Below are 92,107 nucleotides of genomic sequence, written 5' to 3'. Positions count from 1 at the left end.
ACCTGAGAAAGCACTTCTCCGACATAATAAAGAGCCTGACTTTATACAGCTAAAATTATTCTCTCCTTAGAAAAAGGGCTTACTTTTTAGAGGGGCCAGAGAATTGAGTATTTGAAATATCTTTTGGCTATTTTAGACAAATACTCATTCTCAGGCCCTTCATGCCCTATTGGTTAATCGCGGAAGCGCTAAGCTAACTATGGCTTTTAGTTTCCCCGGACACTATAGATTCGCAATTCGTAATTCGTAATTCTGAATTTCACAATTTAAAGTCCTTAAGTTTTCTCCTGATAAAATTCAATGCCCTCGTCATATTGCCTTCAACGGTTTTTTCGCTGATAAGCAGGGCGTGTGCGATGGATTTGTTGTTCCAACCTTTCTCTCTGCTCAGCTGGTATACTTGCCGGCTTCTTTCCGGTAAACTTTGTATGGCGCTGTCCAGCGCATTTTTCAACTCATTAAAATAAACCTGTTCTTCGGTGGTTTGTTGTGCTTCCTGTGCCGTATACTGCCGGTAGGCGAGGTATTGGTCCCTCACTGCCTGTTTGCGGTAATATTCCAGCACTTTCAGTTTAAGCGCGCTGAAAAGATAGGTATCCAGGGAAGTATGTATTACCAGTGTTTCCCTTTTCTCCCAAAGGCTGATGAACAGGTCCTGCACTATTTCGCGCGCTGGCTCGGCATGCGGCACATAGCGGCGGCAGGTAGTGTAAAGTGTCTTCCAGTGCGTGTTATAGGCTGCTGCAAATATTTCTTCAGTAATGTGTATATCCCCATCCAGGTGCATGCGCTACAGTCATATTTAAAGCGCAAAAGTATTTTACTGTTTGTACAGCGCCTTACGAAAACGGGAAAAACAGGGCTGCCAATCCGGAAAAAAAATAATGTTGAATTTTTCCCGATTTGAGCGAGGGTAAGAAGAGAGTTATGCAACTAAGAGGGAGAACAGCATTGATCTATGCAGGATATAACCATTTTATTAAAAAAGTATGCCGATAATACCTGTACGCCGGAAGAACGCGCGGAGGTAGAGCGGTGGATGGCGGCTCCTGCCTCCCCGGAGCCGGCTCTTTGGCCTGCCGGTGAGGACGAACAGGAGGTGAGGGAGGCGTTGTGGCAGTATATTCGGCGGGCCACCACCGGGCGCAGCAGGGCGATCCGCAGAAAGTTGCTGTATATACCTGCGGCGGCCTGTCTGTTACTGGCATTGGCGCTGATATGGCAGCATAATCCGATGCTGTTGTCCCGCAAGCTGATATTACGTAACGGGTCGTCAGGGGTTACGCAGATATTTAATATAGAGGGGCTGCAGCTAAGTCTGGCGCCGGATTCACGCTGTACGCTGCAGGTGCCTTTATTCGGGCATCATGGCGATCAGGTGAGCCTTTGCGGTGCAGTGGCGGTTGTCAACAATTCCGGACATCCGGTAAGTCTGCAGGTCAGCAGTGAAGCGGGCAGCTGCACAGCTTCCGCCGGCTCCGATGAGGTGACGTTGCGTAAAGGACAAACCTATCTGGTTATGACTGATAAGGATTATAACCTGATCGCCGCCACCAGGGAAGAATTACTGGATGGCCTGCCCAGGTTGTTCAGCTCAAGGCTAACAGAACGATTTAAACTATAGATGAATTTGACACGGTTATTATTATTGCTGACATGGCTGCTGACGGCCCTGCCGGCGCTGGCGCAACACCCTGCCGGTAGCGTCAGAGGGGAAGTGACTGACCAGGAAGGCCAGCCTGTAAACGGCGCCACCATTACCTTACAGGGTATCGGACTACATACGGTAGCCGACCGGCACGGACGCTTCCGGGTGGAAAAGATAGCGCCGGGCAGCTATATCCTGCGTATTACTGCCGTTGGCTTTGCAACGGCGGAGCAGCTGGTAACCATTACCCCCGGCCTATCTGCAGTCATCGCTATACGGCTGCAGCCAGCCGCCTATGAAGTGAAACAGGTGGAAGTGGCCGCCAGATCTGCTGCGCAGGCCGTAAAGGAACAGGTTTTTGCAGCAGATGTACTGGATGTGAAGCAGCTGCGCGACCGCAGTACTGATATGAACCGGCTGCTGGACGCTATGCCGGGTATACGTGTCCGCGAGTCCGGCGGACTCGGTTCCTCTTTCAACTATTCCATTCATGGACTGAGTGGCAAAGCCGTACGCTTTTTCCTGGATGGGGTGCCGATGGAAACTTTCGGCAGCGGATTCAGTATCAGTAATTTTCCACTCAATATGCTGGACCGCATTGAAGTATATAAGGGCGTTACACCCGCCTGGCTGGGTGGCGATGCATTGGGAGGCGCTATCAACCTGGTCACGCGGAAGGATATACGTAATTATATAGATGCCTCCTATAGCTATGGCTCCTATCAGACACATAAGGCAGCTGTTTCCGGCAGATGGCGGCAACAGGCCACCGGATTTACTTTCCAGGCAGGAGCGGCCTACAATTATTCCAGGAATAATTACCAGGTATGGGGACCTACTGTTGAAATAGCGGATGAAAACTTCCGGCCGGTACCCGGTGAACACCGCTTCCGCCGGTTTAATGACGACTACTCCTCGCTCACCGTGAAAGCAGAAGCGGGATTTACCAATAAACCCTGGGCCGATCAGCTGTTGCTGGGAGTGAATGTGTCGGAGCTGCACAAGGGTATCCAGACTGGCCGTACCATGGCTTTTGTTTACGGAGATGTACGGTATAAGGAAAATTTCGTCATGCCTACGTTGCGGTATACGAAGCAGGATCTTTTTACCAAAGGGCTGCGCGTAGATGTATTTGCCTCGATGAACCGGCTGGAAGGCACCACCATCGACACTGGCACACGGAAGTATGACTGGTCCGGTAAAGTAGTGGAGATCGTGGAGGGAGAGCTGGGAGGCGCCTACACACAGCGCTCACGGTATACCTTTACCGATAAAACAGCGCTGGCCATAGCCAATGCTTCCTATACACCCGGCGCTAATCAGACTATCAGTCTCGCCTATACGCTGAACAATACCCGCCGCCAGGGAAAGGATGATATTGCCCGCGCGCAGTGGACCATTCCTTTCCTGGAGCCGCAGCAGCTGACAAGGCATATCAGCAGCCTGTCCTACGAGACACGCCTTTTCAGCGGAAAATGGACCAATGTCTTCTTTGTAAAAAACTTCAGCTATAAGGCCAGCGCCAATATCTACGATTACAATGAAGGCGCGCAGAAAGAAGTCATAAAGATCCGGGGGACAGATAACGCCTGGGGTGTAGGGTACGGCACAAAAATAGTTGCCGGGCATCAGATGCTGCTGAAGTTTTCTGCAGAAAACACTTCCCGCCTCCCGGATGCAGCGGAGCTGCTGGGAGATGGCAATACGATCCTGAATGCACCAAAACTGAAACCGGAGCGGAGCCTGAACTTCAATACCTCCGTTCAGAAAACGTTTGATAAGAACCAATACCGGCTGGGAATGGAGCTGGGAGTGTTTTACCGCGATGTAAAGGATCTTATCTGGTTGGGGGAAGGAACATTGTATGGTACGGCGCGTTACGAAAACATCAGCCGTATCAGGAGCGCAGGAGCGGAGCTGTCTGTTCACTACTCCAATAGAAAATGGCTGGAACTGAGCGCCAACGGCACCTGGCAGGACATCAGAAACCGGCAGCGCTACATGTCCAACGGCGCCACCAACCTGATGTATGATGATAAAATGAAGAACATGCCTTCCCTGATGGCCAATGCGGAAATCAGGCTGCGCTACCCGGATATGCTGCGGAAAGGAGAGCATCTTTCTTTTTATGTCAACACGCATTATGTAGAAAAATATTATCTCAACTGGCCCAGTATGGCAGAGAAAGATACCAAGATGGCCATTCCGCAGCAGTTTGTTCAGGATGCAGGCCTGACCTATTCTTTCCGCGATAACCGCTGCAGTGTCACTATAGAATGCCGTAATCTGCTGAACAAACAGGTGTACGATAACTTCCTGCTGCAGAAACCCGGCCGTTTCAACAGCATACAGCTGCGATATTTCTTTCACAATAAACCAAATTAACAGTCTATACAAATGAAAAATGTATTCAGGAAAACATCTTTGACTTTATCCGCCGTAGCATTGGCTATCCTTTCAGCATGTACCGTTTCATGCAGCAAGAACAATAATGACGATAAAGGTCCGGAGACATCCAGCCAGCAGCATTTCACTATTGCCATATGGGGAGAAGGAGAAGCGCAGTATATGGCGTCGGTACCATCTATTTCTTCCGGAGCGCTCACCTTCAAGGGTAAAGGACTGGAAGCGCAGGGCTCCCGCTATATCTGGCATAAACAGTATGTTTATCTGATGAACCTGCCGGAAAAGAAATTCATTCAGTATGAAATGACGAAAGACGGGAAAATCAGGCAGGTAGCGTATATCCTGACGAATGGCGTAGTGCCCAACTATTTCCAGTCCATCAATATAGTGGATGATAATACCTTACTGGTACTGGGTGCGGTAGAAGGCAATAAAGGAAAGGCTGGCTGGGCGCGTATCAGCTTGCCGGATTTTAAAGTGAAAGACAGGGGAGAACTGACCGTGCCTTACGACCCTGCTAAACCAGGCGTGGAGTTCTTTATAGGTAAAGGGTTTGCGGATAACGGTAAATTCATCCTGGGCGGTTATTTTTATGATAATGCTGCCAAATCCTATGTAGCGGATGGCGTTCAGGCACTGGTGTTCGATTACCCGGCCATGAATAATATGAAGGTGATTAAAACCAACGCTACCGCTGCGGGTATCGGATACGATTATCTGCATACCATTGACAAAGACGAGGAAGGCAATCACTATTTTGTTGCCAGTGCCGGTAAATTCTGGACAGGACTCGGCGGTAAGTCAGGTGTGGTACGTATTAAAAAGGGAGAAGCAGATTTCGATCAGAACTACTTCCTGGATGTAACCACTGCAGCAGGTAAACAGGCGTGCCTGATGGGTATGAACTATGTAGGCAACGGCATCGCTTTCGGTACAGTGCAGTATGAAGAAATGATGACCTCCCTGCGCGACCGCTATAAGAATGTAGCGCAGGTAGTGAAGATGGACCTGAAAAATAAACAGGTAACGGTCATGAATACACCGTTAAGTCCTGTTGGCATGGTACGCTTCCCGATGGTGTTTAATAAGAAATATTACACCGGCATCGCGCCGGTTGGCAGCGACGCGGCTATCTATGAATTTGATCCTGCCGGCGACGCCAATGCATTTAAGAAAGGTATTACGCTTGATGGCGGCGGATATGTACAGGTGCAGCTGATTGCGCCGCATCCGGCCAACTAGTCTTCAGTAAATATGGTAAAAACGCCCGCCGGAATCCATTCCGGCGGGCGTTTTTTTTATTAAGTAATTATAATCCTCTAAATATCATATCTCTATAAAATTTTTTACTTAAACGGATAAAATTTATTGTTTTTCGATAAATATAATTACATTTGTACTGTTAACTTTAAAATGAAATAATTATGAAAGCAGGTACCAGACAAGTACTTAAAGTATTGTACGTCCTTTCGTGGATCATATTTGTTGGTTTATGTATAGTGGCGGGAGGTTATATCACCAACGCCTTTTTTGCCGTTGTAAACCCCGGCATTGTTAAAAACCTCTGGCATGAAGCCGACCTCTCGGAATTATTGCAGTATGACACCGGTCATTTTCTGGTGGAGATGCTCATCATGAGCGTGGTAGCGGTACTGAAGGCCTTGCTTTTTTATCAGATCATCAGTATACTGCATAATAAGAAGATCAATCTCCATCAGCCTTTCAGTGCAGCGCTGAAGCAATTTACCTTCCGGTTATCCTATACAGCTTTACTGATAGGTCTGTTTTCGTGGTCAGGAGTAAACTACACGGAATGGCTGATAAAGCTGGGAGTGAAAATGCCGGACATACGTGAGCTGCGTTTAGACGGGGCCGACGTATGGCTGTTCATGAGCGTCATCCTTTTTGTGATTGCCCATATTTTTAAAAGAGGTATTGAAATGCAAACCGAGAACGAATTAACTGTATAAGCCATGCCGATCATAGTAAACCTGGATGTAATGATGGCCCGGCGGAAGATGTCGCTCAACGAGCTGTCGGAGAAAGTCGGCCTGACTTTATCCAACCTGTCCATTCTTAAAACCGGCAAAGCCAAAGCGGTACGATTTAGTACACTGGAAGCCATTTGTAAGGTGCTGGATTGCCAGCCGGCGGATATATTGGAGTATAAGCCTGAGTGAATGATTTACGGATTGGGGAATTTTTTGATTTACGGATTTATTTAAATGCAGCAAAGATTGTAATAGAGATGTTCGCAAAGATCTTCGCTGCATTTGAATAAATCCGTAAATCAAAAAATTCCCCAATCCGTAAATCTTAAAAGAGGTTTGAGCGGACCGCTGTTTTTTCACAAAGGACTATTAAATTTGGATACTCAACAAAGAACATTATATGAAATTTCTCTCTTTACAGCCGTTCGTTCCTTCCGGAAGTGATTTCACGCGTTCCAGTGAACTGTTTCAGGAGCTGGGCTTCAGCATCAGCTTTGAAGCGCCTGGATATGCCGGTTTTGAAAAGGATGGTTGCGGTTTCATTCTGCAGGAATATGATATGCCCGCCTTTGCGGAAAATTTTATGCTGACTGTTACTGTGGAAGATGTACAGGCATTCCGGGAAATGGTTATCAGTAAAGAACTGCCGGAAAGATTCGGTATAAAGGTTGGCGCTGTCACCAACCAGCCGTACGGAAAAGAAGTGAATGTTATCGATATCGCCGGCGTATGCTGGCATTTTGTTGAAGATTAAAGATGGTATATGCACGCAGATGTACAAGCCTATAATAATTCCATGACGCCTGCAGACAAAGCTATCTGCGAACAGCTTTCACAGCTGATTGATAAACACCTGCCAGGCGCGGAGAATAAGATCTGGCACCGGCACCCCGTATGGTTCCTGAACGGCAATCCTATTGTGGGGTACAGCAAGCTGAAAAACTGCGTGCGCCTGTTGTTCTGGAGTGGTCAGTCCTTTGAAGAAGCCGGCCTGCAGCCCGAAGGTACTTTCAAAGCTGCCGAGGCCCGCTATACGGAGGTAAAACAGGTGAGTGCCGCTGACCTGAAGCGCTGGCTGGAGAAGGCAGCCGTTATCCAATGGGATTATAAGAATATTGTGAAACGTAAAGGCGTGCTGGAGCGCATCTCCTGACTACCCCATTCTCTCTGCCCTCTGCCGGAAGAAGCCCCGTGCTTCCGGTAATGTATGACCCTTTCATGGCGTCAGTATCCCCGAAAAGAAAAATAAGTAACCGGAAAATGTGACTTGTACCATTTTTCCTGTCAATAGTGACACGATTATCTCTCCCTTGTCCGGTAATTTTGCCGGTAAATCTTTGTGAATATAATACGGCTGTGGTACAGCCTTGTTGCCTGTCAGGATGAATGACCGGAAATATGCAAACCTATACAAACAAAAAAAGATGGTAACGCGAAGAACTTTTCTAACACAGGGGGGCATGGCTTTTACTTCCGCAGCAGTAGCAGGGGCGCTGCTTTCCTTTAACCGTTCTGATGATGCAGGAGCAGATAACCATTTTGATGTTATCATCATCGGAGGCAGCTATGGCGGCCTTTCTGCGGCCATGGCACTGGGCCGCTCCCTGCGCAGGGTGCTGATTATTGATGGCGGCAAGCCCTGTAACCGAAGCACGCCGCACTCGCATAACTTCCTTACCCGCGATGGTGAAGCGCCCGGCGCAATTGCTGATAAAGGCAGGGCGCAGGTGCTGCACTATAAAACGGTACAGCTGGTGGAAGACATTGCCGTAAAAGGCAGCAGGAGCGGAGCGTTGTTTGCAATTACCACGCTGTCCGGAAAAACTTTCACCGGCAAAAAGCTACTCTTTGCTACCGGCCTGAAAGATATTATGCCGCCGGTAGCCGGCTTCAGCGATTGCTGGGGCGTATCTATCCTGCATTGCCCGTATTGCCACGGCTATGAGGTAAAGGGAAAAAAGACCGGTATCCTGGCAAACGGCGAAGCAGCCGTGCACTATGCACAGCTGGTCACTAACCTTACCACTGATCTGACAATTTATACCAACGAAGCGGCAACGTTCACGCCGGAACAGCAGCAACTGCTTGCCCGCAATAATGTCCGTATCGTTGCCGGTAAAATAAAAGCGCTGGTTCATCAGCAGGGGCATCTTGAAAAGATTGTGCTGGAAGATGGCGCCAGTTATCCGCTGCATGCGCTGTATAACCGTCCGGCATATGAGCAGCATTGCCATATCCCTGCGGAACTGGGCTGTGAGTTTACGGACCTGGGACTGATAAAAGTCAGCAGCACGCAGCAGACCACCATACCGGGCGTTTATGCCTGCGGAGATAACTCTTCCATGCGTTCCGTTGCTACCGCCGTATATACCGGCAGTATGGCCGGCAGCGGTATCAACATGGATCTCTGTGCGGCAACCTTTCATTCAAAATAGTACCAGCTACTTATGCAATCATATACAGCACTCATCGTCTACTCACTGATCATCGGCATCGGTGCTACCATATTCATGGATATATACGCCATCGTCAACAGAACATTTTTTAAAATCCCATCCCTGGACTACCGGCTGCTCGGCCGCTGGATCGGCCACTTTAAAGAGGGCGTGTTTGCGCATACCAGCATCATGCAGGCAAAGCCGGTAAAAGGCGAACGCATCATCGGCTGGATAGCCCACTACCTGATAGGTATTACATTTGCCTTTCTGCTGCTGCTGATATGGGGTACCGGCTGGGCTTATCATCCCACTTTGCTGCCGGCGCTGCTCATAGGCATACTCACTACTGTTGCTCCCTTCTTTATGATGCAACCAGCCTTCGGTTTCGGCATTGCCGCCTCTAAAACACCCAAACCCGCAACCGCCCGCCTGAGAAGCCTGATGACCCACACCATTTACGGCATAGGTCTGTACATCGCCGGCTTGCTCCTGCACCTTTTCATTAAAACCTGATCATTTGGTTATTTGTTTATTTGAGATTTGGTTATTTGTTTTTAAGCAGGGAGCCCCCTTAAATTTTCGGATTTACGGATTTTCTGATTTACGAATTTATTAAATGCCGCAAAGATCTTCCCGTATTTATCCGCTGCATTTAATAAATTCGTAAATCAGAAAATCCGTAAATCCGAAAATTTAAGGGGGCTCCCTGCTTAAAAACAAATAACCAAATCTCAAATAAACAAATAACCAAATGATTAGGTCTGAATTGTCCCGGTTAAAGGGTATTCTCCGGGCAGATTACCTGCTGGGTTGTGGTACCGGCATTATTGGGTTGTGTCTCTCCGGTGTGCTCACGGGTTTCCTGGGGCTGCCGGTCAGCTTTATATTGATTGTGTCGGCGGTTACGTTGCTCTACGGGCTGGTGGCCCTGTTTCTGGCGCTGCAGCAGGAGCCTTATCCCTGGCTGCTGAACGTGCTGGTCATCGCCAACTGGATATGGACGCTGATCAGCGTGGTGCTGCTCATACTTTATTTCCGCGAAGCAACAGTGTTTGGTAAGGTATTCCTGGTATTGCAGATAATAGTAGTAGGAATGCTGGCCTGGCTGGAAGGAAAATTTGTGAGGAAATAATTACCTGAAGTATTCCATCAGCTCCCGCCGGTAAGTGTTGCCTACAGGCAGTATCACCCCGCTGTGCAGATGTACTTCCCCGTGGGTGACCTTCTGAATATGCTGCAGGGAAATGATATAGGATTTATGAATACGTTTGAAACCCAGCTTATCCAGCTTCTGTTCTATTTCTGTAGTAGTAACCGGACTTAAATACACCTGCTGCTCCGTATATACTTTCACGTAGTTTCCCCAGCTCTGGATATGCGTGATACTGTCCAGCTGCACCCTGATTACTTCTCCGTCTACCTTCAGCATCAGCGAGGAGGGCGGCGGTGCAGTGGTATTGCCTTCCTGCTGAGCGGGCGTCAGCGGGCGGTAGCGCCTGAATACCTTATGTATGGCAGCTGTAAACCTGGGAAGATCGATGGGTTTCACCAGGTAATCTACTACCTGGTACCGGTAGCTCTGCAGGGCATATTCGCTGTAGGCGGTAGTAAGCACTACCAGCGGCGGATCAGGCATAGCTTCCAGCATATCCATACCTGACACGCCGGGCATATTGATATCCAGGAAAATCAGGTCAACCGGTTGGGAATGGATATACTCCATCGCTTCGATGGCATTATAGAAAGAAGCGCTGAGTGTCAGGCTGCTGAAGGATTTAAGATAATGGTCCAGCACCAGGTGCGCACCTGCTTCATCATCCACAATAATACAGTTGAGTGGTGTTGTCATCATCAGAACGGATTTAATTGTAATGTCAGCGTAGTCTGGTATTCCAATGCTGTGGAAGTGGTGTCATACTGGTATCTTCCCTTGTATAACAATTCCAGGCGCTCCCTGATATTCATCAGACCGATACCTGTTGAATAGTTCCTGAGCGATTCGTCCCCGACAGAATTAATGATGCGCATGCAGAGCATATGGCCGTTTACTTCTATGTGAATATGCACAAACCATTTGTGAAGGATGGTCAGGCTGTGCTTGAAGGCATTCTCCACCAGCGCAATCAGCATCATAGGCGCAATCCTGTACTGGCAGGCCGTTTCATGAGGCGGCGTGAAATGAAATACGATCTCGCAGCGCTTGCCAGTCCGCTCTTTCTCCATGATAATGTAATCTTCAATAAAACTGATTTCCTCGCAGATGCCTACCGCCGTTTTTCTGCCGTTTTCCAGCTGATAGCGCATCAGGTTGGATAATTTGAGAATCAGTTCCGGTACGCGCTGGGGCGCTGTCAGACTTACGCCGTACAGGTTGTTGAACGTGTTGAAAAAGAAATGCGGGTTCATCTGCGCATGCAGGAATTTGATATTCATCTCGTTCAGCAGCAGTTGCGCTTCATTTTTTTTCCGCAGTGCTATGGAGTATTTACGGATCAGGAAGAAAGACATGATGGTCGTGGTACTGATGACGCACAGCGCAAAATGATATATGATAGCGAGGGTGATATTTTCGTCCTGGTAATACGGATCTATCCAGTAATAATCCGGCACAAAGAGGATGACAGCGCCCAGCAGGGTGGAGATAAAACTGAAGAGGGCATATCGCAGGTACTTTTTCTCCAGCACCAGCGGAAAAACAAAGAAGCGGTGAAACTGTGCCTGGGCATATAATATCAGGAAAAATACCAGCCCCTTGATGAAGCCTGTAAAGGTATCTATCAGCATCATCTCATGCAGCATGGTCAATACATACATGGAGATAAAAAATACTACTTCCACAAAGAAATTCCTGTGATACCATTTTTCCTGCTCTGCCGCACTCATGACCTGTTTTGTTTAAAGCAACCAAAGAAACGATTTTTCCGTCTGGCGGGCAAGAATTAATGACAAACGCAGTTTGTCAGCCATCTGTTACTGTTGAACAAGGCTTGCTGCAGATGACCAACGTCATTGATCATTTTCTGATACGCGTTGCTCATCTAAATTTTACTACGGCTCATTTCAGGCTTTCCTTTGCCTACTTTTTATTCATTAATTTTTCAGATGAGATGTCAACATACGGTCATTTCAGGATGTTATGGATCATCCTGGTTTTTACAGGAATCAATTTTTACGGACAAAAATCAACGGCACAAACACCGCTGAAAACCATCATCATCAAAGGGATGCTGGTGGATTCAACTACCAGGTCGCCCATAGAACTGGCTACTGTAGCGGTAACCAGACCAGGGCATCAGCTGGTGCAATCAACGCTTACTGCCGCCGATGGCAGCTTTCTGCTGAAAGTGCCTGAAGGCAGTAAGCTGACCCTGCATATTTCATACGTAGGCTATCGCGCTTATACCAGCGGGGTGCATCCCGTAGCCGGACTGGCAGATATGGGACTGATAAGGGTTTCCGCCAATTCAGGCGTTCTGAACGAAGTAGTGGTGAGTGGGAAGAAACCCGTTATTCAAAGCAAGGGAGATAAGTTGATTTACAATGCGGCGTCGGATATAGGCAACAGAACCGGCTCTGCGGAAGATGTACTGCGTAAGGCGCCCATGATCAGCATCAGCGCAGACGGGGAAGTGAGGCTGCGGGGCAATGGTAATATCAAGGTATTGCTGAACGGCCTTCCTTCCGGCATCCTGGCCAGGAACCTGAAGGAAGCGATGAAGATGATTCCGGCCAGCGCCATTGCCGCCGTAGAAATCATGACATCTCCCTCTGCCAGGTATGAAGCAGAAGGCGCTGCAGGTGTGATCAACATCATTACCAAAAAGAAGATGGAAGGAACCGGCGGCAGTATTGACCTCAGCGCCGGTAACCTGGAGCAGACCATCAACGGGAACCTCAATATGACACGGGGAAAATTCAGCGTTAACCTCAACCTGGAAGGCAGCCTGGAAAAATCCAGGACGGTGACGGAACTGAACCGGGATGCGCTGGCAGGCGGACAGGTTATCGGTAACCTGCTTCAGCAGACGGATGAAACACAAAGGAACAGAGGCGGTTTCGCAGAGCTGTCTGCCGAATATCGTATGGATACCTCCCGGAAAATTACCGGCGGCGTTTCTTACTGGAAAGGCAGCTGGCCCACTGTGAGCCAGGGATACAACCTGTACATGGACAAACACGGCGTGAATGAATATAACCAGACCGGCCGTCAGACCGGTAATGTACACTTCACAGAATTTTCGCTGAATTATCAGCAGAAGTTCAGACATCCCGGACAGGAGCTGCAACTCATCAGCCAGTACAGCTTTGCCGGCGAAAAGGCGGATTACCAGACCGATCAGATTTATATTTCCGGAAAACATTATTTCCGGGAACATAGCCCTAATACCGGTAGCAGCAAAGATTTAAGTCTGCAGGCCGATTACGCGCAACCGCTGGACCACAAAGGCGATCAGCTCCTGGAAGTGGGAGGCCGCTACAGCAGGAATACCTCCCGCAGCAGTTATAGGGTATTTAACAACCGCCAGACGCCGGGCAGTGAACAGCTGACAGAAGACCCGTCCCGCGCTAATGTGATGTCTTATTTTCAGGAGATCGCTGCCGCCTATGTGAACCTTAGCCTGAAAGCCGGCAGGAACTGGGCTTTCCGCCTGGGTACGCGTTATGAGCACACCAGCCTGGGCAGCGATTTTCAGCAGTATCAGCCTGCCTTCAGGAGCCGGTTCAATAACCTCGTGTCAAGTATCCTGCTCAATAAAAAGGTAACTGATATGCATGACCTGAAACTGTCGTTCACAGAGCGTATCCGCCGCCCCTGGATATGGGACCTTAATCCCTATATCAATGCCGGCGATCCCCGGAATATCACTTCCGGCAACCCGGAGCTGAAACCGGAGATCAACCGCATGCTGGAGCTGGCGCACCACTATACCGCGGCGTCGGGATTCAGCCTGCACTCAGGCATCTATTTCCAGTCTAACAGCAATGCAATTGAATCACTCAGAACAGTAGACAGTTTCAGTGTTTCCCGGACCATGCCGCAGAATATCGCGGCCAACAAACGGCTCGGCGCCAATATTTTTACAGACCTGATGTTCAGCAAAAGCTGGACCTTCTCGGCCGGCGCGGACATCTGCCAGGTATGGTACCGCAGCAGGACAATGCAGCTGAGCAATGATGCCGCGTTGTATTCCGTCAATATCAACAGCTCCTGGGAACTGCCCAAAGATATTACCCTGCAGTTTTCCGGCGACTATGGTAATGGCTATGTGACCCTGCAGGGAAGAACATCCGCCAATTATAGCTATCGCTTTGCTGTACAGAAGGAATTCCCTGACAAGAAAGCCGGTGTTACCGTGAGTATAAATAATCCCTTCCAAAACAACTTCCTGCAGCGAACCTCCGCGACAGCGCCTTCTTTTAACAGCAACACTTCCTCCTGGTACTACAACCGTTCCTTCTCCGTTTCTTTCAACTGGAAGTTCGGTACCGTGCGCGCTTCGGGTGAAGAGAATGAAAAGGAAACGGGCGAGAAGACGATGCGGAGAAAAAGATAAAATTGACTACGTATGACGGATTACGCATGAGGAGCGGACATGACACAAAAGAGGGAAGATGGAGAGTCAGATCAGCTGCCTACCGGGAAACAGGTAGATAAGTATCCTGTTTTACCGGTAGGGTATCTCAGTATAATTACAAGTACTTTTGTGGCATAAGATGCTACATATATGATACATGCTATAACGCACAAGACCGGTTTGCTGGCCGTATTGCTGATGCTCACAGGATGGTGCTACGCACAAACCGGCAAAGTATCCTTTGATACTAAACTGCTCCGGAATGCCAGCTGTGAAATGGTCTGCTATGCTGAAACTGGTGGCGGGCTGACAGAGATCAGTACATTTTCCTATAATACAGCTATAGACAATAAAACATTTGCTATCTACACCAGCCTGGTAACCGTGGGAGGACGCGACAGATGGGTGGATACCAGTATTGTCGATGCAGGTTCGCTAAAACCGGTTTACCGGTCCTCCTATAACCGGAAAAGGAACCTGGTGCTGCGATATGGTAAAGAAGTAACAGGATATTACCTGGATAACAGCAATGGAGAAAAAACAGTTGTTAAAGACCAGGTGAATGCAACTGTACTGGACGACTACGCCTATCCATACCTGCTGGGGTTATTACCGCTGACTTCCGGCTACAGCACCAGCCTCGACGTATATAGTTTTAAGCCTGAAAATAGCAGTCATGTGAAGCAGGCCAGAGTAGAGGAAGTAAAGAGCAACATATACACCAGTAAGCTGACAGGTACGCATAAGGTATGGCAGGTCAGCGTTCTCGAGGAAAGTACCGGCGAACGCTATGTGTACTACCTGGATAAGGATACCCGCAGAATCTGGAAAGTAGACATATACAACCAGGGGCAGCACCTGGTGATGCTGGATAAGGAAATTGATTTCAATCCGGTTAAAAGCAGCTTCGATAAAGTGGCAGTGATGAAATCCCTGAAAAACGGAAGTGCGGTTATCACCGGACAGGTATTTGCCAGGGATAACCAGAATGAGGGTATGCTGAGCGGTATAGCTGTGCTGAATATAAACAAGAAACAGTTTGCCCGTGAGGGAACCACCATTGTACTGATTCCCTATACCGATTACTTTAAGGAATGGTATAAGCTGAATGAGGCATCCCGTAAAAAAGGCCGCTCTATTCCGTTGTCTGCAGATGTGGCTGCCTGTATCGCCACCACTACCGTATACGATGACAAAGGGCATTTTGAATTCGTGAACCTCATGCCCGGCGAATATATGCTGTATACAGAATTCGGATACATCCACACTTCTAACAGAACCGAAGTGGTAGGCTATACAGACACTTATATCAACGGCCTGTTTCAGGGATCCAGGACCAATACCGTCAGCACAAGTTATGACAGTAATGCGGCTGCCAGCGTAAAGAAAATAGTCAGCATAGATAAGGAAGGGGAGAAGGTAGAGGTGAAGCTGAAGAAAACCCTGTAGCGGCGCGTATTTTCAGCCATTCAGATACAACCGTTTTTCCTCCCGGAAGGCGGTTGTATCTGTATATACACACGCCTGATTTTCATATATCCTTTCCCGTTATTTGGTCAGCAGCCGCCGGTTGACCACCTGCATCAGCAGTTCGCGCTGGCTCCGGCTGACCGGCAGGGTATGGCCCGCCACTTGTACCGCATTGCTGTCTATGGTACTGATATGTTTCAGGTTAACAATATAGGATTTATGTATCCGCAGAAACATATCAGCGGGCAGCTGCTGTTCAACGCTTTTAAAGGTAAGGTATGCGATGATCTTTGCCTGCGTTGTCTGTATAAGTACATAGTTCTGCATGCTTTCAACAAAAAGTATATCCGCCAGCATCACCTTTTCATATAATTGTTTGTGTTTTACAAAGATGTAATCCATGGCAGGAGCGGGTGTGCCGGCTGATGCCTGCTGCCGCAGCGTGAAAAATTCCTGCGCCTTCTGAACGGCTTTGGTAAACCGCGCCAGGGACACCGGCTTCAGCAGGTAATCCAGCACATCGAGGCGGAAGCCATCCAGCGCATAATCCGGATAGGCGGTGATGAGTATGGTAGCCGGCGGATCTGATAAGGTTTCCAGCAGATGCAGCCCGCTCATTTTAGGCATATTAATATCCAGGAACATCAGATCTATTGGTGTTGTTTCCAGCACCTCCCGCGCAGCAACGGCGTGGTTGCAGGCGGCTGTCAGCGACAGAAAGTCAAATGAACGGATATATTTCTTCAGTCCTTCCCGTGCCAGTGCTTCGTCATCAACGATCATACATTTTATCTCCATCATATTAATTGTTTTGTGCTGCATTGATTTTTACTTCCAGGAAAACAGTATACTGGCCGGCTGTCTCATGAATTTTCAGAAAATGTTTTTCCGGATAGATGAGCGCCAGTCTTTTTTGTACGTTCACAAGGCCAATCCCTTTCTGTGTGGAAACAGTATCGCCTGGCAGCGGAGGCTCTTCTTCCCGGCTGTTTTCTATAACGAAAAAAAGACTGTCGGCTTCCTGATAAAGGTCCATCCGGATATAGTTAGGTTTATCATTAAAACAAGATACATGCTTAAAGGCATTTTCCACAAAAGGGGTCAGTATCAGGGGAGATATGAGGCAGTGCGGCGTATGGACATCCCATTTGCAATCTACCTGCAGCTCGTTACCCCGGCGTTTGTTCTCCACATTTACGTAATTCTGCAGGTAGATGATTTCCTGCTGCAAAGGAATAAATGGTTTGGAGCAATCATAGAGCTGATAGCGGAGCATATCTGAAAATTCCAGGACCATTTCCGACGCCTGGCGTGCATCTTTTTCAATCAGCACATGAATGCTGTTCATCATATTAAACACAAAATGGGGGTTCACCTGGTGCCGCAGCAAGGTGAGTTCTGCTTCCAGGTGGGCAGTACGCAGCTGCTCCTTGTCCACGTAGGTTCTGGCGTATTCCTGGTAGAAGCGTATACCGCAGACGGTGCCGCAGCACATTAATACGCTGATGAAGTGCCCGGGCATCATGGACTGAAAACTGCAGATCTGCGGCCGGGCGATTACTTCCCCCAACGAGGAGCAGATGACCGGCAGACTGAAATAAACAACCAGGGCGCTGACAACCAGACAAAAGGAAACAGCGGCCAGTGCAAAGAGCAGTATCTGCTGCCGTCTGATGAAATACGGGAGTAGCACCAGGCTGAGTATACAGGCGCAGAAAGCAGCGGAAGCCCCGTTGGTGGCGGTAAGTATGAGATTGTTATACAAGGTCACCCCCTGCATATGTATCTGCAAGAATGTCATGATTGTATCCAGCACCCATATGATGAGTATGAGCGGCCAGGTTTTGATCATCAGCGGATACTTGGGCATAGCACTTAATTTTCTGCAAAGAAGCGAATAAAAAAATAAATCAGCGGCTGTCCGGGCAATATTATCTGTCTGTTAACAACAGCTGATATAGGATATCCTGACATTAGTCAGCAAATCCTGTCAGATGATCAAAATTCATACAGGCGGTTACAGATTCCCTTTTTCTTTGCATGTGTAATCCGGATGATGAGCCGGTTACACGGAAACCAGCTGCTGAACAGCATACCGGAACCATGCAGCAGATAGTATTCATTTTATAGTAAACCAGTTGTCTTAGTAAAAACCTAAACTGCAATTTTTATGACACACCGCAAACAGGAACGTATGTTCAATCAGTTCAAACTACATGGCACACTGCTGGCAGCCTTGCTGCTGGCGGGTACAGCCTGCAACAAATCAACGCCTGTACTGGATGGCAACACCAATCCCGCCGGCGACCCCGCTGCTATTGCCCCTGAAGCTGCTGCCACCGGACAGCTTGTCCGCACCAGCCTCGGCGGAAACGGACTGGTACAGCAAATCAGCTATAACGGCAAAAAGCAACCGCTGGTCATCCTGCAATATGCCGGTAACTTCCTGACAACAAAGGATTCAGTCGTTTACGACGCCGGCGGCAAACTGCTGAAAGTGCTGAGCTATGCGCCGGATTTCTTTACCAAAGGTAAATTTACCCTGGCTGGTAATACAACATTTGAATGGGATAATAGCGGAAGAATCTCCCGCAAAATCACCCGCGACCAGGAAACCGGTTCCCTGGAAGAAGATAACCGCTATACCTACGACGCTACCGGAAAAGTAGCCACCATCACTACCAGCACCAACCCGGAAATATCGAAACTGGTGACTGTAGCAACGCTTACCTATGAAAACAAAAATGTTAAGAAAATTGTGCATGCCAGCGGAACAGACGTGCTCTCTCATATAAGCGTGACCGGCTTTGATAACCATCCTTCGTACATCACTCATCCATTGTTGCCCTATCTGCTGGAGCTGACAGATCATGACGCATTCGGTGAACAGAATGCCGTGGAAACAAGAAATGTACAGTATGTTAACCTGGGCAGTAAACGGGATTCCATTGTAACGGTAACTAAAAATGCTTACCAGTACAATGCGGCCAGCCGCCCTGTAAAAGTAGCTTTCACAAGCACTATCTACAGCACCGGTAACCAGAAACCGGTTACTTCCAACGGTACGGCGGAATATACGTACGGTAAGTAATAACAGGGAAATCATCAGGCTTCCTGTCTTATCCGCAATGGGCAACCGGATAAGGCAGGAAGCCTTATTATTGATACCGGTTAATCGGGCAAAAGCATAGGGTAATTTATTATCATACCGGCAACAGGTTTTTTAACATCTTGTGACCCGGGTGTTAATGCCCTTTAAATACATGCGCATATTGCTACGTTTAATACTGGTGGCTTGTTGCCTGCTGCCGGTTGCTGCCGCCGCCCAGGTGACCGGCAGTCAGACACTTTCCTGGAAAGGATTTGAGAAAAACGCCTTTACCTTCAACGGTTCTCCCGCATGGGTGGTGAAGCCTCACCGGGCCTTGCCCGGCAATCCCTGGATCTGGCGGGCTTATTTTCCCGACTGGCATACAGATATGGACAGCATCCTGCTGCAACGTGGTTTTCATATAGCGTATATCCATGTCCGTGACCGCTACGGTGACCCGGCCGCCATGCAGATCTGGGATCATTTCTATGCCTACCTGACCACACAACGCGCACTTGCTGCCAGGCCGGCGCTGGAGGCAGTCAGCCGCGGAGGACTGTACGCCTATGCATGGGCGAAACGCAATCCGCTTAAAGTCAGCTGTATCTATGCGGAAGCGCCGGTATGCGATGTGAAAAGCTGGCCCGGTGGCAAAGGCGCCGGCAAGGGTGACAGCGCCTGTTGGAAGCAGCTGCTGAACGTTTATGGCTTTAGGGAAGAACAGGCACTGGCCTTTAAGGATAATCCGGCTGATAACCTCGAAGGGCTCGCCGCCTGCCATGTGCCTGTATTGCATGTTATCAGCCTGAAGGACGAAATTGTGCCGCCGGCAGAAAATACCCTGCCGCTGGTACAGCAGTATATCAGACTGGGAGGAAGCGCTACGGTGCATCCTGTTAAAGAAGGGCCGCAAACCCTTAGCGGGCATCATTTCCCGATAACCCATCCGGAACGCTTCGCAGATTTTATCTGTACCTATACCTTGCCGGTTGCCACGCCGCTGCCGGATACCGGATGGTTCGTGCTGCGGAACGGACTAACGCGTGCGTATACACGATTCCGGGAGCAGAAAACCGGAACAGTCGCCTTTCTCGGTGGCTCCATCACCCATAATGGCGGGTGGCGCGACAAAGTAAGTCAATACCTGCGGGAACATTTTCCCGGTACCGCCTTCCGTTTCATCAATGCCGGTATCCCTTCGCTGGGAAGCCTGCCACATGCTTTCCGCCTCGGACACGACCTCCCGGAGCTGGATAAGACAGACCTGCTGTTTGTGGAAGCGGCAGTCAATGACCGTGTCAACCAGCTGGACAGCGCCATACAGCTGCAAACGCTGGAAGGCATCATCCGTCACGCCCGCCGCAGCAATCCGGCAATGGATATAGTGATGATGTCATTTGCTGATCCGGAGAAGCTGGAAGACTATGCCGGCGGCCGGATACCTGCAGAAGTGAGTAACCATGAACGGATAGCGGCGCATTACAGGCTGCCGTCTGTAAACCTGGCTGCGGAAATTGCTGAACGGATAAATGCCCGCGAGTTTTCCTGGGTAGATGATTTTGAAGATCTGCATCCTGCTCCATTTGGGCAGGAAATGTATTTTAAAACCATCAAAGCCCTGCTGGCAAAAGAAAGTAAGCCGTCGCCGCCACAGCCGCTGCCAGCTCCGCTCACCCGCTATAGCTTTGACAAAGGACGCTACCTTGCTGTTACTGCTGCCCGCCCGGAAAAAGGGTGGAGGCTGCACAACGACTGGTCGCCGGCAGATCAGGCGGGTACACGGCCGGGATTTGTACACATCCCGGTACTGAGTGCAGATACGCCAGGAGCTGTGCTGACGTTGCCTTTCAACGGAACGGCCGTTGGTATGGCGATACTGAGCGGCCCGGACGCCGGCGTGGTGGAATACAGCATTGACCAGTCACCGTACCGGGAACTGAATCTGTATACCCGCTGGAGTAAACGGCTGCACCTGCCCTGGTATGTGTTGTTTGCCGGGAAATTAAAGCCGGGCAGGCATATACTGCGCCTTCGTATCAGTGAAAAAAGCCGTAACGATAACAACGCGCATGCCTGCCGCATTGCTTACTTCCTGGTGAATGACTGATTACTGCAGCCGTTTAATACTTCTCACAAAAGTATAATCACCGGTAATTTCATCTTTGTAAGACAGGTCCTCATCAAAAATGCCGGGATCCCTGAAATAGGTGCCAACGCTCAGGTAGCCGAGATGCAAGCCGCCGCCGCCACAGATATTACAGCCGCCGTCGCCCGCCTTTAGAAACCATTCGCTGTCCATCATCACCTCATAGTGATAAGGATTGTTGGCGATCACCAGTCCGAAGTGATTGGGAGTATCCAGAAAATAAGGCAGGGTGCTGTCCCGGTCAGCAGAAAAATGACGATACACCTGCTGTTCATTCAGCTGGTTACCCCAGGGGTAAAAGGTACGCGTACCGCCGCCGCAGAGGTACTCCCATTCGTCTTCTGTAGGAAGTCTGAACCCGCTGTCTGTCACCGTTTGTACCAGCTCCTCATAGGTGGCCGGCTCGTAGAGGAAGGCTGTAATGGTGGCGCCGTTTTTTTCCAGGCGGAAGCTGGCATTCACGATATAGGTATATTTTTCTCTGGACGTGGCTTTCAGCTCCTGCAACACTCTTTCAAAATCAGGATCTGACAGGAGCCGCTCATCTGTCAGCTCCACCCGGTAATACCCGGTTTCGCTGACAGTACGCGCCACCACCATCGGGCTGATAGTGACCGTACGCAGCGGAGAAAGGCGTTCCAGCACGTAGGCATCCACTTCAGCCGGACTGGTTTCCATCAAGCCGGCTATATCTTCCCGCGTTGCAGCCGGCACATGCCATTGATCCAATCCGAGTACAACGGTATCGCCGGGAACAAAAACGAATTCCCTGCCCTGAAAAGTCAGTATTGCTGTATAGGTATCCTGGTCAAATTTATGGAAGCGTTCAAAACGGCTGATACTAAATCCGGGCAGCTGTGTAGCCGTTACATGTTGCAGGATGGCTGCCGCTGCTTCCTCAGAAAGGGCATTCCAGTCCTTACGCTGGTAAATAGGCGCTATATTCATGACAAAAGGCGTTATTGTTTGCTGGTCACAAAGATAGGTATCAGCACTATACCGCATACATCCTGTCTGGCAACAGATTTTAGTGTAGGCGTTCCCGGTATACCGCGGATTGAAATTTGGAATTCAGGAAAGGTGATTTTATCTTTATTGGCTTATGTGCAGACCGTGCCGGCGAAAACCCGCTGACCTGTAAGGGATTACGGTATCTGCAGCAGGAATTCAGTTCCATAGAGGAAACCCGTATCGATCTTAACCTTGCTTTTAAAAGTTGCTATATGATGAAACCTCAGTTGTTTTTAATCCACTACGCCGGAGGAAATAGTTATTCCTTCCAGTTTCTGACTCCTTTTCTGAAAGATTTTGAAGTAACGGCGCCGGAGCTGCCGGGAAGAGGCCGCAGGGTGGCAGAGCCGCTGTTGCCGGAGTTTGAACAGGCTGCTGCAGATATCTATGCCATCATCTCAAAAAAACTGACTACTACCGACTTTATTATCTATGGTCATAGCCTGGGAGCCTACCTCGCGCTGCGTGTTTCCCAGATGCTGGAGAAAAACGGCCGGCCCCCGGCTTACCTGCTGGTAAGCGGCAACCCCGGACCTGGTGCAGTAGCCATTAAAAACAGGCACCTGATGGAGCCTGCCGCCTTTATCAGCGAACTGAAAGTGCTGGGCGGAGTACCGGCAGAATTCCTGGAGAGCGAAGACCTGATGGAGTTTTTTGATCCTATCCTGCGCACAGATTTTAAAATAGCAGAACAGAACGGACTTGAGAATACCACGCCCGTGAATGTGCCACTGTATGCACTGATGGGCAGCGAAGAAGAAGATGTCGCCAAAATCGATAACTGGGGCCGCTTTACAACGAGTACCTTTCATAAGGAAATTCTCGCCGGCGATCATTTCTTCATACAGCATCATCCGCAACGGCTGTCTGAAATCATCCGGCAATGTTATAACAGAAGACGTGTACGCATGATGTAGCTGCCGTAGAACAAGTTACCATTAATGCAGGGGTAGCTTGCAGATTATACAGAGAGAAAGACGTTACGTCTTTCTCTCTTTTTTTGCAGATAAGTAATACTCCTTTATTCAGCAAATCAGTAGTAGTACTGAAAAGGGGGCGGCCATATAATTCTACTTTCACATCCTGTTAATAGCTATTGTCAGTAAGTGAAAAATTATTTTAAACCCCCGATAACCTGTATTTATGGATGCTACTACTCGTGGAGCCGGCGGCCCTTATGCCGGAAGCGCTCCTGCAAAAACAGCTGCCGCTGTTCAGGATAATCAGGCCCGCAGTTCCGGTCAGATGGTTATTCCGGCCATCAACCTGCCAAAGGGAGGAGGCGCATTGAAAGGGATTGATGAACAGTTTTCCGTCAATGCCGTGAACGGTACCGCCGCCTTTACCATACCTCTACCGGTAGCGCCTGCACGCGGTGCAGCCCCCGGCCTGTCCCTCACCTATAATTCCGGAGAAGGCAACGGCATCTTTGGCATGGGCTGGGCATTAGCATTACCGCGGATCAGCAGAAAAACAGATAAAAAAATTCCTGAATACCGGGATGCGACGGACAGTGATGTATATCTGTTCTCCGGTGCGGAAGACCTGGTGCCGGTGTTTCACCGGAATGCCGACGGCGCCTTTCCGCAGGAAGCTGATGGCCGCTATATATATGAAGAATATGATTCCGCAGATGCGCTGTATTCCATACGTTTGTTCCGCCCCAGAACAGAAGGGCTGTTTGCCCGCATAGAACGCTGGACAGCGAAGGATGCCACAACCATCCGCTGGCGGATGATGACGAAAGATAATACTACCACCCTGTACGGATGGACGGCCGCTGCAAGACTCACAGATCCCGCGGATGATACCCGTATCTTTGAATGGCTGCCGGAATTTGTATTTGACGACAAGGGAAACTGTGCACATTATATTTATAAAACAGAAGACGCCGCCGGGCTTGATATGTCCAGGGCATATAATAAAAACCGGCTGCACCAGGGCGTTGTAACCTATGCTAACCGTTACCTGGAAACTATTTTATACGGTAATAAAACACCGTATAAAAAGCTGACGGATACTTTTCCGGCAGCAGCGGATTACTTTTTCCGGAATGTTTTTGATTATGGAGAATATGATACACAGCCGCCGTTTGAAAAGATAAAGGCATGGGATTTCCGCCAGGACCCGTTCTCCTCCTTTAAGGCAGGCTTTGAAATACGTACCACCCGCCTATGTAAAAGAGTGCTGCTCTTTCATCATTTTCCTGAACTACCCGGTGGCAGTGCATTGGTGAAGTCGGTCTGCTTCGGGTATAATACCGGCAATACACCATATCTTACCTTACTGGAAACAACTAACGTTGCCGGCTATATTAAAAGTGACGATGGCTCCTATACCAGTAAGCGCCTGCCTCCTGTGACATTCACCTACCAGCAGCCACAGTGGAGCAGGACAGTGAAAAATATCGATGCCTCCTCGCTGGTGCATCTGCCCGGAGGACTGGATCACAATACGCTGTTCACAGATTTATACAACGAAGGAATAGCGGGTATCCTAACAACTACGCAGGATGGCTGGTACTATAAGCGTAACCTGGGCGAAGGCCGCTTTACACAAGCTATGCCGGTAACTTCGCGGCCTTCATTTGCAGGAAGTGCTGACTGGCTGCTGACAGACCTGGAAGCCAACGGGGAAAAGCAACTGGCAGCCCTTCAGGCAACGCCGGAAGGCTACTTCCCGCTCAATGATGAAGGTAACTGGGAAAGCTTCCGCACCTTCCGCCAGCTGCCTAATATTGATTTCAGCGATGCCAACATGCGTATGCTGGATATGAATGGTGATGGCAAAGCAGATCTGCTGATAACAGAAGAGGAGGTATTTACCTGGTACCCGTCTGCCGGAAAGGATGGATTTGCCGCAGCCTGCAAGGTACGCCGGCCGGCAGATGAAGAACAGGGACCTGCAGTGATATTTGCCGATCCGCAGCAGACCATTTTCCTGGCCGATATGAACGGCGACGGCCTGACGGATATCGTACGTGTAAGGAATGGTGAAATCTGCTACTGGCCCAATACAGGCTATGGCCGGTTCGGCGCTAAGGTGGCCATGGAAAATGCACCTGTTTTTGATACCCCGGAAGCCTTTAACCCTGCCTGGTTACAGCTGGCAGATATAGATGGCTCCGGTACGCCGGACATTATCTATCTGGGTAAAAATAAGTTCAGCTGCTGGATGAATGCCTGCGGAAACAGTTTCAGCGCCGTCCCTTTTGAAATAACGCCGTTTCCCGCCATACATCCGCAATCCCGTGTAAGCATTACAGACCTGCTGGGAAATGGTGTGCCATGTATAGTATGGTCGGGCAGCCTGCCGGGAGAAGCCGACGCCAGTCTGCGTTACATTGATCTGATGGATGGGCGTAAACCCTGGCTGATGACTGCTTGCAGCAATGGTATGGGAAAGATAACCTCGTTGCAGTATACCCCTTCCACAAAATATTACCTGGACGATCAGCAGCAGGGCCGCCCATGGATTACCAGACTACACTTCCCGGTACACTGTATTTCCGGCACAGAAACCAGGGACCTCATCTCCGGTCACCGTTTTGCCAGCGCCTATTCCTATCATCATGGCTACTACGATCATGCGGAACGCGAGTTCCGCGGCTTTGGAATGGTAACGCAGACCGATACTGAAAATTTTGATCATTGGGTAAAAGGAGATGCCGCCAATATTGTATCACAGCCACTGCACCAGGAACCGGTGATTACCCGGACATGGTTTCACACAGGCGCTTTTCTGAACAGGGAAAATATACTGGGGCAGTATGCGCATGAATACTGGTATGAGGTAATGAAACGCAGCGGCTATACCGTAACCCACCAGGAAGTAACCCTGCCGGATGCGCGGCTGATAACAGCGCCGGGAATCAGTACCACGCCCGACGTACAGGAATGGCGCGAAGCACTGCGCGCCTGCAGGGGCATGGCGCTGCGGACAGAAGTATTTGCCGATGATGCACCCGCTGCCGGCGCTACCCCGGAGCAGTTACAGCAGGCACTTACGCCATTTTCCGTAGCCACCGCCAACTGTGTGATCGAATTGCTGCAGCCCAAAGGACAGAACCGGCATGCCGTTTTTATCGTCCGGGAAAGTGAATCCATTACCTGGCAGTATGAACGGAATATAGCAGACCCGCGTATATCCCATCAGCTGAATCTGAAGCAGGATGAATACGGCAATGTGCTGGAAAAAGCGGTGGTAGCTTATCCGCGCCGGGTGGCCGATGCTGCGCTGCCCGCAGATGTACAGCATGAGCAGCAACAGCACCATATCATCTTCTCACAATATAAATATACCAATGATGTAATATCAACATCAGACTACCGCTTACGGCTACCCGCAGAAACAAAATCATTTGAACTGAAAATGCAGCCTGCAAATGATCTCTGGTACACAGTGAATGATTTCAAAGATATACTTGACATCACAACAGAAGTGCCATATCATCCGGTAGCCGGAAATCCCTTCCCGCAGCATCGCCTGCTGGAACATACGCGTAGCCTCTATTATAAGAATAATCTCCGTGAAGCACTACCGCTGTACCAGCTGGAATCGAAGGGCATTCCGGCGGAGAGCTTCCGCCTGGCCTATACGCCGGCATCGGTAACGTATATCTTCGGCGACAGGGTGAATGACCGCCTGCTTACGGAAGGTAAATTTACCCACAGCGAAGGCGATGACAATTGGTGGATACGTTCCGGTACCGTAGTATATCTGCATGCCGGAGAAACGGAAACCGACGCACAGAACAGGTTTTACGCCCCCATGGCTTACCTGGATCCGTATGGTACGCGTACAACAGTGCAATACTACAGCAACTATTTTCTGCTGGTAGAAGCAATCACAGATGCTGCCGGCAATAAAACAAATGTTATCCGCTTTAACTTCCGGACGCTTTCCCCTCAAAGTATAAAAGACAGCAATGATAATATCACCGCCGCGCTGACAGATGAACTGGGGCTAGTAAAAGCCGTGGCGGTATTGGGAAAAGGGGATGAAGCAGATGACCTGGAAGGGTTGACGGAAAGTACATCTGCCGCAGAAATGGCGCTCATCACTCAGTTCTTTCAGGCAACGGATTCCGTGCAGCTCCGGAAACTGGGAAAACAATTGCTGGGCCATGCCACCACCAGGTTTGTATATGACCTGAACTCATTCCGCAACAACGGGAAACCGCCTGTGGTAGCCGGTATTGCGCGGGAAGCGCATTTCCGGCATCAGAAGGACGCTTCCGTGCAGCTCAGCTTTGAATATACCAACGGGCTGGGACAGGTGATGATGAAAAAAGTACAGGCAGAACCCGGCATGGCCAAACAGGTAATCATCCGGCCCGATAACAGTTACGAAATAACAACAGTAAATACCGCCGCCGTCACTCCGGTGCAGCTGCGCTGGCTGGGAAATGGCCGCACGGTACTCAACAACAAAGGCAATCCGGTAAAGCAATATGAACCCTACTTTTCTGTCAGCCACCATTTTGAAGATATCAGGGAACTGGTAGAAACAGGCGTCACCCCGCTGATCTGCTACGATGCCCCCGGCAGGGTTATCCGTACCGAAATGCCTGACGGCACATTCAGTAAAACCGTTTTCAACAGCTGGCTGCAACACAGCTACGATACCGGCGACACCGTCATGGAAAGTGACTGGTACCGCAATCGGATTGACAGGCGCATAGATGCAGCATTGTTAGCTGCCGGTAAGGATCCTGAACGGGAGAAGTCCGCTGCTGCCGCTTCCGCCAGGTATGCGGATACCCCCGGTACGCAACACCTGGATACGTTGGGCCGAAGTATACTGACAGTAGCACATAACCGCACCGCCGGTAGCGGGGAAGATGAATATTATTATACCCGCACACATCTGGATATTACCGGCAACCTGCGCAGTATAACAGATGCGCGGAACAATACCGTTGTACAATACCAGTACGATATGCCGGGAAATAAGGTGTATCAGCACAGCATGGATGCCGGCAGGCGCTGGCTGCTGACAAACATTCTTGGTAACCCGCTTCGTACCTGGGATGAGCGCGGACATGAGCTGCATTATAGTTACGACATCCTGCACCGTCCCACTACCATCGGTGTATCCGGCGGCGACGGCCCCCGGCCCATGAATCATATCATCAGCCGTATCATATACGGAGAAGCACATCCCGATGCCGTACAGCTGAACCTGCGCGGGAAACCCCTCCGGCAGTATGATACCGCCGGACTGACCTCCACGCCCGCCTACGATTTTAAAGGACTACCGTTATCGGTTACACGAAAATTATATAGCAAATACGAAGAAACACCCAACTGGCTGTCTGATGATCCGGATACAAACCTGGAAGCGGAGAGCTTTACCTTCGCCTCGGAAACTGATGCACTGGGCCGCATCACCCGGCAGCAGGCCCCGGACGGCAGTCTCATTGTACCGGCGTATAATGAAGGTGGCTTGCTGGCAGGAGAAACAGTGACGCACGCAGGCGCTGCTGCAGCCAGCGTTTATATCAGGTCGGTTGACTACAATGAGAAAAGGCAGCGCAGCAGGATTGTTTACGGCAATAACGTCATCACGCACTATTATTATGACCGGGAGACTTTCCGCCTCAACCGGCTGGAAACCAGACGGCAGAATAGCGATCCGCTGCAGGACTGGCGCTATACTTACGACGCCGCAGGAAACATTACGCATATAACAGACAGTAACATCCCGGTAACCTTTTTTCAGAACACAAAAATCACGGATACCGCCACCTATACCTATGATGCCCTGTACCGGCTGCTGGAAGCCTCCGGGAAAGAAAACAATGCCGCCCTGCTTTTTGATATGCAGGACAACTGGAATGATGCGCCGTTTCTGAGCCGCCTGCATCCGGGCGATCCCGTAGCCATGCGCAACTACACACAGCGCTACCGCTATGATGCCGTCGGGAATATTGTTACCATGCAGCACCAGGCCACCGGTAACAACTGGACGCGCAGCTATACTTATGATACCGCCAGTAACAGGTTGCGGCAGACCGTATCCGGTAATTATACCTACCAATATCCGCATCATGAACAACATGGCTTCATGACAGCACTGCCACACCTGGAAGACATAGGATGGAACTTTAAGGAAGAAGTCTTCCGCACCGTGAAACAGCGGCGTACAGACGGCGGCACTCCTGAAACTACCTGGTACCAGTACGACGGGCAGGGGCAACGTATACGTAAAATTACAACCCATGCTGCTCCCGCAGGCGCTATCCCTGCCATCAAGGAAGAGCGCATATACGTGGCCGGCTTTGAACTATATAAGAAGCACACCGGCGCTGACGCCGGGCTGCGAAGGACTACGCTGAGCCTTCTGGATCAGGGCCACCGGTTTGTGATGATAGAAACCCGCAATGAAGTGAACGATGGTACGGAGCAGGAGCTGGTGCGTTACCAGCTGCATAACCATATAGGCTCCGCTTCCCTGGAACTGGATGCAGCCGCGGAGGTCATCTCTTATGAAGAGTATCATCCGTTTGGTACTACCGCATATCAGGCAGTGAGTGCAGCGATTAAATCTGCGTATAAGCGTTATCGTTATACCGGCATGGAAAGGGATGAAGAAACAGGACTGGAGTATCATAGCGCGCGGTATTATCTGCCCTGGCTGGGACGGTGGCTGAGCGCGGATCCGATAGGGATACAAGCCGGTATCAATTACTATTCCTATGTTAAAAATAGACCAGTGTCCATGTATGATCCGTCCGGTAAAAATGAAGTGAAAACGGAGGATGAGCATAAAGGAGCTACGAAGTTGACGACTGCAGCGGGTGTTGCCATTCCTGAAAGCTACAACCTGGTGGCTCCACCTGGTGTGAAGAAGTTTTCAGTAGAGGCATTAATATTACCAGGACCGGATACTTTTGTAAGAGCCAGTGGTCACCCCAAACCTGTTAATGACGGAGGTCTGCTGGCTGAGCATGTATTCGTAAATCCTTCTCCTACTTTATTGGGCATGAAACCAAGAAATCCCGCTAAGATAGCCATTCCTGCTGAACATGCACTTGGAAATCTGACAGAAGTGATAACGGAAACTTACGCAGGAAGGGTTTATCAATACTATCTTCAGGATAGTGCTTATATCGCTGTTTCTGAGAATCTGACAGGTGCGGCTAAGGGAGAGTTGAATATTTACGGGACACTTTATCTGATTAACGCCGATGCTTTACCTGAATCAGTAGAAATAACGCGTAATAAGGAATTAAAGGAAATGGTGAAGGAATTTAGAGAACGAAATCCTGTAGACCGGCAAAGAGCCACTACTTATCTTGCGAATCAGGCTATTGAACAGGAAGCGTTAATCAAGGGAGAGATTCCTCCGGAAGCTATTAGCAGATTGGAAGATGCAAGGGTAACGCTTACGGGTGAAATGGTTGTACCACCTTCTGCCTTCAAACGGTATCTCTATAGTGCAGCTAACTATGGTTTGAAAGGATTAAAGTTCGCCGGCAGAGCCCTTACCTTACTTGGTGCACACAATGAAGCTGCTAAAACCTTCGATAGTGTCAGAGGTGATACCATTTCAAAAATACCAACATATCTCGGTGTTTTCGCCCTGGGCGTAGCAGGAGGGCTGGTAGATGATGCGATGATGGCTTTTTCCGGAGGTGTTGCTGCGCCGGTAGTACTGGAATCATGGGACTATCATGGTGCAGGCCCTACTCAGGTAATGATAGGAGAAGGTACCAGAGAACTCGACACTTGGCTGGCCAGGAATGGATGGTAATCAAGACAGCTGCAGCTATTACCTTCCTGATTCAAATAAATCTCACAAAATATTTACCTCTTCAATTATTTTTTATGCCTCAAAAAATTAAAACCTACCTTATCAGTGGTCGTATCACTGATAAGAAAAACAACCCGCTCCCTGACCTTACCGTGCGCGCACTCGACGCAGAACCCGGAAACGGCGCCACCCCTTCCGGTAAGGAAATTGTCACCAATGCAGAAGGTAAGTATTCCCTCACCTGTACGGATGCCGATTTCAAAAAACTGCAGGTAAAAGATGGTGAAGCAGAAATATACATCTGTATCTATCAGCAGGATAAACTGCTAGGAAAAGATAAAGCTAAATGTAAACCCGATAAACAGGTAATTGTAGACATGAAGATTGATGACAAGGATCATCATCATGAACACTGTGATGATGACGATGATGACGATCATCATCATCACTGCCCTAAACCCAATGAAGATACCCTTGCCGTTTCCGGCGTTATCCGCAATGAGTCCGGGGAGCTGATGCACGATATTGCCATCGAGGTATTTGACCGGGACATGCGTACAGAACAGTCCCTGGGCAAAACAAAATCCAATAAGGGAAAGTACAGCATACAGTACAAAAAGGAACAATTCAGCATCCCGGAAAAAGGCAGTGCGGACATCATCGTAAAAGCCTACGACACCAAAGGTGGTATACTGTTTAAAACGCCTGTTTATTTCAATGCGCCTGCACAGCTGGAAGTGAATATCAATCTGAGCAACGTGGAGTATAAAGGTGCTACCGAATGGGAGGTGCTGACCGGTTTATTTACCCCCCTGCTCGGAGGTATTGCTCCGCTTGAATTAAAGGAAGATGCGCTATACCAGGATATCTCTTTTATTGCAGGTGAAACCGGCCACACGCAACATCTGGTAGCTACCTGGGTAGCTGCGTTCCACCTCGCGGAAAGAACTGTACGGTGGCAGCTGCCGGTAGAAGCTGCGGTACTTTTCGGCTGCATGCGCCAGGGACAGCCCGGTATGCTCACGGATGCACTTCTGCTGGATCTGTTGGATAAAGACAAGTCGGAACCGGTGAAAGATAAAATCCTCAAAGCCCTGGTAAACATATCTGCAGAGCTGCTGCAGGAAATTCTGCTGAAAGCATTTACAGAAAACTATACGCCTGTAAAATACAAGAAAGGTACCGCCGGCATACTCGATGCTTTCCACCAAATAAAACTGCACTATGCGGCAGATGAAAATGTAGGAGGCGGTAAAGGCTCCGTCAGCGAACTGATTCAGCTGACGCCCGCAGTGGCGCAGGAGCAGACGAAATTCATGACGGCCTATGCCGGCCATGATGGCTCGCTGAAAGACCTCTGGAAAAAACTGGAAGATGACAAGGTCTTTGAACAGAAGGATATTGAAAGCCTCCGGCTTAGCTTCGACCTCGGCGCGCTGACCCGCAACCACGTACCAATGGTGGCAGCGTTGCACGAAAATATCAGCAGCGGTACAACGGCTGCCAAACGGGACTTCGCCCGCTACGATCAGGCGGAGTGGCTGGAGGTTATCAGAAGCACCGGACCGGATGGTAAACCTGTTGGCTACCCCGCAAATATGGATGGGCAGACCACGGAAGAGAAGGAACAATTCTTTGCCGCCATACTGGAAAAGAGTTTTGAACGTAATTATCCTACTACAGCTTTTGCAGGGAACTTCACCAGAGCAAAGATGAAAATGCAGGCTGCTGCTGCCGCCGGCAAGATGCCGGATAACGGCCCCAAAATGCTGCCGAGGGATTCGGATATTGATATCATCCTGCGCGAATTACCGGACCTGGAACTGGAAAATGACCGTATCGACGTTATCGTGGGAGAACACCCGGAGGTGGTGGTCCAGCTGCCGGATCCGCCTGGAACCATTGCGGCCCTGAAGTCCATTCAGCGCGTGTTTAAACTGAATCCCACCTTCCGTTCTGTTACTGCGGTCATGGATGTAAACCTCGACTCTGCCCAGCAGATTTATTTTATGGGGCTGCAACAGTTCATGTCGCTGATGCAGCAACGGAATATCAACGCTATTGAAAGTAAAAAAATATTCCAGAAGGCAGAAAACGCATATGCGTTGGCGTTATCCTTTTACGGTACCTATAACAGGGCGGTGAATGGCGCTATACCGGCTATGGTGCCATCTCCGCTGCCTGGCGTTACATCGCAGCCGGGCTTCTCCCTGGTATCGGCATTACAGGACAAAATAGCTGAGCTGCCAGATCTGGGCTCTCTCTTCGGATCACAGCATTATTGCGCCTGCAGCGAATGCCGTTCTGTATACAGCGCCGCTGCACACTATGTGGATATACTCCGCTTCCTGAAGGAAAGAAATACCCATGGTACCGGCATACATGCCGGGAAGAAAGTGAAGGACGTACTGCTGGAACGCCGGCCCGACCTGGGAGAAATGGAACTGAGCTGTGATAATACCAACACTGCACTGCCCTATATCGACCTGGTAAATGAAATACTGGAAGATGCCGTACAGCAGCCGGTAGCTGTTAAAATCAATACGAATGCGGTGCTCACGCCGGGTGTTATCAGCACGGAAATTAAAAAAGCCATGCATACCGCCGGACTGCCGGTAGCAGACACTGCTACGGTATATGCACCCGACAGCCGTAATACCTGGGCGGTACGCGACAGCCATCATGCTTACAAAGCATTTGTATCAGCAGATGGTATCCGGATGCAGCCTACCCGCCAGACACATCTGTCTCCGGCGGAATTGCTGGCACACCCTGAATACACCAACCTGCCAGCCTATCATACACTGGCGAAGGAAGTATTTCCTTTCAGCCTGCCCTTTAACCTGTGGCTGGTGCAAAGCCGCGCTTACCTGGAACACCTGGGCGTATCACAGCCGCAGCTGCTGGAGCTATTCGGGCATACGCCGGCGAGCGGGGAAATGAAGACGGATACATTAGCTGCCGGTATTGCATGGCTGGGGTTATCAGCAACAGAAGGACAAATCATTACGGACACACTGCCTGATAAAATGCCCTGGGATTTCTGGGGACTGAAAGAAGCCGGCAACAATATCCCGCATCCGGCGACGCCTGCGGATACCAGCACTAATCTGACCGGTACCTGGACTGAGATCCTGACCTCCATGCCTGTAATGCTGCACAGAAGCGGTCTGAAATATGAAGAACTGCTGCAGCTGCTGCAATTGCGCTTCGTCAACCCGGCAGGAAATATTGTTGTCACCGGTACTGAAGCAAACAATGTTTGTGATGTTAACCGGCTGTCCTTGTCCGGGCTGGATGCTCCGGCACTGAGCAGGATACACCGCTTCATCCGCCTCTGGCGGAAAACAGGATGCACCATGCACCTGCTGGATATGGCCCTGCCTGATATTAATCCCGGCAATCCTTCACAGGGTAAGGAACTGACAGATAGTGTCATTCAGCAGCTGGCCGGGATCAGCCGTATCAGCAGGGAGTTTAAGCTGGAATGGCAGGAAGCGCTGGCATTGTACAATGACATAGATCATACAGTATACGCTACCGGGGTACCGGGTGTAACGCCTATGCCTACACGTTATCAGCAGTTGTTCCGCAATAAGCTGGTAGATGCCGTGGCCGTTTTTCCGGAAAATCCTGCTGACATCCGCGGTGAAGTACAGCTTTTTATTCCGGGCATACTGGCGGCATTGGGTATTACGGAACAGGAACTGATACTACTGCTGGCAGATATTGACCTGTCTGCCATCTCCCCCCTGGATATGGCCACACTGAGCAGCCTGTACCGCCTCACCATCCTGGCAGGTATGACCGGGCTCAGTATCCCCGAAATGCTGCGGCTGAAAAGTCTGTGGGGTGAAGATCCCTTCAGTGATCCGGCTGCTACCTTGTCATTCGTTGCCCTGAGCGGTAAAATAAAAAATGCCGGCTTCACTATCGCGGAAACAGATTACCTCATAGCGCATCAGACAATACTACGGAAGGAAACAGGGCTGGGCGAAAAGGAAATTGTACTGCAACTGCAGGTATTGCGCGAAGCCATGCAGAAAATTACGGATGATACTGCGCTGAAATCTGTTGCTGAACGCAAAGCCTTGCTGGAAGCGTTTGTCAGACAGCAGCTGGCGGACATCTTCCGCATCAGCATGGCGCATATGGAACAGTTACTCAGTCAGGTGATCTTACCAGGAACTACCGGCGTTTTACTGGCAGCTTTCACTGATAGCAGGCTGCTGGAAAAACAACCGGATGGGAAATATCTTGAACTGTCTGAAAGTAATTTTGCCACCCTGTATAAATGTCTTCGTCTGCTGCATAAACATGCGCTCATCATCAGCAGGCTGAAGATGAAGCCGGAAGAACTGGACTGGTGGCTGCAGGGAACACATGCTGGGGATATGGAATGGCTGCATCCGGCCACACTCCCCACGGATGAAGGGGGTACGGCAGTTTTTGAGCAGTGGATGCGTCTCACGGATTTCTTTACCTGGAAACGTAACCTGCTGGCGCCGGCGCTCACCGCATTCGAATGGCTGGATATTTTGCTCAGCGGACAAAATGAAGATGCCGTTATAACGGAAATGGCTACACTAACCGGCTGGGAAATGACAGATATCAACAGCTGCATCACTGCCTTTGGCTGGAACCTGCTTCAGGACCTGAAAGTACCGGCTAACCTGCTGCGGCTCTCCGCCTGTATGCAGGTGATAAACAGGGTAGGAGTACGCGCAGAAAGAGTGCTCTCCTGGGCTGTACCAGCACCGGATGCCGCTGTGGCGGAAAGCATGAAACAAACGATAAAGGCCCGGTATACGCTGCAGCAATGGCAGGACGTCATCAAACCATTGCAGGATATCTTCCGGGAACAAAAACGTAATGCCCTCGTAAGCTGGCTGCTGACACATCCTGACCAGTCGAAAGGACAATACTGGACCAATGAACACGGACTGTACAATCACTTCCTCATCGATGTGGAGATGGGTCACTGTATGCGCACCTCCCGTCTGAAACAGGCAGTAGCCGCCGCCCAGCTGTTTGTGCAACGCTGCCTGCTGAACCTGGAAACTGACATCATTGCCAACACAGATACAGACGCGAGATGGAAGCAGTGGAAATGGATGAAGTACTACCGCGTATGGGAAGCCAACCGCAAAGTGTTCCTGTATCCTGAAAACTGGCTGGAACCTGAACTACGCGATGAAAAATCTCCTTTCTTCCGGGAACTGGAAAATGAACTCATGCAGAATGATGTAGACAACGACAATGCCACACAAGCCTATCTCAACTATCTGGAAAAACTGGATAAAGTAGCCAACCTGGAAACCAGGGCTATCTATAATGAAGTCAATATAGGAGATCAGTCTGCCTTACACGTATTTGCCCGTACCCGCAGCAGCCTGGCACCTGAGTATTACTACCGGAAACGCATCAACGGAGGCCGCTGGCTGCCCTGGGAAAAAATTGATGCCGATATTACCGGGAACCACCTCATGGCCGGTGTGCATAATAAAAGGCTTTTCCTCTTATGGCCGCAGTTCCTGGAAAAAGCCACTGCACCGGATACAGTGCCCATTCCTAAGCTGGACAAAGACTATCAGCTGCCTGCCGCCACTAAGTACTGGGATATTAACCTCTGTTGGAGTGAATTGAAGAAAGGTAAATGGACGCCGAAAACCGTATCGGATACCACTGTTTCACTGAAGCAAAGTGATCTGGGGGGCGACTTTCGCGAGAATATTGCTTTCCGTACCCGCATCATGCAAGGCATTGATGTACGCATGTTCAGCAATAAACCGCAACTTGCCCTGCGTGGAAATACCGGCTTCGGCATGAGCGGTAAACAGATACTGCCGCTGAATCAACAACAGGAATACCTGATCGGCGCTCATGAAAGCACTTTCAGAAATAACCTGCTGCAGCACCATTCAGGCGTATACAATTTTTACTTTACCAGCCTGGAAGCAGATAAATCTGCTGCAGAAGTGCTGGCTTATGCGGCGCAAGACAGCTTTAAGCTGCTGAACAGTATCAAACCCGGAGCCAGCTTTACTGTCATTGATGCCAAAGCAGCTGCATTCTCTGAATTCGGTTCCTTCTTTTTCTGGGATGCCCGGCGCAATTACCTGGTAGATTATTATGCCAGCAACTGGCAGCAACAGCACAGCTACGAATGGCAATATTATCAGGATGGCGCTTTCCTCTTTCAGATACATTATCATCCTTTCGCAGAATTATTTATTAAAGAGCTGAATGCCGGAGGAATCAAAGGTTTGCTGAACCGGCGTATTCAGATAGCGCCGCACACGATCCCTGACAGCCCGCTGCCTTTTAAGTTTGCTGACTATTACAAGCCTACGCACCTGGTAACCCCCAACTACAGGCTGCCGGATAAAACAATGTCTTTCCCCGTGGAAGATGTGGACTTCTCCTACAGGGGAGCCTACGCGTCCTATAACTGGGAGCTGTTTTTCCATGCGCCGTTTTATATAGCAAACAAACTGGCCGCTAATCAGCAGTTTGAAGAAGCGCTGGAATGGTATCACTACATTTTCAATCCTGCTAACACAGATAATACCATTGCAGATAAAAAAACGCCGCAACAGAAATTCTGGATTACAAAACCGTTTTATGAAACTACCAGAGCAGATTACTATAAAGAAAGAATAGAGAACCTGATGCAGGCCATAGCCAGAAACGACCTGGAAGGAATGATGCAGGTCAGCGAATGGAGGGATAACCCCTTTAATCCGCACCTGGTTGCCCGTATGCGTACGGTGGCCTATCAGAAAAATGTGCTGATGAAATATATCCAGACGATTATTGCCTGGGCCGATCAGCTCTTCCGCAGGAATACCATTGAGTCTGTCAATGAAGCCACACAGCTGTACATACTGGCCGATGCCATACTGGGCCCGCGTCCTGTCAGCATTCCGGCTAAAACAGGATCGCCCGTGAAAACCTGGTACCAGCTTGAAAAGGATGGTGTCGATAATTTCGGTAACGCGCTTGCGGAAGTAGAGAACCTGCTGCCAACAGTACCAGCCGCCGGTACTCCGGAAGAAGACCGGCCGGAGCTGCCCCGCCTGGATGTACTTTACTTTGGCATCCCGCACAACGAAAAGCTGACGGCTATGTGGGATACGGTGGCAGACCGCCTGTATAAAATCAGGCACTGCATGAACTATGACGGTCAGACGCAGCAGCTGCCACTGTTTGATCCGCCGATAGACCCGGCCATGCTGATAAGAGCCGGCGCTGCAGGCCTGGAACCTGGCAGCGTGCCCGGTGCACTGCAGGCTCCGTTGCCTTTCTATCGTTTTAGCTTTATGCTGCCCCGCGCACTCGACTTATGTAATGAGGTGAGAAGTCTTGGCGGCGCAATGCTCTCTGCCCTGGAAAAAAAGGATGCTGAATCCTTTACACTCCTGCGCGCCGGCCATGAACGCAATATGCAGGATGCTGTCAGACTGGTAAAGGTGAAACAGCTGGAAGAAGCACAGCGTAACCTGGAAGGATTGCGGGAAGCCAGAAAAATTACCACGGAAAGGAAAGATTACTATACCCGTCTCGTCAATGAAGGATGGAAAGATGGAGAAAAAATGGCGTATGGTTTGTCTGTGGCGTCTACTGTAATCGATGCTGCCGTCGCTGCCGGATTTGTTACATCCGGAGGACTGAAGCTGATACCTTCCTTCCTCGCCGGTTCAGCAGGCTTCGGTGGTACGCCTACCGTTCAGGTTAAATTTGGCGGTAATGAAATTGGTAACGGCGCTGAAATGGCAGTGAGAACCTTACAGACCATCGGCGCTACGCTGGATAAAACAGCCGGCCTGATGCTGACGGCTGCCGGCTATGAAAGACGTGCGGAAGAATGGGGGCTGCAGCAACGCCTGGCAGAGCTGGAACTGCCGCAGATGGACAAACAGATTGCTGCTGCTGAAATCCGCTGCAGTATGGCTGAACAGGAGTTGGTAAATCATGATAAACAAAAGCTGAACATGGAGAAAGAAGAAGAATTCATGCACAGCAGGTTTACTAACCGGGAATTATACGATTGGATGGGTAGTCAGCTGTCTGCCGTATATTTCCAGTCCTATCAGCTGGCATCCGATATGGCCCGGCGTACGGAAATGTGCTACCGCTATGAGCTGGGACTCAGTGATTCCAACTATGTGCAGCCGGGCTACTGGGATAGCCTGAAGAAGGGACTGCTTTGCGGCGAACACCTCTATCATGACCTCAAACGCCTGGAAACGGCTTACTATGAACAAAACCGCCGCCAGCACGAATTATCGAAGCATGTATCTCTTTCCCTGCTGGACCCGGTAGCTTTGCTGAAACTGAAACAGGAAGGAGCCTGTTTTGTGAATATTCCGGAAGCATTGTTTGACATGGATTATCCGGGACACTATTTCAGACGTATTAAAACGTTGAGCATATCTATCCCCTGTATTTCAGGGCCGTACACTACCATTGCCTGCACGCTGACCCAGACGGGCAACCAGCTGCGTAAGGATGCTACGCTGAGCGGAAACGGTAAATACGCCAGAGATCTGACTACCCCGGATCCAAGGTTCCGTGATGAGGTAGCGTCACATCAAACCATCACCACCAGTTCGGCACAGAACGATCACGGCCTCTTTGAACTCAGTTTCGGAGATGAACGCTACCTGCCTTTCGAAGGAACGGGCGCTGTCAGCTCCTGGCATATTAAACTCAACAAAGACTGTAAACAGTTTGATTTTGATACGATAGCCGATCTGATTTTCCACTTCCGGTACACTGCCCGCGATGGCGGCGTTGAGCTGCGGCAATATGCTGCCGCAGAACTGCCGGAACAACTAAACCAGCTGGCATTGGCGGCAAGTAATACAGGACTGTTCCGCGTATTGGATATACAACAGGAATTCCCGGATCAGTGGCATCAGTTTTTACACCCTGCTGCCGGTAACGACCAGGTATTAAAACTGGATACCCTGCTGCAACGGTTGCCATACTTCACCCGCGCCTTCCCGCAGAAAAAAGCAGCCCGCATTGAAGTGGTGGCTCAGATGAAAGACAACGACAAGGTATACAAGGTGATGCTGTCTCCGGCAGGTGTTAACCCCACGGACTGGCTGGATATGAAAGCAGATAAGGTATATGGCGGATTGCACCGTGCCGTCAAGGCGTTTGACAAAGGAGCAGCAGTTCCCAAGGAAAGCTGGACGATTAAGCTGAAAGCAACGGATGCCCCGGATTTCAGGTCACTGCCGGCAGATGCCATCGCATCACTGTTCCTGATTATTAATTATTCAATCACCTGATATGTTGCAACAGAATGACATCAGCAGCCTGGTCAGCCTTATTGTTGACCGGCTGCAGCCGGAAAAAGTTATCATATTCGGATCTTACGCCAAAGGAGTAGCTACTCCCAAAAGCGACCTGGACATCTTTGTTATACAGCGCACCTCCCTGCCGGCATATGCCCGGCGGCAGCAGCTGCAACCACTGATTATCAACCACGCGGTGAAGGTAGACGTACATATCTACTCTCCTGAAGAAACAGCAGCCTATGCAGGTGAGCCGTTCTCTTTTGTACATTCCGTACTGAAAACAGGTTATGTAGCGTATAGTCGTTAACGTTAATACACCCGATGTAAACCAGACAGGCAGGCGTCTTCACAAGACGCCTGCACTGTTTTAAGAGGTTGTACGGGATCAGGTTAGTCCTTTATCAGCTCTCCCCACTTATTCAGCTCCGGATGGCCGGGCATATTCACCGGACAGGATTCGGATGGTATACGGATTTTTTTACTGATGCTGCAGCCGCATACCTTGCAAACGCAGTCAGCCGCCCTTTTGCCGATAGCTTCACCGGATTTGGAAGTGACGAGCTTCTGCAGAAATTTTTCCGGCTTACCCAGGTGTTCGCAGGAAAGACAGGCATCTTCCCTTTTCTCCAGTACCTCACTGCTCACCACTGTGAAGCCGGCTTTGCTCCAGTTGAGTAAGGCTGTACCAGCCTTTTTTACCAGATCTGTATTGCTTAGTTCTTTTTTCTGTTTCACTGCATACTCCTTGTTCTGCGGGTCTGCCAGCAGGGCATTGAGAAATCCCGGCGCCTGACGGCTGATGATCAGATTCTGCGCATAAGAAGGGTCATTGATGGCGCGCAGCAACGCTTCCATAGGAACTTTTTCCTTAATGCCGAGGAAACTGCTGAATTTTACAGCTATATCTTCCAGAGAAGCATTTTCATCTACTTCAAGAATTTCATGTATCATATGTATTGCAGCATTTAGGGCCGGCCATCTGCAGCCTGCTCCGTGCAGGCTGCGCGATGGTTACGGCCTGTTGTTAATATTGAAAACTGTTACAGTTCTGGCCTTTTACCAACGGTTCCCCCTTGGCAGAAAGCACATCGTATACGCATACACTGTAGCCACCCGGCTTATTCAGCACTACGCTCAATATCACCACATTCGGTGATTTGGGATCCATACGTGCGGCCGTTACTACAATGATGGGATCAAATGCATAGTTTCCGATAGCGGTAGCTGTTTTGACATCTACCGGAACATTGTAGGTAATCACTACGGAAGTGCCGGTTTTGTCCTTGACAACATTTGCGGAAGAAACTTCCAGCTTAGGATCCGGTGATCCGCCTGCGCATGCCGGCAGTGCCATCATATTAAAGGCGGCATTGATAGCGTCCAGCCTGCAGTCTGTGGAAATGTACATGCAGGTATTTCCCTTCTTGCCTTTCCTGAGTTTTGGATCTATCAGACCAAAGAAATCAGTTAAGGTACTCACCGCCTGTTGTATGATAGGGGCGGATGACACACCATACCATACCTTGGGCAGCACGCCCGTTACAGCAAAGTAGTCTGCCTTGCCTTCGCAGGTATATTCATGCGGGTTTTTAGGATCACCTCCGAAAAGATGCCCCAGCTCATGGGCAATGACGAAAGCCAGCCCGTCGAAATCGATACATTCAGTACGCGCCAGCCCCCCATTGACTACGATGAATGAATTGCCGTATTCGAAGAAGGAATGCGCATTAGGTAACTGATTTTCTTTGTCGTAATAGAAGATGATATTCGGGAAGAAACCCTGGTATAAAGTAAACAGATAATTGACAAGCTCATCACCGGTATTGGAAAATACAGGAGCAATATTGGAATCGGGGTTGTCAAGGATGGACAAGGCCTGCTCTTTGCTGATGAAATGCTGTGCATTATCAGGGATATGCAATGTTCCTTTCTTACCCATTGCCTCAAAGACTTTCTTGTCAATGGCTTCCGGCTGGAAGTCCTTGTTATGGGCTTTGAAGGAATCTCCGATCAGGTGTTTGTATTTGGTGAAGTATTCCTTTGAACCAAATTCCGGCAGCTTGCTGTGGTCATCTGCCAGCAGGGCCTTCGGTGCATTGGCAATACCCATCTGGAGAGCATAGTCGCCGCATACAATACCTTTTGCCAGCATCAGGTGCCCGGCCAGTACCACAGCGGGTTCCAGGGTGGTGGCGATGTGGTGCAGCCCTTTTTTGTATTTGCCTACTTCCAGGCTTTTAACAAGTGCAGTACTGCCATCCTTGTATACCAGCTTGTCTTTTTCAGGTACCAGCTTGGCGGCTGCCTTCATTTTTTTGTCAGTCATATAGAATAACTGATCTCTGGAAACAAACAGGTGGTCCAGCTTTCCCGGCGATACTTCATAGGTAAGCTTAATCATGGTAGTCTCGCTGTTCATGTCTCCCGCACCGGAACTGAACAATACTTCTTTCTGGCTCCACTTGCTTAAATCCGCATTGTCGGCAACATACACCATGTCACCCGGATTAAATTCTGCAATTGCCTTGTAAACATCGTTATCTGAGGCAACAGGGGTTTCGTTTGCAAAGCATCCGCAACAGCAATAGCAGTTTTCGGAAAGGATCGGTACAGGCGTGGAAGCATTCCATGCACAGCAGCCGGGGTTCTGATTGTTTAAGCATCCGTTTGGATAAGCGTCAGAACAGGTACAGTATGCCTCTGTGTAATCGCGGACAATGCTGGCATCACAATGCGTCTCCGGACACATGACAGCATTCTTGATTTTTTTGATGTTATCAACGCAAGGTTGATACCACGATGGTTGACCCATAGATGTAAATTTTTGGTTTATGAATAAGGTTTCCTTTAATGCTGACCTGAAGCCAGCAGCGACTGAATAATGGATTTTCCTTTTCTCTTTTTTACCTCCTTTTTTTTAAGTGAACAGATTAACTGAACGGGGCTTCCGTATAGTAAATGACCACCGCCATATCAATCAGCCTGGTTTCATCAAGTGATTTGTCTGCGCCGCTGCCTTTGGAGATATCATCCGGCAGACTGGCATCGATGAATTGCAGTGTACACGCTGTACTGGTGGTACCAAAACCGATGGATGTCAGATCCTGTGCAGTCAGTTCTCCATAGTTACTGTTGATACTGATCAGCTTTACGCCTTTATCTGTTTTCAGCTGCAGGAAAGATGCACCGCTGATAGCTGTGCCGGCGGCCACTTCCAGCTGTACGGCCAGTTTATCGACCTTGACATTGGCGAGGTTAGTCAGCCAGTAATTATCTGTGAGCGGGAAGGTGATTTCCTGTATGCCATTTACGGGAGCAGCAAACAATTTTACCCAGTTGCTGTAGAAAGCCTGCGCAAGGTCAAAGGTTTTGGCTTTGGTATAATTGCCGCTCGGGGTCTGCATGCTCTTGTAAACACCTTTCACCTGGTTCGCAAAGTTGCTGCCGCCGTTTTTGGCGGTATATCTTACGGTGATGATAATATCGGAGATGCTGTTGAAATTGATCCGGTTGGTATCCGGAGGAAGATTTAATGTCCAGGCGGAAATAGCGCCGGAACCTTCAAACGGCAGGTATCTTTCGTCGTCGAAGTTCAGCGTGAACAGGCCGCTGTCATCTACTCCCTTGGACAGGGCAATGGCTTGTCCCGGTACCCAGTTCTGGCGCAGCACATCAGACCCCGGCTCTTTGGGGCTAAGGCCACTGCCGGGCGTGGTTTTGGAGATGACAAACTTCACGGCATCCAGGTCCGGCAGCTGTATCACCCAGTTGTAATTCTGTGTCAGCGTGGCATTCAGATTCTGATAAGGCCCTATCACCGCCGGAATGGAAACAGAAATAGATTTTATCTTCCGGCAGTACTGACCCGGATAATCAAAGTCAAACAGCTGCTCACTCAGCACAAAGTCCAGCACGCCCTGTGTACCTCCGTTGTTACCCCATTTGAACTGCAGGAATGCTTCCGGGAAATTCTGCAGTACAGAGATGGTTTTTTCGATTTCAAACGTACGGGTGTTACCGTAAGTGAAGGATGTTTCCATCTGCTGCAGGGATAACATCAGCGATTCGCCCGCCAGCAGCCCTTTGTACAGATTATCCCAGTAGTTGAACGTAATCAGCTGGTTGCTGGTATTCAGCTCAAACTGATAGGCGGCCTGTGTCTGTAAGGCTGCATTCAGCGCCAGATTGTAAGTCTGGAAAAACAGGGAAGACAGCCTGGAAATCATCCACTGATACAGATCCTGATTGGTGAACTGATTCTTCAGATAGGTATCTACGGTCTGTTGCTGGTCAATACTTTTCTGATTGATGATCAGGTCCTGCTGGGCGATGGCAATGCGTGCCTGATAGGATGTTATCTGCTCAGAGAGCTGTGCTATTTCATATTCGGCGTTTGTTTTCTGGAATTCCCAGTCTTCGATACGGCGGGCATAATTGCCGGCGGTAGCCACAATGCCGGCATTCTGATTCAGTATTTCTGCCGTGATACTGCTGATGCTGGCACCCGCCATCACTGCGTTACCGAATTCCATACCGCCGTCTGCCAGCCCGAAAATATTTGGCGCCAGGTATGCTGCAATAGATACCCCGTTGATACCGATGGCGATGCCCTGTGGTATAATGGCGGAAGTACGCAGTGCGATGTCGGCAATTTCATAGGAATTCAGCCCGGCAGCCAGCAGCCCGGCGTAGTATTGCTGCCGGTACTGTGCTCCTTGCAGGTTTTCCTGCATGGCGCCCAGCTGCGCCTGCGCATCTATAATCTGCTGCTGCTTGATCTGTGTGGTGAGATTGAGGATATTGATTTCATTGACGGCCTGTAGCAGCTGTAATCCCTGTGCATCTTTTTTCTCCAGTGCGGAGAGCAATTCATTGCCCAGCTCTGTCAGCGTATTGGTCAGCGACTTGCTCAGCTCCAGCATACTGCTGAAACGGTAGGCCGGAACATTGGGCTGCACCAGCGAGGTAAGATTCAGGATATTGTTGCCGGATGCTGCTGCCTTGACCAGGTCCATCGGGTTGAGCGGCGGATCAAAGAGCGGCAGCGGCTGCGGTACACCGTCTATATTGAGGCAATGCCGGATATTATACAACCTGTTGTCTATCACATCCCAGTAGGTGGTGAACGTATCGTTTTCAGGTATGCAGAAGTAGGCTTCTATATCATTGTACGGCACATCTTTGCCTGTAGGCGGCAATACCGGCGGGAGAGAGGACGATATCGCATTTTCCATATCTATCAGGAATTGAGGAATACCGCCGGTGGTATCGCCGTACTTCGACAGGATCTCATTGAAGTTGACGGGGAATTCCGGCGGTTGCTCGCCCATGTCTACCGGTCTTGGTCCCAGCAGGTCGTATGCATAAATATAGAGCATCAGCGCTGCGGTAATGGATTCCCAGGTATACAACCGGTACTCGCTGTCACCCCAGTTAATCAGGTTCTCTATGTACTGCATGACGGTGGCCTTTTCATATGCGCCTATCCTCAGTCGCGCTATGGCATGAGGATCCAGCGGATGCATATTGTAGGCGTATATCTGCGCGGGGTCTGTCAGTTGTTCCGACAAGGGCTGCAGCGTATGCTCGCGGAACGGCTGGAACTGCCAGTAGGAGTAAAGCGGAGAAATGAGGTAATTGTTGACAAGTATATTCTTTACCTCAATAGCCTGTAAGATAGAAACTGTCAGCACACTGGCCAGCATTTCCGGAGAAATGGTTAAGGCAGATTTTTGCACCATACCGTTTTTGTTAATCAGGTCATTCGGCGGCGTGGTCAGCGTGGTGAATATATGTTCGGATAAGGTGGGAGAGATATTCTGTACCACGAAGGAGTCCGGTCCCAGCGTATCCATGTTGGCCGTCGGATTGAAGATGTATTGCATCCAGCTTTCGGCATCGCGGAACTGCAGGTTGTTGTTCAGTACTTTGGATACCAGCATGGGCCCATGAAAGAATAGTTCCCAGTAGTATTCGCCGTAAGGCCCCTTGAAATTCACCTGGTCCTCAAACTGAATATCGGGGGCTTCCACCTGGTCGGTAGGTTCCATCTGATCAAAATAGGCATCTACATTTTCGGGCGCCTGCTGTGACGACAGGGCCAGCATCTGGTCAATGCCTTCTGTAAACAGAATGCTGCTCAGTTTCCGGATAGCGCCGGTACTCAGCCGGTCTACCTTGAAGTGCAGGGTGTAGATGTTATCGTCTTCTGTAAACTTGCCGGGCACACTATCCTGGTCCGGTGTCAGCAGTATATCCAGTATCTCTGTGCCCTGTGCAGTAGACAAACCCGTCAGCGCTGCAATCATATCCGGTGTTACCCTGCTGGCCAGGCCGATGTCTACTATACCGTTATTGGAGATCAGCTTGTTGGGCGGCGTGCTGAGCACCTTGTACACCCGTTCGGAGGTTGCCTCATTGATGTCTCCTGTAACAAAGGAGCTGGGTGTTACATACACATAGTTACCACTCATGTAGCTGATGCCTGTCAGCGAAGAAGAAACCAGGATGTTTTTTACTTCGTTGGCCTGCTCTATGGAAATGCTGCACAGGAGCGCAATCATGGTTGTCTGCGCATTCAGCGCCGCCGGTATGTCTACTACGCCGTTTGTACCGATGATATTATTGGGCGGAGTAGATAATGCCTTGTAAATATTTGCCGATACATCCTGTCCTATATCCAGTGTGATGAAAGAATATTTGTTAACAGCCGTCAGCAGCGTGCTGATTTTCGTCAGGTCATTGATATCTCCGTACTGCTCATTTTTAAACAGATAGCCGTTACCGTTATTATAGAAAATAAACATTCCGGGATTATTGCTGATAGGAATAATCTGACTGTTATAGGTAGCAATGTTTTCGAGCAGGGATGGTGTGCCGTAATAGTGCTCAAACAGGATATTCCGTACCTCTCTGGCCTGGAAGGTTGGCAGAGACAGCACCATGGCATACATGTCGATAGATATAGTCAATGCCTGCGCGGTGACCATGCCGTTGGAGCCAATTACATTGTTGGGCGGCGTGGTCAGTATGGTAAATATATTCGCGGACTGTGCAGCAGAAATATCCCTGGTAATAAACGAATCGGAAGTGGCCGGATAAGGCTGCAGGAAGCTAATAAGATCCAGGCCCATACCTTCTGTATAGTTCACCTTCATGGTATTTGCGGAAGATTGCAGCACCAGCTTCTGTTCTACTACCGAAGCGGCAAACCCCGGTGCGCTGTTGTCTGACATGTTATCGTCCTGCAGAAATACATACTCATTATTGTTGAGCAGGAAACTGGGTTCCAGCAGCGCATCAATTACAATGAAGGGCATCAGCGGATAGCAGCCAGCTGTACCCATGGTAACGCCCTGTTTCATCACCGTGTCATCTATGGCTATCTGCTTTTCAAAGGCATAGGTGAGCGGTTGTGCATTAGGATCAGGGGTGGGTGTTTTGGCAGGGTTGTAGGACAACACATCTGCCAGCGGTCCGTAATAGAGATAAATCTTTTCCTGTTTGTGCGGATCGGAATCCGCTTTGAGGAAATCATCCGATGTGGCCGGGAAAGCTATTACGCGGTCAAAGTAGGGTTTATTACTGTTGAAGATGGGCGCATTAAACGGGCTGTTAAAATCCGGATAGGGTGTTACATCCACCACCTGCCCGTCAATGATGGTCTGCGGCTGCTTCCAGTTGCCGCTGTAATCAAAGAAGGAGGTCTTGATAGTAGCCTTGGTAACAGACACTTTGGTATTGTCGGTACCGGATTCATTCGTCTGCACCAGCTCTACCCAGAAAATAAACAGCTTATTGAAGGCATATACCGCAGCGATGTTATCTGCATTGATGGTGATGTTGATCTTATTCCACTGAGACCATACATCGCCCGGCTGCCGCGTGATATAGTAATACTGGTAGGGGACGGACTGGGTTCTGGCAAACAGGTACAGTATCTCACTCTGCTCATGGTCGGGGCCTTCCGTGTAACAATGATACCCGCCTACATATTGCAGCGTAGCCAGCTCCTGGAAGGAATCCAGGTAGTTGATGTACGCGGCTTCTACTGTTGCCTTGTTGATGTTACCCTGACTGAGGTTGTTCTCCAGCTCTTTGAAGAGGTCTGTTTTAGAAACGCGCAGACTGGGGTCCAGGTAGTTTTCGGGATACAGGAATACCTGCCGGTTGGCTTCCCAGACCCGGTAGTTCATGATCCATTCCCAGAATACATCGGGCAGGTCTGCCTTGTCAATAACGGCATTCCTCTCCAGGTTCAGGCGGCAACGCTGCAGGTACAGCTGCGCGGAATTCAGCGCCTGCTTGATATAGGATATGTCCGCGCATCCTCCCTGGTTTACGTCTATGAGCAGGTATTCGTACAGGTTGTCTGCTGTGGTAATATCCGGATACTTCTTTCCTGTTTCCCACACGGTAAGGTTCAGCATGGCTGTACGCTTGTCTTCTTCCAGCGTACTGTTGAGAGATTTGAATACGGTGGGCCAGGCATCCACAGCGGTAACCGCCTTGATATTCTGCAGCAGGGTGGAAGCAAGGCGCTTATAGTTGTTCCAGTGATCCAGATCAGTATCCTGCCAGGAGGCAATGTCATTCAGCTGTTTCAGGAAGTATACATCTATCCCCAGGATAGCGGTGATGTGAAAAGCGATATTCAGTTTTTCAATCTGGCTGACTGTTTTGCAGTTAACATCTTTTCCGAAGAAGTAATCGCACAGGTACCGGCACTGATCTTCATGCCAGCCTGTAATGGCGCATAATTCCGGGCAACTGTCGCCGGTGGCGGTCTGCACACTATACAGGTAGGCTACCAGCGCATTATTTCTGTCGCCGAAATCACTTTCCTGTTCCATGAAGGTATCCAGCGCAATGATATTATCTGCCGGAAACAGGAGCTGGAATGTGGCGGCGTTAAAAGTGTAGGTAAGGTTGTAGGCAGCGGGCGTCTGCGTAACGCCTGCGATCTGTACAATATTCAGTTCCAGTGTCTGATACAGGATCAGGAACCTGGACAGTGCCTGAATAAAATTATAATCAAACAGCAGCACGTTGGCCGGTCCCTGGGCGGGATCTGCATAGAAATAAATATCGCTGCCGGAGCTGAACTGGTAGGCGCAGTAAATGGTTACCATACTACTGTCCTGTATGATCCAGGTACCGGTGCCGGTGTTGGAAACAAGGAATGTTTCCGGCAGGGCAAGACTGTTCCTGGCAAATACGGCCCTTACCTTGTCGGGGTCCATCATGGTCGTACTGTCTTTGACCAGTACGCTGTCTGCCGGTGTGGAGAAGAGATTGAACAGGAAGAAGTACGGAAGGAAGTTCATGTTGTTAAACAGTACTTCTGTCTGTGCAATCACGGCAGCCATATAATCCGCCTTTACCTGGAAGAAGGATGCCATGGCGGAGATAAAGGCATTTTTCTGATTGGTGCGGTAGGTATCCGTGGTATGAACAATGATATTCTTGATGCTGAAGTTGAGGGTGAAATCATCTTCTCCCTGTACCGGAAGCGTATCGGGAAGATCGTCTATCGTCAGCACTTTGGTATTGGATACAAATCCGGTATTATCTGCATACGCCTGCTGGGGATCTTTCATCCAGCTGAATACAGCCTGGGATTGTTTGGGAGAAATGCCATTGCCGGAGAAACTGGTTTCCAGCAGCAGGTTCCGGACCAGGGTGGTATGGAGGGAATTGATAAAGTCAGGGATATTGCCCGGCTCATAACCGGTAGGTGCATACTGACTGGTTTGCGCATTGCACAGATAATTTACAGAGAAGGCGTTCAGGCCGGTCTGCCGCATCCATTTCAGGTTTTCTACAATGGAGATGACATTATCCGGTGTGAGCGACAGGGCTATCAGTGTATCATGGCCGGATTGTGTCAGTTTCAGCTGCTGCAGCAGCAGGATGTATTCACTGACCTGTATATTGAGCGCTTTCACCAGTACGGCATGCCGGTATAGTACAGACAGGTTGGCTACGTCCAGCGAAATGCTGTCTGCGTTCCCGAAAGTGGCTGCTGCAATAAGGCGCAGCGAATCGGTAGGTACCGGAATACCTGATACAATAATATTGCCGGGCGCTGATTTTGCGCTGTCTGTATCATTCAGGTACCAGTCCACTACATCTGACTGATACAGCGGGTTAACGAACCGCTGGTAGTTATCCGGATATTTGGGATGATAGGGATTAATGTCTGTAAAGCCCACCTGTTGCGGGCCGTTGAATACCTGGTCAAACGGGGCCTGCGAAAACTGCCCGTTGCCAATACCGATGGTTTGTATATCATACCACAGGCTGGCCAGCAGATCCAGTGGCAACGCATATTCCCGGTGCAGCTTCATTACTTTGGCCAGTTCAATGATGGTGGCATCAGTGATTTCTCTGTCTGCCTGGTTAATATAGGAGATGGTCATCAACATCCAGTTGACGGATTCGTAGTCCCACTCCAGCTTCTGGGATAGCCTGATAAAGCGGTTGAGCGTATCCAGGGTGTTGATGTCCTGGTTGGCAATTTCATCAAATACGTTATTGGGATCTACTTTATTCTGCCTGATGAACAGGAATGTTGTCGGATCTGTAAATGGGGTGTTGATGAAGAAGCTGTGCGGGATAATACCACTGGCAGCGGGAGATACGGTGATATCCCTGGTGCCGGCCCATGTGGTGGATTCCCAGGGTTTTCCCATACCTGTATTCCAGTTGGCGGTAAAGGAGAGCGCATTGTCAGCAAATACAAACTGACAATAGTCCTGCGTTACGGCGCCCCCTTCTGTCTGCACCCATTCCCCCTGCATGGTCTGGTCAATCAGGCTGCCGTCGATAACTACCTTGCCGGTGGTGTAATCGCAGATACCGGTGAGGTTACTGCCTGCCTGTGTGAACACGAGGGTATTACCTTTCATGCCGGTGACGGTATAGGTGCCGCCCGCATTGAAAATTTCTGCAATATTGAGATCTTCAGACAGCAGTGTTTTCAGATCTTCCAGGGGAATGCCCACCTGTTTGATGAAGGTGTCTACTTCATTGAGGTGCTGAAGATCCTGCTGGGTAATGGGCAGGCCGTAGTTGGCAGTCAGCACGGCAGGCAGACTGGCTGCTGCCGGCTTTTTATAGTTGCTGAGTTCTTCAATGGAAATGTCGAGGTACTCACGTGCAATGGCCAGGGTGCTGGCGCCTGTATCCATGGAGGTGAAAATAGCCGAAAGGGAAGTGTTCTCCTGTGCCAGATAAGTCCTCAGCTGTTCCAGCGGCAGATTGAAAGGCAGGTTGAATGGATAGTAGCGGGTAACAAGGTCGAAGTAAATATCATCCACACCGAGCGCCTGCATGAGGGTGCGTTCTAAAATTTCGTTTACAATCTGGAGATAGGGTACCAGGTTGTTGGTGTTGGCGCAGGTGAGTTTTATCTCCGCTATATCAGGTCTTCTGTCATTGAAGGTAAGCCCCTGCGGGATACTGGGGTTAGGCTTGGTAATGGCTTTGTCTATCAGTCTTAACAGGTCTGTCAGGTAGGCGGCAGGGCCGAGTATGGATTTACATTCGGGGCAGCTGCAGTAGTTGAGAGAACCGAAAATCTGCTGGTAGCTGGACAGGTTCTGGAAGTTGTCCAGTACATCCTGCGGCGCCGGCGAAGCGGCCAGGGATCCGTAGTAGGGCGATTTCCGTAGCTGGCTGATATTCGTCCAGAGCAGCATCACCTTGGTTTTAATATCGTAGGCCTGTTTATATATTTTGCGGGCGGTGGCATTGCCTCCTTTCAGTTTACGGCCTACTTTCTTCACAAAGTGCGATTGGCTGAGCGCCGTGATTTTGCGGGCAGAATCCAGTTGCTGACTCATCAGCACTTCGGCTGCTTCCTGATCGGGGCACATGCGTAACAATCTTTGCCAGCCTTTCAGTTCTTCAATCGTTTCCTTTTTTTTAGCCTTTGTGATCTTCAGGGTGTCCGCATTTTTCTCATCAATGAAATTAAAAGTAAGGATGTCAAAGTCTGGATTGGCTTTATGAAAAGCAGCCAGTTTTTTACTTTTTAATTTGATAGGGTGCTGATGTATCATCGGATTAATTTTTAATATTTTATGCAGATGGATTTGAGCAGTTAATGTATATACAGGATGGATGCACGTTGCCAATCCCTGCAGACATAAGTTGTCTGTCAGTTGCAATAACAATCCTGTCCGCTGTCTGACCAGCAGATATTGCCTGGACGGGCATCCTTTTTTTTTCAGATAATCATGCGCTTAGTCTGGCCGCATGCGTGGTTACTTTGGTTCTTTCTTCAATGGTGTATTCATCGGATCGGTGTAATGGTTTTGATTAAACAGTCGTTAATCAGCTAATGCACATGAGCGGTTGTTTCATTTGGTTATTTGATTATTTGTTTATTTGGTTATTTCCGTTTTGCTCTTCGTTTTTATCTTCGCTCCTCATTCGTAATTCGCAATTCGTAATTCGTAATTCGCAATTATTAATCCATCGGTTTTTTCAACAGCTGCTCTATCATATGCTGGGAGAGGCCGGCGGATGAAACAATGCCTGCCGGCGAAATTCTGAAGATACCTGTGCGTCGCTGTATACCGAATCCTCCCAATGTTTCCGCAGCACGCTGCATAATGGAGCGGTTGTCGTATTTGCTGCGGAAGGCAGCTGTTTGCGCATCGGTGATCTTCGTGGCAGCATGCCATTGAGCTCCTAAATCCGGCTGCAGGTCCGATAGTAACTTTACGGTGAGCGGATCCATTGGCATACCTCTGTTAACATGCGGGGTATTGGGCACCAGGGAATCATTGCCTGAAGTACCTGCCATCACTTTCAGGTAGGAGCCGGAAGGTCTTACCAGTGCACTTCGCAATGCCTCGTGCATGGCATCGGGCGTCCCTTCAAAGTGAAAGACTACGGAGGACAGATAAAAGCCTCCGATGCCGAATACGCTGATGACGCCGGCGCGGCAGTATACGAGGCTGGGTGTATGTACCAGCCCTGACTGCAGCGAAACCGCTGCAGATGCGCCTACGGAATAATCCGGGTTAGATAGATCCGCAGGTGTAATTACTGCAGATGAAGAAGACGCCGCTGCTGCTGCCGCAGATGATGCGGAGGAAGAAGAACTGTAATTTCTGACACTGCCTGCAGATCCGCTGCCGCTGCCACCACCGCTTCCGGAGCCTGCACCGGCTGCTGCCGCCGCGCCGGATCCTGAACCGGATCCAGAGCCGGATCCGGCTTTTGCTACAGTAGTAGCGCGCGAGGTCAGGGTTGCCCTCGGCCCGCCTGTTAAGGCAGCAGCTGTAGTCAGGGCCGGATTGCCTGCACGCATCCAGGAAGAACCCATCCCGCCGGGTCTGAGCCGTTGCCAGGCATTCCTCGCGGCAAGCCCCTCTTCATCTACATTGGTGACAGGGTTGCCTTTCACAAAGGCATAGAGATTCCATCCGTCTATAGTGCCGGCAGGATCAGGGTTGAGCCAGCGGCCCAGCCATGAAACATAATATCGTTGCCCGTAATAGTAGAACCCGGTAGCATTGTCGCATTCTTTCCCGGAGTAACGGTATATCTTTTGCGAGACATCTACCTGGTTACTGCCCGCAATAATAGATGTACCACCATAAGGATAGTATTCTTCATAGCTGATGAGTAATCCGTCCTGGTCCAGCTCCACGGAAACAGACTGCTGGTTGTTATCCAGCTGATATCGGTATTGCGTATGATCTCCGCCCTGCGGACCACCCTGTGTCCAGTAATGATAAATGAGTACACAGTCTTTGTCATCCATCACACGGATGCTCTGCCGCTGATCGGTACTGGTTCTGCTGCCGTCGCTCAGCTGCGTGCCTTTTTCCAGGTACAGGTAATTATTGAAATAGATGGTGTCGTTATAGGTAACAGAAGATGCGGTGGCATACAACTCACTGACCTTGCGGGTCCGCTGCTCTTCGCTGTCATACACGTAGTAGTCTGCATCATCCGGTTCATCCGGCCGGGTAATCACTGGCACCGAGGTGAGGTTGTTGCAACAGTTGAATACCAGCTGCACATGATCGTTGATCTGTACGTATAACGGATTGCCGGCCTCATCGTAGGTAACATCATTCAGGTGGTTGCAGCTGTCCATCACGGGCGTGTCCTGGGTCCAGTTGGCTGAGGTGGCGATATGCTGTTTCTTCGTCAGGTTGCCGCTGTCATCATACGTATACAGCTCGCGGTAATTTTCAATAGCGCTGCCATCATTCACCGGGGTCTGTGAAAATTTTGACTGCATAAAACTGCCATCAGCGATATTGTTCCGGTAAGTGGTGGCATTGATACCGGGATGCTGTCTGCCGCTGGCGGTAGTGAGCTGATAGAGGGCGTTGTAGTTATAATCCTGTAATGGGTCTACCTGCTGATTGTTGCTGAAGATAACTTCTATAGAGTTGTCGCGGGTTCTGGTGCTGTTGCCTACCGGATCATAGGTGTAGGCTATATCCTGCATGGTGGCAGGTTGCTGCCCGGTACGCAGTGTCAGCAACCGTATCAGCCTGTTGGTGGTATCCTCATAGGTGAATACGGTATTGGTATTATTCCCGTAGGTAATGGCAGTACGCAGGTTAGCGGCATTGTAACTGATACTTTTTACTACCGCGGTAGCCGTACCCTCACTGGTTTTCAGGTTTACGGCAGTAAGCAGCCCCTGGTAATTATAACTGTAGCTGACAACAGAATTATCAGGAGCGGTTTGTGTAAGTTGTTTGCTGACGGCATTGAATGTATAGCTGAAGGCATATATCTTGTCCTGCAGTGCAACGGTTTTATTCCAGTTGACAGGTGTTTTGTATTCTTTTGCCATCTGCCTGGAAGTAGCCATGAGATTGCCCGTAAGGCTAAAGGCGGTTGTCAGGAGAACACCGGACAGATCATTCAGCTGATACGCCTCTCCGCGCAGATTGCTCCCTGCCGGCTGAGTGGCATATTCGCCATAGGTATACTGTTCTACCAGGCTGAAATTATCAAAACTGCTGACAGGTCCGGTAGTTGTAATCAGTTTTATTTTCAGCTGCAGCTTCCGTTGCAGCCAGTCGTAGAAAATAACCTGGCAGTAACTTCTGGCGCTGAAGGACCAGGTCTGCAGATCAAAAATGTTGTTGAAATGTTTTTGTGTGCCTGCATCCGCACTATCAATCAGCTGGGGTGTTTCACTACCCATCGGGTACTGGTACCTGAAATTGTAATAGTTGGTGCCGCTGTTCACATTCGAGGCATACAGGCGCGGATCAATCTCACAGAGTTTGCGTCCGCTGATATCTGTGGCAATAAATGCCGGCGGCTGCATACCGTTTTCCAGTGTGGCGATGGTACGGATGGTATGCGCCATGTTGTCCAGTATCTGCAGCATGGGCGTGTTGTTGAACCGGGCAGCCTTGTCCAGTGCATCCTTTTCATCAATCTCCTGCTGCGTAGGCTCAGGGGGATAGTTCGCCATGAACTGCTGATAATATACGGAAGTGATGACGGTATCATCTTCATCAAAAACAGCCTTTTCCCAGGAACTGAATTCCGTTTTGGTATAGAAACCTTTTGAGGTATCCACTCTGATGATACGCCCCAGTGGATCATAGTGTGTAATTACCGGCGGAGGTACCTTATACAGGGAAGTGATCTGGTCCTGTGTTTCATAGTCGGGCGTATCGCTGAAGAAACTAGCGTAGGTTTCACAGGCCTTGCCCTTGTTGTTAAATACTTTTCTGTCAGATACCAGCCATTTATCTGCTGCCTCCGGAACAGGAGTGGCTTTGGTCTTTTTCTCCATGATGCGCAGCAGGCCATCGTTATAGGATACAGAAGTCTGCACGGGGGAAGCGCTGACAGTATTGCCTCCCTGGTAATAGTAATTTTCGCGTATCAGGTTAATAGCGCTCAGCGGCTGGTTGTTCTGCAGCGGTCCGTCCAGGTTGTAGTAAAAGAAACTCGTGGCTCCCTGGAGGTAGTAATCTTCATCCTGAAGGATGGAATCAAATGTGATAGGGCCGTGGTCCGGAGCAGTGGTGCGGAGTACATATTCCGCCTTTTGTTGCTGATAGTTGTATAACAGCATGCCGCCGGTAAGACCATCAGTCTGTCTGCCATACCGGGTGCTGACAATTAACTGCCCCAATGCATCAAAGAGAAACTGGCTGACATTATCATTGATATCAACAATCTGTTTCAGCTGCAGGTTCTGATAATCTGCTACAGCGCTCACTACATTGACTACTGCCGGATCGGTGGACAGGTAGCTGGAGGTGTTCACCGCTACGAGGTAGTAGTTATCGTAGGATACCGTTGCCATAGCGCCAAGAGATGCGGCACTGCTGCTGGTACCGGAGGCCTGGTAGAAACTTTCCGGAGTGCTGTAGTATTGCTGAATGAGTCCCGCATTTTCCCAGTAGCCGCTGGCTGCATTATAGGCATATCCACCCAGCGAGGAGATGGTGTCTGCTGACAGCCGGTCTCCGAAAGCGCTGCTGATATTGTCATTCGTGAAAGCGGCTGTAGCAATATGATGTACCAGTGCCCTGGCAGTGACTTGTCCTGCTGGCAATGCCTGCTGCTGCGCGGCATCCCAGAAGTAGGTAGTGGTATCACTGTACAGCATGGCACAAATGGCTGCCGGCGCTGTTCCCAGATAGGGGATAACCTGTTTTAATGCATCCTGCACCTGTGACTGTGCTTCTTCAAAGGAGTAGTAATTACCATTGCAGGTGGCATTTAGTAACTGATACTCCTGCAGCTGACACGGAATACCTTTCAGCCAGTAGTCAGCATCATCCGGTGAATCATAATATTGATTCCGGCTGATGGTGCCTTTCTGAACATATTGTTCCGGATATGTTTTCGGTTGATTGCGGCGCGGCAGATAAATAATACAGGATAGCTCCGGTTGCCCGCAGGCGGGGTCTGTTTCAAGGATAAATTCCTGCTGTACCCGTGGGTCCTGCGGATCGCGCTCGTAGTCGTAGGTGATGACCTCCCGTGTATCTACCTGGAAAACTGCCGGATTATCAGGCACTGCCGCCTGTATGAGTGTCACTTCATAATTGGTCTGTATAACCTGGTAAGGATCGGCGGCCATCGCTGTATCATCATCCGCATACACTTCTTTTCTGATCATCTGACCGGCCAGGGAAAGGTATGCGGTGTTGGTGGTGACAATGTCCATCCCTTCAGGCAGCTGGCTGTCAGGGAAGTTATAAGCCTGCGGGTCGCCCTGGAAATACTGTGTGCGGAACTGTGCCAGCAGCGGATAGTAGGCAAGGGGGCCGCAGCCGTTCAGGAACCAGTACTTCGTGTGAACAGGAGGAACAAACAGTTCCTGGTTGAGTGCGGATACCGGATAGTCAGGGTTCTGATAACTTTGCTGAAAGGATTCATACGTTTCGGCATCCCAGGTTTCTGTCATCCCGAATCCTTTGAAAGATCGGGTATATGCATCATAGTAGCCATTGTGGTAACTATAGCGGCTTACATATCTTGATTGTGAGAATGATTCATAAACAGTAATCTGTTCCACCACCTGTACAGGAAAGGGTAGTTTGGTCACCCACGGCTGTCCGGCCTGTTTATCTGCCAGCGCAAACTTCACGGCACTGCAGTAGCTGATAATCTGTATGCCACCAAGATTATTATTGATGACATTGAGCAGGTACGGTTTGAGGGAAGGTGTACTGGTGCCGTCTGGGAGAGTTACTTCTCCCGAAAAATTGTAGTAATACTGTTTAGGTACCGGAGATATTTTCGTAAACACCAGGCAGTTGGTACCATTGCCCAGGATGTCTGCAAAGCTGATCCTGTCGAGGATACCGAAGGTTTCAGGCAGGTGGATGGTTACAGGGGCAGAAAAGGTATTGCCGGATTGATTGAGGAACAGCTCCACTCTGTCAGGATATACATACACCAGGTCGGCAGTGCCGGAGCCGTCTGTATCTGTCAGAAATAAACGGGCGTTGTCAAAATCGTCGTTGAACTGGGGTGGATTGCCCATGGTGATTTTCTTTCCGAACCGGCCATAACCCAGGCAGGGCCAACATTCTACCATACCGCTGCTGATCTTTACGCGATGGGGCAATCCGTCGCCGAACATATCGGCAAAGGTGACCATTTCCTGCTGATATCCTGTTTTAACCAGCGGAAACCCATTGGTATTGGTGATGAAGGTAGGAGTGGCATATCCGTCCAGTCCCAGCGAATTGAAGATCTGCAGGGAGCCGGTGTTGGCAATGAGCAGATCTGTTTTGCCGTTGGCATCCAGGTCGGCCATCTCCATATGCGGGTCATGGAAATTGTTGGGGAAATTCGGGAATGGAGTGTAGTTATTCCAGCCGCCGTCTGCATTGCGGGGATAGTAGCCCATTTCGCCGGGGGCATTCACCAGCAGGTCCAGCATACCATTGCCGTCGATGTCAGTTAATACAGCTTCTCCGCGTTGCAGGTTTTTATTGATAGGGAAGCTGCTGTTTTCCTGGGGAGCCTGGTAGCGGCCATCGCCCAGCGGAGCCATATACAGGCAGGAAGTGTTGTTGCTGTAGAGAAAACCTGGCAGCCCATCGCGGTTCAGATCAACCGGAAGGAAGCCGGTAGTGTCGAGATAGCCGGGGATAGAGCTGGTATCTGTTTCCAGTATTTTGAACTGCGGAGCTACCGGCGGCTGAAAGGAAGAAAAGCCCAGTTCCAGCGGTGGGGCCGGCTGCGGTGCCGTCAGCTCCTTCCGGTATCCGTTCATGACAATGCTTTTCAGCAGGGAAGGAGCCTGGAACTGTACGTTGGTGTAGGACTGTACATCTTCATATTGCAGTACCAGTTCCTTTACTACCAGCGGATCTCCCAGTTCATCCGGGAAATGATGCACGAGCTGTATCTTTTCACAAAGACGGAAAACCCTGATTTCAAAGCCTGCGTTGTAATAGGAGAACGGGTCAGGACGGCAGGGCCACTGATGCGTGGCATCCTGTCCGTAGTTGAAAACGATACTGAAGGCAAAGGCTTCTGTTTTATCCGGACGCTGATAGTTGCCATAACTCACGGTGTTGAGGTAACGGCCTGCTTTCCAGTTATGATTGATTTCGTAAACACTATCGGGTACGTTGTCATTATTTTCTTTCAGGTAATCATATACGATACGGTTACCTTTTGCGTCATAGGACTGGCACGGCAACCATTCATATATCTGTGTGCCGTCATCCGGATTGGCTACACGTGAGGTATCATCCTCTCCATAAACAGTGGTGATATTATCAGGAGTAACTATTTTCCAGAAAGAAAGACCGGTGTCTGCTGCTGTCCATTTTTCTATAAGAGAGAAATCAATGCCGGGGCTGGTAAGATAAGTGGTTACCTGGTAGGTAATATCATTAACGGTGGCGGTACGTGGGTTAGGTTGCTGTGCTGTGGCGGATTTAGCGGATAATACGTTTCCATCCAGCAGGTATTGGTCCGTGCCGTTATACCGCGGAATACGTTTGTTGCTGTTAACGGAAATTTTTGAAAGCATCAGGGAGAAGCCAAGGCCAAAGGGACCATTGACACCGCCGGAATTATAAGAAAGATTCAGGTCCGGCTCAAATCCTCTGGCAGCTGTAACCGGGATGGGAATAGCGTAGGTGCCTGTGCCGGTAAAAGGATCCGCCTTGAATAAATCTCCTAATCCTTTAATAGTGCCGCCACCCGTGGGCGGTTTTATTTCAATTGCGGAAATTTTGAGGGGGTCCTGCTTTGTTTTATCAGGAGCTTTCATATTCATACCAATAACTTTATTGTTCCGGTGGAAGCAAGGTGACAGCCGTTAAAGAATCATGTATCCTTTAATGATGCTCATTTACCGTCTTATGGTCATAAGATTATTACGCTGTGAATACGAGTAGAGATAAAGTTGTCCGGAGAAGCTCAGTGGCCGGCTGTAAACGCAGTTTAGTTTAATATTACAGGAGCATGAGTTTTTCGCCAGGATAGTCTTATTAATGTTATTAAAATAGTTATTACAAGAATAATAATCTTACAGGGGTTTTGATTTTTTCTGATTAAAGCTAAAAAAAATATTGAATAAAATAGCATTTACCGGGGAAAAAACGGGTAGGGGAAATTACCGGCGCAGAGTGAATGCCATTGCTGTATACTACCGGGCTGATGTTTGGAATGTAGGTACAGTAAGCAGTTGCAAGGTTAATGTGTAAAAAATATACATCTTAGTTGCTATACATCATAGTTAGGAAAACGAATGGATATTTAATTGTTTTGTTATTTAATTATTTGAGATTTTGTAGCCCGGCAGGATTTCCTGCTGCAACTATAGGTACAAAGGAAAACCCTGATGGGCTACAAAATCTCAAATAATTAAATAGCAAAACAACCGTGCTTTATTCCTTCATTAATTTAATCTGTGTTCTTCTGCCGGATCCGGTAACCTGTATAATATACATGCCTTTTTCCAGCTGACTCATGTCCAGCGTATAAGCGTTACCGTTAATACCGGGGATGGATTTACGGATGCTGCCTTTCATATCTATGATGGTCAGATGATAATGCGTGCCGGGCTTACCGTTCCAGCTGATGCGGGTGGTATTGCCGGCAGGGTTGGGCCATGCCTGCAGGGCTGTTTCTTTCTCAGCGCCGGCGGAGGTTTCTGCAGCAAAGCTCCGTTGCAGTAAAGTAGCGGGAGGCGTTACCATCCATATCCATCTGTTGTTGCTGCTGTCGGCGCCCAGGATACTGAAGCAGCTGTCCCAGGTGATACTGTTATGACCACCGCCTGCCTGCAAGGTAAGCCGCTTATTCCCGTTCAGGGCATTGTAATGCTCTACGGAAGCGGACGGCGGTGTGGTAGAATTGGTGTCGTCAGCGCCATGCCATACCCAATGACGCCTGCCGGGGCTATACGCCGTTATCTTCGGATAGATAGATGACCAGGTGGCAGATACGCCGATGGTTGTAGAGAAGATATTCCGGTAAGGACTGTTGTGAGACTGGTCATTGGTCAGATATCCCCACATCCTGTTTACACCGTTTGCCATGCCGGCCATATGGAACCTGTTATGATCGGTGGTATCTATGTTTTCAATATGGGTGAAGAAGTAATCAATATCGTTGGCGTACGCCTGCAGCCAGTGGGCGGATGTATGCGGGATGGTGAATACTTCCCATACAATGGTGTCGCCGGGAGCGCGCGCCGTACGTCCGTTCCAGTTAATACCTGCATCCTGCAGTAATTTCTGCGGCGCATTGATCTGGTAGTTGGTGCTGTCGGTAGAGGTATCGGCAGTGAATACAATAAGGATATGTCTTTCACCGCATCCTGCTGCCCGGAAGTAGCCGTGCGACCGGCCGTTGAAGGTCCAGCTGACCTGCGTTCCCGGCACATAGCCGGCAGGGCCGCCGGTAACAGGGCAGGGTTGAGGCGTCACTGTATCCTGCTGCCGCGCCACCATCCATAACCAGGTATTGGTGAGCGTGTCTGTGCCGCGCAGCGAATGACAGCTGTCCCACGTAATGCTGTTATGCCCTGCGCTGGCAGGAGGTACGCTCGCCTGCAGGGTGAAGCGTTTGGAGCCGGTAAGATTATTATACAGCTGCTGAGATATGCCTGGATGTGTTTGTCCGTAATCCTGATCGCCTACCCATACCCAGTTACGTTTGTTGCGGGAGGTAGCGGCCAGCATACCGGCATCCTGTGCCTGGCCGGAAAGGCTGATGGTAGTAGAGAAGATATGCCTGTACGGACTGTTGGTGCCCTGTGCGTTGGACAGGTAAGCCCAGAACCGCCCAACACCATGACTGAGGCCGGATACATGAAAACGCCAGTGTTCACTGGTGTCAACAGGTGCAATCTTCGCGAAGAAAGAGTCAATGTTGCGGGCATAAGGCTGCATCCAGAACTCCGCATAGTTGGGAATGGTCAGCACTTCCCATACAATGGTATCGCCGGGAGCGCGCACCGTACGTCCGTTCCAGTTAGTGCCCAGGTCATTGAGCAGGTTCTGAGGCGCATTCGTCTGAAAGTTGGCGCAGCTTTGCTCGCCATAGCCGGTAAATGCCAGCAGAATATGCCGCTCACCTTTACCGGCGGCTTTAAAATAACCATGGTCGTAACCATTAATTTTCCAGCATACCTGCGTACCCGGCACATAACCGGCCGGCTGCGCGTATACGGCTATGCATAGCAACAGCAGAGGGATAAAGAGTAGTCTTTTCATATAGATTGAAATTTAAACACAGGTTTAGGGTGCAGGGCAAACGGTCATAGGTTTTTGGGGGGCGTTTCGCCGGTATCAAGATAGGGAATATTTGAGATTTTATGATTGGGCTATTGGAGATTTAATGAAGGTTGACGGATTTATTGATTTATGCATTCCGGAATTTTAATGAGGAGGTATAAGCGTAGATATAAGCAGAGAGACAGGAAAGATGTACATGGAGATTTTCGCCGCATTTAAAATTCTAAAATTCCAGCATCAATAAATTCGTAAATTGTATCTGCGCTTAATTCTTATCATGATGGAAACAACCAGACAAATCGCGAAACATTTCAGAGATGTTCACTTTGGAGGAAACTGGACCAGTGTTAACCTGAAAGATACGCTGGCGGATATCAGCTGGCAGCAGGCGGTAACGAAGGTGCATAACCTGAATACTATTGCCGTACTTGTTTTTCATGTAAATTATTATGTCAGCGCCATGCTGAAAGTTTTACAGGGAACGCCGCTTAAAGCACATGACAAGTACAGTTTCGATTTACCTCCTCTAACCTCGGAGGCAGCATGGGAAGAGCTGGTCGCCAAAACGCTGACGGAAGCCGAACAGATGGCCGTACTGATTGAACAGCTGGATGATGAGCAGCTGGGAAAAGATTTTGCTGATGCAAAGTATGGCAGCTATCACCGCAATTTACTGGGTGTGACAGAACATACACATTATCACCTGGGTCAGATAGCGGTCATTAAAAAAATGCTGAACGAAAAATAGCCAGGCCCCGCTGAGGGCAAGCTGAAAGGAAGATGTCTGTAATACAGTATATGCTTTCCCGTTATAGCGAAGAACTGCCTGTACCTATATTATCTTCTCCAGCAGATCTGCATAGAAATCAGGTATTTCACTGCTTCTGATTCCGTCGGCTGTTTCTTTAATGTTGTAGGTAACTTTCCTGAGCGTATACTGTATGCTGGTATCTTCGTGAATCACTATCTGCAGATAGGTGGCCTTTCCGTCCTGCTCTTTGGTGCGGCCTACGGAGCCGGTATTGATCACCTGCTTCCCGTCGGGCAGGGTGCGGAGGTAGGAGATATGGGTATGCCCGCAAACCATAATATCCGCCTGCTGTTGTGATAGCATCTGCTGTAACGTGGCGGCATTGTGGGTATCATAAAGATATTCATCGTTGCTGTCTGCGCTGCCATGCACCAGCAGAAAATGTTTGCCCCCGGCTTCAAACCGGATATGGTGCGGCAGGTGTGACAGGAACATTTTGTTATCCGCTGTGATGGTCGCTTTGGTGTAGTTGATAGCTGCTAGCCTGGCTACCTGTTCTTCCGGGCCATGTTTGCTCAGCGGATGCACCGGATGGTCAAATGCAATCCTCTCATCATGGTTCCCCATAATAGTCGGAATAGCCAGGGACCGGATGGTGCTGATTACTTCATTATGCCAGGGAGCTGCATCCGTGAGGTCGCCCAGGCAGTAAATAATATCTGCCGGAAAATGTTGTATATCTTCCAGTACAGCTATCAGTGCCGGCAGGTTGCCATGAATATCACTGATGACGGCGATTCTTTTTTCCATCCTTCGAAAGTACAACATCCGGTACCGGAACAATGGTATTTTCCTGTTTTTTTATGGTGGCGTATGCGTTATTGTTTTTCTTCCTGCGGCGGTTCCCTTTCTACAGTAATGCTGCATTCTCCTACCAGTGCGGCCACCGCACCCACTGCTGCCAGCACCGGCGCCAGTAAAACGCCTACTACGCCAAAGGTGAGGGGAAATGACATCAGCTCCCTGCCGTCTTTTTCTGTAATGGTGATTTTACGGATGTTACCTTCTGCAATAAGTTCCTTCACTTTTTTTAAAAGGTTTTCACCGCTTAATGAAAATGTTTCTTTGGTGGCCATATACAATTGAATTTGAGACAGAAGGTAAGGAGAATTGAGGAATGAATACCTGTTATTTTTTGACGAAGGCAGCACAACCCGTTACAGCTGCATGGCGGCGATCCTGCCCAGCTGCTGTAGTTTGCGTTGCAGCTCATCCGTCCAGGGAAGCCCGAAGCACAGCCGCATACAGTTTTCAAACTGTTGCTGCAGGGTGAACATCCGGCCGGGTGCAATACTGATGTGCTGACGGATGGCCGATGCATACAGGTCAGTTGTATTGATGCGCTTATCCAGTTCCACCCACAGCGTAAGACCACCCTGCGGCCGGCCGGTTCTGGTGCCCGGAGGAAAGTGTCCGGCGATCGTCTGCGTATAGTGGTCACAGTTATGCTGCAGGGTACGGCGCATTTTGCGCAGGTGATGATCGTACCGGCCGCTTTCCAGGAAGCCGGCCACCACTTCCTGCGTGATGGCGGAAGAAGAGATGGCGTGTGACAGCTTCAGTTGAAGGAGCTGTTCTTTATATCTGCCCGGCGCTACCCATCCTACGCGATAGCCCGGCGCCAGCGTTTTGGAAACCGCGCTGCACCAGAGTACATGGCCGGTCTTATCGTATGCCTTGCAGCAGCTGGGCCGGCTGTTGCCAAAGTACAGGTCGCCGTACAGGTCATCTTCAATCAGCGGAATGTTACGCTCCGCCAGCAGCTTCACCACTTCGCGCTTATGTGTGTCAGGCATACAGCTGCCCAGCGGCGTACTGAAATTGGTGACCAGCAGGCACAGGTGAATTTGCGGCAACACTTTTTTGAGGGCATCCGGTTCTATGCCGGTGCGGGGATGCGTAGGCAGTTCCAGTACGCGAAGCCCCAGGCTCCTGGCCAGTTGCAGTATACCCGGATATACCGGGCTTTCCACGGCAATTGTCTGCCCGGGTTTACTCACCGCCATCATAGAAAAGGAGAGGGCATTCATACCGCCTGCAGTAGTGATAATATCTTTCTCCCGTAAACTGCCTCCCCAGGAAAAAGACCGGGCGGCAATGGCCAGCCTTAATTTTTCATTGCCCTGGAGTTCTTCATAGGCGGTGCCTCCGCCGGAAAGACGGCGGGTAGCCTGTATCATTTCTTTATTCAGCCGGGCCACCGGCAGCAGGCGCTGATCCGGTACGCCGATAGAAAATAAGGTAAGCCCAGGCTTGCCCATATTGTCATATACCCTTGCAATCAGCTGCTCCGGCTCTTCTTCGCTGCCGGCAGGCAGCGGCCTGCTGGTTTCAGGTAAGGGCAACAGTTTCTGCCGGCCGCTTACAAAGTAGCCTGACTGCGGCTTTGATTCTATCAGCGATTGCCCCTCCAGCTCCAGGTATACTCTTTTGGCGGTGTTCATACTGATGCCATGCGCTGTACAAAGCATCCGTACGGAAGGCAGCCTGTCACCCGCTTTCAGCACATTATTCTTTATCAGCCGGGCTATATTCTGCGATATTTCCTGGTACAGAAAATCCTTTTTCATACAACAAAATTAACTGTATCCATTAAAATACACAAAACTGTATCTGTATTCATTTTCTGTTTTTTCTCACTTTTACAGAAAAAACAGGCAGATGAATAACACAGCAGTAGTAATCAAAGCAGGAAAGGAGCAGATGGACATTCCCCTGATACACCGGTTCCTGGATCAGGACTCTTACTGGGCGAAGGGCATCTCTTATGAGCTGGTAGAAAATTCCCTGTCAGGCTCCTTTTGCATGGGCGCCTTTATTGATGACAGGCAGGTGGGCTTCGGACGGCTTATCACCGACTACCACACTTTCGGGTGGCTGGCGGATGTATTTGTACTGCCGGAACACAGAGGCAAAGGCATCTCCCGGCAGCTGCTGGCTTTTTTGCTGGAGCAGCCCTGGGCAAAACGGTTGAGAAGAATTATGCTCAATACCCTCGATGCACACGGACTTTACCGGCAGTATCAGTTTGAGAACCTGCACAATCCGCAGCTGCTCATGGAAATATACCGGCCGGATGTGCACCTGCAGCAGGAGCTGGTATAACAGCAAAAGGGCTGATCGTTACAGATCAGCCCTTTCTGTAATTATAGTACCAGGATTTTCCTGATGTACCGCTTGTTATGATGCTGTACTTCCAGGAGGTAGGTCCCGGCAGGAACATTGCCTATATTGAACGGGAACGTAGCTGCATTCGCACGCTGTACCTGCAGCTGCTGGCGGCTGGCACTCAGGAGTGCGGCCTGCACAGGGAAACGGCTGTCGTATTGCGGAACGGTCACCTGTATGGTGCTGCCTGCCGGCGCGGGATTAGGCCAGGCGGCTATGTCCGCCGGCACTGCGGCCTTGCCGGGAGCGCTCACTGCATCTGCGGCTGCGGCAGCCGTGCCATAGGTAAAGGATTCCCACTCGCCAACGGGCGTACGCCAGCAGCTCATCGCCTGTTGTCCGTTCTCCGAACAGATATATCCGCCATTATTACCCTGCAGGGAAATAGTGCCATTGGCATTTTTGATCCAGGTGAATTTTTCCCAGTCCTGTATACTGGTACGGCTACACGTAATGGCCTGTGCCCCGTTTTCTGATGATATATATTTACCCTGGCTACGCAAGGCTACCTTGCCGCCGCCGGCATCCACCACGGTAAACTGCTCCCAGCCCTGCGGCGCCGTACGGCTGCAGGTCATGGCCTGTGTCCCGTTTTCACCGCTTACGTACTGGTTGTTATTGCCGCGCAGCCAGATGGTCTGACCAACAGGCGCAGGGCTTCCGGGGTTACCGGTACGGGCGAGCACTACCTCGTGAATAGCCGATAAAAGCGAGTTTGCGCCGGTGGCATCCTGCGACAGCTCCCACATCATCACACCACTGCCCTGGTCAAAGGCAAGGTTGGTTTTCTGCTTGATGGTAGTAATACCGTTGTAACCCACATTGCCGAATACATCGGCATACGGATTGGCGCCACGCGCTACCAGCTGTGCGAAAGATTCCCAGGAGGGCCTGCCATAGAAGGGGACGCCCAGCACCAGTTTGGAAGCAGGCAGCCCGCGACCCCGCCAGTAATTTACTGACTGCGTGGCATACGCATAGGTAGAGTGATCAAAGTTGTTATAATCATAGGCCATCAGGTTGTAAAAATCAACCAGCGCAAAGGCGCTGCTGAGAATACTACCTCCATCAGTGCCTACGATAGCGCCTGTCAGCAGCTTCCCCCGGTTGTGCATCTCGGTACTGAGACGACTCATCAGCGTAATGTAATTATTGGCGCTGGCGCCGGGATCAGGATATTCCCAGTCTATATCCACGCCATCCAGTCCGTACTGATTAACGAAGGCTATCATGTTGTTAACAAAATTGTTCCGTGATGTACTGCTGGCAGCCAGGGTTTCAAAGCCGTTGTCGTTGCCATTGTTCCAGCCGCCCACTGATATCAGTACTTTTACATTATTGGCATGTGCTGTACTGACAAGACTCTGCAGTTTGGATGGGTTCTCAATGGCCTGCAGACTACCATTGCCGTTGGGTAACAGAAAAGCGTAATTGATGTGGGTTAGCTTGCTGTATTGTACCGCATTCACGCTGCCGGACCAGGAGGGCATATAGCCGATAACGCGGAAAGGGGTCTGTGAAAAGGCATTCATGCAGCATACCAGCAGGACTGCCAACCATGTTAAAGATGTTTTCATACGGGTGTTTTAGGTTGAAAAAGCGGATAGTTATATCCCTCTCAATATAATCACTCCTGCGCCGGATAACGATTCGGGGACTACTTCATTACTACTTCACTTCATTTAGTTATTTGGTTATTTGAGATTTTGTACCCCATCATCGTTTTCCGTTGAACCTGTAAGTGCAGCAGAAAACGATGATGGGGTACAAAATCTCAAATAACCAAATAACTAAATCCCAAACAGGAAGTGGTGCAGTGTCGTATCTCCGCTGAGCTGCAGTTTCTTGCGCAGGCGGTATCTGCTGGTTTCTACGCCTCTCACGGAGATGCCCAGCAGCTGCGCTATTTCCTTGGTGGTGAGATTGAGACGCAGAAAGGCGCAAAGTTTAAGATCGGTGATGGTGAGTTCGGGATATTGTTTTTTCAGGGTGAGCAGGAAATTGTTATGTACTTCATCAAAATGACGGGAGAAGGCAGTCCATTCTTCTTCATTGTTTTCTGCTTCATCGAAGAGGCGCAGCACTTTTTTGAATTGCGGAAGGGGAGAAGGATCCCCCATTTTACGGATGCTCTGCAGAAATTCTTCCCTGATCTGCGACAGCAGTTTGCCTTTCTGGACAAGGTTCATCGTGGCGGTGGCCAGTTCCCTGTTTTTATGCTGCACGTCTGATTCCAGTTTTTCATTCTTCAGTGACATGAGCAGCATGGCATTTTTTTTCAACTCCAGCTGATGGCTGATCTGCAATTGTTCCTGCTCTTTGCGGTGCTGCTCCCGCGCGGCTGCAAATTTTTTCCGCTGCCGCAGGTAAAGGCTGCAGATCAGGAAGAGCAGGAGCAACACCCAGGCCGCCCGGGCTGCCTGGGTCTGATACCATGGCGGAAGTATAACAAAGGTAAAGGTGGCTGTGTCGGACAGATGATGGAGGTTGTTTTTTGCCTGTACTACAAAAGTATATTTCCCCGGTGGCAGGTTGGTGTATTCCTTTTCGGTTTTGCCGGTCCAGGCGCCGGGTGTTTTTTCAAATCCGCGCAGCTGATAGCGGTAGGTAATGTTATTGTCCTGGTTATATACGGGAGAAGAAAAGCGGAAATGAAAATCCTTCCAGGAGTTGGGCAGTACCACCGGCAGGGAAGGGTGTTGCGGAGCATAGCCGCCCTGCAGCAGGCTGTCTTTTTTACGGTGGGCCTTTACCTCCGTAATCCATACTGCCGGACGGTCGCTGCGGTCGGTGTATTTGCGGTAGTTGAGGTGCAGCATGCCTTTTTCCGCGCCAAAGAAGATGTTCTCCCGGTTATAGGGATATATGAAGATGAAACCATTGATGATATTGCCGGCCAGTTCAGGAAAGCGTACTACCTGGTGAAGCTGTGCATCTATGACGCCGGGTTGTTTGCCGGCAACAAACCAGATGTTACCGGTGCTGTCTTCTGTAAGATATTCTACCGGCTGATGACCAAAATATTGCTGATAGGCTGGCGAAGGATGGAAACGTTGGGTAAGGCTGTCAAATTCATAGATGCCCTGCCGGGTGGCTACTACAATCTGATGTCTTATACTGAATACATAATTGTTGTAATTGGACGGCAGCCCTTCCTGCTGTGTGTATAGCCGTGCGGAGAGGGCAGTGTCGCCGGAGAGTACCAGGCGGTACACACCTCTGTAAGGATGGGATGACCACAGGTGCTGCGGGCCGTCTGGAGCCAGAAAGCGCAGGGATTCATACAATCCGCTGAGGTGTTTGTTGACCCGTACGCCTGTACCGTTGAACCGCATATAGGCGAGACCGTTATAGCAGCCCGCCAGCAGGCCGCCGCCGGCAGGCAGGTAACGCCAGCAGCCAATATCTTTCAGTAAAGGTACGGCGGTGTTGTCCTTTATTTCGTATGCCCCTTCATGATGGCCCATCATCAGCCGGTTGTCTGTCACAGAGAGATGCCATACCTGTCCTTTGGTATTGTTGACCGGCTGAAAGCGGCCGCGGGAGAAGCTGACATCAGCTGCATCCTCCAGCGGTGTGCTGAAAAGCCCGTCTGATGTACCGATGTAGAGCCGGTGCTGAAATATGCGGGCGGCATATGTGGTCTGCAGGTTGCCATTATCCGGCGAAATCCGTTTGATGGCGGTGTTGTAATGCAGCAGATCTATGCCGTTGTCGAGCGCCAGCCAGATATTCTGTTGCCGGTCGGTGAACAGCTTGAGTACATTGTTATTCTGCAGGCCTTCATCCCGGGTAAACTGCTGGATGATCTTTCCGTTGTTGCTGTCAATAATATAGCAACCGCCGGAAAAAGTACCTGCGGCCAGCTGCCCGTTGGCCAGCGGAATAGCGCAGTAGATGCGGTTGCGGTACAGGAGGCTGTCGGCGGCTGTTGGCAGGGGTATCAGCTGCCGGCCGCAAAGCCGGAAGAAACCGTTTTTCAGGGTGGCGATGAGCAACGTATCCCGTTGCTGTTGCAGGATAGCCGTAATCAGCATCTGCTGCGAGGAAACAGCCGTATTGATACGCTGCCAGGAACGTTGCCGGTAGCAGTACAGCCCCTGCTGCAGGTCCTGGGCATATAACCCGTAAGGGGTGCTGCACAACACCTTCCATTCTGCCGGGGCGTCGTATACAGTGATGCGGTGATCCCGGTACTCAAATATTTTATTGTTACTGCGGAAGTATACACCGTGGTTGTAAAGCGCGATATTCCATATATCCGCGAATTCAGTATGTCCTGCGGGAATGAGTCTTTTGAGAGACGTGTATTGCAGGATGCCCTGGCTGTCAGGAAGATAATAACCGAAATCGTCCTGCGCGCCAACATAGATGCGGCCGTCATTGTCTGTTTTTACAGATCGCAGGCGGGTACTGTTGGGTACGGGTAACAGCTGCCAGTAAGTGCCGTTGAAGGAGAGGAGTCCTTCGTTATTGGCAAAGTACAGAATTCCTCTGCTGTCTGTATCAATATCCCAGGTCTGGCCGTTTCCCTGGTATTGCGACCGGTCATAGTTAACAATAGCGGGTAAACCAATGGCGTTCTGGGCAAACAGTGTTTTACACAGGAATACAGACAACAGGACCAGAAGATGCTTCATGCCGGTTGTTTTACTTAAAAATAATTTTTTTTTGCTGTAGTAGGATGCCTGCCAGGTATCTCTGCTGGATATCAGTATTTTATCTTTCCCTGAAGTAGAATTGACGTAGGGAGAAATCAGGAATTACAACCGGTAATACGGATATTGATGCTTATGTAAACCCGTGTCTTTACATCACCCCTCATTGTTCATTTTCGATAATCGTAAATTCCATGAAAACAAAACTATCAGCATTCCACGTAGGCGCGTTCCTGTTATTCGCCCTGATTTCCTGCAAGAAGGACGTAAAAGAAAATAATGTACCGGCCGGCGATAACACCGCCGTGGTTAAACCCGCTACCGAGGCTGCCTGGCAGCTGGTCTGGTCCGATGAGTTCAATGGTACCGGGGTAGACGGCAGCAAATGGCAGTTTGAAACCGGCCCCAATACCAGCAATAATGAAAAACAGTACTACCAGGCGGCCAATGCGGCTGTTACCAACGGTAACCTGGTTATCACCGCCCGTAAACAAACCGTCAACGGATGGCCTTATACTTCCGCCAGGCTCAATACCGCCGGCCGCTTTACCACCAGGTACGGCCGTGTGGAGGCCCGTATCAAACTGGCATCCGGACAGGGCCTGTGGCCTGCCTTCTGGATGCTGGGCAACAACATCGGCGATGTAGGCTGGCCCAAATGCGGTGAAATAGATATTATGGAACAGGTGAACACCAGCAATACCATCTATGGCACTATCCACTGGGATGCCAGCGGATATGTACACTACGGCGGTACTACCACCACCAGCTTCACCGACTATCATGTATATGCGGTAGAGTGGGACGCCTCCTCCATCCGCTGGTTTGTGGATGGTAACCAGTACTGGACTGCCAATATCCAGAACAACATCAACAGCACGGAAGAATTCCATAATCCCTTCTTCATCATCCTGAACCTCGCCGTAGGCGGTAACTTCCCCGGCCAGACCGTCGATGAAAGCAAGCTGCCGGCCAGCATGTACGTGGACTATGTACGTGTATTTGCCATGACTTCCGGCGGCGGTGCACCCATCGGCTCCACCATTACCCTGAAAGGAATAAACAACGCCTTCGTGAGCGGTGAAAACGGCGCACAACCCATGACCTGCAACCGGGCCACCGCTCAGGCCTGGGAACAGTTCGTCGTAGAAGATGCCGGCGGCGGTAAAGTAGCCCTGAAGAGCCAGGGCAAATATGTATCATCGGAAAACGGCACGCAGCCTATTACCTGCAACCGCACCACTGTGGGCGATTGGGAAAAATTCGACTGGATAGCCAACACCGACGGCTCCATTTCCCTCCGTGGAAATAACGGCCGCTACATCTCCTCCGAAAACGGCACCCAACCCATGACCTGCAACCGTACCACCGTCTCCGGATGGGAAGCCTTCCGTATCTGACATTAAACGGGTGATGTAATGAATATTTAGTTATTTGGTTATTTGAGATTTTGCCCGCCATCCTGATTTTCTTTTGTATTTATAAGTTCCAGAGAAAAACCAGGATGGGGGCAAAATCTCAAATAACCAAATAACCAAATAATTAAATGTTTCGTATTTTAGCGGGATCATGAGGCAATAATAATTACATAGCGTATCACGCTCTTTTTACAGCCGCCCTTCAGTGGCGGTTATGGTTATGTATTTATTCATGTGCTGCCATCATTGATGGCAACCTGCTTCAAGGATCCTTTTTCATGAAATCACCTCATACTGCTTCATTAATTTTTATTGTTGTTATTGTAACGATTGATACTGCCGGTTTCGGTCTTTTCTTTCCGGTATTGCCACAGCTTATTTCCCGGCTGATTCATGCAGATATAAGTACGGCGGCGCGTTATGGCGGATGGCTGGCCTTTGCCTATGCAGTTATGCAGTTTGCTTTTGCCGCGGTGCTGGGAAACCTGAGCGACAGGTATGGCAGAAGGCCGGTATTACTTTGTTCTTTGCTGGGCTTTAGCCTGGACTGCCTCTTTATGGCTTCTACCAACGATATTTTCTGGTTGTTTGTGGGGCGTGCTGTGGCCGGTATCACCGGAGCCAGTTTTGCAGTAGCTTCAGCCAGCATCGCGGATATTAGTACAGAAGCCAACCGCACAACGTATTTCGGGTATATCAATGCGGCATTCGGACTGGGCTTTATAATAGGGCCGGTCATCGGTGGTACGCTCGGCCAGTTTGGGGTACGGGTACCGTTTATTGCGGCATCGGTCCTGAGCTTTGCCAACCTGGTTTTCGGCTGGCTGTTTTTCCCGGAATCACTGCGCCCGGAAAACCGCCGCCGCTTTGAATGGAAGAGGGCCAATCCGTTAGGCGCACTGCGGCGCCTCCGCAAATTTCCGCTGGTTAAAAGCCTGATAGTAGCGGTGATATTCATTTCTATTGCTTCACACAGCATGGAGAGTATATGGGCATTTTATACAATCGAAAAATTCCGCTGGTCGGACCAGCTGATCGGCTATTCCCTGGCTTTCATCGGCGTGTTGTCTGTCATCGTACAGATGTGGCTGGTGGGACTGCTCACGAAATACATCAGCGACCGGCAGATGGCGGTAACCGGATTGCTGTGCATGGCGGCCGGCTTTATGACGTTTGCTTTCGCCGGCAGGCAATGGCTGCTGTTCCCGGCGCTGCTGGTGTATATCACCGGCGGTATTCAAGGCACCGCATTGCAGAGTATTATGTCTTCCGCTATGCCGGATAATGAACAGGGCGAATTACAGGGTAGCCTGGGTAGCCTGATGGGACTAACTACCCTGATTGCACCACCACTGATGACCAGCAGTTTTTCCTGGTTCACCGGCAGCCATGCGCCGGTATATTTTCCGGGTATATCTTTCCTGGTAGCAGGCATATTAACGGTAGTCAGTCTGCTGCTGATGATGAAAAGTTTCAGCGGGAAAGATTAAGCAGTAAGCCCCTGCAGAAAAATATAGAGGTCTTCTTCCTTGTCCAGTCCCAGCTTTTGCTTGATCCGGTAGCGGCTCATGCGCACGCTTTTAGGTTCTATGTGCATCAGCCGGGAAATCTGGCGGGTATCCATTTTCAGGTACAGGTAAGCGCAGAGCTTCAGGTCCAGCAGGGTCAGTTTCTTCAGTGCCTTATCCTGGAGCAGCTGGAAAAAGTCGGGATGCACCTGTTGTATCTGCAGCCTGGCATGCTCGAAATCACTGTCCAGCACCATTTCTTCCTTCAGCATTTTCTGCAGGTTGACAGGTTCGCCTTCTGTCAGTTTATCTTTGATCTGATGCAGTACCTGGTTTTTATGTTCCAGCTGTATGACGTTGGCCATTACTTCTTTCTTGAGCTGTTGCTGCTGCACTTCCATGAGCTGTTGCTCTGCCCGGAGTCTGGCCTGTTCTTCCTTTTCCAGCTTTATCTGTAGCTCAGAATCCTGCTTTTCCAGTTGCAGTTGCTTTTCCCGCTGCAGCGAATAACGCAGCCGGAAATGGTAGGAGCGGAACATAAATATCAGGCCCAGAAAGGCGGCGAGTGCGATACAGCCGTAGAGGTAATTTTGTATCCTGCGGCTGTTCTCCCGTTCTTTCAGGATCCGCATTTCATTGTTTTTTTTTTCAGTCTCGTATTGTATCTCCAGCTTCTGCGCGTTGAGCGCCTGTTGCGCCTTGAAGTTTTTATTGTTATAGAGGGTAGCTTTCTGCTGGAACTGAAGGGCTTTCTGGTAAAGTCCCATCCGTTCGTAGAGGGAGGATAATGCTGTCACCACATTTATCATGGTATGGTTGTAGGGCGTTTTATCGGCCAGCATGGCTTCATACGCTTCCAGCAGGTAATGTTCCGCCAGGAATTGCTTGTTTTCCCGCAGTGCATATTCACTGAGGATGCCCAGGCTGCTGGCCAGCACTTCCCGGTTGTAGGGCGAATTTTTCAGCACGCTCCTGGCAGTATCTGCATACCGGATGGCCAGGGTTCTGGCTTCCGGGTGATTCTCCGGAAAGTACCGCTGGTAGGTGCTGGCTATATTAATGCAGGCAATAGCGTAAGTGCTGGGTGCTACCTGTCCGGGATACTGCCGGTACAACTCTTCGGATTTGTTGAGAAAGAAGAAGATGCTGTCCAGCTCCGTTTTGTTTTTGGTGCTGTCATATTTATACTCGTGGGCGATAGACAAAGCGGTATAACAGTTACTGAGCAGGTTGTAGTCGGTTGTCTGCAGCGCATTTTCCGTTGCTTTGAGCGCATAGGTATTTACCTTCTCTTCATTGTTCCAGGCGGAATTAACGACGTACAGCTGGTAATATATTTTAGCGGCGATGTAGGGATCATTTTCCTTTTCCAGCTGCTTCAGGCCCAGTTGTCCGTACCTGACCATATCGGTCTCATTATCCAGTATTTTATAGAGCAGCACCTGGGCATAACAGGCATAGGCCATAGCTACAGGGTCTTTTGCCTGCTGTGCCAGCAGCAGGGTGCTGTCGCAGGTTCGTTTCAGGGACTGCAGCTGCTGGGTGTTTACTTTTACATTTGTCAGCTGCATATAGGCTTTGGCGGCTTCTGCAAAGTTTTTATGCTGCAGGGCGATGACGGCACTTTGTCTGGCAGTAGCTTCCGCCCGGTTATAAATTTTACCGGCGCGGTAAGATTCTGATAACTGATTCAACAAGGCCGTTTTTTTTTCAGGACTGGTAGCCGGGAGGTTAACAACGGCCTGCAGACTGTCCGTCCATACAGATTGTGCATGAACAGCGGGTAACCATCCGATGGCGCAGCCGCATAGAAAAAGGAGATTCAATAGCAATGGCTTCATCGCTCCAAATTACTATAAATCAGGCATATTCAAAAAAACGACATGATAAATTTGATTGTATATTATATGTGTAAATTGTTTGTTTTTAATTAATTATATTGCTTGTAGACGAACTGTAGACGCTTTTGGCAGACAGGTAGACGGATTGTAGGATACCGGAATTTGTAAACATGCGGGTGTTGTATGCAAATTTGCAGTAAGCGTTTCACCGGAAAAAAATCTCTATGCATGACCAATAAAACACTATCCATCGTATCGTATGTGACACTTATCGGGTGGCTGATTGCCTGGTATTCCGGTAAGGATCATGCAGACACCCTGTTGAAATACCACCTGCGGCAATCCCTCGGAATGGCCGTCATCAGCATGGCTGTCAGCATCCTGTTTTACCTGATTGCCTCCCTTGTACCCATACTGGCGCCCCTGCAGCTGGCAGGTTTGATATTGCCTGTCTTCTGGGTACTTGGGATGATTAATGCCGCCAACGGCGCCTATAGGCCGGTGCCCCTATTCGGCAAACCCTTCGAGAAAAGTTTTTCATTTATTGGCTGATAAAAAATCGAAACCATGCAAACACTACAACACTATACGCAGACGGGAAGTGTATACACCAAAAAAAATCAGACCGTATTTATGGCGGTTCTCGGTACTTTGTTGCTCATTATTGTAGCCCTGATACTGATTTATGGCGGCAAAAAACCTGCGACCTACTGGATGGCCGGCCTGGTGGCCGTTTTTGGTATAATCATTCTGTTGAGGATAACCGGGAAGTTCACACTGGATACCCATGCCCGTACAATTACGAATCAACCTGTTTTTTTCCTTCCGCCACAGGTATACAGTTTTGATGATTTCCAGAACTTCCTGGTGTCCAAACAGACGATGCTTATTACCCTGAATGCCACCGCCTCCATGATATTGGATAAGAAAGGACGGCAACGGCAGGTGCTGCTGCATCAGACAGTATTTACCACGCGTGTGCTCCAACGGGTAACAGACGAAACAGCTGAAATCATGGGATTAAACGCGTAGCTATGACGGACTATAACCTGCAACAGACAGACCGGCAACTGAGCTTTCAGCCAAACAGAAGTTACCGGGGCAAAATCATCACTTGCCTGGCAATAGCTGCCGCGGCTTTCATCCTGCCTTTCCTGGTACGGCTGAATACCGAATTTTACGGACTGGTAATGGGTATCGGATGCTTTGGTATCGGATATGCTGTTTATGATTTTCTATTTAAAGTAAACCTCACCTACGTCTTTGACCGCGCAAACGGTTACGTATATATGAAGTATCCCGGTTTTTTTTCCCGGAAACTGATGCCGCTGTCAGAAGTATACCTGCTGCCGGAAACAACCAACTGTCTGCTGCATTATGTGATATCTAACGGAAAAGACAGGTTCGGAAGGAATTATGATATCAGCGATTACTTCTCCGGAGGAAAAAAAGGACAAAGAGAACAGGAGTTATTTGAAACTACAGTGCTGGCAGCTATTACGGCATTCCTTGAAACAAGCGGAGAAGAAACACCTTACAGATCACCCTCCTTAAACTGATAAGATGAAAGGATTCTGGAATTATTTCTGGTTATTATACATGCTTTTCTTTGCCATTCCGTTCCCGATGATTATATATTACAACGTGGACTACGGCGTCAGGGAGCAGGATGGCGGCACAGCGCCCTGGCTGGCGCTGGTATGGCTGGCGGTTTCTGTTATCCTGTGGGGTATCGTATTGCAGAAGTGGTTCCGGAAATGGATACTGCTGCCTTTTATAATGCGGAAGGATGTACTGCGCTTGTTAAGGCACGGTGTGCTGAAAACTGTGAAGATACTGAGTAGCAGGGCATTTCCGCTAACACGTGATCATGTGGTGCCGATGGAAATGAAAATTGCCCTGCAGAATTTTTCAGGTACAGAGATTACCGAGAAGATAGAACTGAATGATTCCCGGCCGGAACTGCGACGTTATGAAGAAGGGAAATCTTTTCAGATGCGTATAGACGAGCACCTGAAAGCGCAGCCCTACATGATTCCGGAGGATGTACAGGTAGGTATCCGTGCAGGCAGGATCATATTAAGCTGCCTGTTCTGGCTGCTGATAGTGGCCGCTGTCATCGCCTACTATATTATTTCCTATGAGCTGGAAAATTACGGGACAGGCTGGCGTTTCCTGAAGTTTTATCATCCATTGTTGTTATGCCCCCTTATTCTGCTGGTCAGTTCCTTGGGACTGGGCTGGCTGATCCGGAGCTTTACCGGAAACCCGGACAATGATCTGAAGCTGAAATATTACGGTGTACGCACCATCGCCGATATTACTTCGGTAGAACAGACCGGTTTGTATATCAATGAGCAGCCCCAGGTGCGTTTTGAAATAAAGTTCCAGGATAATACAGGCCGGACGCATTACGCTACCATCAAGAAAATTGTATCCCTGCTGGATGTAGGATTTACCAAAGTAACCACTGCTCCGGTGTTATATCTGAAAGATAGACCGGATCAGGTAATTTTTGTCAGCGATGTGGAAGCATAAAATATCTCAGACCCTCTTATGGATGCTGACTGCAGGATGTATGTCCTGCCAGCAGGTCCGGCAGTCCATACACGATACCCTGTATGGCGTAAGTAAGGAGAGCAGTAACAGGCCGGCTGCCGATGATGATGCCGGCCAGACCGGCTCCCATGTGGAAACCAGCAGTAGTTCCAGTACTTACTCCAGCAGTTCGGGTACTACGGTGATCGAATTCAATTCGCCCAATATCGGCAAAGGAATGCCCAGACGGCTGGTAACCCGTAACAGCAACGGTGACAGCAGTGTGATTATCATCAATAACAGCGGTGTAAAGGTTTCTTTTTCCAAAGGAACACCCGGGGAAAAGGCAGCAGATTTTCTGTACGATCCCGTTGCGCTGAAGGCGGCGGAAAAGGCGCTTCGGATGCAGCCGGAGCTGGCAGGAAAGAAAATCTATCTGTACAAAGGCATTCACTTCTATGGTAATCAGGTTATTCATGTGATGGTGCAACAGCCGGATCATCCCGGAAATATTGATGAATACCGCTTCCGGGACGGTGTCTGGAGCGATCCGAAACCAGTGCAGATATCCGCGCGCGACAACCTCAGTAACAGATTGTATCCCCTGGATGATTTTCGTTTTTTACGTGTGGCAACAATATATGGTCACTGTAAGCAAAAGGCAGACAGCATCGCCGGCGCAACCGCGCCGGATCATATCTATGCTTCTTTTGAATATGGCCATGTAACCTGGAATCCGCGTTCCATCAACGGGAGCAGAGAGCGCTATGCCATCAGCTTTACAGACGCGGGTGATATAAAAAGTTTCTTCCGTGAATAATATTTTTCTGCCTTTCTACCGCCTTTTTTACCGGTAAAATCATTGCTTTTGCCGACAATGTGAGGAGCCTGACCGGAAATAATTTAAGTATTGTAAAAGACTAAAGTAACTTTGGTACCATCATCCGGATGCGTTTTTTGCTATCTGCATTTCAACGGGTGAACCGGGTATGCCATCTGCGGAGGACTTCTCTCATCCGCGGGCTTGCTGACCGGAATCGTATCGTCATCCCAGTTCGGGAAGTATTTTGAAAGTTACCAAAGTCAAATTTATGAAGACATCCAAGAAGGCCGCTATGAGTTTTATCTTCATTACATTACTGATTGATGTAATGGGGTGGGGACTTATCATCCCTGTTATGGCGGATCTTATCGCACAACTGAAAGGCATTCCTGTAAATGAAGCCAGTACCTACGGCGCGCTGTTATTGTCTGTTTTTGCCATCACACAGTTCCTGTTTGCGCCGGTAATCGGCAACCTCAGTGACAAGTGGGGCCGCAGACCCGTATTATTATCCTCTTTGCTGGGTTTTGGTATAGATTATATCATCCTGGCACTGGCGCCTACTTTCGGATGGTTGTTTGTAGGCCGCGTTATTGCAGGCATTACCGGCGCCAGCTTCACTACCGCGTCCGCATATATTGCAGATGTAAGTGAAGATGAAACCACCAAAGCCAAAAATTTCGGTCTGATTGGTGCCGCCTTCGGACTGGGTTTTGTACTGGGGCCAGCGCTCGGCGCCCTGTTAGCTACATGGGGCATCAGAGCGCCGTTCTACGCGGCAGCTGTGCTGTGCCTGCTTAATTGCCTGTACGGCTACTTCTTCCTGCCGGAATCACTGACGCCGGAAAACCGTCGTCCGTTTGAATGGAAGCGGGCTAACCCTTTCGGGTCGCTCAAATTTTTAACACGTCATCCGGAAATCGGCGGACTGGCATTCAGCTTCTTTATGATTTACCTGGGAGCGCAGGCCGTACAGGGCAACTGGAACTTCTTTACCATCTATCGTTTTCACTGGAGTGAAAAAATGGTAGGTATCTCGCTGGCAGTGGTAGGAGTATTGATTGGCGCTGTACAGGGCGGTTTAACCAGGGTCGTAAATCCGAAGATCGGCAACGAAAACAGTATCTACCTGGGACTGTCATTGTATACGCTGGGATTGATATTGTTTGCCTTCGCCACACAAAGCTGGATGATGTTTGCCATACTCATTCCGTACTGTTTGGGTGGTATCTGCGGGCCGTCCCTGCAGTCGGTGATTTCCGGGCATGTGCCCCCCAATCAGCAGGGAGAGCTGCAGGGCGCGCTTACCAGTCTGATGAGCCTCACCACGGTTATCGGGCCGCTTATTATGAATGGTTCCTTTGCCTATTTCACTTCTGACCGTGCGCCATTCCATTTCCCCGGCATACATTTCCTGCTGGGCGCAATATGTATTCTTATCAGCATCGTGATCACGTACAAAGTGCTGAGCAAGGAGAAAAAGGAACGCCCGGAGCTGGCAGAGCTGTTCAAAGGCGGTGGTAGCGCCGGTAATGCACCGATGCATTAAAAATACCAGCACATAAAAAAAACGCCTGCCGGTTTTGCCGGCAGGCGTTTTAATTTTTTGCAGGGCTCTAGCAGAGACAGGTTTCGCGGCCGCAGCTCACAAATCTGGTGCAGAGTATGCTAGCAGCGCCGCCTTTAACATCATTTTGCTGAACAGGAGTCAGGGTAGTCACCTTGATGGTGTTCAGCTGCAGTTTTTTCTTTGAAGCAATTTTTTTCATACGTGAAAATTGGATTAAACAATTAAGGTTCACGCCAAATTAGACATAATCACTGCGTTGCAGCCGCATGAAAAATATACGGGAGATACCAGCCTGTATTGTATTCTCTGAAAATATGCCCGTAACATGCACATTTTTTTCCCGTCTTCGTTACATTTAGGGCACAACAAAGAACTGTAGTATGGATCATCTGTTAAATACCGGCGCAGCTGCGCTGAAGAAAGCGGCGCTGAATGAGGACGCAAAATCATTCCTGCTCGGCAATGAAGTACTGTTTACGTTGCTGAAGAAGGCGGCAGACCGATACATTGGCGGGGAAACACTGGAAGAAACCATCAGCAAGGTGTTAGCGCAGAACCGTAACGGATTCAAATGCTCGGTGGAATTTATGGGAGAGAGTACCCGCAATGAAAAGGAATCCAATGAGGCTACGGCCGAATTTATCCGTATATGTGAGGCCATACATACGCAACAGCTGTATTCCACCGTATCGCTGGATCTCTCGCATATAGGACTGGCGGTAGATGAAGAGCTGTGTTACCATAATCTGCTGGCTATCTGCACTGCAGCAGCAAAAGCAAAAACCGAAGTCATCATCAGCGCAGAAGGCACGGAACGTACAGATGCTGTTATCCGCACCTACAAACGCGCTGCCGGCGCTTATGAGCACCTGGCCATCACCTTGCAGGCATACCTGTACCGTACGAAAGACGATCTGGCAGAACTGATCCGTGAGCCAGGCCGCATACGGATAGTGAAGGGAGCCTTTGAAACGGCTGCCGGCCTTTCCATGCCAAGAGGAGAGCAACTGGATCAGGTGTACCTGGAGTATGTGGCCCAGCTGTTGTCAACCGGCCATAAATGCGCTATTGCCACCCATCACGATAAAATCCAGCAGGCAGCCAAAGCGTTGGTAGACCGATATAACCCGGCCCGCGACAGCTACGAGTTTGAAAGCCTGTACGGCATCCGCACTGAACAGCTGGAGCAGCTGAAAGCGGAAGGATATATGACCAAGCTCTATTTCGTATATGGGAAAGAGTGGTATCTCTACCTGTGCAACCGGCTGGCAGAATTTCCGCTGAACATTTTCCAGGCGCTGCATGATATTGTAAACGCCTGAAATCGTACAGGCGTTCACGTATGTGGCTAAAAGCTGAATTCATCTTTTTTACAGTACAGCTTCTCCGGGGACATGATGCATCCTCCGAGGAGAATGCGGCCGGCCCTGGCGTCGGCAAATGATTGCCGGCCGGGAAACCCGTATACGATGGGTACCACATTTTTTTCCGATAAGCATACCGGGCAGCGGCGGCCCCGGATGAAAGGGGCATAGAAATCTTTATCTGCCGCGAGTATCACGGTGAGGGTATCCGGAGCAATACCTTCCGGGAACCGCAGCATACGGCTGTTTCTTCCCATGATATCACTGAAAAAGAAGATCCGCTGACCTGGCTCACGAAGGTCGATATTGACAAGGCCCGTTTCAGGTACTTCCAATGTTTTCTTAGTCAGCGGAAACACTATGCTGCCTGCTTTTATCACATCTTCCTGAAACACCACCTTCCCGCGGAAGACGGTCTGCTGCGTGTAGCCTTGACTGATAGCTGCTGCGAGCAGCATTGTTAATAGCATCCTTAACATAGACCGTGTTTTTTACTGCAATAATTCCGCTACCATAGCAGGAGTGAAGGCCAGTTTTAATTCCAGCTCATCGCCGTAGTAATCGCCGGTAGGAACAAAGCCGAGGCGTTCATAAAAGGTCTGCGGACTGCCTTCTCCTTCGCCGCAGCTGGTATATAATGCTGATATGCCCTGTGCCGCCAGCCGGCGCAATACCAGCCCTATGACTTTTCTGCCATATCCTTTTCCCTGGTGGCCGCCGGCAATCATAAAACGCCACAGGAAAATACCGTCGAAATCAATGCCGTCATTCCAGTCGGCCGCCGTATGCAGCATAACAAAGCCTACCGGCGTTTCATCAGCATAGATAGCACGAAACCATGCATCTTCCGAATAATGAGCTACCGCGATAGATTCTCCGTTATCGGCAACCATCTTTCTATGGGCGCTACTGAGGGTTTTACTCAGGTCGCAGATGGTTTCTACATTTTCTACTGTAATTCTTCTCAGCGTAATAGTTGCTGCTGTTGTATTCATCTTATCAGGTTATTGCTACTGGGGCTTAATTTAAGGTATCTTTTAAAAATAATAGCCGGTTACTTTTCAGCACCGGCTATCATGCAGGATATGGAGAAAGTTGTTACAAAAAGCAGGGGCTCTCATTGATTTCGTAATAAGGCCCGTCATAAGAGCCATCAGGGCACTCATAATGAAAATAGCAATAGTATTTGTTACCCAGGTGCACCACCCTGTCATTTACCCTCACGCAATCTGTACCAGTGGTTTTCAGGATCTGCTGTCCTTCCCGCGTACCGGCATCCAGCGGGGTAGCGCCATAAATATATTTCAGGGTGATGGCCACGTCATAGGTCAGCCGCTGCGGAGAGGGCTTGTCCGGATGAACAGCCATAATGGTTGCCTGCTGAGGATGTGCCACCAGCAAGGATTTACGGCCGGTGATGACAATAAGTGCCAGCGCAGACAACACAATGGTTAAACGTGATACTACTTTCATAGATATACTATTTGGTTGAAAAAGAAATGCATTTATGAAAGAGGACAGGGAGCATAGTTGGTCTCTACGTAGGATCCGCTGCTGGTACCATCCCTGAATTCATAATGATATACACAGACATAATAGGTACCACTGCCGCTGCGGTACGACTGATCGTTTACGCGCCAGCCGGTTGTACATACGCCGTTGATTATTTTTTTATCCGGACCTTCACAGGTAGGTTGTACGGTGGCGCCATAGATATATTTAACGGTAACTTCGTCATTATAAGTAAGGTGATAGGGAGAGGCCTGCGGAATACCGGCGGCTACTGCCGTTTCGGCTACCGGCTTTATCAGCCCGGCTTTACGGGTTGCAAAAACAGTTCCGCCGATCAGTAATACAAACGCCATCAGACGCATGAAATTTTTCATGATACAAGTTGTTTTAAGTGAAGAATTGAATTACAGTTATAGATCAGATGTGTTGCCGGCTAACAATATTAATTTAGGAAAAAGCAGGAGATAATTGTTTTTTATTTTGAACTTGAAAAGCAGAAGTATATTTGCAGGGAAATTAGCAGACCATGTCAGGACAAAAGAAAGAACAGGCCCTCATACACCCTTCCAGTCTGGAGTTTTTGCGTGTATTGCAGGAGAATAATAACCGTGAGTGGTTCAATGAACATAAAAGCACCTACCTGGAAGAATTGCAGCAGGTAGAAAAATTTGTAGATGTTCTTCTGGGGAAATTATCTACCCACGATGAAATTGAAACATTATCCGGTAAAAAGAGCATGCACCGCATCTACAGGGATACCCGGTTCTCCAAAGACAAAAGGCCCTATAAAAATAACTGGAGCGGTGGCTTTAAACGCGCTACCAGGTTCCGTCGCGGCGGTTACTATTATCACATCGAACCCGGCAACAGCTTTATTGCCGGCGGTTTCTGGGCGCCCGTACCCGCAGATCTCAAACGTGTCCGGGATGATATCTCCTTCGATGCCGCACCACTCCGGAAAATACTGAAAAGCAAATCATTTGTTTCCCACTTCGGCACACTGCAGGGAGAACAACTCAAAACCGCGCCCCAGGGCTTTACTAACGATCACGAATCCATCGATCTTCTCCGTTTCAAACAATTCCTGCTGATCCGCCACTTCTCCGATAAAGAAGTGCTCGATAAAACCTTCGCGGAGGAAGCGAATAATACCTTTAAAGCCATGCGGCCGTTTTTTGACTACATGAGTGAGGTGCTGAGCGGAGATGAGAATGGGGAAGTAGGATAATTACGAATTGCGAATTACGAATTACGAATGAGGAACCCATTTTGATTAGGAAAGAATTGGAATTAATTATGAATTATGAATTATGAGTTAGAGCGAAGATCAAAGCAGCTGAACAACTTGTACAATCCGTATTGATCTTCGCTCTAACTCATAATTCATAATTCATAATTAATTCCAATTCTTTCCTAATCAAAATGGGTTCCTCATTCGTAATTCGTAATTTGAAATTCGTAATTACTTCCTCACCGCTTGTCTGACAACCGGTATTTCCTCAAACCCCTGGTTGGTGGTGCGGAAAATATTTATCGTTGCGTTACTTGCTATGGCAGCATCTATGGTGAGGGGGCCGGGATTGAAATTTTTCTGCCTGATTATTTCCAGCCAGCGTTCGGGCAGGGCAAAATCAGGTTCCCGGATATAGTGGTGCAGGAGGTTGTTGAATATGATTTCTCCGTCCGTGAAGTAGGCGAGTTCCATTTCCCTTTTACCGGTATAGGCATTTTTTCTGGGCCAGGTGGTGGCAATAACGGCAGGGCAGCCGTTGATGTATTCGTACAGCAGTTGCCTTAACGTTGGCGTATATACGTCAGGTTGCCGGAAATCGTTGATGGAAGGGAAGGAGGCATGGACATCTTCCGGATTTGCTATTTCTTCTTTAAAGAATGGTATACAGCGCAGGTTCCATATCTGATACAGCATAGCATAATGATTTCTGTTGATGATGGAAATATACAGGAATTCAGGAACATTTTTCCGGGGGAATCAGGCATAAAATATCTGGCAGTTATTACAATAGAAGGTCTTCCGGCGTGTAGTTCCCAGGTAGGCTTTGCGCCTGTTTACGCGAAAGATGCCTGCCGGTATACCCGGCAGGCTGTTTGTTTAATAAGCTGTATGCAGGCTGATGTCCTTGTTTTTTTCATAGGCATCCAGTTGTGTACTGACTTTAACCGTAGCCCTGTTATAGGCGTCAGCGCCCAGCAGCAGCACTACCGGTGGTGCTGGGTTTTCCACGAGCTGTAACATCGCCTGTGCGGCTTTCAGCGGATCGCCGGCCTGTTGGCCGTCCATTTCGGCATATTTCCGGTAGCTGGCATGTACGGCCTGGTATTCTTCAATCTGGTTGGCTGCTATCACCAGGGAGCCGCTGGTCAGGAAGTCGGTACGGAAAGCGCCGGGTGCAATGACTGTGGCTTTGATACCCAGTTCCTGCACGTCCTGGGCCAGTACTTCCGTAAGCCCTATTACAGCAGCCTTGGATGCTGCGTATAGCGACCAGCCGGTAGCGCCTGCCAGTCCTGCAATGGAAGAAATGTTGATGATATGTCCGGAACGTTGCTGCCGCAGGTAGGGCATTGCATATCGTATAACCTGCACCGTAGCCAGCAAGTTAATGTTGATGCTGTCTGTAATTTCTTTGGTGCTGAGTTCTTCGATAGCGCCGCCGATACCGTAACCCGCATTGTTGACAATAACGTCCAGTCCGCCGAAATGCTGATGGGCGGCTGCCAGCGAAGCTGCGATACTGTGTTCATCTGTCAGATCGGCTTCCAGCGGCAGGAACTGTTCTCCTGCAGGAATGCCTACCGCTGCCTGCAGCTGTTCGCGGTTACGGGACGTAGCGGCCACCTGCTGTCTTTTCTCCAGTAAAAATTTAACCAGTGTTAAACCCAGTCCTTTCGATGCGCCTGTGATATACCAGATCCTTTTCATATTGTATTGTTTTAGGTACAAAGGTGAGATAACAACTCCCGTAGATGCTTGTATTTTTCAAAGTAATTATTGTGAATTTCAAATAACAGGGTGGAAATGGGGGCATAAAAAAATGGTTGTCAGTTTTCCGGTTGTCTGCCTTTCCTGCTACCTTTACTTTTGTAGAAAAAACAGCATGCTCACAAACGAAATCATGTACAAGGCGCTGGTAGAAAAGGATTCCTCCTATGAAGGATCTTTTATTGCGGCTGTTAAAACTACCGGCATATTCTGCCGCCCGACCTGTACGGCGCGCAAGCCTAAGCCGGAGAATGTGGAGTTTCTGAAAACAGCCAGGGAGGCTATTCTGAAGGGATACCGTCCCTGCAGGGTATGCAACCCGCTGGAGAAATTCGCGGAAACACCTGTGTTTATCAGGGATATCATACAGGAGCTTAATGCCGACCCGGCACTGAAGATGAAAGATGAGGATCTTATCCGCCGCGGTATAGAGCCTAATAAGATCAGGCGCTGGTTCCTGAAAAATCATGGTATCACCTTCCAGGCGTATCAGCGGATGCTGCGTATCAATTATGCCTTTAAAAGAATACAGAACGGGGAATCTGTTACTGCCGTGGCTTTTGATAGTGGGTATGAATCACTCAGCGGCTTTGCGGACTCCTTCAAAACGATTGTCGGCGCTGCGCCTGCACATAGTAAAATGACCCGTGTGCTGAACCTGACCCGTCTGGAAACGCCGCTGGGCACCATGATCGCCTGTGCCGCGGAGGAAGGTATCTGCCTGCTGGAATTTACAGACCGTAAGATGCTGGAAACGGAGCTGGCAGCCCTGAAGAAGCTGCTGAAGGCTTCCGTGATACAGGGGGCACATCCGCATTTCAATACCCTGCAGCAGCAACTGGATGAATACTTTGAAGGCAGGCGGAAAACTTTCAGCGTGCCCCTGTTCATGCCAGGCACGCCTTTCCAGCAGCAGGTATGGGAGGTATTACAAACGATTCCTTACGGCGCCTCCCGCTCCTACAAGCAGCAGGCCATCGCGTTGAACAGACCGGAAGCGGTCCGTGCTATTGCCAACGCCAACGGGATGAACCGGATTTCCATCCTGGTACCCTGTCACCGGGTAATCGGAGAAGACGGCAGTATGACCGGCTATGGTGGCGGTATCTGGCGCAAACAATGGCTGCTTGATCTCGAAAAAAACGGTATCCCTCCCCGGTAAGTTAACCGCACGCTTATCATCCTCTTTTCCTTACGGCAGTGAAGTATCTCCGGAAACACCCTGTTTCCGGCAGGGTGCGCCTGCGCATAAATCCAGTTACTATGTATCCTAAAATGCAGGAGCGCTCCAGGTGGTGGGCGCTCGTGATTGTGCTGACAGCCCCGTTGCTGTCCGTTATCGATATTTTTATTATTAATATGTCCATTCCGGCTATCCAGGAAGGCATTCATGCCACAGATGGCGAAACGCAGCTGGTGATTGCCGGCTATCTGCTGGGAAGTGCGTCTTTCCTTATTATCGGTGGCCGTACGGGAGATTACCTGGGCCGGAAGAAAGTTTTTTTCTGGGGTATGTTTTTCTTTACGCTGACTTCCTGTTTTTGCGGGCTGGCGCAGACGCCGGCGCAGCTGAACCTCATGCGTTTTCTGCAGGGTATCAGCACCTCGTTTATGGCGCCGCAGGCAATCGCTTTTATTCATGTGTTGTTTGAAGATGAACAGGAGAAGGCAAAAGCCATCGGCTGGTACGGAGCTACGCTGAGTATTGCCGCCATTATCGGGCAGATACTGGGTGGTTACCTGTCTGCCATTTATTTCATTACAGACGGCTGGCGGCTGATCTTTTTTATCAACCTGCCGGTAGGTGCTGCCGCGCTGTGGGCTATACACAGATACCTGCAGGAAACGCCCCGCAGCAGCCATCACCGTTTCGACTATTCGGGGGCAGGCATTCTGACGGCCGGGCTCATCGCGCTGATCTATCCGCTTACCACGGGCAGGGAAGAAGGGTGGCCGCTGTGGAGCATTGCTATGCTGGCGGGGGCAGTGTTTATTTTTGTGTGGTTCCTGCGCGACCAGCTGAAGAAAGGTATGCTGTCAAAGGAGCCGCTGATAGACATGTCGCTGTTCCGCCTGAAGGGCTTTAATATCGGGCTGCTGGCGGTGCTGTTCCACTTCATGATGCATACGGCCTACCTGCTGATGTGTGCGGTGTACCTGCAGAAGGGCCTGGGCCTGTCTGCACTTACCTGCGGCGTCTATTTCATACTTCATGCCTGCCTGTTCATGATCGCCGCTATGGTAACTTCCAGGTTGATTGTGCGTTATGGCAAGCGGGTGTTGCAATGGGGGGTACTGCTGATTTTCCTGGCGTTTATCCTGCAGGTGCTGCTATTCAGGCAGCAGGCTTCGGGCTTCACGATTGTATCGCTGATAGGGTTGTATGGCCTGGGTAACGGGATGGTACTGCCATCGCTGCTGGGGATTGTGCTGAAAAGTATTCCGGCCAGGTATGCAGGCGTTTCCGCCGGTATCTTTTCTACCTTTCAGCAAACAGCTTCTGCGCTGGGTATCAGCATCCTGGGAGGCATATTTTATTATGTGCTGCACCTGAATGAACAGCATCCTGATTATCTCCGGGCTTTCAGTGCGGGTCTTTCTGCCAATATGGTCAGCCTGCTGATCGTGGCGGTTATGTTATTCCTGCTACCGCATCAGCCGGGGCCTGCCACCACGGTGTTGCAGGAACATTAAAAAAATAATTGCGGGGAAGTAAGGGTTTTCTTTCATCAGCGTGTATACATAACGGTTATTATTTATCCCGATACACGAACGGAAACCTATGCTTAAAAAAAAATGCCGGCAGATTATCTGCCGGCATTTTGAAAATATTATGTCCCGGCAGGTGATGGCTGGCCCCATGCGGTAATGACCAGGTTTCTGCTGCCACCTTCATCACGGTGTTCACAGAGATAGATGCCCTGCCAGGTACCCAGCGCCAGGCGCCCCCGCAGAATGGGAATCAGTACAGAACTCCCTAACAGAGACGATTTAAGATGTGCCGGCATATCGTCAGCCCCTTCATAATCATGCCGGTAGTCAGGATCATTTTCCGGTACGGCCTTGTTGAAAAAGGTTTCAAAATCCATTCTTACAGTGGGATCTGCATTTTCATTGATGGTAAGAGAAGCGGATGTATGCTGTATAAAAACCTGGCACATGCCCGTTTGCAGCCGCGCTAGCTGTGGCAGGGCATGCAGCACTTCTGCTGTAATGATATGAAACCCCCGTCTGTAAGGCTTCAACCGGATGGCCTGTTGAAAGAATTCCATTTCTTTTTTCTGACAAAAGTAAGGGGATTCGGGCAGAGATACTTTATTTCAGTCTTTAACGGTTTCACGGATAGCCATTCAAAAAAATATCCGTCTTCCTGAAAAATTTCCCGATTGCGTAAACCCCTGACCCCGTTTTTGTCTAGCTTTGCGCGGCTGAAAATAAATCTGTCAGCCGGTATCACACCTGCTTCAACCATTGTCAAAGAACCTGTAACTATTAGCCTAAATCAGTCGCACGAGCTTTTATGCACTTACCATCACATCTTCGCATTGCCTTGTTAGTATTATCAGGAGCCGGATTTTCCGCTTCTGCCATGGCACAGCAGACAACCAGACAGCAGGATACCCTGCAGGAAAAACCAGTATCGCCACGCGCACTGGGAGAAGTTATCGTTACCGCCGGCCGTAAGCCGGTTACCCTCGATAATGTACCTTCTTCCGTTACCGTTATCACGGGTAAGGCGCTGGAGAATAATATGAAGATAACGACCGATATCACGGAAATACTGAGCAGGGAAGTACCCGGCCTGGCTCCCGGTTCCCAGACCAACAGCAACGTGGGACAGGGTCTGCGCGGCCGCCAGGTACTCATCATGATAGACGGTATTCCGCAGTCGTCCCCGCTTCGCAACGGAGAAGTGGATATGCGCTCCATTGATCCGGCTGTACTGGAAAAGGTGGACGTGCTGAAAGGGGCTACAGCCATCTATGGCAATGGCGCTACCGGCGGGCTGATTAACTATATCACGGCCACGCCGAAGGAAGACAGGGTCATTGGCGGTAGAACCATGATTAATATGACAGGCTCCCTGACCAGCCTGAAAAACAGTGTGGGCGGGCGTGTAGGACAAATGCTCCAGGGCCGGTACAAAAAGTTCGACTACATCGTGAGCGGTGTTGCTGAACAAACCGGAGAATATAAAGATGCCAAAGGCAACCTGGTAGGGCCTAACTACAGCCTCGGCGAAACAGATACCTACAACGCATTTGCCAAAATCGGCTACCAGATAAACAGGCGGCAGCGGCTGCAGCTGATGTACAACTATTTCCAGAGTCAGCAGCGTTCCAATTATACCCTGGTGAACGGAGATATTACCAAAGGCATCCCTGCCACCGGCGTATTGGGTACGCCCGCCGGCGTTCCTACCGGCTCCCGCGGTAACCACAACCTGCACCTGGTGTACCAGGCAGACAGCCTCATCGGTGGTACTTCGCTGACAGCAGATGCTTACTACGAAAAAAGAGACGATATCTTCTATGTGTCTGCCGGCCGCTTCGAAGGCGGCGACGGCCAGTCGCATACCCTCGATAAAAAGAAAGGCGTAAGGCTGATGTTCAACTCCCCGCTGAGCAACAGGGCTGCCTTTAACGGCACATTATCCTACGGAGCCGACGTGATGAACGATATCACCTCGCAGCCGCTGGTGGATGGCCGAATCTGGGTGCCGGAAATGAATATGTTCAACTATGCCCCCTTTGCTGAAACGCAATGGTCACTGTGGAAAGACCTGATCCTGAAAGCAGGGGTGAGGGTGGAAAGAGTAAGCGTGCGCGTAGACGACTATACGACCTTGCGGCTTACTAACGCCAACGGCAGTACGCAGTCGCCCAGCATTTTTGTAAAGGGCGGCGATCTGGATTATACGGCCACACTTTTCAACGCCGGCATCCGCTATAACCGCCTGCCGCTGTTCATGCCTTATTTCAGCTTCTCACAGGGCTTTTCCGTGGCAGACATTGGCTTGGTGCTCCGCGATGCCAAGGTAAACGATATTAAGAAAATCAACACAGAAGCCGTACTGGTGAATAACTATGAGCTGGGATTCGTCAGCGAAACCGGCAGGCTGCGTTTTGAACTGAGTGGTTTCATCAGCACTTCCCGCCTGGGAGTGGACATGATCTTCGATCCGCAGACAGAACTGTTCAATGTAACGCGCACGCCTGAACGTATATATGGCTTCGAAGCTGCACTCCACTATCAGGTATTATCCAACCTGAGCCTGGGCGCCAGCTACAGCTTCCTGGAAGGTAAGGCAGATACTTCCAGCACCGGCGGCAGCTATAACGTATACCTGAACGGCAGAAGAATAGCGCCACCCAAAGTAACCGGCAGCATCAGCTACCGCCCGGTGAAAGACCTGGAAATAGGCCTGCAGTACCTCGGCGTGAATGGCCGCAACCGCTTTGAGAAAAATGCCAAAGGCGTATACAACGGTAACGAAGGAAAGGTAAAAGCCTACAACCTCGTTAACCTCAACGCCAGCTACAAAGTAACACCACGCACCCTGCTCACCCTCGGCATAGAAAACCTCTTCAACGAGGATTACTTCCCCGCCCGCTCCCAGTGGTTCATGCAACCCGGATTCTACGCCAAAGGAAAAGGAACGGCGTTTAATGTGGGGGTAGCGGTTACGTATTGAGGATAATTACGAATTACGAATTGCGAATTACGAATGTAAAAGCGAAGAGCTAAACGTAGATTAAAGGTGATATACAATAGTTATCTCTTTTAATCTACGTTTAGCTCTTCGCTTTTACATTCGTAATTC

58 protein-coding genes are annotated in these 92,107 nt (G+C 49.6%); 33 read left to right on the top strand and 25 right to left on the bottom strand.

The genetic code is table 11. The annotated features are described in order from the left end of the window. Positions 1–259 precede the first annotated feature (259 nt). Positions 260–787 (bottom strand): RNA polymerase sigma-70 factor, encoded by a 528-nt coding sequence (locus GWG06_RS28750; RefSeq protein ID WP_127044385.1) that lies wholly within the window; start codon positions 785–787, stop codon positions 260–262. A gap of 171 nt (positions 788–958) precedes the next feature. On the opposite strand from GWG06_RS28750, the gene GWG06_RS28745 reads away from it, so the two are divergent. From GWG06_RS28745 to GWG06_RS28700, 10 genes are all read left to right on the top strand, one after another. Continuing rightward, positions 959–1,624, top strand: a complete 666-nt coding sequence (locus tag GWG06_RS28745) for a hypothetical protein (RefSeq protein ID WP_160717931.1) — start codon at positions 959–961, stop codon at positions 1,622–1,624. Between the two features lie 6 nt (positions 1,625–1,630). After that, complete coding sequence (locus GWG06_RS28740) at positions 1,631–4,033, top strand: TonB-dependent receptor (protein WP_160717929.1); 2,403 nt, start codon at positions 1,631–1,633, stop codon at positions 4,031–4,033. Positions 4,034–4,045: 12 nt separating this feature from the next. Next, positions 4,046–5,296 (top strand): DUF4374 domain-containing protein, encoded by a 1,251-nt coding sequence (locus GWG06_RS28735; RefSeq protein ID WP_160717927.1) that lies wholly within the window; start codon positions 4,046–4,048, stop codon positions 5,294–5,296. Positions 5,297–5,478: 182 nt separating this feature from the next. Continuing rightward, positions 5,479–6,024 carry a DUF2975 domain-containing protein gene (locus GWG06_RS28730; RefSeq protein ID WP_160717925.1) on the top strand — a complete coding sequence of 182 codons (546 nt, stop codon included), beginning with the start codon at positions 5,479–5,481 and terminating at the stop codon, positions 6,022–6,024. A 3-nt stretch (positions 6,025–6,027) separates the two neighbouring features. Further along, a complete protein-coding gene (locus tag GWG06_RS28725; protein WP_160717923.1) occupies positions 6,028–6,234 on the top strand; it encodes a helix-turn-helix domain-containing protein in 207 nt (68 codons plus the stop codon). Positions 6,235–6,445: 211 nt separating this feature from the next. After that, entirely contained in the window at positions 6,446–6,799 is a 354-nt protein-coding gene (locus tag GWG06_RS28720) for a VOC family protein (RefSeq protein ID WP_160717921.1), read from the top strand. A 9-nt stretch (positions 6,800–6,808) separates the two neighbouring features. Further along, complete coding sequence (locus GWG06_RS28715; protein WP_160717919.1) at positions 6,809–7,198, top strand: DUF1801 domain-containing protein; 390 nt, start codon at positions 6,809–6,811, stop codon at positions 7,196–7,198. A gap of 307 nt (positions 7,199–7,505) precedes the next feature. After that, positions 7,506–8,480: an NAD(P)/FAD-dependent oxidoreductase gene (locus GWG06_RS28710; RefSeq protein WP_160717917.1), complete on the top strand. Its 975-nt coding sequence runs from the start codon at positions 7,506–7,508 to the stop codon at positions 8,478–8,480. Positions 8,481–8,492: 12 nt separating this feature from the next. Next, entirely contained in the window at positions 8,493–8,996 is a 504-nt protein-coding gene (locus GWG06_RS28705) for a DUF2938 domain-containing protein (protein WP_160717915.1), read from the top strand. 238 nt (positions 8,997–9,234) lie between these two features. Beyond that, positions 9,235–9,615, top strand: coding sequence for a hypothetical protein (locus tag GWG06_RS28700; RefSeq protein WP_160717913.1), 381 nt, complete (start codon positions 9,235–9,237; stop codon positions 9,613–9,615). Here the strand turns inward: GWG06_RS28700 and GWG06_RS28695 are convergent, their stop codons facing one another. Next, positions 9,616–10,335, bottom strand: coding sequence for a LytR/AlgR family response regulator transcription factor (locus GWG06_RS28695; protein ID WP_202183149.1), 720 nt, complete (start codon positions 10,333–10,335; stop codon positions 9,616–9,618). Next, positions 10,335–11,366 carry a sensor histidine kinase gene (locus GWG06_RS28690; protein ID WP_127036135.1) on the bottom strand — a complete coding sequence of 344 codons (1,032 nt, stop codon included), beginning with the start codon at positions 11,364–11,366 and terminating at the stop codon, positions 10,335–10,337. The genes GWG06_RS28695 and GWG06_RS28690 overlap by 1 nt, the downstream gene beginning before the upstream one ends. Positions 11,367–11,590: 224 nt before the next feature. On the opposite strand from GWG06_RS28690, the gene GWG06_RS28685 reads away from it, so the two are divergent. Then, positions 11,591–14,038 (top strand): TonB-dependent receptor, encoded by a 2,448-nt coding sequence (locus tag GWG06_RS28685; RefSeq protein WP_160717911.1) that lies wholly within the window; start codon positions 11,591–11,593, stop codon positions 14,036–14,038. Positions 14,039–14,209: 171 nt separating this feature from the next. Then, entirely contained in the window at positions 14,210–15,508 is a 1,299-nt protein-coding gene (locus GWG06_RS28680) for a DUF3108 domain-containing protein (RefSeq protein ID WP_160717909.1), read from the top strand. Positions 15,509–15,607: 99 nt separating this feature from the next. Here GWG06_RS28680 and GWG06_RS28675 read toward each other — a convergent pair whose 3' ends face one another. Together GWG06_RS28675 and GWG06_RS28670 are read right to left on the bottom strand one after the other, a co-directional pair. Then, positions 15,608–16,330: a LytR/AlgR family response regulator transcription factor gene (locus GWG06_RS28675; RefSeq protein WP_160717907.1), complete on the bottom strand. Its 723-nt coding sequence runs from the start codon at positions 16,328–16,330 to the stop codon at positions 15,608–15,610. Between the two features lies 1 nt (position 16,331). Further along, complete coding sequence (locus GWG06_RS28670) at positions 16,332–17,399, bottom strand: sensor histidine kinase (RefSeq protein ID WP_160717905.1); 1,068 nt, start codon at positions 17,397–17,399, stop codon at positions 16,332–16,334. A 300-nt stretch (positions 17,400–17,699) separates the two neighbouring features. On the opposite strand from GWG06_RS28670, the gene GWG06_RS28665 reads away from it, so the two are divergent. Together GWG06_RS28665 and GWG06_RS28660 are read left to right on the top strand one after the other, a co-directional pair. Beyond that, complete coding sequence (locus tag GWG06_RS28665; RefSeq protein ID WP_160717903.1) at positions 17,700–18,620, top strand: hypothetical protein; 921 nt, start codon at positions 17,700–17,702, stop codon at positions 18,618–18,620. Positions 18,621–18,792: 172 nt separating this feature from the next. Next, positions 18,793–20,727, top strand: coding sequence for an SGNH/GDSL hydrolase family protein (locus GWG06_RS28660; protein WP_160717898.1), 1,935 nt, complete (start codon positions 18,793–18,795; stop codon positions 20,725–20,727). Here GWG06_RS28660 and GWG06_RS28655 read toward each other — a convergent pair whose 3' ends face one another. Continuing rightward, complete coding sequence (locus GWG06_RS28655; RefSeq protein ID WP_235938585.1) at positions 20,728–21,714, bottom strand: formylglycine-generating enzyme family protein; 987 nt, start codon at positions 21,712–21,714, stop codon at positions 20,728–20,730. It lies immediately after the preceding gene. Between the two features lie 275 nt (positions 21,715–21,989). Between GWG06_RS28655 and GWG06_RS28650 the strand changes: the two genes are divergently transcribed. The 4 genes from GWG06_RS28650 to GWG06_RS28635 all read left to right on the top strand — a co-directional run bounded on the left by GWG06_RS28650 (position 21,990) and on the right by GWG06_RS28635 (position 40,152). Further along, positions 21,990–22,694, top strand: coding sequence for a thioesterase II family protein (locus GWG06_RS28650; protein ID WP_127036152.1), 705 nt, complete (start codon positions 21,990–21,992; stop codon positions 22,692–22,694). A 226-nt stretch (positions 22,695–22,920) separates the two neighbouring features. Beyond that, positions 22,921–30,534 carry a SpvB/TcaC N-terminal domain-containing protein gene (locus tag GWG06_RS28645; RefSeq protein WP_160717894.1) on the top strand — a complete coding sequence of 2,538 codons (7,614 nt, stop codon included), beginning with the start codon at positions 22,921–22,923 and terminating at the stop codon, positions 30,532–30,534. 74 nt (positions 30,535–30,608) lie between these two features. Beyond that, on the top strand, positions 30,609–39,836 hold the full coding sequence (locus GWG06_RS28640; RefSeq protein ID WP_160717892.1) for a Tc toxin subunit A-related protein: 9,228 nt from the start codon (positions 30,609–30,611) through the stop codon (positions 39,834–39,836). A 1-nt stretch (position 39,837) separates the two neighbouring features. Further along, positions 39,838–40,152: a nucleotidyltransferase domain-containing protein gene (locus GWG06_RS28635; protein WP_160717890.1), complete on the top strand. Its 315-nt coding sequence runs from the start codon at positions 39,838–39,840 to the stop codon at positions 40,150–40,152. An 83-nt stretch (positions 40,153–40,235) separates the two neighbouring features. Here the strand turns inward: GWG06_RS28635 and GWG06_RS28630 are convergent, their stop codons facing one another. The 5 genes from GWG06_RS28630 to GWG06_RS28610 all read right to left on the bottom strand — a co-directional run bounded on the left by GWG06_RS28630 (position 40,236) and on the right by GWG06_RS28610 (position 62,050). Continuing rightward, positions 40,236–40,796: a hypothetical protein gene (locus GWG06_RS28630; RefSeq protein WP_160717888.1), complete on the bottom strand. Its 561-nt coding sequence runs from the start codon at positions 40,794–40,796 to the stop codon at positions 40,236–40,238. A 73-nt stretch (positions 40,797–40,869) separates the two neighbouring features. Next, positions 40,870–42,342 (bottom strand): M48 family metalloprotease, encoded by a 1,473-nt coding sequence (locus tag GWG06_RS28625; protein WP_160717886.1) that lies wholly within the window; start codon positions 42,340–42,342, stop codon positions 40,870–40,872. A gap of 433 nt (positions 42,343–42,775) precedes the next feature. Continuing rightward, the gene (locus tag GWG06_RS28620; RefSeq protein ID WP_160717884.1) at positions 42,776–51,910 is read right to left on the bottom strand and encodes a Tc toxin subunit A-related protein; all 9,135 of its coding nucleotides are present in this window, start codon (positions 51,908–51,910) and stop codon (positions 42,776–42,778) included. A 410-nt stretch (positions 51,911–52,320) separates the two neighbouring features. Continuing rightward, complete coding sequence (locus tag GWG06_RS28615) at positions 52,321–59,604, bottom strand: SpvB/TcaC N-terminal domain-containing protein (RefSeq protein WP_160717882.1); 7,284 nt, start codon at positions 59,602–59,604, stop codon at positions 52,321–52,323. Positions 59,605–60,217: 613 nt separating this feature from the next. Next, a complete protein-coding gene (locus tag GWG06_RS28610; RefSeq protein ID WP_127040250.1) occupies positions 60,218–62,050 on the bottom strand; it encodes a T9SS type A sorting domain-containing protein in 1,833 nt (610 codons plus the stop codon). A 298-nt stretch (positions 62,051–62,348) separates the two neighbouring features. On the opposite strand from GWG06_RS28610, the gene GWG06_RS28605 reads away from it, so the two are divergent. Further along, positions 62,349–62,819: a DinB family protein gene (locus GWG06_RS28605; RefSeq protein ID WP_235938584.1), complete on the top strand. Its 471-nt coding sequence runs from the start codon at positions 62,349–62,351 to the stop codon at positions 62,817–62,819. Positions 62,820–62,903: 84 nt separating this feature from the next. On the opposite strand, the gene GWG06_RS28600 is transcribed toward GWG06_RS28605, so the two are convergent. From GWG06_RS28600 to GWG06_RS28590, 3 genes are all read right to left on the bottom strand, one after another. Beyond that, positions 62,904–63,632, bottom strand: coding sequence for a metallophosphoesterase family protein (locus tag GWG06_RS28600; RefSeq protein ID WP_160717880.1), 729 nt, complete (start codon positions 63,630–63,632; stop codon positions 62,904–62,906). A 68-nt stretch (positions 63,633–63,700) separates the two neighbouring features. Beyond that, complete coding sequence (locus GWG06_RS28595) at positions 63,701–63,958, bottom strand: DUF4342 domain-containing protein (protein ID WP_127040256.1); 258 nt, start codon at positions 63,956–63,958, stop codon at positions 63,701–63,703. 81 nt (positions 63,959–64,039) lie between these two features. Beyond that, positions 64,040–65,452, bottom strand: coding sequence for an aminotransferase-like domain-containing protein (locus GWG06_RS28590; protein ID WP_160717878.1), 1,413 nt, complete (start codon positions 65,450–65,452; stop codon positions 64,040–64,042). 91 nt (positions 65,453–65,543) lie between these two features. On the opposite strand from GWG06_RS28590, the gene GWG06_RS28585 reads away from it, so the two are divergent. Next, a complete protein-coding gene (locus GWG06_RS28585; RefSeq protein WP_160717876.1) occupies positions 65,544–65,987 on the top strand; it encodes a GNAT family N-acetyltransferase in 444 nt (147 codons plus the stop codon). Positions 65,988–66,028: 41 nt separating this feature from the next. Here GWG06_RS28585 and GWG06_RS30640 read toward each other — a convergent pair whose 3' ends face one another. Both GWG06_RS30640 and GWG06_RS28575 read right to left on the bottom strand, forming a co-directional pair. Continuing rightward, positions 66,029–67,627, bottom strand: coding sequence for a glycosyl hydrolase family 18 protein (locus tag GWG06_RS30640; RefSeq protein WP_235938583.1), 1,599 nt, complete (start codon positions 67,625–67,627; stop codon positions 66,029–66,031). Positions 67,628–67,840: 213 nt separating this feature from the next. Further along, positions 67,841–70,690 carry a triple tyrosine motif-containing protein gene (locus GWG06_RS28575; protein ID WP_160717874.1) on the bottom strand — a complete coding sequence of 950 codons (2,850 nt, stop codon included), beginning with the start codon at positions 70,688–70,690 and terminating at the stop codon, positions 67,841–67,843. 212 nt (positions 70,691–70,902) lie between these two features. Between GWG06_RS28575 and GWG06_RS28570 the strand changes: the two genes are divergently transcribed. Both GWG06_RS28570 and GWG06_RS28565 read left to right on the top strand, forming a co-directional pair. After that, positions 70,903–72,108, top strand: coding sequence for a family 16 glycosylhydrolase (locus GWG06_RS28570; RefSeq protein ID WP_160717872.1), 1,206 nt, complete (start codon positions 70,903–70,905; stop codon positions 72,106–72,108). Positions 72,109–72,404: 296 nt separating this feature from the next. Next, positions 72,405–73,616 (top strand): TCR/Tet family MFS transporter, encoded by a 1,212-nt coding sequence (locus GWG06_RS28565; protein ID WP_160717870.1) that lies wholly within the window; start codon positions 72,405–72,407, stop codon positions 73,614–73,616. Here the strand turns inward: GWG06_RS28565 and GWG06_RS28560 are convergent. After that, positions 73,613–75,475, bottom strand: coding sequence for a hypothetical protein (locus GWG06_RS28560; RefSeq protein WP_160717868.1), 1,863 nt, complete (start codon positions 75,473–75,475; stop codon positions 73,613–73,615). The genes GWG06_RS28565 and GWG06_RS28560 overlap by 4 nt on opposite strands. 228 nt (positions 75,476–75,703) lie before the next feature. Between GWG06_RS28560 and GWG06_RS28555 the strand changes: the two genes are divergently transcribed. The 6 genes from GWG06_RS28555 (at position 75,704) to GWG06_RS28530 (ending at position 80,385) form a co-directional block, all read left to right on the top strand. Further along, positions 75,704–76,027: a magnetosome magnetite crystal formation protein family gene (locus GWG06_RS28555; RefSeq protein ID WP_127040277.1), complete on the top strand. Its 324-nt coding sequence runs from the start codon at positions 75,704–75,706 to the stop codon at positions 76,025–76,027. 15 nt (positions 76,028–76,042) lie between these two features. Beyond that, a complete protein-coding gene (locus GWG06_RS28550; RefSeq protein WP_160717866.1) occupies positions 76,043–76,507 on the top strand; it encodes a hypothetical protein in 465 nt (154 codons plus the stop codon). A gap of 2 nt (positions 76,508–76,509) precedes the next feature. Then, entirely contained in the window at positions 76,510–77,034 is a 525-nt protein-coding gene (locus GWG06_RS28545; RefSeq protein ID WP_160717864.1) for a hypothetical protein, read from the top strand. A gap of 4 nt (positions 77,035–77,038) precedes the next feature. Continuing rightward, positions 77,039–78,013 carry a hypothetical protein gene (locus tag GWG06_RS28540; protein WP_160717862.1) on the top strand — a complete coding sequence of 325 codons (975 nt, stop codon included), beginning with the start codon at positions 77,039–77,041 and terminating at the stop codon, positions 78,011–78,013. Further along, positions 78,000–78,833 carry a hypothetical protein gene (locus tag GWG06_RS28535; RefSeq protein ID WP_160717860.1) on the top strand — a complete coding sequence of 278 codons (834 nt, stop codon included), beginning with the start codon at positions 78,000–78,002 and terminating at the stop codon, positions 78,831–78,833. Before GWG06_RS28540 ends, GWG06_RS28535 begins: the two co-directional genes overlap by 14 nt. 271 nt (positions 78,834–79,104) lie before the next feature. Continuing rightward, positions 79,105–80,385, top strand: coding sequence for a TCR/Tet family MFS transporter (locus tag GWG06_RS28530; protein WP_160717858.1), 1,281 nt, complete (start codon positions 79,105–79,107; stop codon positions 80,383–80,385). A 67-nt stretch (positions 80,386–80,452) separates the two neighbouring features. On the opposite strand, the gene GWG06_RS28525 is transcribed toward GWG06_RS28530, so the two are convergent. Continuing rightward, positions 80,453–80,605: a class I lanthipeptide gene (locus tag GWG06_RS28525; RefSeq protein WP_158631509.1), complete on the bottom strand. Its 153-nt coding sequence runs from the start codon at positions 80,603–80,605 to the stop codon at positions 80,453–80,455. 181 nt (positions 80,606–80,786) lie between these two features. Here GWG06_RS28525 and GWG06_RS28520 point away from each other — a divergent pair, with 181 nt between their 5' ends. Then, positions 80,787–81,728: a proline dehydrogenase family protein gene (locus tag GWG06_RS28520; RefSeq protein WP_127040294.1), complete on the top strand. Its 942-nt coding sequence runs from the start codon at positions 80,787–80,789 to the stop codon at positions 81,726–81,728. A 26-nt stretch (positions 81,729–81,754) separates the two neighbouring features. Here GWG06_RS28520 and GWG06_RS28515 read toward each other — a convergent pair whose 3' ends face one another. From GWG06_RS28515 to GWG06_RS28500, 4 genes are all read right to left on the bottom strand, one after another. Continuing rightward, positions 81,755–82,249: a hypothetical protein gene (locus GWG06_RS28515; RefSeq protein WP_160717856.1), complete on the bottom strand. Its 495-nt coding sequence runs from the start codon at positions 82,247–82,249 to the stop codon at positions 81,755–81,757. A 12-nt stretch (positions 82,250–82,261) separates the two neighbouring features. After that, on the bottom strand, positions 82,262–82,765 hold the full coding sequence (locus GWG06_RS28510; RefSeq protein WP_160717854.1) for a GNAT family N-acetyltransferase: 504 nt from the start codon (positions 82,763–82,765) through the stop codon (positions 82,262–82,264). A gap of 103 nt (positions 82,766–82,868) precedes the next feature. Next, positions 82,869–83,243 carry a hypothetical protein gene (locus GWG06_RS28505; RefSeq protein ID WP_160717852.1) on the bottom strand — a complete coding sequence of 125 codons (375 nt, stop codon included), beginning with the start codon at positions 83,241–83,243 and terminating at the stop codon, positions 82,869–82,871. Between the two features lie 32 nt (positions 83,244–83,275). After that, complete coding sequence (locus GWG06_RS28500) at positions 83,276–83,656, bottom strand: hypothetical protein (protein WP_160717850.1); 381 nt, start codon at positions 83,654–83,656, stop codon at positions 83,276–83,278. Between the two features lie 152 nt (positions 83,657–83,808). Between GWG06_RS28500 and GWG06_RS28495 the strand changes: the two genes are divergently transcribed. Further along, complete coding sequence (locus GWG06_RS28495) at positions 83,809–84,510, top strand: DUF2461 domain-containing protein (RefSeq protein WP_160717848.1); 702 nt, start codon at positions 83,809–83,811, stop codon at positions 84,508–84,510. Positions 84,511–84,744: 234 nt separating this feature from the next. On the opposite strand, the gene GWG06_RS28490 is transcribed toward GWG06_RS28495, so the two are convergent. Then, positions 84,745–85,209 carry a hypothetical protein gene (locus GWG06_RS28490; RefSeq protein ID WP_160717846.1) on the bottom strand — a complete coding sequence of 155 codons (465 nt, stop codon included), beginning with the start codon at positions 85,207–85,209 and terminating at the stop codon, positions 84,745–84,747. Positions 85,210–85,392: 183 nt separating this feature from the next. Next, positions 85,393–86,223: an SDR family oxidoreductase gene (locus GWG06_RS28485; RefSeq protein ID WP_160717844.1), complete on the bottom strand. Its 831-nt coding sequence runs from the start codon at positions 86,221–86,223 to the stop codon at positions 85,393–85,395. A 175-nt stretch (positions 86,224–86,398) separates the two neighbouring features. Between GWG06_RS28485 and GWG06_RS28480 the strand changes: the two genes are divergently transcribed. Next, positions 86,399–87,445: a bifunctional transcriptional activator/DNA repair enzyme AdaA gene (locus GWG06_RS28480; protein ID WP_127044189.1), complete on the top strand. Its 1,047-nt coding sequence runs from the start codon at positions 86,399–86,401 to the stop codon at positions 87,443–87,445. Positions 87,446–87,546: 101 nt separating this feature from the next. After that, complete coding sequence (locus GWG06_RS28475; protein ID WP_127044190.1) at positions 87,547–88,977, top strand: MFS transporter; 1,431 nt, start codon at positions 87,547–87,549, stop codon at positions 88,975–88,977. 137 nt (positions 88,978–89,114) lie between these two features. Here the strand turns inward: GWG06_RS28475 and GWG06_RS28470 are convergent, their stop codons facing one another. Beyond that, on the bottom strand, positions 89,115–89,555 hold the full coding sequence (locus GWG06_RS28470; protein ID WP_160717842.1) for a secondary thiamine-phosphate synthase enzyme YjbQ: 441 nt from the start codon (positions 89,553–89,555) through the stop codon (positions 89,115–89,117). A gap of 278 nt (positions 89,556–89,833) precedes the next feature. Between GWG06_RS28470 and GWG06_RS28465 the strand changes: the two genes are divergently transcribed. Continuing rightward, positions 89,834–91,978 carry a TonB-dependent receptor gene (locus GWG06_RS28465; protein ID WP_160717840.1) on the top strand — a complete coding sequence of 715 codons (2,145 nt, stop codon included), beginning with the start codon at positions 89,834–89,836 and terminating at the stop codon, positions 91,976–91,978. The last annotated feature ends 129 nt before the right edge of the window (positions 91,979–92,107 follow it).

It is taken from the genome of Chitinophaga solisilvae (genome assembly GCF_009928525.1).
GTDB lineage: Bacteria > Bacteroidota > Bacteroidia > Chitinophagales > Chitinophagaceae > Chitinophaga > Chitinophaga solisilvae.
This window is presented reverse-complemented; position numbering and strand designations above follow the sequence as displayed.

Bases quoted from the DNA above. Each gene is read 5' to 3' on its own strand.
- GWG06_RS28485 (WP_160717844.1), bottom strand. From the start codon at position 86,223: ATGAAAAGGATCTGGTATATCACAGGCGCATCGAAAGGACTGGGTTTA.
- GWG06_RS28525 (WP_158631509.1), bottom strand. From the start codon at position 80,605: ATGAAAAAAATTGCTTCAAAGAAAAAACTGCAGCTGAACACCATCAAG.
- GWG06_RS28510 (WP_160717854.1), bottom strand. From the start codon at position 82,765: ATGAATACAACAGCAGCAACTATTACGCTGAGAAGAATTACAGTAGAA.
- GWG06_RS28720 (WP_160717921.1), top strand. From the start codon at position 6,446: ATGAAATTTCTCTCTTTACAGCCGTTCGTTCCTTCCGGAAGTGATTTC.
- GWG06_RS28610 (WP_127040250.1), bottom strand. From the start codon at position 62,050: ATGAAAAGACTACTCTTTATCCCTCTGCTGTTGCTATGCATAGCCGTA.
- GWG06_RS28555 (WP_127040277.1), top strand. From the start codon at position 75,704: ATGACCAATAAAACACTATCCATCGTATCGTATGTGACACTTATCGGG.
- GWG06_RS28710 (WP_160717917.1), top strand. From the start codon at position 7,506: ATGGCTTTTACTTCCGCAGCAGTAGCAGGGGCGCTGCTTTCCTTTAAC.
- GWG06_RS28670 (WP_160717905.1), bottom strand. From the start codon at position 17,399: ATGCCCAAGTATCCGCTGATGATCAAAACCTGGCCGCTCATACTCATC.
- GWG06_RS28475 (WP_127044190.1), top strand. From the start codon at position 87,547: ATGTATCCTAAAATGCAGGAGCGCTCCAGGTGGTGGGCGCTCGTGATT.
- GWG06_RS28570 (WP_160717872.1), top strand. From the start codon at position 70,903: ATGAAAACAAAACTATCAGCATTCCACGTAGGCGCGTTCCTGTTATTC.
- GWG06_RS28665 (WP_160717903.1), top strand. From the start codon at position 17,700: ATGACACACCGCAAACAGGAACGTATGTTCAATCAGTTCAAACTACAT.
- GWG06_RS28750 (WP_127044385.1), bottom strand. From the start codon at position 787: ATGCACCTGGATGGGGATATACACATTACTGAAGAAATATTTGCAGCA.
- GWG06_RS28470 (WP_160717842.1), bottom strand. From the start codon at position 89,555: ATGGAATTCTTTCAACAGGCCATCCGGTTGAAGCCTTACAGACGGGGG.
- GWG06_RS28560 (WP_160717868.1), bottom strand. From the start codon at position 75,475: ATGAAGCCATTGCTATTGAATCTCCTTTTTCTATGCGGCTGCGCCATC.
- GWG06_RS28730 (WP_160717925.1), top strand. From the start codon at position 5,479: ATGAAAGCAGGTACCAGACAAGTACTTAAAGTATTGTACGTCCTTTCG.
- GWG06_RS28565 (WP_160717870.1), top strand. From the start codon at position 72,405: ATGAAATCACCTCATACTGCTTCATTAATTTTTATTGTTGTTATTGTA.
- GWG06_RS28660 (WP_160717898.1), top strand. From the start codon at position 18,793: ATGCGCATATTGCTACGTTTAATACTGGTGGCTTGTTGCCTGCTGCCG.
- GWG06_RS28620 (WP_160717884.1), bottom strand. From the start codon at position 51,910: ATGATACATCAGCACCCTATCAAATTAAAAAGTAAAAAACTGGCTGCT.
- GWG06_RS28600 (WP_160717880.1), bottom strand. From the start codon at position 63,632: ATGGAAAAAAGAATCGCCGTCATCAGTGATATTCATGGCAACCTGCCG.
- GWG06_RS28615 (WP_160717882.1), bottom strand. From the start codon at position 59,604: ATGAATATGAAAGCTCCTGATAAAACAAAGCAGGACCCCCTCAAAATT.
- GWG06_RS28690 (WP_127036135.1), bottom strand. From the start codon at position 11,366: ATGAGTGCGGCAGAGCAGGAAAAATGGTATCACAGGAATTTCTTTGTG.
- GWG06_RS28545 (WP_160717864.1), top strand. From the start codon at position 76,510: ATGACGGACTATAACCTGCAACAGACAGACCGGCAACTGAGCTTTCAG.
- GWG06_RS28685 (WP_160717911.1), top strand. From the start codon at position 11,591: ATGTCAACATACGGTCATTTCAGGATGTTATGGATCATCCTGGTTTTT.
- GWG06_RS28505 (WP_160717852.1), bottom strand. From the start codon at position 83,243: ATGAAAGTAGTATCACGTTTAACCATTGTGTTGTCTGCGCTGGCACTT.
- GWG06_RS28630 (WP_160717888.1), bottom strand. From the start codon at position 40,796: ATGATACATGAAATTCTTGAAGTAGATGAAAATGCTTCTCTGGAAGAT.
- GWG06_RS28695 (WP_202183149.1), bottom strand. From the start codon at position 10,335: ATGATGACAACACCACTCAACTGTATTATTGTGGATGATGAAGCAGGT.
- GWG06_RS28605 (WP_235938584.1), top strand. From the start codon at position 62,349: ATGATGGAAACAACCAGACAAATCGCGAAACATTTCAGAGATGTTCAC.
- GWG06_RS28500 (WP_160717850.1), bottom strand. From the start codon at position 83,656: ATGAAAAATTTCATGCGTCTGATGGCGTTTGTATTACTGATCGGCGGA.
- GWG06_RS28495 (WP_160717848.1), top strand. From the start codon at position 83,809: ATGTCAGGACAAAAGAAAGAACAGGCCCTCATACACCCTTCCAGTCTG.
- GWG06_RS28520 (WP_127040294.1), top strand. From the start codon at position 80,787: ATGGATCATCTGTTAAATACCGGCGCAGCTGCGCTGAAGAAAGCGGCG.
- GWG06_RS28480 (WP_127044189.1), top strand. From the start codon at position 86,399: ATGCTCACAAACGAAATCATGTACAAGGCGCTGGTAGAAAAGGATTCC.
- GWG06_RS28700 (WP_160717913.1), top strand. From the start codon at position 9,235: ATGATTAGGTCTGAATTGTCCCGGTTAAAGGGTATTCTCCGGGCAGAT.
- GWG06_RS28625 (WP_160717886.1), bottom strand. From the start codon at position 42,342: ATGGTGTATGTTGCCGACAATGCGGATTTAAGCAAGTGGAGCCAGAAA.
- GWG06_RS28715 (WP_160717919.1), top strand. From the start codon at position 6,809: ATGCACGCAGATGTACAAGCCTATAATAATTCCATGACGCCTGCAGAC.
- GWG06_RS30640 (WP_235938583.1), bottom strand. From the start codon at position 67,627: ATGAAAACATCTTTAACATGGTTGGCAGTCCTGCTGGTATGCTGCATG.
- GWG06_RS28585 (WP_160717876.1), top strand. From the start codon at position 65,544: ATGAATAACACAGCAGTAGTAATCAAAGCAGGAAAGGAGCAGATGGAC.
- GWG06_RS28635 (WP_160717890.1), top strand. From the start codon at position 39,838: ATGTTGCAACAGAATGACATCAGCAGCCTGGTCAGCCTTATTGTTGAC.
- GWG06_RS28680 (WP_160717909.1), top strand. From the start codon at position 14,210: ATGATACATGCTATAACGCACAAGACCGGTTTGCTGGCCGTATTGCTG.
- GWG06_RS28645 (WP_160717894.1), top strand. From the start codon at position 22,921: ATGGATGCTACTACTCGTGGAGCCGGCGGCCCTTATGCCGGAAGCGCT.
- GWG06_RS28590 (WP_160717878.1), bottom strand. From the start codon at position 65,452: ATGAAAAAGGATTTTCTGTACCAGGAAATATCGCAGAATATAGCCCGG.
- GWG06_RS28515 (WP_160717856.1), bottom strand. From the start codon at position 82,249: ATGTTAAGGATGCTATTAACAATGCTGCTCGCAGCAGCTATCAGTCAA.
- GWG06_RS28640 (WP_160717892.1), top strand. From the start codon at position 30,609: ATGCCTCAAAAAATTAAAACCTACCTTATCAGTGGTCGTATCACTGAT.
- GWG06_RS28725 (WP_160717923.1), top strand. From the start codon at position 6,028: ATGCCGATCATAGTAAACCTGGATGTAATGATGGCCCGGCGGAAGATG.
- GWG06_RS28540 (WP_160717862.1), top strand. From the start codon at position 77,039: ATGAAAGGATTCTGGAATTATTTCTGGTTATTATACATGCTTTTCTTT.
- GWG06_RS28655 (WP_235938585.1), bottom strand. From the start codon at position 21,714: ATGAATATAGCGCCTATTTACCAGCGTAAGGACTGGAATGCCCTTTCT.
- GWG06_RS28675 (WP_160717907.1), bottom strand. From the start codon at position 16,330: ATGATGGAGATAAAATGTATGATCGTTGATGACGAAGCACTGGCACGG.
- GWG06_RS28535 (WP_160717860.1), top strand. From the start codon at position 78,000: ATGTGGAAGCATAAAATATCTCAGACCCTCTTATGGATGCTGACTGCA.
- GWG06_RS28745 (WP_160717931.1), top strand. From the start codon at position 959: ATGCAGGATATAACCATTTTATTAAAAAAGTATGCCGATAATACCTGT.
- GWG06_RS28530 (WP_160717858.1), top strand. From the start codon at position 79,105: ATGAAGACATCCAAGAAGGCCGCTATGAGTTTTATCTTCATTACATTA.
- GWG06_RS28575 (WP_160717874.1), bottom strand. From the start codon at position 70,690: ATGAAGCATCTTCTGGTCCTGTTGTCTGTATTCCTGTGTAAAACACTG.
- GWG06_RS28595 (WP_127040256.1), bottom strand. From the start codon at position 63,958: ATGGCCACCAAAGAAACATTTTCATTAAGCGGTGAAAACCTTTTAAAA.
- GWG06_RS28650 (WP_127036152.1), top strand. From the start codon at position 21,990: ATGATGAAACCTCAGTTGTTTTTAATCCACTACGCCGGAGGAAATAGT.
- GWG06_RS28550 (WP_160717866.1), top strand. From the start codon at position 76,043: ATGCAAACACTACAACACTATACGCAGACGGGAAGTGTATACACCAAA.
- GWG06_RS28735 (WP_160717927.1), top strand. From the start codon at position 4,046: ATGAAAAATGTATTCAGGAAAACATCTTTGACTTTATCCGCCGTAGCA.
- GWG06_RS28490 (WP_160717846.1), bottom strand. From the start codon at position 85,209: ATGCTGTATCAGATATGGAACCTGCGCTGTATACCATTCTTTAAAGAA.
- GWG06_RS28705 (WP_160717915.1), top strand. From the start codon at position 8,493: ATGCAATCATATACAGCACTCATCGTCTACTCACTGATCATCGGCATC.